We start from the raw sequence: 114,582 nt of genomic DNA, 5'->3' as shown, positions 1-114,582 counted from the left end.
GGCCGCCCCGATCTGACCACCGAGCGCTTCGTGGCCAACCCGTTCGGCACTGCCGAGCGGATGTACCGCACCGGCGACCTGGTGGCCTGGACCGACAAGGGCGAGCTGGAGTACTTGGGCCGCACCGACTTCCAGGTGAAGGTGCGCGGTCTGCGCATCGAGCTGGGCGAGATCGAGTCGGCGCTGACGGCGCTGGAGTCGGTGGCGCAGGCGGTGGTCGTGGTGCGCACCGACGAGCGGACCGGTGACCAGCTGGTCGCGTACCTGGTGACGGACCCGGACCGGGTGGTGGACGTCGAGTCGGTCAAGGCCGAACTCGGCGCGCGGCTGCCGGGGTACATGGTGCCCGCGGCCTATGTGGTGCTGGACGAGTTCCCGCTCAACGCCTCCGGCAAGCTCGATCGCAGGGCGCTGCCGGAGCCGGTGTTCGAGGCCAAGGTGTTCCGTGCGCCCGCCACGCCGGTGCAGGAGATCGTGGCCGAGACCTTCGCCGAGGTGCTCGGCGTGGAGCGGGTCGGCCTGGACGATGACTTCTTCGAGCTGGGCGGTAACTCGCTGGTCGCCACGCAGGTGGCGGCGCGGCTGGGTGAGGCGCTGAACACGCAGGTGCCGGTGCGCACGCTGTTCGAGGCGTCGACCGTGGTCGCACTGGCTGCGAAGGTGGAATCGGCCGCCGGAGCGGGCGGCCGGACGCCGCTGGTGGCGCGGGAGCGGCCCGAGCTGGTGCCGCTGTCGCTCGCGCAGCAGCGGATGTGGTTCCTCAACCGGTTCGACAACCGCACCGCGGTGAACAACATTCCGGTGGCGCTGCGGCTGAGCGGTGCGCTGGACGTCGACGCGCTGGGTGCGGCGATCGGCGACGTGCTCGCGCGCCACGAGGCGCTGCGCACGATCTACCCCGAGGTGGAGGGCACCGGTTACCAGCACGTGCTGCCGGTCGGTGAGGTCGCCTTCGACCTGGTCGCCGAGCCCGTCGCCGCGGACGCGCTGCCCGCGCGGATCGTGGAGCTGGCGAGCGTCGGCTTCGACGTGACCGCCGAGATCCCGTTCCGGGCGAGCCTGTTGTCGCTGTCGGCGACCGAGCACGTCGCGGTGCTGGTGCTGCATCACATCAGCGCGGACGGTTTCTCGCTGCGGCCGTTGCTGCGCGATGTGGTGCTCGCCTACACCGAGCGCGCTCGCGGCGAGGTGCCGTCCTGGGCTCCGCTCGAGGTGCAGTACGCCGATTACGCGCTGTGGCAGCGCGAGGTGCTCGGCGCCGAGGACGACGCCGACTCCGTCGCGGCCAGGCAGATCGCCTATTGGACCGAGCAGCTGCGTGACCTGCCCGATCAGATCGAGCTGCCCGCCGACCGGCCCCGGCCGGAGGTCGCCTCCAATGCCGGTGGCACGCACAACTTCTCGGTCGACGCGCAGGTGCACGAGGCGCTGGCCGAGCTGGCGCGCGCCCGCGGCGTGACGCTGTTCATGGTGGTGCACGCCGCGCTGGCGGTGTGGGCGGGCCGGTTGTCGGGCAGCACCGACGTCGCGATCGGCACGCCGATCGCGGGCCGCGGTGAACGCGCGCTCGACGACGTGGTCGGCATGTTCGTCAACACGCTCGTGCTGCGCAGCGAGGTCGAGCCGGGCGCAGGCTTCGACGAGCTGCTCGAGCAGGTGCGCCGCACCGATCTGGCCGCCTTCGCCAACGCCGACGTGCCGTTCGAGCGGCTGGTGGACGTGCTCAGCCCGGCGCGCTCGCAGGCGCACCACCCGCTGTTCCAGGTCGCGCTGACCTTCGAGGCGGCCTCGGCGGCCGCTCTCGGTGCGGTCGCGCTGCCCGGTGGCGTCGAGGTCGCCGCGGTCGAGTTCGATCCGGGCACCGCGAAATTCGACGTGCAGCTCACCGTGGGCGAGGCCGCCGACGGCGGGTTGACGCTGTCGTGGAACTACGCCACCGAACTGTTCGATCCCGAGACCGTGGCCGCGTTCGCGGATCGTTTCGTGCGCATCCTGCGCGGGGTCGCCGAGGATCCGCGGGCGGCGATCGGCGATATCGATCTGCTCGGCGAGGGCGAGCGGCTGGACGTCTCGCAGCGCTGGGTGTCGTCGGGTTCCGAAAGCGTCGCAGGGCTGTTCGCCGATCCGAACATCACCCTGGTAGGGCTGTTCGACGCGGCTGTGGCCGCGCATCCGCATCGCGTCGCGGCCCGCTTCGGCGTGGAGACGCTGACCTACGCCGAGCTGGACCGGCGCGCGAATGTGCTGGCGCGCAGGCTGATCAGCGACGGCGCGGGGCCGGAGACGCTGGTCGCGGTGATCCTGCCGCGGTCGCTGGATTTGGTGGTGGCGCTGCTGGCGGTGGTGAAGACCGGCGCGGGTTACGTGCCGGTGGACCCGACCTACCCGGCCGAGCGCATCGCCTACGTACTCGCCGACTCCCGGCCGACCAGCGTGGTGCTCGACTCCACGGTGCAGGTCGAGGTGCCCGCCGGGCTGCCGTCGGTCGTGCTCGACGGATTCGCGGTGGAGACCGGCAACGTCGAGGACGCCGACGACGCCCCGATCACCAACGCCGACCGCAACTCCGCGCTCACGCCGGACAACGTCGCGTACGTGATCTACACCTCCGGCTCGACCGGCCGCCCGAAGGGCGTCGCGGTCGCGCACCGGAACGTGGTGCGGCTGTTCGCGAACACCGACCGTGACTTCGGTTTCGGACCCGACGACGTGTGGACGCTGTTCCACAGCTACGCCTTCGACTTCTCGGTGTGGGAGCTGTGGGGTCCGCTGCTGTTCGGCGGCACCCTCGTGGTGGTCGACTACTACACCTCGCGCTCGCCGGAGCAGTTCCTGGAACTGCTGCGCGCCGAGCGGGTCACGGTGCTCAACCAGACCCCCTCGGCGTTCTACCAGCTGGCCGAGGCCGACCGGAACGCCGCGCCCGACGCCGCCGCTCTGGCGCTGCGGTATGTGGTGTTCGGCGGTGAGGCGCTGGAACTGCGCAGGCTGTCGGATTGGGTGGCGCGCCACGGCGACGGCACCGGCGCGACGGCCGGCACCGCGCCGCTGCTGGTCAACATGTACGGCATCACCGAGACCACGGTGCACGTGTCCTACCGCGCGCTGGACGCCGCGACCATCGCCGCCGCCTCCGGCAGCGTGGTCGGCCGCGCCATCGCGGGTCTGCGGGTGTACGTCCTCGACAGCAGGCTGCGCCCGGTGCCGGTCGGCGTCGCGGGCGAGATGTACGTGGCGGGCCCGCAATTGGCGCGTGGCTACCTCGGACGCCCGGATCTGTCGGCGACCCGCTTCGTCGCCGACCCGATGGGCGGCACGCCGGGTGGGCGGCTGTATCGCTCCGGCGACCTCGCCCGCTGGAACCGCTTCGGTGAACTCGAGTACCTGGGCCGCGCCGACGACCAGGTGAAGGTGCGCGGCTTCCGCATCGAACTCGGCGAGATCGAGTCCGCGATCCTCGCCCAGCCTGGCATCGCCCAAGCCGCGGTCATCGTGCGTGAGGACCAGCCCGGCGATCAGCGGATCGTCGCCTACGTGGTGTCCGAGCCGGATGCCGAGCCCGTGCTGGACGCGGTGCGCGACGGCGCGGCCGCGCAACTGCCCGCCTACATGGTGCCCTCGGCCGTGGTGCGGCTGGAATGGATCCCGCTGACCGTCAACGGGAAGCTGGACCGTCGCGCGCTGCCCGCCCCGACGGCGACCTCGCGCGCGTTCCGCGCGCCGGTCACGCCGGTGCAGGAGACCGTGGCGGCGGTGTTCGCCGACGTGCTCGGCCTGGAGCGGGTCGGCGTGGACGACGACTTCTTCGACCTCGGCGGCAACTCGCTGATCGCGACCAGGGTGGTCGCCCGCATCGGCGCGGCGCTGGGGACGACGGTCGCGGTGCGCACCCTGTTCGAGGCCTCGACGGTGGAAGCGCTCGCCGCTCGGGTGGAATCGCACGCCGACGGCGCGGCCCGCGCCCGGCTCGTCGCCCGTGAGCGCGCGGCGGGCGAACTGGTGCCGCTGTCGTTCGCGCAGCAGCGCATGTGGTTCCTGAACAAGTACGACACCTCCTCGGCGGCCTACAACCTGCCGATCGCCATCAGGCTCACCGGCGCGCTGGACGTCGAAGCGCTGCGGCTGGCGGTGGCCGATGTGGTGCGCAGGCACGAATCGCTGCGCACCCGCTACCCCGAGCACGGCGGCACCCCGGTCCAGGTGATCGTGCCCGCCGAGGACATCGCCCTGGATCTGCGTCCCGTGGCGGTGGACCCGGCGCGGTTGATCGAGACGGTGACCGAGTTCGTCACCACCGGATTCGATGTGGCCGAACAGGTTCCGCTGCGCACCCGGCTGTACGCGGCCGGGCCGGACGAGCACGTGCTCGTGGTGGTGGTGCACCACATCGCGGCCGACGGTTTCTCGATGGGTCCGTTGACCCGCGACGTGATGGCCGCCTACACCGCGCGCAGCACCGGCAGCGCTCCCGGCTGGGCGCCGCTGGCGGTGCAGTACGCCGACTTCGCGGTGTGGCAGCGCGAGATCCTCGGGTCCGAGGACGATTCCGACTCCCTGCTGGCGAAGCAGGTCGCCTACTGGCGGCACGCGCTCGACGACATCCCCGACGAGCTGGCCCTGCCCACCGACCGCCCGCGTCCGGCCGTCGCCTCCCACCGCGGCGCGACGTTGCACCGCGAGCTGTCCGATGAACTGGTCGCCGCGCTCGAGGAGATCGCGCGGCAGCGCGGCGCGTCGCTGTTCATGGTGATGCACGGCGCGCTGGCGGTGCTGCTGGCGCGGCTGTCGGGCAGCGACGATGTCGCGGTCGGCACCCCGGTCGCTGGCCGCGGCGAGGCCGCGCTCGACGACCTGGTCGGCATGTTCGTCAACACGCTGGTGCTGCGCACGGGAATCGAGCCGGGCGAGTCGTTCGCCGACCTGCTCGGCCGGGTGCGCCGCACCGACCTGGACGCCTACGGCAACGCCGACGTGCCGTTCGAGCGGCTGGTGGAACTGCTCGCGCCCGAGCGCTCGCAGGCCCGCAACCCGCTGTTCCAGGTGATGCTGGCGTTCCAGAACTTGGAGCGCACCACCCTGGAACTGCCGGGGCTTTCGGTGTCCGCGCTGGACCTGGAAGAGAACGTCGCGCGCTTCGACCTGCAGTTCACCCTCGCCGAGCGCGGCGAAACCGGTTCCGGCGCTATGGCTTTGGCGCTCACCTACGCCACCGAGCTGTTCGACGAGTCGACCGCCGCGGCCATCGTGGATCGCTGGGAGCGTGTGCTCGCCGCGGTGGCGGCCGATCCGTCGGTCGCCGTCGGCGCGATCGACGTGCTCGACGCCGCCGAGCGCGCCGACCTGGTCGCGCGCACCGGCGCGCCCGCCACGCCCGCGCGGACGCTGCCGGACCTGATCGCCGAGGCCGCCGCCATCGATCCCGAGGCGCCAGCCGTGGTGTTCCAGGGGAGAAGTGTGTCCTATGGCGAGCTGGACGCGCGGTCCAACCGCTTGGCCCGCTTGCTGATCGAGCGCGGTATCGGCACCGAGGATCTGGTGGCGGTCGCCGTGCCGCGCTCGGACGAGTCGTACTTCGCCGAGTGGGCGGTGTCGAAGTCCGGTGGCGCGTTCGTGCCGATCGACCCGGCCTATCCGGCCGATCGCATCGCGCACATGGTCACCGACTCCGGTTCCCCGATCGGTTTGACCGTGGCGTCGGTGCGCGCCGAACTGCCGGAATCGGTCGAGTGGCTGGTACTCGACGAGCTGGATCTCGACGGGTTCGACAGCGCCCCGGTGACCGACGCCGATCGGGTGCGCCCGGTGCGGCCGGAGCACCCGGCCTACGTCATCTACACCTCCGGTTCCACCGGCGTGCCCAAGGGCGTCGTGGTCACCCACGCCGGTCTCGCGAACTTCCGCGACGAGCAGAACGCCCGCTACGACGTCGACTCCGACACCCGCGCACTGCATTTCGCCTCGCCCAGCTTCGACGCCTCGATCCTGGAGTTCCTGCTCGCGATCGGCCGCGGCGGCGCCCTGGTGGTCTGCCCGCCCGGCGTGTACGGCGGCGAGGAACTGTCCGAGCTGATCCGCGCCGAGCGGGTCACGCACGCCTTCATCACCCCGTCGGTGCTCGCGTCGCTGGATTCGGCCGCGCTGGCAGGCATGCGGGTGATCGTGGCGGGCGGCGAGGCCGTGCCGGCCGATCTGGTCACCAAGTGGGGTGGCGCGCCGGACGGTTCGGGCCGCCGCTTCCACAACGGTTACGGCCCGACCGAGACCACGATCATGACCAACATCAGCGACGCGCTCGCGCCCGGCGACCGGGTCACCATCGGTGGCCCGACCCGCGGCATGCAGTCGCTGATCCTGGACGCCCAGCTGCGGCCCGTTCCGGTGGGTGTCGCGGGTGAGCTGTATCTGTCGGGCGTCCAGCTGGCGCGTGGCTACCACGCCCGCCCCGGCCTGTCCGCGGAACGGTTCGTCGCCAACCCGTACGTGCCCGGCGCGCGGATGTACCGCACCGGCGACGTGGTGCGCTGGACCCGGGTCGGGCACTCCGCGGGCTCCGCGCCCGCTGGAGGAGTCGAATCCCTAGTTGTCGAATACGTAGGCCGCTCCGACTTCCAGGTGAAGGTGCGCGGTTTCCGCATCGAACTCGGCGAGATCGACGCCGCGCTCGCCTCGCACGAGACCGTCGACTTCGCCGTCACCGTGGGCCACAAGAGCGCCGCGGGCGCCGTGTCGCTGGTGTCGTATGTCGTTGCCGCGCAAGGTCATTCGATCGACGTCGCGGCGCTGACCGCGCACGTCGAGGAGCGCCTGCCCGCCTACATGGTGCCCTCGTCGATCATGGTGATCGACCATGTGCCGCTCACCCCGGTGGGCAAGCTGGACCGTAAGGCGCTGCCGGAGCCCGTGTTCGCGACCGAGGTCGTGTTCCGTGCGGCGCGCACGCCGGTCGAGCAGACCATCGCGGAAGTGTTCGCCGAGGTGCTCGGCGTGGAGCGGGTCGGTGTGGACGACTCCTTCTTCGCGCTCGGCGGCGACAGCATCGTCTCCATCCAGTTGGTGTCGCGGGCCAAGGCGCGCGGCGTGGTGTTCACGCCGCGGCACGTGTTCGAGCAGCGCACCGTGGCCGGGCTGGCCTCGGTCGCGGAGACCACCGAGGCGGCCGAGGCGTCGGCGACGACGCTGGCCGAGCCGCCCGGCGGCGGCATCGGCGCTATGCCGTTGACGCCAGTGGTGCGGTTCATGGCCGAGCGGCGCGGCTCGTTCGGCCGGTTCAACCAGACGCTGGCGCTGGAACTGCCGATCGGCATCGACCGGGCGGGCATCGCCGCGACGGTCGGCGCGGTCATCGATCGCCACGACATGCTGCGCGCGAGCCTGCGCCACGACGGCGACGACTGGGTGGTCGAGACCGCCGCGCCGGGCACGGTCGCGGTGGACGCGCTGATCGATCGCACCGAGTTCGACGCGAACGTCACCGACGCCGACCTGGTCGAGATCGCCTCGGCCGCACTGGACGAGTCGCTGGACCGGCTCGATCCGGCCGCGGGCGTGGTCATCCGGTTCGTCTGGCTCGAGCCGGATTCCGCCGAGCGCGCCGGACGCCTGATCGTCGTCGCCCACCACTTGGTGGTGGACGGCGTCTCCTGGCGCATCCTGGTGCCCGACTTCGTCGCCGCGTGGGGGCAGCGCACCGCCGGGCAGACGCCCGAGTTGGTCGCCCCGGCCACGTCGATGCGGGCGTGGGCGCACGCGCTGGAGCGCGAAGCGGTCAGCCCGGAGCGGGTGGCCGAACTGGACTACTGGCGTTCGGTGGTCGGTACGGCCGATCCGCTGCTGACCGAGCGTGCGATGGATCCGGCTCTCGACACCTCGGGCGTCATCGCCAAGCACCAGGTCGAGGTGTCCGCCGAGGTCACCAAGGCCCTGCTCACCACGGTTCCGGCGCTGTTCCACGGCGGTGTGAACGACGGCCTGCTGACCGCGCTGGCGCTGGCCACCGCCAAGTGGCGGGCGCGGCGGGTGGCCGCTCGCGGCGAGGATTCGCTGCTGATCCGCTTGGAGGGTCACGGCCGCGAGGAAGACGTGGTGCCGGGTGCGGATCTGTCGCGCACCGTCGGCTGGTTCACCGCGATCTACCCGGTCGCCTTCGACCTGTCCGGCATCGACGTCGACGCCGCGTTCACCGGCGGTCCCGCGCTGGGCGCGGCCGTGAAGGCGGTCAAGGAGCAGTTGCTGTCGGTGCCCGACAAGGGCATCGGCTACGGCCTGCTGCGGTACCTGAACACCGAGACCGCGGCCGAGTTGCCGCGTGAGCTGCCCGGCCAGGTGAGTTTCAACTACCTCGGCCGCGTCTCCGAGGGTGACGTGCCGGAGTCGCTGCGCGGCTTCGGCTGGATCCCCGCGCCGGAACTCGGCGCGCTGGGCGGGGCCTACGACGCGGACATGCCCGCGATGGCGCCGCTGGACGTGAACGCGATCGTGGTCGGCGACAAGCTGACCGCCAACATCGGCTACCCGTCGACCCTGCTGTCGGCCGCCGAGGTGCGCGAGTTCGGCGAATTGTGGACCGCCGCGCTGGAAGCTGTCGCGCGGCACGCCAATTCGGCGGGCGCGGGCGGGCACACGCCGTCGGACTTCGCGCTGGTGCGCAGTGCGCGGGGTGGTCAGGGGCGGGGGATCACACAGCGCGACATCGACGTCTGGGAGCGGCGCTTCCCGGCGCTGGCCGACGTGTGGCCGCTGTCGGCGTTGCAGGCCGGTCTGCTGTTCCACGCCCGCCTCGCGGCGACCTCGGTGGACGTGTACACCGCGCAGGCGGTGCTGACGCTCACCGGCCGGGTGGACGCCGCCCGGTTGCGCGCGGCCGCACAGGCTCTGGTGGACCGCTACGAGAACCTGCGCACCGCGTTCGTCAGCGACCACGACGGCAACCCGGTGCAGATCGTGCTGGACAGCGTCCGGGTGGCGTGGGCCGAGCACGACCGGATCGAATCCGGTGCGGCCGACGACCTGATCGAGGCCGATCGCATGAGCCGGTTCGACCTGGCCGCGCCGCCGCTGATCCGGTTCACGCTGATCCAGGTCGCGGCCGACCGCTGGCAGTTCGTGGTGTCCAACCACCACATCCTGCTCGACGGCTGGTCCATGCCGCTGCTCATGCGGGATCTGCTGGTGCTCTACGCCGTGCACGCGGACGTCTCCGCGCTGCCCGCGGTGCGGTCCTACCGGCACTTCCTGGACTGGACCCGGCAGCAGGATCAGGCGGCGTCGCTGGCCGCGTGGGCGCACGCGCTGCGCGGCGTCGGCGAGCCGACCCTGCTGGCGCGGCCGGACGCCGGTCGCGAGATCACCTCGCTGTCCGGCGAGTACTTCTTCGACCTGGACGAGGCGACCACCGCGCGGCTGACCGCGCTGGCCGGCTCGCTGGGCGTCACCCCGAACACCGTGTTGCAGACGGCGTGGGGCATTCTCGTCGGCCGCATGACCAGCCGCGACGACGTGCTGTTCGGCACCACCGTCTCCGGTCGTCCCGCGCAGCTGTCCGGCGTGGAGGCGATGGTCGGCCTGTTCATCAACACCGTGCCGGTGCGGGTGCGTTTCGATCCGTCGGAGTCCGTGCGCGACCTGCTGGTCCGCACTCAGGGCGAGCAGGCCGACCTGCTCGACCACCACTACGTGGGCCTGGCCGACATCCAGGCCGTCGCGGGCGTCGGCGGGCTGTTCGACACCCTGGTGGTGTTCGAGTCCTACCCGGTCGACGCCGCGGGCTTGCAGGCGCAGGCGGCGGACATCGACGGCATGGCCGTGGTCGGCCTGGACGCGGCCGACGCCACGCACTACCCGCTGACCCTGATCGCGCAGCTGGATTCGCGGCTGCGGGTGCGCGCGGGCTACCTGCGCGACCTGTTCGACGAGCAGACGGTGCGCCGCATCGCCGACCGCTTGGTCCGGGTGCTCACCGCGATCACCGCCGAACCCGAGGCGGTGGTCGGCGACATCGAGCTGCTGGATGCCGCCGAGCGCGAGCTCGTGGTGTCCGGGTGGAACGACACCGCGCATCCGGTGGACACCGGCGCGACGTTGGTGTCGATGTTCTACGACCAGGTCGAACGCACTCCGGACGCGACGGCGGTCACGTTCGAGGGGACAAGTCTGTCCTACGCCGAGTTCTCTTGGCGGGTGAACCAGCTGGCGCGCTGGCTGATCGCGCGCGGTGTGGGCGCGGAATCGTTTGTGGCGCTGGGTATGCGGCGCTCGATCGATTTGGTGGTCGGCATGTACGCCGTCGCCGTGGCCGGTGGTTCGTATGTTCCGCTGGATCCGGATCACCCGGCCGAGCGCACGGAATACATCCTCGGCACGGCCGATCCGGTGTGTGTGCTGACCTCCGGTAGCGATCTGGACATCGACACCGCGCAGGTGCGCATCGATCTGCTCGATCTGAAGGGTCTGTCCGAGGCCCCGGTCACCGACGCGGATCGTCGTGCGCCGCTGCTTCCGTCGAACACCGCCTACGTGATCTTCACGTCCGGTTCGACGGGTCGTCCGAAGGGTGTGGCGGTTTCGCATTCGGCGATCGTCAACCGCCTGGTGTGGATGCAGACGGCCTACCAGTTGACCGGCGCTGATGTGGTGTTGCAGAAGACTCCTGCGACCTTCGATGTGTCTGTGTGGGAATTCTTCTGGCCGTTGCAGATCGGTGCCCGCCTGGTCGTGGCGAAGCCGGACGGGCATCGCGACCCGGCCTACCTCGCCGAGATCATCAGCGCCGAAAAGGTGACCGTCACCCACTTCGTGCCCTCGATGCTCGCGGTATTCGTCGCCGATGCCGCCGCCGCGCAGTGCGATTCGCTGCGACTGGTGTTCGCTTCGGGTGAGGCGTTGCCACCCAAGCCCGCGCACCGCCTGCGCGAGCTGACCGGCGCGGCCTTGCACAACCTGTACGGCCCGACCGAAGCGGCGGTCGACGTCACCTTCCACGAGGTCGTCGACGCCGACACCGAGACGGTGCCGATCGGTGCTCCGGTGTTCAACACGCAGGTGTTCGTGCTGGACGCGCGCTTGCGTCCGGTCCCCGTTGGTGTCGCGGGTGAGCTGTACCTCGCGGGTGTTCAGCTGGCGCGGGGTTACGTCGCGCGTCCGGATCTGACGAGTGACCGGTTCGTCGCCAACCCGTACGGGGAGCCCGGCGCGCGGATGTACCGCACCGGCGACCTGGTGGCGTGGACCGAACACGGCGAGCTGGAGTACCTGGGCCGCACCGACTTCCAGGTGAAACTGCGTGGTCTGCGTATCGAACTCGGGGAGATCGAGCAGGCGCTGACCGGCCTGGAGGAAATCGCGCAAGCCGTCGTCGTGGTGCGCTCCGACGCGCACGCGGGCGATCAGCTCGTCGCGTACGTCATCCCCGCGCCGGACGCCGCGCTGGACACCGACCTGGTGCGCGAGGACCTCGGTCGGCAGCTGCCCGCGTACATGGTGCCCTCGATCGTGATGGCGCTGGAGGAGTTCCCGCTCAACGCTTCGGGCAAGCTGGATCGCAAGGCGCTGCCTGCGCCGGTGTTCGAGGCCGCGGTGTTCCGCGCGCCGACCACGCCGGTCGAGGAGATCGTCGCCGCCACCTTCGCCGACGTGCTCGGCCTCGAGCGGGTGGGTCTGGACGACGACTTCTTCGCCCTCGGCGGCAACTCGCTGTCGGCCACCCAGGTCGCCGCGAGGCTGTCGGCCGCGCTGGACACCGACCTCGGCGTGCGTGAGCTGTTCGAGGCCTCCACCGTGGTCGCTTTGGCGGCGCGCGCGGAGACCAAGGCGGGTGTGGGCGGTCGTGCGCCGCTGGCGCCGCAGCAGCGGCCGGAGCTGGTGCCGCTGTCGCTGGCCCAGCAGCGCATGTGGTTCCTCAACCGCTTCGATCCCGACTCGGCGGTGGACAACATCCCGGCCGCGGTGCGGCTGTCGGGCCTGCTGGACCGGCAGGCGTTGCAGATCGCCGTCGCCGACGTGCTGGCCCGCCACGAGTCGCTGCGCACCTTCTACCCCGAGGTGGACGGCGCGGCGCGGCAGCAGATCGTGGCCACGGCCAAGGTCATCCCGGACCTGACGCCGGTCGACGTCACCGAAGCCGAACTGCCCGAGCGGCTTTCGCGGCTGATCGGCACGGCCTTCGACGTCACCGCCGAGGTGCCCTTCCGCGCCAGGCTGTTCGAGATCAGTCCCACCGAGCACGTGCTCGCCCTGGTGGTGCACCACATCTCGGCCGACGGTTTCTCCATGGGCCCGCTGACCCGCGACGTGATGACCGCCTACGGCGCCCGCGTCGACGGCGGCGAGCCCGCCTGGCGTCCGCTGGAGGTCCAGTACGCCGACTTCGCGCTGTGGCAGCGTCAGGTGCTCGGCGCCGAGGACGATCCGGCTTCGGTGATCGCCGAGCAGATCTCGTTCTGGTCGGACTCGCTGCGCGGGCTGCCCGAGCAGCTTGATCTGCCGTCGGATCGGCCGCGTCCCGCGGTCGCCTCCGGCCGCGGCGCCACGCACGTCTTCGAGATCGACGCGCAGACCCACGCTCAGCTCACCGAACTGGCCCGCACCAGGGGCGCGACGCTGTTCATGGTCGCGCACACCGCGCTGGCCGTGCTGCTGTCGCGACTGTCCGGCGAGGACGACATCGCGATCGGCACCCCGGTCGCCGGACGTGGCGAGCGCGCGCTCGACGACCTGATCGGCATGTTCGTCAACACCCTCGTGTTGCGGACCCCGGTCCAGTCCGGTGCGACGTTCACCGAGTTGCTGCGTGCGGTGCGCGCCACCGACATCGCCGCGTTCGGGCACGCGGACCTGCCGTTCGAGCGGCTGGTGGAGATCCTGAACCCGGCGCGCTCGCAGGCGCGGCACCCGTTGTTCCAGGTGATGCTGTCGTTCCAGAACACCGGCCAGAACAGCCTGGAGCTGCCGGGGCTGACGGTGAGCGGTGTCGAATTGCCGATCGACGTCGCCAAGTTCGACCTGCAACTGGTGCTGTCCGAACGCGACGCCGAGAATTCCGCGGGCGCGAACCCCGCGGGCATCGCGGCCGAGCTGATCTACGCCACCGACCTGTTCGACCCGGCCACCATGGCCGATTTCGGGCGGCGCTTCGGCCGGTTGCTGAAGGCCGTCGCCGCCGAGCCGGACCGGCCCATCGGCGATCTCACGCTGCTGGACGAGCCGGAGACCGAACAGGCGCTGCGCGGCTGGAACGACACCGCCCGCGACCTCGGCCCGGCGAGCACGCTGGTCGAGGAGTTCGCCGCGCAGGCCGCGGCGACGCCGGACGCGGTCGCGGTGATCGATCCGGCCACCGGGACGCAGCTCTCCTACGCCGAATTCGCCGCGTGTGTGCGGCGATTGGCGCGTCGACTCATCGAAGCCGGTGTGGGTCCGGAGACGCTGGTCGCCCTGGGCCTGCGCCGCTCGGTGGACCTGGTCGTGGCCGCTTACGCGGTGCAGGCGGCGGGTGGCGGCTATGTGCCGCTGGATCTCGACCAGCCCGCCGACCGCGTGCACTACGTGCTCGACTCGGCCGACCCGGTCTGCGTGCTGACCACCGCGAGCGACGCGTTCGACGGCGCGGGCCGCGCGACACTGCGCATCGACGAGCTGGACCTGTCCGGTTACGCGGACGACCCGGTCACCGACGCCGAGCGCATCGCGCCGCTGCGCCCGCAGCACCCGGCGTACGTGATCTTCACCTCCGGCTCCACCGGCCGCCCCAAGGGCGTCGCCGTGCCGCACGCCGCGGTCGTCAACCAGATCCGCTGGATCACCGGCGAATACGGCATCGACGCCGACGACGTGGTGCTGTTCAAGACCCCCGCCACCTTCGACGTGTCGGTGTGGGAGCTGTTCGGCCCGCTGAGCACCGGCGGCCGGATCGTGGTGGCGAGCCCGGACGGGCACCGCGACCCGCAGTACCTGGCCGAGGTGATCGCGGCCGAGCGGGTCACGATGACCTCGTTCGTGCCGTCGATGCTGACCGTCTTCGCGGGCTCCATCGACCCGGCCGACGCCGACGCGCTCGCCTCGCTGCGCACGCTGTTCGTCGCCGGTGAGGCGTTCACAGCCGACGCGGTGGTGGCGATCCGCCGCGTCAGCGACGCCGCGCTGTACAACCTGTACGGACCTACCGAGTTCACCGTGCACGCCACGCACGCACCTGTAGCCGAGCAGGTGGACGGGGCGGTGCCGATCGGCCTGCCGGTGTGGAACGCGCAGGCGTACGTGCTGGATTCGCGTCTGCACCCGGTGCCTTCGAACGTCGCGGGTGAGCTGTACCTCGCGGGCGATCAGCTGGCGCGCGGCTACTTCGGTCGCACGGACCTCACCGCCGATCGCTTCGTGGCCAACCCGTACGGCGCGCCCGGTGCTCGGATGTACCGCACCGGCGACTTGGTGCGCCGGGACGACACCGGCGCCATCGAGTACCTGGGCCGCACCGACTTCCAGGTGAAACTGCGTGGTCTGCGCATCGAGCTCGGCGAGATCGAGACCGCGTTGACGGCGCACGAATCGGTCGCGCAGTCGGTCGCGCTGGTGCGTTCGGACGCGCGCACCGGCGACCAGCTGGTGGGTTATGTGGTGCCGGCGAACGGCGCGACGCTGGACGTCGAGGCGTTGCGCGCGCATCTGTCCGCGCAGCTGCCGTCCTACATGGTGCCCGCCGCGATCGTGGTGCTGGATGCCATGCCGTTGAACCCGAACGGCAAGCTGGATCGCCGCGCGCTGCCCGAGCCGGTCTTCGAGGCGCGGGAGTTCCGTGCGCCGTCCACGCCGGTGGAGGAGATCGTCGCCGATGTCTTCGCCGAGGTGCTCGGCCTGGCACAGGCCGAACGCGCGGTCGGCTTGGACGACGACTTCTTCGACCTGGGCGGCAACTCGCTGATCGCCACCCAGGTGGTGGCCCGACTCGGCGCCGCGCTGGACACCAGGATCCCGGTCCGCACGCTGTTCGAGGCGCCGACCGTGGCGGCGTTGGCCGTGCGGGTGGAGGCGCACCAGGGCACCGGCCGCCGCCGGGAACTCGCCGCGGGCCCGCGCCCGTCGAAGATCCCGCTGTCGCTGGCCCAGCAGCGCATGTGGTTCCTGAACCGGTTCGACAACCAGACCGCGGTGAACAACATCCCGCTCGCGGTCCGGCTCACCGGAACTCTGGACACCGAGGCGCTGCGCCAGGCCGTGGCCGACGTGGTCGACCGGCACGAGGTGTTGCGGACGGTGTACCCGGAGACCGCCGATGGCCAGGGCGTGCAGGTCGTGCTGCCCGCCGGGCACAGCGCGGTCGACCTCACCCCGATCGAGGTGTCCGAGGCCGAGATCTCCGAGCGGATCAGCGAACTGGTGCTGACCGGCTTCGACGTCACCGCCGAGGTGCCGGTGCGCGCCGCGCTGTTCCGCATCGCGGGCTCGATGGACGGCTCGCAGCCCGACACCCACGTGCTGGTGTTCGTGGTGCACCACATCTCCGGCGACGGCTGGTCGGTGCGCCCGCTGGCACGCGACGTGATGGTGGCCTACTCGGCGCGTTCGCGCGGCGAGGCGCCCGCGTGGGCTCCGCTGCCGGTGCAGTACGCCGATTACGCGCTGTGGCAGCGCGAGACGCTGGGGTCGGAGGGCGACCCCGCCTCGCTGATCGCCCAGCAGGTCGCGTTCTGGTCCGACTCCCTGGCCGGGCTGCCGGATCAGCTGGATCTGCCGTCGGACCGGTCGCGTCCGGCGGTGGCGTCCAACCGCGGCGGCGTGTACGAGTTCGCGCTCGACGCGCAGCTGCTGCGCGAGCTGAACGCGCTGGCCCGCGCGAACGGCGCCAGCCTGTTCATGGTGGTGCACGCGGCGTTCGCCGCCTTGCTGGCCCGGTTGTCCGGCAGCGACGACATCGCCATCGGCACCGCGGTCGCGGGCCGTGGCGAGGCGGTGCTCGACGACGCCATCGGCATGTTCGTCAACACGCTGGTGCTGCGCAGCGCGGTCGATCCCGCGATCGCGTTCACCGAATTGCTTGCGCGCACCAAGGACACCGACCTCGCGGCGTTCGCGCACGCGGACCTGCCGTTCGAGCGGCTGGTGGAGATCCTGAACCCGGCGCGCTCGCAGGCGCGGCATCCGCTGTTCCAGGTGATGCTGTCGTTCCAGAACACCGGTGAGGCCACCTTCGAGCTGCCCGGCCTGGAAGTGGCCGGGGTGCCGCTGGACGTGGTGACCGCCAAGTTCGACCTGCACCTCAACCTCGCCGACCGGTTCGACGCCTCGGGCTCGGCCGACGGCATGACCGCCGAATTCGCTTACGCCACCGACATGTTCGACTCCGACACCATCGCGGGCGTCGCGTCGCGGCTGGTGCGGATGCTGACGGCGATCGCCGCCGATCCGTCCGTGGCCGTCGGCGATGTCGAGTTGCTCGACAGCGTCGAGCGCACCGAGGTGCTCGAGCGGTGGAACGACACCGCGCACCCGGTCGACCCGGACGCCACCCTGGTGTCGATGTTCGCCGCGCAGCTGGCGCGGACCCCGGACGCGACCGCCGTGACGTTCGAGGGGACGAGTCTGTCCTACGCCGAGTTCGCCGCTAAGGTGAACCGCCTGGCCCGCCACCTCATCTCGCTGGGCGTCGGCCCGGACTCGATGGTCGCCCTGGGCATGCGCCGCTCGATCGAGCTGGTGGTCGGCATGTACGCGGTGAGCGTCGCCGGTGGCGCGTACGTGCCGCTGGATCCGGACCATCCGGCCGACCGCACCCGCTACGTGCTCGACACCGCGCAGCCGGTGTGCGTGCTCACCACTTCGCGCGACGAGTTCGACGCGGGCGCTACCCCGGCGATCGAGATCGATGTGGCGTCGCTGGCCGGGTACTCCGACGAGCCGGTCACCGATGCGGATCGCCGTGCGCCGCTGCGCCCGTCGAACACCGCGTACGTGATCTTCACCTCCGGTTCGACCGGCCGCCCGAAGGGTGTGGCGGTCTCGCACGCCGCGATCGTCAACCGTCTGGTGTGGATGCAAGACGAGTACGGCCTCGACGACACCGACGTGGTGTTGCAGAAGACCCCGGCCACGTTCGACGTGTCGGTGTGGGAGTTCTTCTGGCCCTTGCAGGTCGGCGCGCGCCTGGTCGTCGCGAAGCCCGACGGCCATCGCGACCCGGCCTACCTCGTGCAGGTCGTCACCGGCGAGCGGGTCACCACGGCGCACTTCGTGCCGTCGATGCTGTCGGTGTTCGTGGCCGAGGAACGCGCCGACGAATGCACCAGTCTGCGCAACGTCTTCGCCTCCGGTGAGGCGCTGCCCGCCGCCACCGCGCAGCGGATGCAGGAACTCACCGGCGCGCTGCTGCACAACCTGTACGGCCCGACCGAGGCCGCGGTCGACGTCACCTATCACGAGGTGACCGAGGCCGACACGGTGTCGGTGCCGATCGGCGCTCCCGTGTTCAACACCCAGGTGTACGTGCTGGATTCGCGCCTGCACCCGGTGCCGGTGGGTGTCGCGGGTGAGCTGTATCTCGCGGGCGCGCAATTGGCCCGCGGCTACGTCGCGCGTCCCGATCTGACCGCTGACCGGTTCGTGGCCAACCCGTACGGCGCGCCGGGCGAGCGGATGTACCGCACCGGCGACCTCGTCTCCTGGACCGACAAGGGCGAACTGGAGTACTTGGGCCGCACCGACTTCCAGGTGAAACTGCGCGGTCTGCGCATCGAGCTGGGCGAGATCGAGTCGGCGCTCACCGCGCTGGACTCGATCGCCCAGGCCGTGGTCGTGGTGCGCTCGGACGAGCGGCTGGGCGACCAGTTGGTGGCGTACGTCATCGCGACCGCTGGCCGCTCGGTGGACATCGAGGGCGTGCGTTCCGAGCTCGGCGGCGAGCTGCCCGCCTACATGGTGCCGTCGGCGTTCGTCGTGCTGGAGGCGTTCCCGCTGAACGCCTCCGGCAAGCTGGACCGTAAGGCGCTGCCCGCGCCGGTGTTCGAGGCCAAGGTGTTCCGCGCGCCGTCCACCCCGATCGAGGAGATCGTGGCGGGCACCTTCGGTGACGTGCTCGGTGTCGCGCGGGTCGGCCTGGACGACGACTTCTTCGAACTCGGCGGCAACTCGCTGCTGGCCACCCAGGTGACCGCGCGGCTCGGCGCCGCGCTGGACACCAGGCTCGCGGTGCGCGACCTGTTCGAGGCCTCCACCGTGGTGGCGCTGGCCGCCAGGGTGGAGCGCAACGCCGGGTCCGGCCGCGACCGGCCACGCCTGGAGGCGGGGGAGCGCCCGGCGCGCATCCCGCTCTCGCCCGCGCAGCAGCGGTACTGGTTCCTCAACCAGTTCGACACGGCCACTTCGGCGGTGGACAACATCCCGCTGGCCGTCCGGCTGTCCGGCACGCTGGAGGTGGCCGCCCTGGAGCAGGCCATCGGCGACGTGTTCGCCCGCCACGAGGTGCTGCGCACCACCTACCCGCGCTCGGCGGAGGGCCCGCACCAGGTGATCCGCCCGGCCGACCGGTCCGCGGCGGCGCTCACCCCGATCGACGTGGCCGAGGACGACCTGCTCGGCGCCGTCATCGGGTTCGCGCTGACCACCTTCGACGTCACCGTGGAGGTGCCGTTGGCGGTGGCGCTGTTCCGCATCGCGGACAACGACCATGTGCTGGCGTTCACCGTCCATCACGTCGCGGCCGACGGCTCCTCGATGGGCCCGCTGGCGCGTGACGTGATGGCCGCCTACGTGGCGCGCGTGCAGGGCGAGGCGCCGCAGTGGCAGCCGCTGCCGGTGCAGTACGCCGACTACGCGCTGTGGCAGCGCGCGGTGCTCGGATCCGAGGACGATCCGGAATCGCTGGCCGCGCAGCAGGTGGCGTACTGGCGCCAGGCGCTGGCCGACCTGCCCGATCAGCTGGAACTGCCCGCCGACCGGCCGCGCCCGCCCGCGCAGTCGTTCCAGGGCAAGGCGATCCGCTTCGAGATCGACCCGCAGCGGCACGCCCGCCTGCACGAACTGGCGCGCGCGCACAACGCGTCGCTGTTCATGGTGGTGCACGCGGCGCTGGCGGTGCTGCTGTCGCGGTTGTCGGGCACCGATGACATCGCGGTCGGCACCCCGATCGCCGGTCGCGGTGAACGCGAACTCGACGACCTGATCGGCATGTTCGTCAACACCTTGGTGTTCCGCACCCGGGTGGCGTCCGGCGAGCGCTTCGCCGACCTGCTCGGCGACGTCAAGGAACGCGACCTGGAGGCGTTCGCCAACGCCGACGTGCCGTTCGAGCGCCTGGTCGAGGTGCTCAACCCGGTGCGCTCGACCGCGCGCAACCCGCTGTTCCAGGTGGGCCTGTCGTTCCAGAACCTGGCCGAGACCACCTTCGAGCTGCCCGGCCTGACGGTGAGCGCGGTCAACTTCGACTCGCAGCTGGCCAAGACCGACCTGCACGTCACGCTGTACGACCGGTACGCCGACGACGGCACGCCCGCCGAGATCATCACCGAATTCGGTTACGCCACCGACCTGTTCGACGAGGACACGGTGCAGGGCTTCGCCGACCGGTTCCTGCGGGTGCTCGACGCGGTGGCGGCCGACGCCACGGTGCGGGTGGGCGAGATCGACCTGCTCGCGGCCGAGGAGAGCGAGCGCATCCTCACCGCGTGGAACGCCACCGACCACGAGGTCGACACGACCGCGACGCTGGTGTCCTTGCTGGACGCCACGGTGGCCGCGACCCCGGCGGCCGTGGCGCTGGTCGCCGACGAGCCGACCGGCCGTCGCGAGCTGACCTACGCCGGGCTGGACGCGCGGGTCAACCGACTGGCCCGGTACCTGATCGGCCGCGGCGTCGGCCCGGAGGACCGGGTCGCGCTGGCGATCCGCCGCAGCAGCGACCTCGTGATCGCCATGTACGCGGTCGCGAAGGCCGGTGCGGCGTACGTGCCGATCGATCCGGATCAGCCCGCCGAGCGGACCGACTACATCCTGGGCACGGCCGCGCCGGTGTGCGTGCTGTCCACCGGCCGCGACGGGTTCCACACCGCGGCGGCCGATGTCGTGCAGATCGACGGGCTCGACCTCGCCGAGTACCCGACGGCTCCGGTGACCGCGGCCGAGCGCACCGGTGCGCTGACCCCGGCGAACACCGCGTACGTGATCTTCACGTCCGGTTCCACCGGTCAGCCGAAGGGCGTCGCGGTCCCGCACGCGGCGATCGCCAACCAGTTGCAGTGGGAGACATCCGTCTTCGAGCTGGGCGCGGACGACGCGGTGCTGCTGAAGACGGCGGCGACGTTCGACCTCTCGGTGTGGGAGTTCTGGTCGGCCGCGGTTTCCGGCGGCCGCCTGGTGATCTCGTCCGCCGACGGGCATCGCGACCCGGCGTACCTGAACGAGCTGATGCGCGCCACCGGCGTCACCACGCTGCACGTGGTGCCGTCCATGCTGGACGCGCTGCTCACCGAATCCGGTGGCCGCCTGTCGGACTCGCTGCGGCGGGTGCTGGCCATCGGTGAGGCGCTGCCCGCCGCGACCGCCCAGCGGTTGCGCCGCAACAACGCCGCCGAACTACACAACCTCTACGGTCCGACCGAGGCGGCGGTGTCGATCACCAGCCACCTGGTCACCGATGCCGACGAGGCGGCGGTGTCGATCGGCGCGCCGGAGTGGAACAGCCGGGTCTACGTGCTCGACTCGCGACTGCGGCCGGTTCCGGTCGGTGTCTCGGGTGAGCTGTACTTGGCCGGTGCGCAGTTGGCGCGCGGGTACTTCGGTCGTGCGGACCTGACCGCGGACCGGTTCGTCGCCGACCCGTTCGGCGCGGCGGGCGACCGGATGTACCGCACCGGCGACCTGGTGGCCTGGAGCGCCACCGGCGAGCTGGACTACCGCGGCCGCACCGACTTCCAGGTGAAGATCCGCGGCTTCCGCATCGAGCTCGGCGAGATCGAGGCCGCGTTGCTGCGGCAGGACGCGGTGAGCGCCGCGGCCGTCGTCGCGCACACCGATCCGAGCATCGGCGATCGGCTGGTCGCCTACGTGGTGACCCGCACGGGCGCGCTGGACAAGCGGGCCCTGCAGTCCGCGCTGTCGGCCGAGCTGCCGTCGTACATGGTGCCGTCGATGCTGATCGGGCTGGAGGCGTTGCCGCTCAACGCCAACGGCAAGCTGGACCGCAAGGCGCTGCCGGAGCCCACCTTCGAGAAGGCGGTGTTCCGCGCGCCGGTCACGCCGATCGAGCAGATCGTGGCGAACACCTTCGCCGAGGTGCTGCGGCTGTCCGATCGCGAAGGCGGTGAGGCCAAGCGTCTCGGCCTGGACGACGACTTCTTCGCCTGGGGCGGTAACTCGCTGCTGGCCACGCAGGTCGCCGCCCGCCTGGGTGAGGCGCTCAACACGCGGGTGCCGGTGCGTCTGCTGTTCGAGGCGTCCACCGTCGCCGCGCTGGCGGTGCGGGTGGAGCAGCACGCCGACATGGGTGGCCGCCGTGCTCTGACGGCGGGCCCGCGGCCGGAGCACATCCCGCTGTCCCTGGCGCAGCAGCGCATGTGGTTCCTCAACCGGTTCGACACCCAGTCGGCGGCCTACAACGTGCCGATCGCGGTGCGGTTGTCCGGCGCGCTGGACGTGGCCGCGCTGCGTGCCGCGATCGCCGACCTGGTGAGCCGCCACGAGATCCTGCGGACGGTCTACCCGCAGACCGAGGCGGGACCGGTGCAGGTCATCCTGCCGCCCGCCCAAGCCGTGCCGCGCCTGGAGGTGCGGGTGGTCGCACCGTCGCAGATCGAGTCCGCCGTGGTGGCGCTGACCTCGACGATCTTCGACGTCACGACCGAAGTGCCGGTGAAGGTCGCGCTGTTCCAGATCGCCGGGGAGGGCGCGCAGACTACGGCGGACGGGTCGGTGGACTACGTGCTGGCCATGGTCGTGCACCACATCTCCGGTGACGGCTCCTCGGTCGGCCCGCTGACCAGGGACCTGATGATCGCCTACGCCGCGCGGTCGGCGGGCGAGGCGCCGAACTGGGCGCCGCTGGAAGTCCAGTACGCGGACTACAGCATCTGGCAGCGCGAACTGCTCGGCGACGAGGCGGATTCGGAGTCGCTGGCCGCCAAGCAGGTCGCCTACTGGCGCCAGGCGCTGGCCGAGCTGCCCGATCAGCTGGACCTGCCCTCGGACCGGCCGCGCCCCGCGGTGCAGTCCTTCGCGGGCGGCAAGGTCGAGCTGCGGGTGGACGCGCAAACCCATCAGGCGCTGATCGAGCTGGCGCGTGCGGAGGGCGCGACGCTGTTCATGGTCGTGCACACCGCGCTGGCGGTGCTGCTGGCCCGGTTGTCGGGCACCGACGACATCGCGATCGGCACGCCGATGGCGGGCCGTGGCGAAGCCGTTCTGGACGATCTGATCGGCATGTTCGTCAACACCCTGGTGTTCCGCACCCGGGTCGAGGCGGGCGAGGCGTTCACCGATCTGCTGGCCCGCCAGCGCGAGACCGACATCCAGGCGTTCGCCAACGCCGACGTGCCGTTCGAGCGCCTGGTGGAGGTGCTCAACCCGGTGCGTTCGACCGCGCGGCACCCGCTGTTCCAGGTGGGTCTGTCGTTCCAGAACCTGGCGCAGTCCGCGCTGGAGTTGCCCGGCCTGAGCGTGTCCGGCCTGGACATCGACACCGAGCTGTCCCAGTTCGACCTGCACCTGATCGCGACCGACCGCTACGACGACGCCGGCGCGCCCGAGGGCATCACCGGCTTCTTCACCTACGCGACCGACATGTTCGACCGCGCGACGGTGCAGGGCTTCGTGGACCGGTTCGCGCGCCTGCTCGGCGAGATCATCGCCGCGCCGCGCACCCCGGTCGGCGACCTCGAACTGCTCGACGCCGCCGAACGGGCCCAGCTGCTCACCGCGCGCAACGCGACCGACCAGCCGGTGGACACCTCCGCCACGCTGGTGTCGCTGCTGGACGCCACGGTCGCGGCCGGGCCGAAGGAAGTCGCGCTCGTCACCGAGGACGGCGAGTCGATCACCTATGGCGCACTCGATGTTCGGGTGAATCGTCTTGCGCGGCATTTGATTTCGTTGGGTGTCGGTCCGGAGTCGCGGGTGGCGCTCGCGTTGCGTCGCTCCGTTGATTTGATCGTGGCGATGTATGCGGTGGCGAAGTCCGGTGGCGCGTATGTGCCAGTGGATCCGGATCAGGCTGCCGAGCGCACGAGCTACATCCTCGAGACGGCGGCACCGGTGTGTGTGTTGAGCAACGCCGAGGCGGAGTTCGGTACCGATGTCGCGCCGGTGGTGCGGATCGATGAGCTCGACTTGTCGGGTGTGGATGCCACGCCGGTCACGGATGCGGATCGGGTCGCACCCCTGCGTCCGGAGAACACGGCGTATGTGATCTTCACGTCTGGTTCCACGGGTCGCCCGAAGGGTGTGGCGGTGCCGCACGGCGCTATCGCGAACCAGTTGCAGTGGAAGAACGTCGAATTCGGTTTGGACGCTGCGGATGCGATTCTGCTGAAGACGGCGGCGACGTTCGACTTGTCGGTGTGGGAGTTCTGGTCGGCCGCTGTCTGCGGTGGTCGCCTGGTGATCGCTTCCCCGGACGGCCACCGAGACCCGGCGTACCTCAACGAGTTGATGGCCCGCGAGTGGGTCACCACGCTGCATGTCGTCCCGTCGATGCTGGACGCGTTGTTGACCGCCGGTATGCCGAACTCGCTGTGGCGGGTGCTGGCCATCGGTGAAGCCCTGCCGGGCTCGGTAGCGCAGCGGTTCCTGCGGGAACACCCGCGCACCGAGCTGTTCAACCTCTACGGTCCGACCGAGGCGGCGGTGTCCATCACCAGCCACCGGGTCACTCTCGCCGACGAGACCTCCGTGTCGATCGGTGCGCCGGAATGGAACAGCCAGGTCTACGTCCTCGACTCCCGGCTGCGGCCGGTGCCCGACGGCGTCTCCGGTGAGTTGTACCTCGCCGGTGCGCAGTTGGCGCGTGGCTACTTCGGTCGTGCGGATCTGACCGCGGATCGGTTCGTGGCGAATCCGTTCGAGCCGGGTGCGCGGATGTATCGCACCGGCGACTTGGTCGCGTGGAACAGCACCGGCGAACTGGAATACCGGGGTCGTACGGACTTCCAGGTGAAGATCCGTGGTTTCCGTATCGAGCTCGGTGAGATCGAAGCCGCCCTGCTCGCGCTGCCGCAGATCGCGCAGACGGCGGTGATCGCGAAGTCGGATCCGAAGACCGGTGACCGTTTGGTGGCCTACCTGGTGCCTGCCGATGCCGAGGCCGGTGTCGATGTGGGGCAGGTGAAGTCCGAACTCACTGCTGGGTTGCCGTCGTACATGGTGCCGTCGGCGTTCGTGGTCCTGGATGCGTTGCCGTTGAACGTCAACGGCAAGCTCGACCGTAAGGCGTTGCCGGAGCCGGAGTTCGAGATTCAAGCCTTCCGTGCGCCGTCGACTCCGATCGAGGAGATCGTGGCGTCGGTGTTCGCCGAGGTGCTCGGGGTCGAGCGTGTCGGCGCGGATGACGACTTCTTCGCTTTGGGTGGTAATTCGCTGTTGGCGACGCAGGTCGCGGCGCGGATCGGCGCGGCCTTGGATGCCCGTGTGCCGGTGCGTGTGCTGTTCGAAGCCTCCACTGTGGCCGGACTGGCGGCGAAGGTCGAGCAGCACGCGGGGGCCGGTGGCCGCCGCGAACTGGTGGCCGGTCCGCGCCCGGAGCACATCCCGTTGTCGCTGGCGCAGCAGCGCATGTGGTTCCTCAACCAGTTCGACACCGCCTCGGCGGTGAACAACATCCCGGTGGCCGTGCGGCTCACCGGCGAGCTGGATGTCGAAGCGCTGCAAGCGGCGGTCGGGGACGTCATCGCCAGGCACGAGACGCTGCGCACCGTCTACCCCGAACAGGACGGCGCGGCGCACCAGGTCATCGTGCCCGTCGAGCGGGCACTGCCGGACTTGCGGCCGGAAGCGGTCGCGCCCGAGGACATCCGGCACCGGATCATCGAGGTGATCTCCGCCGGGTTCGACGTGACCACCGAGGTTCCGTTGCGGGCCAAGCTGTTCCGCGTCACAGATGCGAGCGGCGGGGCGGGAGCCGGCACAGCGTACGTGCTCGTGTTCGTCGCGCATCACATCAGCGCCGACGGCTGGTCGATGGGCCCGCTGACCCGCGACGTGATGCTGGCCTACGCGGCCCGTTCGGCCGGTGTGGAACCGGGTTGGGCGCCGCTGCCTGTGCAGTACGCCGACTTCAGCCTCTGGCAGCGTGACGTGCTCGGCTCCGAGGACGACGCGCAGAGCCTGATCTCCCAGCAGGCCGAATACTGGCGTGCCGCGCTGGCCGGGCTGCCCGACGAGCTGAACCTGCCCGCCGACCGGCCGCGTCCGACGACGCAGTCGTTCGCCGGTGGGCGCGTGGTGTTCCCGATCTCCGGCGAGTTGCACGGCAGGCTCACCGAGATCGCCAGGGAGCAGAACGCGACGCTGTTCATGGTGGTGCACGCCGCGCTGGCGCTGTTCCTGGCGCGTATGTCCGGCACCGACGACATCGCCGTCGGCACGCCCATCGCGGGCCGCGGCGAGGCCGAACTCGACGACGTGATCGGCATGTTCGTCAATACCCTGGTGCTGCGTTCGCACGTGGACGGCGACCTCACCTTCGACCAATTCCTGGCCCGCACCAAGGACGCCGACCTGCAGGCGTTCGCGCACGCGGACCTGCCGTTCGAGCGGCTGGTGGAACTGCTCAACCCGGAGCGCTCCACCGCGCGGCACCCGCTGTTCCAGGTGGCGCTGTCGTTCGAGAACTTGCCCGAGAGCAGCTTCGAGTTGCCCGGACTGCACGTGGGCGCGGTCGATTTCGACGTCGACACCGCCAAGTTCGACCTGTCGCTGACCATCCGCGAGGCAGGGGAGAACCCCGACGACGCGGGCATGTACGCGGAGTTCTCCTTCGCGCGCGACCTGTTCGACGACGAGACGGTGCGGGTGTTCGCCGAGCGGTTCACCAGGCTGCTCACCGCGATCGCCACCGACCGGGAAACCCCGATCGGCGACCTGCCGCTGCTGGACGTGGCCGAGTACCACCTGCTCACGCACGTGGCGGGCGAGGACGTCATGGCCACCGGCCTGCTGCCGGACCTGCTGCAGCACGGCGCGCGGCTGGACCCGGACCAGATCGCGGTGCGCTACCAGGGCCGCTCGATCACCTACCGTGAACTGGACGAGTACTCCTCGCGCCTGGCGCGGGTGCTCATCGCGCGCGGTGTGGGACCGGAGCGCATCGTGGCGCTGTCGTTCCCGCGCTCCTACGAGATGGTCGCGGCGTTCTGGGCGGTGGCGAAGGCGGGCGGCGCGCACGTGCCGGTCGACCCGACCTACCCCGAAGATCGCATGCGGCACATGGTCAACGACTCCGGCGCGGTCATCGGCATCACCGCGAGCGAGTACGTCGACCGGCTGCCGCGCGACGTGGAGTGGCTGCGGATCGACGACCCGGCGCTGGGCGAGCTGATCGAGAGCCAGTCCGCCGAGCAGGTGACCGACACCGATCGGAACGCCGTGCTGGCGATGCGTCATCCGGCGTACGTCATCTACACCTCCGGCTCGACCGGTATGCCCAAGGGCGTCACCGTGACCCATGCGGGCATGGGCGGCCTGGTCGGCGTCGCGGCGGATCTCTACCAGCTGGAATCGCACCATCGGTTCCTGCACATCTGCTCGCCGAGCTTCGACCCGTCGGTGCTGGAGTGGCTGTGCGCCGCCTACACCGGCGCGACGCTGGTGGTCGTGCCATCGACCATCATCGGCGGCCCGGACCTGGCGGAGCTGCTGCGCACCGAGCGGGTGAGCCACACGATCATCACCCCCGCGGTGCTGGGCACAGTCGATCCGGAAGGCATGGAGGCGCTCGAGGTGGCCTCCGTCGGCGGTGACGTCACCACGCCGGAGCTGCTGGCCAAGTGGTGGCCGGGCCGCAAGTACTTCAACGCCTACGGCCCGACCGAGACGACGATCATCTCGTCCTACGCCCAGCTCACCCCGGGCAGGCACATCACCATCGGCCGTCCGGTGCGCGGCATGTCCGCGCTGGTGCTGGACAACCGCCTCAACCCGGTGCCGCCGGGCGTCGCGGGCGAGCTGTACCTGGCCGGTGGCGCGCTGGCGCGCGGCTACCACAACCGCCCCGACCTCACCGCGGAACGGTTCGTCGCCAACCCGTGGAGCGACGAGGGCGCGCGGATGTACCGCACCGGTGACGTGGTGCGCTGGTTCGCCGAACCCGGCGAGCGGGCCGGCAACGCCGCGCTGGCGTCGGTGCCGTGGCACCTCGATTACGTGGGCCGCTCGGACTTCCAGGTGAAGATCCGCGGCTTCCGCATCGAACTGGGCGAGATCGACACCGTGCTGGCGAGCCACGAGGACGTCGAGTACGCGATCACCATCGGCCGCAAGACCGAGGCGGGCGCGACGATCCTGGTGTCCTACGTGCTGGCCGCGCCGGGCCGGGAGATCGATACGGCGAGGCTGACCGAGTACGCCTCGCGCACGCTGCCGCCGCACATGGTGCCGACGGCGATCGTGGTGATCGACGAGATCCCGCTGACCCCGGTCGGCAAGCTGGATCGCAAGGCGCTGCCCGAGCCCGAGCTGGCGCCGCGCGAGTTCCGCGCGCCTGCCAGCGAGGTCGAGGCCGTCATCGCCGAGGTGTTCGCCGAGGTGCTCGGCGTCGACCAGATCGGTTTGGACGACTCGTTCTTCGCGCTCGGCGGCGACTCCATCCTGTCGATCCAGCTGGTCTCGCGGGCCAAGGCGCGTGGCGTGCTGTTCACTCCGCGTGACGTGTTCGAGCGGCGCAGCGTGGCCTCGCTGGCCGAGATCGCCGCGCTGGGCGCGGGCACGGAGCAGGTGCGGCTGGAGGAACTGCCCGGCGGCGGTGTCGGCGAGATCCCGCTGACCCCGATCATGCGGCAGATCCTCGCGAGCGGCTCGTCGTATCAGCGGTTCTCGCAGACCATGGCGCTGCGGCTGCCCGAAGGCATCGACCGGGAGACACTGGTCGCCACCATCGCCGCGGTCTTCGACCACCACGACGTGCTGCGGTCGCGGCTGCGCCGCACGGGCGGGGACTGGACGTTCGAGGCCCTGCCGCACGGCGCGGTGGACGTCGACGCGCTGGTGCACCGCGTGGACCTGGCCGCCGACGCCGACGAGGCGGAGCTGGCGCGCGTGGCCACCGAAGCGCTCGACGGTGCGTTGGGCAGGTTGGATCCGGCCGAGGCCGCCATGGCGCAGTTCGTCTGGTTCGCCTTCGAAGGCGAGCGGCGGGACGTGCTGTTGATCGTCGCGCACCACTTCGTGGTCGACGGCGTGTCCTGGCGCATCCTGATCCCGGATCTGGCGGTGGCCTGGTCGCAGCTGGTCGCCGGTCAGCCGGTGGCGCTGCCTGCCAACGGCACCTCCATGCGGCGCTGGGCGCACAGCCTGGTCCAGGCGGCGAGCGCGCCGGATCGGGTCGCGGAACTGCCGTTCTGGCAGCAGGTTTCGGCCACACCGGATCCGTTGCTCGGCGAGCGTGCGTTCGATCCGGCGGTGGACACGTTCGCCACCGTCGAGCGGGTCGAGGTCACCGTGCCCGCCGAGGTCACCGACGCGGTGCTGACCGCGATCCCGGGCCTGTACCGGGGCGGCGTGAACGACGGTCTGCTCTCGGCGCTGGCCATGACGATCGCCCGTTGGCGCGGCGACGGTTCGGACGCGGCGCTGGTGAAGCTGGAAGGCCACGGTCGTGAAGAGGACGTCGTGCCGGGCGCGGATCTGTCGCGCACGGTCGGCTGGTTCACTTCGGCCTACCCCGTCCGGCTGGACGTGGCCGGTGCGGATCTCACCGACGCGTTCGCCGGTGGCGCCGCGCTCGGCGAGATCGTGAAGTCGATCAAGGAGCAGCTGCTCGCGGTGCCCGACAAGGGCCTCGGCTACGGCCTGCTGCGGCAGCTGAATCCGGAGACCGCGCCCACCTTGGGTTCGTCCGGGCAGATCAGCTTCAACTACCTGGGCCGGATGTCGGCCGGGGAGATCCCCGAGCAGCTCGCCGAGATCGGCTGGGTGCCGGTGGCCGACCTGGGTCAGCTGGATGTCGACATGGACCTCGACATGCCCGCCAACGCGACGATCGACATCAACGCCATCGTCACCGACTCCGACGAGGGGCCGCGCCTGGGCGCGTCGTTCGCCTTCCCGACCGGTCTGCTGAGCAGGGAGCGGGTCCAGGAGTTCGCCGACCTGTGGGTCGAGGCGCTCACCGCGCTGGCGACCCACGCGCGGCGGCCGGACGCGGGCGGCTTCACGCCGTCGGACATGCCGCTGGTGCGGGTGCGGCAGCCCGACCTCGAGCAGTGGGAGCGCAGCTACCCGGCGCTGGCCGAGGTGTGGCCGCTGTCGCCGCTGCAGTCGGGTCTGCTGTTCCACGCGATGATGACCCAGTCCACCGTGGACGTCTACACCATGCAGGCCGTGGTGGACCTGGGCGGCACGCTGGACGTGGCGCGGCTGCGTGCGGCGGCTCAGGGCATCGTCGACCGGTACCCGAACCTGCGCACCGCGTTCGTCACCGACGCCGACGGCCAGGCCGTGCAGGTGGTGTTGGATCGGGTCGAGGCGCCGTGGCGCGAGGTGGATCTCACCGGGCTGCCCGCCGACGAGCGGACCGCGGAACTGCGCAGGCAGGTCGCGGCCGATCAGGCGACGCACTTCGACATGGCCACGCCGCCGCTGATGCGGTTCACGCTGTTCCGCAGCGACGCCGCGCAATGGCACCTGGCCATCACCACCCACCACATCCTGCTGGACGGTTGGTCGATGCCGCTGCTCATGCGGGATCTGCTGGTGTTGTACGCGGTGCGCGGCGACCAGACCGCCCTGCCGCGGGTGGCCTCCTACCGCAACTTCCTCGGCTGGCTGGCCGGGCGCGATCGGGACGCCTCGCTGCGCGCTTGGGCGACGGCGCTGGAAGGGGTCAACGAACCCACCCAGCTCGCGCCGCAGCCGCGCGGCGCCGAGAACTACGAGATCGGCAAGGTCGTCACCGAACTCGACGCCGACCGCACCCGCCGGATCACCAAGCACGCCGCCGAACTCGGCGTCACGGTGAACACGCTGGTGCAGGCCGCGTGGGGCATCCTGCTCGGACGTCTCACCGGCCGCGGCGACGTGGTGTTCGGCGCGACGGTGTCCGGCCGTCCGGCCGAGCTGCCCGGTGTCGAGTCGATGGTGGGTCTGTTCATCAACACGCTGCCGGTGCGGCTGCGCATCGATGACCGCCAGAGCATCGGCGAGCTGCTCGGGCGCTTGCAGGGCGACCAGGCGGGTCTGCTCGAGCACCACTATGTGGGGCTCACCGACATCCAGCGGGTGGCGGGCACCGGAGCCCTGTTCGACACGCTGCTGGTGTTCGAGTCGTATCCGATGGACAAGGAAGCGATCTCGGCCGCCAGCTCGATCGACGGCATGTCGGTGACCGGTGTCGGCGTCAACGACGCCACGCACTACCCGATGACCCTGCTGGTGATGTCGGAGGCCACGATCGAGCTGACCCTGAAGTACCTGGGCAGCCGGTTCACCGCCGAAGAGGTCGAGATCCTCGCCGAACGGCTGGTGCGGGTGCTCGACGCGCTGCTGGGCGATCCGGACGCGCTGGTCGGGGACATCGACATCCTCGACGAGGGCGAACGGGCCCGGCTGCTGGTCGAATCCGGCGTCACGGCCGCGGCTTCCACGCCGGAGCCGGTGGGCCGGGTCGGCGCTCGCACGGTGTCCAAGGTGCTCGCCGAGGTCGTCGAAGAGGACCCGGACGCGCCCGCGCTGCTGGCAGGCGAGGACGAGGTCGCCTTCCACACGCTGGATCGGCGTTCCTCGCAGCTGGCCCGGGTGCTCATCGACCGCGGCGCCGGACCCGGCGACGTGGTCGCGGTGACGCTGCCGCGTTCGGTGGACAAGGTGGTCGCGGCCTGGGCGGTGCAGAAGGCCGGTGCGGCATGCCTGTTCGCGGGCGATCTCACCGCCGAGGAACTGACCGCTGCGGGCGCCGGGTTCGGCATCGGCTCGCAGGCGGTGGCCGACAGCGACATTCGCTGGCTTGCACTCGACGACGCGCAGGTGCGCGACGACATCGCCGCGGCGGCCGCGCATCCGGTGTCCTACGCCGACCGGGTCCGCCCGCTCGGCGAGGAACACCCGGCGTTCGTCGTCACCACGGCGAACGGAGTCGTCGCGATCACCCAGTCCGAGGCACTGGACGAGGCCGAACGCGTGCGCGATGAGCACGAGATCGACTACGAGTCGACCACGTACACCACCGCGCTCTCCGGCCGCCCCGCCGTCCTGGAGTTCTTGGTCTCCGCCACCGCCGGAGCCCTGTCCGTGCTCCCGACCGGCGACCTCGCGACCGACCTCACCGAGGGCGAGGTCACCCACTGGTTCGCATCGCCGGGTGAATCGACCGACGCGGCGGGCGAGGAGATCACGATCGTGATCGCGGAGTAGGAGAACGGCGGTACTTGCTGGTGTAGGGCACGGTCGACCTGTGCCCTACACCAGTGGCGTTGCTCCGCTCGATCGACTCGAATCAATTCGATCCACGCGATTACACTCGAGTCGATCGGCGGCGGCGATCGTCACCGTCCTACGAGGTTGGAGGTTGGTTTCACGGCGATGCCAGTTCCTCATGGCGACGGCTGGACGGCTGCCGATCTCGATCGCATGCCCGAAGACGGATTGCGTTACGAGGTGTTGAATGGTCAGCTCGTCGTGAATGCCGCACGCAAGCCGCGCCATCAGTGGCTGGTCCAATGCCTGGTACGCGCGCTGACGGCTAGCGCGCCGTCCGGTTATCTGGTTCTCGAAGGTGTGGGTGTGCTGATCGATGAAGATGAACCAATTCCTGATTTGATCGTGGCAAACGGACCGATCAACTGGGACGATCGCGGCATCCCGGTGGCACAGGTTCAGCTGGTGGTCGAGGTGGTGTCGAAATCCACCACTCTGCAAGACCGTATGGTCAAGCCCGTTGTCTATGCCGAAGCCGGGATCACGAACTACTGGCGCTTCGAGCCCAACGCCTTCAAGGGCCAATTACCGGGCGAGTCGTTCCCCGTTCTGTTCGCACACGAACTCGGTGCCGACGGTACCTACCAGCTGACCCACCGGGTGTCCGCTGGCGACGCCGTCGCCTTGCGCAGCCCCTTCGAATTCACGATCGACCCCGCCACCCTCCTGCCCTGACCTCGCCGTAGCGGAATCTTCCGCCGTGGTGATGGTTCCTCTCGCCGCCGGAGGTGATCGTCAGCGGAGTCCGTGGTCCGGTTCGGTTCGAACTGCAATGATGTCGCTATGAGCGCTCCCGACGAGCAACAGGTACTCCGTGTCACGGCCGAGCAGTTCGCCGAAGGGGTGACTGGCGGGCTCGGTGACATCGAGATCGTCGACGGGCGCGTAGTGCGACTGATGGCACAGAGCCCCGTGCACAGCCGTGTGGTCCGGCGGCTGGCCGGAATGCTGGAGGCGGCCAGGCGCGATGGCGGGCCGTGCATGGTCGTGGACTCCGATGTGGCCGCGCGATTCGCCGACGCGGAATCCACAGCGGCGGATCGGCGGTTGAACATCCGCTACCCCGACATCTGGATCCGGGACCGCGAGCCTTATGACGTCAACACCGTGCGTGAGCACATTCTGCTGGTGGTCGAGGTCACTTCGGAGTCGACCATCGATGCCGATATCACCGACAAGCGAATCCAATACGCGGCCGCCGGTATTCCTCGCTACCTGATCGTCCGGCTCGATCAGAAGGAAGAACGCATCGAAGAGATCGAGGAATACCGTCTCGATTGGTCCGGCCGCCGCTACCTGGCCCACACAGTCCACCGACGCGTACTGCTACTGGACGACCCGGTCGAGGCAACTATTCCCTTCGACGTACTGGAACAGCCCTAGCCCGCAACAGCCGCGAGTGGCACATGGCTGCGGCAAAGCGCGAGATTGTTTGTCTTGATACGTCATTTACGGGGGTTGGGGGCGTGGATAGTGTCGGGGGCGCGGCTTCGGTCGCGCGTTTCCCGTCCTTTCGGTCCGTAATGGACTCGCCCGCACGCGTTTCGCGGGTGGTGCGCGAACTTCATAAGGAAGACATGTCCACGATCGCAACCTCGTCCGGCAGCAAGCCGGACGACTCTTCCGCAAGTCCGCTGCGCGCCGGGCTGGTGCTGGTCATGGTCAGCGGGGCCATCTTCATGATGATGCTCGACCTGACCGTGGTCTCCGCCGCGCTCGCCGATATCCGCACCGACTTCGACACGTCCATCGACGGATTGCAGTGGGTCATCGACGCTTACGCCATCCCGATGGCGGGACTGTTGCTGACCTTCGCCACGCTCGGCGACCGGTTCGGCCGGAAGCGTCTTTTCCTCGCGGGCATGACGGTGTTCACCGCGTCGTCGCTGGCGTTGGCGCTGGCAGGCAGCATTCTTCAGTTGAATGTCCTGCGCGCGGTGCAGAGCGTCGGCTCGGCGATGATCTTCGCGACGGCGTTGCCGCTGCTCGCGGTGGCCTACCCCGACGCGGGCAAGCGCGCGAAGGCCATCGGCGTCTACGGCGCCGTCATGGCGAGCGCGACCGTCGCGGGTCCGGTGCTCGGCGGCGCGCTGGTCACCCAGTTCGGCTGGCGGTCGATCTTCATCATCAACGTCCCGATCGGCATCTTCATCGGGGTGCTCGCCGTGCTGCGGATGCCGGAGTCGGCGCGCATGGAAGGGCGCAAGGCCGACTGGCCGGGGTCGCTGCTGCTCACCGGTGGCCTGGTGACGGGTGTCTTCGCGCTGACCCGCGGCAACTCGCTGGGCTGGACCTCGGCTGCGGTGCTCGGGCTCGGCGCGGCCGCCGCGGTGTCGCTGGCCGGATTCGCGGCGTGGCAGTTCAAGGCCGCGCACCCGCTGCTCGACGTGTCCATGGTGCGCAAGCGCGGATTCACCGGCACGGCCGTCGTCTCGATCGGACACATGGCGACGCTGATGGCCGCGAGCAACTACCTGGCGGTGTTCCTGATCAACACACTCGGGTACACGCCGTTGCAGATGGGCCTGCGCTTGCTGCCCGTGAGCGTGGCCGCGCTGATCAGCGCGCCGCTGGCGATGGTCTTCGCCAAGCGGGTCCCGTTCGCGGTCTCGCTGCCGGTCACGATGGGCATGGTCGCGTTGGGCACATGGCTGATGGGCGACTTCGGTTCCGACGACTCTTGGACGCATTTCCTGCCCGGAATGGTGATCGGCGGCCTCGGGCTCGGCGCGATCACGGCCGTCAACCAGGCGGCCTCACTCACCTTCGCCTCCGACGAGAACGCGGGCATGGCCAGCGCGACGTTCGGCACCCTTCGGCAGGTCGGCCTCGCGGTGGGCGTGGCCGGGCTCGGCGCCATGTTCAATCACTCCGCGCGCGGTTCCGCTGCCGACGGGCTCGACGCGCTGCCCGGAGCCGTCCCGCCGGTGTTGCGTGAGCAGTTCCTGGAAGCGGCGGGCTCCGGCGCCGGCCGCTCGGTGGCCGACGAGCTGCCCACGCGGTTCCAGCCGATCGCGTCGGACCTGTCGCACATCGCGGCCTCCGCGTCGATCGATGGACTCAACTCCATGATCGCCCTGGCCGCGGTGATCGGATGCGTCGCGGTACTCACCTCCATGCTCGCTTTCGGCGTGAACCACCTGCGCAGCAGACGCACCCGTTCGGACTAGCCGGAAACACCACCGCGAGTGGCACATGGTGCGGCGAATCGCGAGAAGACCTCGCCACCATGTGCCACTCGTGGTCATGATTTCGCGGGGAGGAGAGTCGTAGAGGCGATGAGGAGGAAGGCCAGGACGGCGCAGGCGGTGCGGGCGACGTGGAAGGTTTCCCAGCGGGTGAGGATTTCGGCGTAGTCGGCGGGTGGGCCGCTGATCGCCCATATCTTGATCTTCTGGTTGATCGGGACGTTGCCCAGGCGGGTGATCAGGAACGCGGCGATGGCGAGCAGACTCGCGCTCCCGGCGAGCAGGCGTGACCGCCCGGTGGAGCGGGCGGTCAGCACCAATGCGCTCAGAATGGTCAGACCCATCAGTGTTTGCATGACCACGCCGTTCACGCTCATCAGCGCGGTGTGGAAGGTGAAGCGCACATCCAAAGGGACTCTGCGGAACGCGTAGAGGACATTCACCGCGCCGTAACCGAACGCTCCGGCGAGCAGCCCGGCGGGAACCAGCGCGAACACACGTGCCACCAGGGGACTTTCGGCAATTCTCATGCGCGCCGCTCCGCTGGGACGAGCGCGAGGAGTTCGTCGACCGACCACTGGTCGTAGACGTGCGCGCCGTGCTTCGCGGCGAGCACCCGTCCGTCGGGTGCGATCAGGAAATCGGCGGGCAGTCCGAGACTGCCGCCCTCGGGCTTGCCGGGTGGGGCGGACTGCCTTCGGCGCAAGGTCGCGTAAGCGTCGTGGGCGACACCGCGCAGGATGGCGGGCCAGCCGCGCGGGTCGAGCAGCGCGCGAGGCGAGGTCTCGACGCCGAATTCGCGGTAGAGCTTCCGGTCCGGATCGGCTATCACGTCCAGCGGCAGTTCCGCGGTGTACTTGCGCAATTCCGCCGCGCTGGAATGGAAGACGATCACTTCGCGGACGCCTGCGGCGGCGATCTCCGCGTGGCGCGCGACGATCGAACGCAGGTGCAGGTTGCACACCGGGCATCCGGCGAAGCGCCGGAATTGCAGGTGGATCAGGCGATCCGGGTCCGGCACCAAGACCTGCGCACCGGAGACGGTGACCAGCTTTCGGTCCGGGACAGCGGTCGGCAGCGACATCAGGGACTCCTCTCGTAGGTGTACTTTGTACGCCTACGACAAGTATGCGCGTAGCTTGTACGCTGTCAATCCGTGCCCCGCCCCCGCTCGCTGACCACCGCCGATCTCGCCACGGCGGCCCTCGCCGTGCTCGACCGCGAGGGTTCGTCGGCGCTGACCATGCGTGCGGTGGCCAAGGAACTCGGCATGGCCACCATGGCCCTGTACCGCTACGTGCGCGACCGCGACGAACTCGAGGTACTGGTGGCCGACCAGGTCTTCGCCGCGATCGACACATCGCTCCCTGCCGGAACCGACTGGCGGGAGCGCGTGACGATACTGCTCGAGAACATCCGTGACGGGTTCTCGGCCCATCCGGCCGCCGTGCCGATCGTGCTGCGGCGCAGGCAGTCGGCGGTCGAGTCGTTGCGCGTGATGGAAACACTGCTCGCCGTGCTCACCGAGGGTGGATTCACCGGGCGCGCCCGCGTCATCGCCCAGCGCACCCTGATCGCCTTCCTGATCGGCTACCTCCAGAACAAGCACTATGCGCCGCTGCGGGGGCACGGGACGATCGTGCTGGCCGAACTGCCCCCGGAGAAATACCCGCACCTGGCGCAGACCGCGGGCCAGGCCAAGGGCATGTCGGCCGACGACGAATTCCGCGGTGGCGTCGAGATCGTGCTGCGTGGTCTCGAGCCGTGACCTAGCCGAAAAGAACTGTGAGGTCGACACTTTCCGCCATGGCGCGAGCGCCGGCGTCATTGAGGTGCATGCCGTCGCCGCTGTCGAACTCGGGCCGGATGAAGTCGGGCCGCTCCGGGTCCTCGACCGCTCGCGCCACATCGAACACCGAATCGAAAACGTCGGTGCCACGCAGCCATTCGTTAACGCGCCGACGGATCGGCAAGGTCTCCGCGACCGGCAGGCCCTCGTAGACGCAGCCGCCGTAGGGTCCGATGGTCGCGGCGTGGATGGGAAGCCCCGCCGCGTGCGCGCGCCGCGCGAGCGTGGTGAAGCCGGTGATCAGCTCCTCGGCGGTCGCGGGCGGCTGCCCCGCCATCCCGCCCAGGATGAAGTCGTTGATGCCGAAGTTGATCAGCACACTCGTCACGCCCGGCACGGCGAGTACGTCGCGCTCGAAACGATCCAGGCCCGGCTCGCCGATTTCGTCGGTGAGCAGCCGATTCCCTGAGATGCCCTGGTTGACCACCCAGCCCCGCTCCAGTCGCGCGTTGAGGAAGTCCACCGACCTGCGGTTGGCGCCGATCGTGGTGCCGAAGCCTTCGAACCACGAATCGCCGAACGCGACGGCCACCGGCGTCGCCACGGGCGCGAGAACGTCGACACCGGTGACGAAGAACCGCGCGGGCGCCTCGTCCGCGGTGGTGAGCGCGGCTTCGTCGGCGACATTTCCGTCCGCGATGTAAGCGGTTTCGCCGGGCTGGTGGGAGAAGGTGGCCAGCCCGGTCGGGCCGGGCAGATACAGGCTCAATGCCAGGTCCGCGCCCGCGGGGACAGCCAGATCGACAGGGTCGCTGAGCACTTCGCCGCCTACCGGGACGACCACCTGTTCGGCGCCGTCGAACCGCAACGCGGCATCGGTCTCGGCGACGATCTCGCCGCCGGTCTTGCGCAGGGCGACCCGGGCGGCGCCGATCGCCAGCGGTGTCTTTCCATAGCGATTGGTCAGCCCGACCCGCACCTGCGCGCCGCCGCCCGCGAGATGCAGCACTTGGCGGACGGTCTGGTCGGTGAACGCGCGCGACTCCGCGAGCTTGATCTGTTCGTCCGGGCGGATCACCGCGGAGCGGAATCCGGCGATCCAGGCGGTCGGCGACATGGGAACCTCCACTAGTTGACGCGAGGAATATTGCGTATGCATATTTCTACAACGACTTATTCCTCGTGTCAACTATCCGCGCGGGGAAACATTCCGGTAGGTTGCCCGTATGGACGTGACTGAGCTGTTCGACGACCCGCGCCTTACCACGATGGGCCTGCTGTTCGAGGCGCACGGAGGTGTGGTCGCCAAGCTGGAGCAGGTCTGGAATGCGCACGGTCTGTCCGGACTGGATCTGAACGCCCTGATGCGGCTGAGCCGTTCACCGGGGCGGCGGCTGCGGATGACGGAGCTTGCCGTGCAGACCGCGCTGTCCACCAGCGGCGTCACCCGGCTGGTCGATCGGCTGGCGCGCGCCGGGCTGGTGGAACGCGAGCTGGACTCGGGCGATCGGCGCAGCGCGTACGCGGTGCTCACCGAGGCGGGCGCGGAGCGGCTCGCACAGGTGCTGCCGGACTATCTCGCCGCCGTCGACCGCTGGTTCGTCGGTTTGCTGACGCCCGAACAGCTCGCGGCGATGTCCGAGGCGTTGCGGATCGTGCGGGACACCGCGAACCCCGAGGCCACGTTCCGCATGGACTGAGCGTCAGGCGCTCGCGGCGAGCAACCGTTCCGGGCCGTCCAGGATCAAGTCGAGGCCGAAATCGAAATCGGCGATGCCCGAATGCTTCCCGTCGATCACCAGCTTAGCGAGTGCGTTCATGTACGGATACCCCTCGGCTGGGATGCGCGGCAGGAACTGTTGTGCCGCAGCGACGTATCCGCCCGGTTCCGTGGAAAATTCAACTCCTGCAATGTGAAACCGTAGCGGTGGCCGTCCAGCGCGTTCCAGGCGCGATCGGCTTGCGGCAGGGAGAAACCCGCCGCGCGCAGGCAGCCCACGGTGGCGTCGATGTAGCGCAGCATCGCGGGGCCGACGTTGATCGGCTGCGCCCGTCGATCGAGCGGCGCCATCCACTGGCCGAAGCATCGGCGGCGGTGGGCCATGTCGCCGACGGGCACGCCCAGGGTAAGACTGTGATCGTCGTCTGAGCGGTGGCCGAGGCCTGGTCGCCACCGACACCCGAGCCGGGTCGGCGGCAGTGACGGGTCATCCGGCCAGGACCGCGCCCCGGTGTTCCGCGAGGTAATCCGCCCAGGTCAGCTCGCCGACGTCGGCGCCGTCGGTCACCAGATTTCCGCCCGCGCGATAGACCCGGCCCGCCTTGCCCGGCACCCGGACGGTCAGCAACGCCCGCCGCTTGCCAAGCAGCGCCAAGTAGTCGCGGATCAGCTCGCGCATGCCGATCACCTCGGGCCCGACCAGATCCGGGACCCGTCCGGCGGGCGCGCCGACCGTCAGCTCCGCCAGCCGGGCCGCCACCTCGCGCACGTGCACCGGCTGGAGGCGCACCCCACCGAGCACCGGGAGCACCGGCGATTTCAGCATCGTGTCCACCAGCTTCGGTACGAAGTCGTGGAATTGCGCGGCACGCAGCGTGGTCCACGGGATACCCGACTCGGCGATGGCCCGCTCGGCGGCGAACTTCGCGCGGAAGTACGTCATCGGGAGCAGTTCGGCGGCGGTGACCGAGATGTACACGATGTGCCCGACGCCCGCGGCGGTGGCGGCCCGCAACAGATTCGCGGTGGCCACGTCGTCGCCCTTCGCGTCGCCCGCCAGATGCAAGATGGTGCCGACACCCGCCACCGCGGCATCTATGCCGGTGCCGCGCAGCAGGTCTCCCGCGACGAACTCGACTCCGCCGTCCGACGGACGTTCGGTGCGGCTCAACACGCGCACGTCGACGCCGGTCGCGCGCAGCAGCGGGAGCGCTTCGCGGCCGAGGGTGCCCGTGCCACCGGTGACCAGGATCTTCGCGGTCATGACTGTCTCCGATCTCGTCGGTGCCGATGGGACGTTCCCATCGCTTCACCGAGACGACGACGTGCGGGCGCGGACTGTGACACCTGTGCCGGGCACCACTCCTGACCGCGATAGCGACAGTCTGAGCCGGGTCAGCCGGCCGCCGCGCCGAGGCGCGCGGCGAGTTCGCGTAAGTGCGTGACGAGTTCCGGCGGTTCGTGCACCCGGAAGGGAAAGCCGAAGCCGGCGACGTAGATCGCCAATTCGTCCAGCGAGTCGGAACCCGTTCGCAGCAAACAATTTTCCGCGTCCACCGCCTCGATCACGCCGACGGTCGGGGCGATTCGCTCGGCGGCCACTTCCGCGGCGACCCCCAGAGTGATGCGCGCCGCGTAGCGGTACGGCGCGGTGGTGACGCCACGGGAGACGTACCCGGGCAGGTCGGCATCGGGCGCTTCGCGCGGGGTGAAGCGGGGGCCGGTCGGGATGCGCGGCCGCAGGCGGTCGACGCGGTAGGTGCGCCAGTCCGCGCGGTCGACGTCCCAGCCGATCAGGTACCACCGCCTGCCCGTGTGGGCGAGGCGATGCGGTTCGGTGACGCGCAGCGAGGTGGCGCCGTCGTGCGCGCGATAGTCGAAGCGCAGGCGGTGGTGGTCGCGGATGGCCGCCGCGACAGCGGTCAGCACGTCCGGGTCGACGGTCGGGCCGCCCGCGGGCACCGTGACCGTGGCCGCCTGGAGCATCCCGACGCGGTGGCGCAGGCGCGCGGGGAGCACCTGCTCGAGCTTGGCCAGCGCGCGTAGCGAACTGTCCTCGATGCCCGCGATGGTGCCGCCCGCCGCGGTGCGCAGGCCGAGTGCCACCGCCACCGCCTCGTCATCGTCGAGGAGCAGTGGCGGCAGCTTCGCTCCCGCACCGAGCCGGTAACCCGCCACGCCCGGTGTCGCGTCCACCGGGTAGCCCAGCGCGCGCAGCTTGTCGATGTCCCGGCGGACGGTGCGCACGTCGACACCGAGTCGTTCAGCGAGTGCGGCGCCGGTCCAATCGCGCGGGGTCTGCAACAGCGACAGCAGACGAAGCAGGCGCGCCGAGGTTTCCAACATGGGAAAAGTCTGCCCGAAAGCTAGGGCAAAAGCTGTCCTAGGCAGGCCATACCGTCGATGACATGACCGACGAAATCACTCCGTTCCGCATCGAAATCCCGCAGCGGCAACTCGACGACCTGCGTATCCGTCTGGACGCGACCCGCTGGCCTGCCCCCCTGCCCGGGGACGACTGGGACACCGGTGTGCCGACCGCGTGGCTGCGCGAACTGGCCGACCACTGGCGTACCGGATACGACTGGCGCGCGGCCGAAGCGCAACTCAACTCCTATCCGCAGTACACGACGGAGATCGACGGGCAGACCATCCACTTCCTGCACGTGCGCTCGCCCGAGTCCGACGCGCTGCCGCTGCTGCTGACCCACGGATGGCCCGGCTCGGTGGCCGAATTCCTCGACGTCATCGGGCCTTTGAGCGATCCGAGGTCGCACGGCGACCCGGCCGACGCGTTCCACCTTGTCATCCCGTCGCTGCCGGGATTCGGGTTCTCCGGCCCGGTCGCCGAGACGGGCTGGAGCGTCACGCGGATCGCCGCGGCGTGGGCCGAGCTCATGGGCAGGCTGGGGTATGAGCGATACGGCGTGCAAGGCGGCGACATAGGAGCGGCGGTGAGCCCGGAGGTGGGTCGAACGGTGCCCGATCAGGTCGTGGGCGTGCACGTCAACGGCGCGCCGGGTCTTCCGCCGCTGCCGCGCGCGGAGGCGGAGCTGGCGAGCCTGACCGAACTGGAGCGCGATCGCGTCCGGCGGATGCAGGCGTTCATGCGGGAGGAGTACGGCTACGTCGCCATCCAGTCCACCCGCCCGCAGGCCTTGGCCTACGGACTGACCGATTCTCCGGTGGGGCAACTGGCCTGGATCATCGACAAGTTCCGGGAGTGGACCCATCCACGGGCCGTCGAGCCGGACAAGATCCTCGACCGGGATCGGCTGCTGACCAACGTGATGATCTACTGGCTCACCGGCACCGCGGGCTCCTCGGCCTATGTCGGCTACGCCCAGGACGCCCCGTGGGGCGAGCCGAAGCGCAACTCCGGCGTGCCGACGGCCGTGCTGGTCTTCGCCCACGACGTCGGCATTCGTCGCTACGCCGAGGAAGCCAACACCATCACGCGCTGGAACGACGTCGATCGCGGCGGCCACTTCGCCGCCATGGAGGAACCCGCGCTGCTCACCGCCGACATCCGCGAGTTCTTCCGCGACCTGCGCTGACGAGTCAACCGGTGAGCTCCTGCGCAGATATCGCACATAGTTCGCGACCCCTGCGCTCATAACTCAACCCGTGAGCTCCTGCGCAGATAACACACGCAGTTCGTGACCTGCGCTCATAACTCAACCCGTGAGCTCCTGCGCAGATAGCACACGCAGTTCGTGACCTGCGCTCATAACTCAACCCGTGAGCTCACCAGCCGAGCGCCAGGAATTGCGTTCCGCGGTGAACGCTTCCGCCTGCTTCGCGCGGAAAGCGTCGATGGATCGGGCGTTCTCGGCGAGGAACGCCCGATACTCCGCCAGGCGGAATTCGCCGTCCTCGGCTCGCACCCGCACGTCGCCCGCGGCGAAGTCGGCGCGCAGGTCGAGCAGTTCCTCCGCTTCGACGGGATACCAGCGGATCCGGTCGAAGTAACGCAGTAGCCAGGGTGTTTCGACGCCCGATGCGGCCCGGTCGGCGCCGGGGGGAACCGGGCCCGCACCGGCTCGGTGATTCCACACCTGCGTGGTGCGTCCGACGAACTGATATCCGCCCGGCCCTTCCATACCGTAGATGCACAGATAGGCGCCGCCGATGCCGACCGCGTTCTCCGGCGTCCAGGTGCGGGCGGGGTTGTACTTCGTGGTGACCAACCGGTGCCGGGGGTCGGTGGGTGTGGCGACCGGCGCGCCGAGGTAGACGTCGCCGAGGCCGAGAACCAGGTACTCGGCTCCGAACACGGTGTCGTAGACGTCCGCGACGGAAGCCAAGCCGTTCATGCGGCGGATGAACTCGATGTTCCACGGGCACCACGGCGCATCGGCGCGCACACCGTGCATGTAGCGGGTGATCGCCTCGCGCGTGGACGGATCGTCCCAGGACAGCGGCAGATGAACTACCCGGCTGGGCACCACCAGCTGATCGGAGGCGGGCAACTGCGCCTCCGTCTCGGCGAGCAGGTCGAGCAGCGCGGCCACGGACAGCACGTGCGGGTCGACCCGGATCTGCAACGAACGAATGCCGGGGGTCAGCTCGGTCACGCCGCGCACTCCGGCGGCGAGCAGGTGCTGATGCAGCGCGTGCACGCGGGCGCGCAGGCCCAGATCCAAGGTCATGGCGCCGTATTCGACGAGGACGCCGTCGTCGCCGGCGCGACGGTAGGTCACCGCGGTCTCGTCGTCGGCTTCGCAACGGCGCAACACGCCGTCGTCGCCGTCGCCGCCCGACGAGAGCACCGTCGGCCACCCGGCCCGGCGCGCGAGCCCGAGCTCCCGGATCGAGGCCGCCCGGTCACCGCGGACCGGCACGAATCGCACGCGGTCGCCCGGCGAGAGCTGCCCGAGCTTCCAGCGGTCGGCCGCGACGACGGTGACCGGGCAGACGAAACCGCCGAGGCTGGGTCCGTCGGGACCGAGCAGAATGGGCGTGTCGCCGGTGAAGTCCAGCGCGCCGACGGAATACGGGGTGTCGTGGATATTGGACGGGTGCAATCCCGCCTCGCCGCCGTCGGTGCGGGCCCATTCCGGTTTCGGCCCGATCAACCGGACGCCGGTGCGGTCGGAGTTGAAGTGCACCTCGTAGTCGGTGCCGACGACGGTCTCGAAGTCGGCGCGGGTGAAGAACTCGGGCGCACCGTGCGGGCCCTCGGTGACGGCGAGTTCCCAGCGCCGGGCCAGCACGGGTTGCTCGTCCATCGGCACGGCCGCCGTGACGCGGCCGTGGTGCGCGCCGAGCGCGAGCGACTCTCCGGCGCGCAACGCGGCGCCGGTGCCGCCGCCGAAGCGGCCGAGCGTGAACGTGGCTGCGCTACCGAGGTATTCGGGCACGTCGATACCGCCGGCGATCAGCACGTAACAGCGCATCCCCGGTCCGCGCACCGCGCCCACGTCCAGCACACCGCCCGCGGGCACCCGCACCGTCCGCCACTGCGGCACGGCGACGCCGTCTACGGTCACCTCCGCCGGAGCGCCGGTGACGCAGACCCAGCCCGGTGCGGTGAACCGCAGCGCGGGGCCGCCGAGGGTGCATTCCAGTCCGGCGGCGCCCTCGGCATTGCCGAGCGCGCGATTACCCAGACGGAAGGACAGATCGTCCATCGGCCCCGACGGCGGGACGCCGATGTGCCAATACCCGACCCGGCCCGGCCAGTCCTGCACGGTGGTGAGCATGCCGGGGCGAACGACCTCGATCCGGTCGGGTCGCGCGGACTCGTCCTGCGCGACCCGGGCCACCGGTAGCTCGGCGACGGTCATCGCGACACCACCATGCGCACCGGGGTCGGGTCGAAGCCGTTGCAGGGGTTGTTGATCTGCGGGCAGTTCGACACCAACACCAGCGTGTCGATCTCGGCGCGCAACGTGACCCGTTTGCCCGGCGCGGACAATCCGTCCACGATGCCCAGCGTGCCGTCCGCCTCGACCGGAACGTTCATGAACCAGTTGATATTCGACACCAGGTCGCGTTTGCCCAGGCCCCAGCGCAACGCCTCGGTGAGGAAGTTCTCCACGCAGGCGTGCTGGTGGCGGGTGTGGTGGCCGTAGCGCAGAGTGTTGGATTCCTGCGAGCACGCGCCCGCGATGGTGTCGTGGTTGCCGACCTCGTCGGCCACCACCGTCATCAGTGCCGTGCCCGTGTCGGTGCGCAGCACGCTGCCGGTGGTGAGGAAGATGTTGCGCTGGGCGGTGATCGTGGCCTGCGCGCTGTAGCGTTCGGAGTGATCGGCCGCCGAGTACAGCAGGCAGTCCACCGCCTGGTTGCCGTGCAGATCGATGATCTCCAGGTATTCGCCCGCCCGGACCACCGCCGACCAGGGCGAGCGGGCGGGGACGGTCTCGTCGAGCACGATGGCGCGTGCCGTGGTCATGCGGTTGCCTCCAAGGTCAGCGCGGCGGTCCAGGCTTGTTCGGTGTTCTCCAGGGCCCGTCGGTATTCCGGGTCCTCGTTGCCGGGTGCGGCGAGGTCTTCCGGTGCGGCCCACGCGACGAAGTCGAGGTCGGTCGCGGGCCGGTCGTCCAGCGGATGCGCGGAGTTGGCGACCAGCACGGTGACCGGCAGGTGCACCAGCAGATCCACGGAGGAGCCGGGGGCGGCGCTGCCGGTCGAGACGAGCGCGCCATCCCGCGCGACACGCACGCCGCGGAATAACGAGACCGTCGGCCCGATGTCCCGTGGTTCCAGGCCGTGTTTGGCGCCCGCGAGGCGCAGCGAATGCCGGGCCTGGTCGGTGGGTCCGCAGAGCGTGTCGTGGTGGCCGGAGGTGTCGGCGAGCACGGTCGCCAGCACACGGCCCTGGTCCGACAGCAGCGGGTGGCCGCTGCCCAGGTACGCCTGCCACGGCACCTTGACCGTGTCGGCGACGTTCAGGCGCTCCCACGGCGCGTCGGCGCGCACCAGCAGCAGGTGCGCGCAGGCCGCGCCGTGCGGGTCGGACAGGCGGACGCGGGTGCCGCGTCCGAGCGCGATGTTCGCGTAACCGCCCGCCGGAATCCGCTGGGCGAAGGTGATCTTCGAGGCGGGGATGTCGGCGGGGAGCGCGGGATTCGCGATCGTCGCCGCCGCGGCCTGCGCCCGTGCGTGCGCTCGCGCGCCGGAGGTGTCCGCAGTGCTTGTCACGATGATTCCTTTCGGATGCCGAATATGGGGGAATGCGGCGGTGCCTGGCAGCGCACCGCCGCATCGAAGGCGCTCAGGCCGGTTGCGGTGCGGGCTCGCCCGCGGTGACGCCGCGCGACCAGCCGACCACGAAGCGATGCACCACGACGCCGACGGCGAGCACCAGCAGCACGAAAAGCGGTGCGGCCCAGAGCATCCACCAGCCACCGCCGGCCGGGGTGTATACCTCCGCCCGTGGCCAGGCCAGGTTCACCACCATCGCGATGCCCCAGGCCACGGCGAGCGCGTTGACCGGAATGCCGAATCGGCCCAGGCCGAACAGCCGCGCGTCGGTGCCCGTGTCCGGCAGGCCGGTGAACCGCCGGATCAGCAGTGGCACCGTCACCAGCAGGTAGGCCAGGTAGAGCGTGACGATGCAGACGCTGGCCAGCGTCGCGAAGATCGCGGCGTTGCCGAGATTCAGCACCAGCAGGCCGATGCCGAGCGCGCCGATCACGATCGCGGGCAGCACCGGCGTGCCGTAACGCGGGTGCACCGCGGCGAGCCTGCGGGCGAACGGCAGCTTCCCGTCCCGCGCCATGGAGAACATCAGCCGCGAGCCCGCGGTCTGGATAGCCAAGGTGCACACGGTGATCGCGACCGCCACGCACCCCAGCAGCACCTTGCCCGCCGGGCTGTCCAGCTTCGCGGTGAGCACGTAGGCCAGGCCGTCGGAGGCCAGCGCGCCATCGGACAGGCTCGGCGCGGCCATCAGTGCGCCGAGCAGCATCAGCCCGCCGCCCAGCGCCGAGACCGACAGCGCCGTGAGAATGGTGCGCGGCGCGACCCGGCGCGGGTTCTTGGTCTCCTCGGAAAGCTCACCGGCGGAGTCGAATCCGACCATGACGTAAGCCGCCATCAATCCCGACACCAGGAACGCGGCCCAGTAGGGTCCCGGCGCGGCCTGGTCGGTCTCCAGTACCACGCCGGGCCCGCGCTCGGTGTGGGTGAAGAACAGCGCGACGATCGCCAGCACGCCGACGATCTCGACCGTGACGCCGATCGAGTTGATCCGCGCCATCAGGTCGATGCCGATGACATTGATCAGCGTGGTGACCACCAACAGGATGCTGCCCAGCAGCACTGCGTTGGTCGCGCCGGACGACGAGGTGAGCGCGGTGTCGGTGCCGACGAGCTGGAATCCGCTCCAGATCGACGGCAGCACCACTTGCAGGGCGATCGCCGCCGCGGCGGCCGTGACGATCTGCGCGATGATCATCATCCAGCCCGCGAACCAGCTGACGAGTTCGCCGCCGAGCCGCCGGGACCACTGGTAGATGCAGCCCGAGATCGGGTAGCGCGCGGCAAGTTCGGCGAAGTTGAGCGCGACGAGGAACTGTCCGGCGAACACGATCGGCCAGGTCCAGAAGAAGGCGGCTCCGCCGAACGAATAGCCGAAGCCGAAGAATTGGAAGATCGTGGTCAGGATGGAGACGAACGAGAAGCCTGCCGCGAAGGAGGCGTAGCGGCCGAGCTTGCGGTGCAGCACGGGCTGATAGCCGAACCTGGCGAGGTCGGCGCTGTCGCCGGTCAGGTCGGGCGGCGGGGTCTGGGCGAGCGTGGTGGCCATGGGCGGTCCTTCGGCGTGCGGCCAATAACTATCAGACGACAGTTTTGCCGCCGCGATCGCGCTTTCGGTGACCTGCGTGTATCGCTTTCGAGACCTTGGGTAACTTCTGTGTTGCGGCTATTTCTATCAAGTGACAGAAAACGCACCGCGTGCCGTCGGCCAACTGAGCGCTCGACCACCGCGCCGGACCATCCCCACGCCGACCTGCCAGAATGAACCCGTGGCAAACCTCGGGCCCGGACGGCCGCGTCTCGAACAGCGACGCAGGCGCGGATCGACGCCGCGCGCCGAGATCCTCGACGCCGCAGGCGAACTGTTCACCACCAACGGGTACGCCAACACCTCCACCCGCGCGATCGCCGACGCCGTCGGCATCCGGCAGGCCTCGCTCTACCACCACTTCGCCGCCAAGGACGACATCCTCGACGCGCTGCTCGCCGAAACCGTCGCCGCCCCGATCGAACTGGCCGAGCGCCTGCGCGCGGCGTCCGAACCAGTGCCGGTCCGGTTGTACGCGCTGGCACTGTTCGACGTGCGGCAACTATGTGCGTCCCGCTGGAATCTCGGTGCGCTGTACCTGCTCCCGGAACTGCGCACCGAGCGCTTCGCCGCCTTCCGCCTGCGCCGCGACGAATTGCGCGGACATTACGAGACTTTGGCCGCGCAGGTGCTGGCCGAGGTCGGCGCGGTGAGCGTGCCGGGTACGCAGTTGCTGCCGTTCCGGTTGGTGGAGACGGTGATCAGCATTCGCTCCGACGAAGGAGCCGCGCCCAGGTACGCCGAGCGCACGATCCCCGGGGCGGTACTGCGCACGCTCGGCTGGCCCGGAGATCTCGACCCGATCCGGGCCGAGGCGATCGTGCTGCTGGACCACCTGGCGATGCCCAACCCATGACACGGTACGGCTACCGATTGCGCTCGATCCCCCGGCTCCGATCCTGGCTGTGCAAATAACCCCGCACGACCGACGGAGCATGACCCGGCGACTCCCGCACCGCCGCCGACGGCGGTTCCGCTTGACCGAGCCCGAGAATCTTCACCACCTCCGGTGGTATTCCGCGCGCTTGCAGCCGCGCCAGATGTTCCGCGCGTTCCTTCTCGGCTGCCGCACGTGCCTCGGCCGCCTCTCGGGCCGCCCGTTCCCCGGTGTCGGCGGCCGGTCGTTCTTCCTGCTGGTTAGGCGCCGGGAATTCCTGTGCCACCCGTTCGGCGGCCTCACGTTCGACCCTTGCGCGCTCATCGACCCCGCGTGCTTGCCTGGTTCGCTCGGCTTCTTCTCGCGCTTGTCGATCGCGCTCGGGGGCTTCCGCCCGGCCACGCGTGGCACCATCGCGGAACCTCAGCATAATCCGGAACTTCTCGGCTCGCTCACGCGCTCGCGCAAGCTCGGCGATTTTTTCCCGACGATTCTGTAAAGCCTGGAGCTTCCCCTGTCGAGCTTTCTCGCGGATACCCGGTAATTCGAGCTGCTGCGCTTTACCGCGCTCCACGGCGAGGCCTCTGGCCCAAATCTCGCGGGCATCGGATCGTGATATCAGCTTGTGCTGAAATTGACTCGGAAAATCGCGAATCAAGCCGTCTATCAGTTTTTGCAGGTCTTTCGCGACCGGCTCGCCTTCGACGGATCGCAACATGTGCTGATGGTTCGGGTTCTCTTTGAGGATCTCCCGCATCGCCTCCAGTTGCTTTTTGTCTTTATTTCCTTCGATCCGGCCGGATTTGTCTTCTATGGTGAATGTCCGCGCGCCGACTACTTTGGAGTGGTCGACCCGGATTCGGCCCTTCGTGGTTTCGTATATTCGCGACCCGGGAGTATATCCGTTCTCGCGGTCGCGAAAGAATCGATCGATGCCGTTCTCGAATATCCTGCCGCGTTCATGATTCGGGACCTTGTCGCGATCTCTGTCATACTCGTCCATCGCTGGCCACACCCCCCGGGTGAGCAGAACGCACTGGTCAATTATTTTGTTGGCGAGCCATCATCGAGCAGTCGAGGCTTCTTCGTCAAGTTTCTCTTGGTGATATGCTGCATATTCGCGGAAGGTGGCGGCCATTGTCGAGAACATTCCGTCATAGACATCAGGGTCGAAGTCGATCATGCTTCCCATCAGTCCCCATATTGTGTCTACGTCTTCATCTAGCGTGTCGAATTGTAGGGCCGGATTCACGTGGTCATAAAATGAATGATCACGACCGAACCATTTGTATTCGATCCACTTGGCACCCGTAAATTTGATAAAACACTCACCGATGAAACAGATGAAAGCGTCCGCCATGTCGGCGCTCTCGGGTTTCATCGCTGTAGCCAAGTCCGGAAAAAGTTCGGCAACAATCGAATCGAGCCGCTTGACTTCCTCTGATTCTTCCGGCCACGGCTCCGAAGGAATCTCACGTATGCCTGCATAGTCCATGAACTTCTGGACCTGAGCCGCGCGGCGGTCCGGGTCGACCCATTTGCCCCACTCGGTCTGCTCGACGGGTACGCCGAGATCCATAGCCAACTGCTCGCCATTCCCCACGCCTAGCTCCTTCTCGTCATGGTCCGAACAGGTCAGTGTCGCGCGTACATAGTCACCGGGCAAGGAGCCCTCACCGCTCCAGGTACAACCTCTCATTCGGTAACCTGGGCCAGCACTCGGCATTATCAGGAAGCACGTGCACCGCGTCAACGTAGTGGCGTTTCCGGTGGTCTTCGATGAACGTCAACGCGGCAGTAAGGCAAGCCGTGAAGTCGAGCCGGACGCCGTGCAGGAACACCGACAGATGCACATCCGGATCGTTCGGCAGCGGAGAAGTCATCGCGCTTCGCCTCCGTTCATCGGCTATCCGGACCGACACACGCCCGAATGGACTCGACCACAACCATTCCCGACGGACGAAACCTGTCTCGGGGTGTCTCTATCCAATGCCTGACAGCGCCGGACTCAGCAGTGGGCGACGGCAGTGCAACTGTGCCTCCGTCCCGGACAATCGACACGTCGAGCCGAAACATCTCCGCGAAAAGCCGTGTGTCGTCTGGAAGATCCTGCCGCACAATGTAGGTCCACCTGTTCGAGCGAGGATGCGCCACGATCGGCCCTATCGCATCCCTGCGGCGCTGCATGACTTGCCTGACAGCCCGCCCTAGCGGAGCGGGCATGGTCAACGCTCCTACGTGCGACGTGCGCATGATGATGCGCCCCAGCTCGGGCGGGTCGATCACAGCGGGCAAATCACAAACGCGCCGGTAGAAGTGGCAGCGGGACGCGGGTGTATCCCCGAAAGGTGTGTGCTCCATCGTTTTCAGACCTCTTGGTCAGGTTGCTCGGTGTGGGTTCAACCCGGCGGCGGGGCTCTTCCAGCTTGTCCGTGCTGAGCATGTGATCCCAGGCACACAACTCGTCTGGAGGTCGTACGCTTCTCGTACGGACCGTTGGAGGGCACGGGCGAGGGGTGGGTATTGATCGTCAGCACATGGACACGAAAAGAAGTCCGAGCGCTGCGCGAGGTTGCTTTGCGCATGACACAAGAGGAGTTCGCTGAGAAGGTCGGATTTCAGACTGCGACTGTGCAGAAGTGGGAACAGAGGACCACAGCGGAGCGTCCGGTCAGAGGGCGGTCGGCCGAAGCGCTCGACACGATCTACAACGGCCTCGAACCGGCGCAGCGGGAGCGGTTCTGGCATCAGTTGGCAGGTGCACCACCGAAAACCGGAGGGCATCCTGTTCTTAGCGGGGCAGAAACCATCCAGCCCGAACCGGCCAGTGCTGGTGACGGTGCGGTCGGTATGCATGTGCGGGAAGTCGAGGACGATGTGAAGCGGCGTGAGTTCAACAAGCTAGCCGCGGTAGGCGCGGTCGCGGTGCTTGTCCCGGACAGCGCCGACCGAATCGGCATGAGTGATGCCGAACGGCTGTTGGCCGATGTCGATGCGCTCGGTCAGGAGGATCAGCGCACAGGCGGTGCACAACTGGTCGGTTTCGCCGTTGACAAGCTGGCGCACGCCCTGGACCGGCTTCAAACCGGTGTATTCGATTCCGCTACTGGCAGCGCCTTCACCAAGGCGACCGGAGAACTAGCCGTGCTCGCCGGGTGGTTGGCCTATGACGCGGACCGGCACCCGCTTGCGCGCAGGTGCTTTGCTGATGCCATGGCTCTCGGCACCGAGGCGAACGACGATGACCTCATTGCACACACTTGCCTGATTGCGGCGAATCAATCCAGCTCCCTTGCTCGCGCCAATCGAGGAGGAAGCCCCCACAAGGCCCTGCAACTCGCTGATCGTGCCCGCACCTTGATGCGCGGTCGGCCACCAGGCCGGATACATGCTCTGATAGCTGTTCGTGAGGCGCAGGCGTGCGGAATACTCGGTGACAGAATTGCTTTCGGGCGTGCTATCGCGACCGCATGGCGAGAGTTGGATCAGGCCATGCAGTCCGAACCGCTGGAAGAAGTTCCGCAATGGCTGCGATTCGTAACCTACTCGGAGATCGCCGACCACGAGGCTCGCGGCTATGCGGACATCGGCGACCTGCGTCGATCTGTCGAGTTGTACGCGGCTGCCGTCGATCACCCCGCGGCAATGCGTAATGCCACGATCGTCCGCGCATGGTCGGCGGCGACCAGGGCTCGCCTCGGCGATATCACCGGCGCGCTCGAGCACGGCTTCCCGGCGTTGTCGGAACTGTCTGCCATTGCATCGACACGCACACTGCGCCGCCTCGAGCCAGTTCGAGCAGCAGTCGATCGGGTGTCCGCCGGTGTGGAGTTCCGCGAGCTGTACGACTCCCTGACGCGGAAGGCGGTGACCGCGTGACCGGCTTCCCGGATGGCCTGAAATTCGAGCACTACACAGCTGCCGAAGCACGTGCGCGAAGAGAGATCGTCGAGGACGTCTACCGCCATTCATACGTCGATGCCATCGAATCTGGAGATCCGTTCGATTCGCCTTCGGAATTCATGCGCCGGTTCGATTCCTACACCGGTCCCCGTGGCAGCGGCTTCGCATATGTGCTTGCCCGAGTCGAGGGTGAACCTGCGGGGCAGACCTGGGGATGGCCGCTACCTCCGAACGCGCGATGGTGGACAGGACTGCATCTCGACAGCGGCGATCCCGAGGAGTTCACCACCGAAGACGGCGCGCGCACGTTCGGTCTCAGCGAGATCATGGTGTGCGCGGAATATGCCGGGCAAGGCGTAGCGCGGGCACTGCATGACGAACTGCTCGGTTCTCGATCCGAACAGCGCGCGACACTTCTCGTCGAAGCGGACAACGAGCGCGCCTACGCGCGCTATCGGCGCTGGGGCTGGGAAAGGGTCGGATGGCTGCGCCCATCTTGGCCTGACGCCCCCCGTTTCGAGGTGCTGATCCGCGAGTTGCGCTGAGCAGAAACGACGAAAGAAGCCGGCTCGGCTGACCCACCCCTCAGTGCGTCGGCGGCCCGATCTGCCAATGCTCCTGCAACGCGCCCGCGATCTGCGGCAACACGGTCACCGGAATCCGCTTGCGCCGCAGTATCGCCCGGATCTCCGTCACCTGGTCGCGTTTGCGCAGGTCGTACGCTCCCGCGACCGGGCGGACCACCGGGGGAATGGACAACAGCACCAGTTCGCCGTGCGGTTCGTCGCCGCCGATGAGGTCCAGCGCCAGCGACCACCGGGCGCGCTCGTCGAGCGTGAAGCGCCCGGCCACCACGCGGTCCCACGAGATGCTGGAGATCGTCCACGGCTTGCGCCGGTAGATGGCGTGATCGGTGAGGACGACGGCGTCCCGGGTGAACAGGGCGACCAGCACCGCGATACCGACGACGGCTCCGGCCAGCAGGCCGGTGAACACCCGGTTCACCCCGAACGCGGCGACGAACGAACCGCAGATCGTGACGGTGGCAAGGATGCCGAGCACGCTGTAGAACACGGCGCGCTGCGTCGGAACGACACCCGCCCGCACCGTTGTCATCTCACCTACCTGTTCATGGCGCATATCCGGCCACCGTACCGTCTCGCGCTCCGGCCGCGCACCTGGCCGTTCCCAGATGTGACCGGCGCTCAGAGGGTCAGCGGGACCGCGGCCTCGGCCGTGTACACCAGGAACGTCAGGCTCTGCTGGAAGTACAGCTGCACCGACGTGCTGTCGTGCGTCAGGTAGCCGATGGACAGGTCCTGGCCGATGCGCAGATCGAAGTCGCCGCCGCGCGTGGTGAGCACGATCGCGCCGTCGATGGCGGGCGCCCAGATGATCTCCCCTTCCGGGATGAGGCGCTCGATATGCGTGCGGATCATGTGGCCGTGGTCGGAGGTCTCGCTGACCGCGGTGTACAGATCGGCGCTGAGCAGCACCGAGTACGGTCCGTCGACACCGGCCAGCCGCAGGGCGGTCAACGCCTGCGCGATCGCCTCGGGAACCAGCCGGGTATCGCTGGGCAGCGTGATCGGGTCGTTCGACGAGGCGGCGCGGATGCCGGTGATGTGCGCGGCCGGATACCCCTCGAAGATCGCCCGGTCCTCGGCGAACGCGATCTTCTTCGCGGCGTCCTTCACCGGGTCCAGGTCGGCGTCCTGCGCGCCGCGCTCCACGTTGTCGAGTTCCTCGCGGGAGAGCGTGAACGGCACCCGCAGTTCGACCAGCGGCGCGACCACCCGCTGACGGGCGAACACCCCGGCGTCCGGCGAATCGATCGCCGTGGTGTGCCCGGTGCCCACCGCCGAGTAGTCGACGCCGTGCGGGCCGGACAGGTCGACGACGCGCCGGCCCGCGATGTGCCGCTTGAACGTGCGCGTCGCCTCCTCCTCGATGGCCGCCCACGCCTCGGAGGTGATCGGCGCTAGTTCGCGATGGAGGTTGTTCATGACCGGATGCTCCTTTTCAACGAGCCGATACCGAGGGCGCCGTCGCCCGCGGGCGCGGCGGTGCCGGGCAGATCTGCGGGACCGGCGCCGTCGGTGTCCACGGACACCACGGATTCCGCCGCCTCCCACGGCGCCGGGGGCAGATCGTCGAGGAAATCGACGGTGGGTGCGAAGAACGAGGTGCCTGTTTGGGCGACGGAGAAATCCAGGATGCGGTCGTAGGCCGCCTCGTCGGTGCCGAGGAACATCCGGGTGAGCATGCGTTCGGTGACGCTCGGCGTGGCCGCGTAGGCGATGTAGTAGGTGCCGAACACGCCCTCGCGCACGCTGCCGAAGGGCATGTTGCCGCGCAGGATCTGGCGTTCGGTGCCGTCCGGATCGATCAGCGTGTTGACCTCGACGTGCGAGTCGGCCGGCTTGATCTCGTCGGGGAGTTCGAAGTCGTCCAGTTTGGTGCGGCCGATGACGCGCTCTTGCTCTTCTACCGAGAGCGCGCGCCAGTCCGCCAGCGGGTGCGTGTACTTCTGCACGATCACGTAGCTGCCGCCGGTGAAGTCCGGGTCCTCGTCGCCCACCAGCGCCGCCGCGTAGGCCGCGCGACCCTCCGGATTCTCCGTGCCGTCCACGAAACCGAGCAGATCGCGCTGCTCGAAGTAGCGGAAGCCGACCGTCTCGTCCACGATCGTTCCCGCACCGGCCAGCCGATCGCCGATCGCCATGGCCAGCTCGAAACAGGCGTCCTGCACCTCGGACTTGATGTGGAACAGCAGGTCGCCCGGCGTCGCGGGCGCGGTGTGGCGTGCGCCGACGTAACCGGGGAACGGATGCAGCTCAGCCGGTTTCGGGCCGGCGAACAGGCGGTCCCATGCGTCGGAGCCGATCGAGGTGACGCAGGTGAGGTTCGCGCCCGGCAGGCGGAAGCCCACCGAGCGGCGCAGGCCGGTGATATCGGCGAGCAGGTCGCGGACCGTCGCTTCGCCACCCTCGTCGATCGTGGCGACCAAGAAGATCGCGGACGGTGTGAGCGGTTCGAGGATCGGCTGCGGCTCACCCATGATCGACACCCTAATGCCCGACCGGTCCGGCCGGGCTACGGACCCGCATCGTGGTGGCTACATCGCCACCGTCAGCAGGAACGCGACGTCGTCGATCGCCTTGACGCTGTGGCGCGCCTTCGGTATCACGATCAGGTCGCCCTCGGAGCCTTTCCATTCGTTGGCGCCGCTGAGCAGCACCAGGGTGCCGCTGAGCACCTGCAACGTGGCTTCGCCGGTGTTGTCGTGTTCGGCCAGGCTGTGCCCGGCGATCAGGCCGACCACCGTTTGCCGCAGCGTATGCGTGTGGCCGCCATAGATTGTCTGTGAACTGCGCCCGCTCGTGGCGAGGGCGGCCAGCTTCAGTTGCTGGCGCGCTACCGCAGTCAGCGATTTCTTTTCCATGGACCGCCTTTCGCAGAGCACCACAGCCGGTGCCGGGCTGGTGGCAACGGCTCGAGGCGGGCGACCGGACGCGGGTCCGGCCGCCCGCATATCGAGGAGTATGCCCGAGTCCGTCGCGGCGCGGGCCGGGTTCGACCGTCCCCGCCCGTAAGGGCGGCGTTCGCGGAGCCTCTTGGCGTGGCGCGCTAAGCGGGCCGCCGGGTGTAGTGCCGGATGCGGTAGCGCAGGCCGGTGGCCGAGGTGCGCCACGGCTCCGGGTCGTCGGGCCGCCACTGCGGTCCGATCGACGGCGCGAAGGCGTCGCCCTCGACCGCGGTATCGATCTCGGTGACGCGCAGGTCGGTCGCGAACTCGAGTGCGGCGCGGTAGATCTCGCCGCCACCGGCCACCCAGACCGCGTCCGGGGCGCACTTGGCCAGCGCCTCCGGCACCGACGACGCCCGCTCGGCGCCTTCGGCCGACCAGTCCGGCTGCCTGGTCACCACGATATTGCGCCGCCCCGCCAGCGGCCGGAACCGCGGCGGCAGCGAATCCCAGGTCCGTCGGCCCATCACCACGGGATGTCCCCAGGTGACGTCCTTGAAGTGCGCCATGTCCTCCGGCAGCCGCCAGGGAATGGTGTTGCCGGACCCGATCACCCCGTCCAGGGTCTGCGCCCAGATCAGCCCGACCGTCCGCTCGCTCACACCGCCACCGGGGCCTTGATGGCCGGATGGTGCCGGTAGTCGATCACCTCGACGTCCTCGTAGCGGTAGTCGAACAGCGTCGGCGCGGGATGCAGCCGCAGCGTGGGAAACGGGTAGGGGTCGCGGGCGAGTTGCTCGGCGACCTGGTCCAGGTGGTTGTCGTAGATGTGGCAGTCCCCGCCGGTCCAGATGAAGTCACCGGGCGTCAGCTCGGTCTGCTGGGCGACCATGTGGGTGAGCAGGGCGTAGCTGGCGATGTTGAACGGCACGCCGAGGAACAGGTCGGCGCTGCGCTGGTAGAGCTGGCAGGACAGCTTCCCGTCGGCCACGTGGAACTGGAAGAACGCGTGGCAGGGCGCCAGCGCCATCTTGTCCAGGTCGGCGACGTTCCACGCCGAGACGATGATGCGCCGGGAGTCGGGGTTGGTGCGCAGCGTGTGCAGCACCTGGGAGATCTGGTCGATGTGCGTTCCGTCCGGCGCGGGCCACGACCGCCACTGCACGCCGTAGACCGGGCCGAGTTCGCCGTCGGCGTCGGCCCATTCGTCCCAGATGGAGACGCCGTGCTCGCGCAGCCAGCCGATGTTGGAGTCGCCGCGCAGGAACCACAGCAACTCGTAGACGATCGACTTGAGGTGGACCTTCTTCGTGGTGATCAGCGGGAAGCCCGCCGCGAGGTCGTAGCGCAACTGGTGGCCGAAGACGCTGCGCGTTCCGGTGCCGGTGCGATCGGCTTTCTTCGTGCCGGACGTCAGCACCAGTCGCAACAGGTCCTCGTACTGGGTGTCGGGAGCCGATGCCGGATCGAGCGCGTCATGAGCCACGTCTGGCAACTCTAGTCTTCGTGCTCGCACACTCGGCGAGCCGATCGGGCGCGTCCCTGGCCACGCCTGACGACGGTGGCCCGCCGTGGCCCTGGCAAGCTCGAGCCCATGCGCAAGCTCTACGTGATCGGCATCGGTGCAGGCGACCCCGACCAGGTCACCGTGCAGGCGGTCAAGGCGATGCGGCAGGTCGAGACGTTCTTCGTCATCGGCAAGGGGGAGGCCAAGCGGGAACTGGTCGACGTGCGGACGGCGATCCTGACCGAACACATGGATCGGCCGTACCGGATCGTGCCGATCGCCGACCCGCCGCGGGACCGCACGCCCGCCGACTACGTGGACGTGGTCGACGACTGGCACGATCGCCGCTCGGCGCTGCTGGAATCGGCGTTCGCCGCGGCCGACGGCGTCGGCGGCATCCTGGTCTGGGGTGATCCCGCGCTCTACGACAGCACGCTGCGGATGATCGAGCGGGTGCTCGCTCGCGGCGTGGTGCGTTTCGACTACGAGGTGATTCCCGGCATCACCAGCGCGCAGGCCCTGGCCGCCCGGCATCGGATCGTGCTGCACGGCATCGGTGAGCCGGTACGCATCACCACCGGCCGTCGCCTGCGTGACGAGGGACTCGGCGCGGAGAACGCCTTGGTGATGCTGGACGGCGACTGCTCGTTCACCACGATCTCGGCCCCCGACGTGCACATCTGGTGGGGCGCCTACCTCGGCATGCCGGACGAGACGTTGATCGAGGGGCCGCTGTCGGAAGTGGCCGAGGAGATCGTGCGCCGTCGCGCCGAGTTGCGCGACCGGAAGGGCTGGATCATGGACATCTATCTGCTGCGCCGCGCGGGGAGTGATCCGCCCGCTGCCGTGTGAGAACCGGCAGGTTGTCGGTAGGGCTGGGTAGTCTGAACCCCGTGCCTGAGCTACCGGAAGTGGAGGCGTTGGCTCAGTTCCTCCGGGAGCATGCGGTCGGCGCCGTGGTCGGCCGCGTCGACGTGGCCGCGTTGAGCGCCGTCAAGACATTCGAGCCCCCGGTCACCGCGTTGTCCGGTCGAGACGTCACCGGCGCGGGGCGCTGGGGCAAATTCCTCGGCATGGAATGCGACGGGCTGTGGCTGGTCACGCACCTGTCGCGGGGTGGATGGCTGCGCTGGATCGATGAGCCGAGCCCGACGCCGCCCAAGCCGGGCGGCAAGAGCCCGCTGGCGCTGCGGGTGCACTTCTTCACGCCCGAAGGGGCGACACCCGCGTTCGACCTCACCGAGGCCGGCACGAAGAAGCGGCTCGCGGTGTACGTGGTGGCGGACCCGAAGGCGGTGCCCGGTATCGCGCGCCTGGGCCCCGACGCGCTGGAGGTGACCGAGGCGCAGTTCGCCGAGATCCTGCACGGCACCTCCCAGCGGATCAAGACCGCGCTCGTGGACCAAGCGCTGCTGGCGGGCGTCGGCAACGCCTACTCCGACGAGATCCTGCATACGGCGCGGATCTCGCCGTTCGCGAACACCAAGACCCTCCCGGCGGACAAGATGGCCGAGCTGTACACCGCCATGCGCACGGTGCTCACCGACGCGGTGCAACGCTCGGTCGGCCAGGACGCCGCCCGCCTCAAAGGCGAGAAGCGCTCCGGTATGCGGGTGCACGCGCGGACCGGGCAACCCTGCCCGGTCTGCGGCGACACGGTCCGCGAGGTCTCCTACGCCGAACGGTCCTTCCAGTACTGCCCCACCTGTCAGACCGGCGGCAAGATCCTCGCGGACCGGCGGATGTCGCGCTTGCTGAAGTAGCGGCCCGGCTCAGGTCAGCGTCGGGACCCGCACGCCCTGCCAGGCGAGTCGTTTCTCCCGGTCCGGGTCGTGTTCCACGCGCGTGGGGTAGTCGATGATCAGGGTGGACCTGCGGGCCTCCGTGTAAGCGGGCCAGGATGGCAGCGGAGTTCCGGTGCGCGCGAAAGCCAGCCAGTTGTCCTGGAACTGCTCGGTGACCGCCCGCAGTCCGCGCCTGCCGCCCGCGGCGGTGAAGGCCCGGCCGATCGGAGTATCCGTCACGCCGAAGACCGGAACGAGATCGGTCGCGTGCGTGGCGCCGATCCCGGCGAGTTGCAGGGCGCGCGGGGCGAAGTCGTAACGGTAGGCGTAGGTCGGCGCGTGCCTGCTGTGACCTTCCATGACCGTCACCGAAGGACGCCAGAAGGTGTAGTCGCCACCCGCCCGCACCGCGGCCTTCGGCTGGGGATAGCCGGGATACGCCGCCTTGATCCTGGACTCCGCCTCGGTGGAGTTACCGAGCGCCGAGCGCAGCCGGTCCGGGGTGGTGGGCAGTTCGTCGGCGAACCTGGCGAACAGCGTGCCCTCGTCGCGGTTGGTGCCGATGATCAGCGGCACCCGGTGCGCGGAGCCGTCGGTGATCGCGTCGACCGGGGAAACCGGCAGGAACTCGCCGTCCACGACCGGGCACACCGGAAAGGCGCCGGGCTGTTCCCGCACCACCTGGCCGATGGTGCGGTCGACCGCGCGGCGGATGTCGTTGGCGCCTGCCGTGCGCAGGGCGGTGTGCGCGGTGTCCGGCGTGGCGCCCAGCGCGGCGACGCAGCGGCGCGCGAAGCCGCGGGCTTCCTCGGCGGTCACTGCCCAGTCCGCGGGTGGGCTCTGGGAAATGGCTTGATGGAAAAGCCCTTTGGCTTTCGGTGTGGCCAGGAGACCGAGTACGGCGTGCGCCCCGGCCGACTCGCCGAAGATCGTCACGTTGCCCGGATCGCCGCCGAAGGCCGCGATATTGGTGCGCACCCACTCCAGCGCGGCGAGCTGGTCACGCAAGCCGAGGTTCGAGTCGAACGGTTCCTGCGCGGTGCCGAATTCGCTGAAGTCCACGTAGCCGAACGCGCCCAGCCGGTAGTTCAGCGAGACCACCACCACGTCGCCACGCAGCGCCAGTCGCGCGCCGGAGTACAGCCCGAGCGCGGAGGTTCCGATGAGATAGCCGCCGCCGTGGATGAAGACCAGCACCGGGCGCGGGCTCGCCGCCGGTGTCGCGGGCATGGTGACATTGAGTGTCAACGCGTCCTCGCTGGTCGGCTGATAGGCGCGCGGCCCGATCCGCGCCCCGGAGCGATGCTGCATGGCCGCGGAGGTGAAGTCCGTCGCCGCCCGAACGCCGGACCAGGGTTCGACCGGCTGCGGAGCGCGAAACCGCAGGTATCCGATGGGAGGAGCCGCGTAGGGAATGGACCGCCAGCGCAGGACGCGGCGGCCCCGGCGACCGCGGACGACTCCGTCGGCGGTCGCGATATCCGTTGTTGCCACCATTTAGAAATGGTAGCTACGCGCGCCGCGCCTCCAACAGGCGCAGCCAGAACTCGCTGACCGCAGGGAAAGCTGGCACGGCGTGCCAGAGGGTGGACAGCGGCACCCCGCCGACCACGGCGATCGTCGCCGCGTGCAATTGCTCGCCCACGTCGGGCCCCACGAAGGTGGCGCCGAGCAGCGTGTCGGTGGCGCGGTCGATCACCAGTTTCGCGTGGCCCGCGTAGTCGTCCCGGGACAACGCCGACCCGGCCACGTCGATGTCGAGTTCGACGGTCTCCACCGAGTGCCCCGCGTCCCTGGCCACCGCCTCGGTCAGGCCGACCGCCGCGACCTCCGGCGCGGTGAACACCACTTGCGGCACCTTGCCGTGATCGGAACTCGCCACGAACCGCGGATCCTCCAGCGGCTTGCCCTCGGCCCGCGCGGCGATCACGTCGCCGCACACCCGACCCTGGTACTTGCCCATGTGCGTGAGCGCGGCGCGGTGGTTGAGGTCGCCGACCACATACAGCCACTCGCCCTCGACATCGCGCGCGGTGAGGTGGTCGTCGACCGCGATGTAACCATCGGACAGCCCGACCGCGTCCAAGCCCAGCCCTTTCGTGGCGGGTGCGCGTCCGGCCGCCACCACGATCTCGTCCACCTCCAGCGCCGACTCGCCTTCGGGACCGCGCAACCGGACCGTGACGGGACCGCCGTGGATCCGGCCTTCACCGGTGTCCTTCGCGACCGGGCGCTCGACGGAGGTGGGCTCGGTGCGGAAACGCACTCGCACGCCCGCGTCGGTCAGCGCCGCCGCCACCCGTTCGCCCGCGAACGGCTCGTTGGCGGCCAGCAGCGCCGAGCCGCGCACCAGCAGGGTGACCTCGGCCCCGAGCGCGGCCAGCCAGGTCGCCGCCTCACTGGCCACCACGCCGCCGCCGACCACGGCGACCCGGCGCGGGACCTCGTGCAGATTGGTGGCGTCGCGGGAGGTCCACGGCAGCGCGGCGCGCAGGCCGGGCACATCGGGCACGTTCGCGGTGGTGCCGGTGGCGAGCACCACGGCATGCCGGGCGCGCAACTGCCGCCCGTCGACCTCGACCGAGCGCGTGCCGGTCAGGCGGCCGGTGCCGCGAACGACGTCGATGTGGTTGCCGCGCGCCCAGTCGACCTGGGCGGAATCGTCATGGTCGTGCACGAAGGCGTCGCGCCGCCGCAGCACCGCCTCGACGTCGAGGCCGGTGGCCGAAACGCCCGGCATCGCCCGCGCGGCCGCCAGGACGTGGCCCGGTCGCAACAGCGCTTTGCTCGGGACGCAGGCCCAATAGGAACATTCGCCGCCGATGAGTTCACGCTCCACGATGGCGGCCGTGCGGTCGCTGCCCGCGACGGCGTAGGCGGCGGCGTTCTCGCCCGCCGGTCCGCCGCCGATCACGATGACGTCGTAGTCGGTCGGTGTGCTCGACATCGCCCGCGCCTACTGCAGGTAGCCCTCGACCTGCGAGACCGTATTGGCTTGGACCGCGTCCGGGGATTGGCCCTGATCGATCCGCGCCCGGCGGTGACGGAGCAGGTCCCAGGCCTGATCCAGCATCACTTCCAGTTCGGCCAGGCGCTGGCGTTCGGTCCTCGGGTCCAATTCGCCGCGAGTCGCCTGCGAGCGCAGCTGGTGCTCCTGGTCGACCAGTTCCTTGATCCGCGCCAAGATGTCCTGTTCGCTCATGGTCCGTCCTTTCCGGCATGTGCGGGGCTCCGCGTGATCACGCTGCGCTGCCGCCTCCGGGCCTGTTCGCTGACCCCGACCATGCTACGGCCGGACGAGGCACGCGGCGGCCTTCGGGACGGCCGCGGCGAGTTCCGGCCAGGACAGCGCCGTGTAGCCGAGCGCGACGCCGAAGTGGTCCCGGCGCGATCCGAGGTGATGTCTGGCCAACCCGTCCAGCGCGACACCGTGCGCCAGGCCTTCCGCGACCACGCGCAGCTCGTCCTCTGCCGACTCCACCGGCACGACGACGTGCGAACCCGCGTCGTCGCCGAGCACGCCGAGTCCGCGGCGGCGCAGTTCGGTCACCACCAGCGCCCTGCGCGGCGGCAGCATGCGGCGCAGCCTGCGCAGGTGCCTGGCCAGATCGCCGTGTGCGGCGAAAGCGGCGAGCACGCGCTGGCCCGCCGTGCTCGGGCCGGTGCCGGTGCGCTCGCGGTGGGCGAGCACCGCCCCGGCTATCTCCGGAGCGGCGAGCAACCAGCCGACACCGAGACTGGGGGACAGGATCTTGCTAGTCGTGCCCAGGTGGACGACGACGTCCGGAGCCATGGTGGCCAGCAGCGGCAGCGGCGCGGTGTCGTAGCGCAATTCGCCGTCGTAGTCGTCCTCGATGACCAAGGTCCCGGAGCGGCGCGCATGCTCCACCAGCTCGACCCGTCGCGCCGCGGGCATCCGCGCGCCGAGTGGGAATTGATGCGCCGGAGTGCAGTACACCGCTTTGATCCGAGACGGCAGCGCGTCGACGCGCAGTCCGTGCGCGTCGACGGGAACCGGGACGACCTCGAGACCGGCCGCCGCGAATGCCCCTGCGGCGCGCTGATAGCCGGGATCCTCCATGGCGACGGCATCGCCCGGCCGCAGCAGCGCCACGGCCAATTCGCCTACGGCGGAACTGGTTCCCGCCGTCGCGAGCAGCACGGTGTCGCTGCCCGCGCCGATCCCGCGGTGGCGCAGCAGATGCTCGGTGACCGCCGTGCGGAACTCCGGTTCGCCCGCGCGGTCCTTGCGCACGAGCGGGGGGTGGTCCGCCGCGGCGCGCCAGGCGCGGCGCCATGCGGCCGGATCGATGGCGTCGACGCACGGCGCACCGGGGGCGAGGTCGAACAGCTGCGGCGCGGCGTCGGTGTCGTCCACGGGGTCGGTGCGCGCGGGCGCGGCGGCCGGTGCGGTCGTCAGGTAGGTTCCGGAGCCGCGTCTGCCGTCGAGCCAGCCCTCCGCGTGCAATTGGTCGTAGGCGGCGGCGACCACGGTGCGGCTCACGCCGAGCCGCCCGGCCAGCGCGCGAGTGGACGGCAACCGGTCGCCGCCGCGCAGCGGCCCGCTGGTCGCCGCGCGGCGCAGTTGGTCGGCGATCTGCACCGACAGCGGTCGCGCCAGGTCGCGATCGAGGTCGAGGGGAAGGTCGTCCAGCACGGCTCCTCCTCGAAGTGGACTGCTGAGAATCATTTGAATTGGCACTTTGATAATGCCATTAGCGGATCGATGCTGGGTTCATGACCGAAACAGTCAGCCCACGGGCTCCCCTCTCGCCGACGCCGCGCAGCACGCCGACCCGGCTGACCGACCGTGCCCGCACCGATCGCGCCGACTTGGACGCGGTGCTCGACGCCGGGCTGATCTGCCACTTCGGTGTGCTGCTCGGCGGCACGCCGGTCGTGCTGCCGACCGCCTACGGCCGCGACGGCGACACGCTCTACCTGCACGGCTCCACCGGCGCGGGAAACCTGCGCGCGGCGCTCGCCGCCGACGTCTCGGTGGCGGTGACCTTGGTCGACGGCGTGGTCTACGCGCGTTCGGCCATGCACTTCTCGATGAACTACCGCTCCGCGGTCGTGCTCGGCCGGGCGCGGGAGGTGACCGAGCACGACGAACGCCTGCACGGGCTGCGCGTGATCGTCGAGCACGCCGCACCGGGCGCGTGGTCGCGCGTGCGGCCCCCGAGCAAGAAGGAGCTCGCCGCCACGAAGGTGCTCGCTCTCGACCTCACCGAGGCATCGGTGAAGGTCCGTGCTGGCGGCCCGAAGGACGACCCGTCGGACATCGACAACGGCGGCGTGTGGGCAGGTGTCCTCCCGCTGCGCCAGATGTGGGACGCCCCGATCGACTCCACGGACCTGGACCCCGGCGTCCCGGTCCCCGCGGACGTCCTGGAGCGCTCGGCCTCCGTCCGCTGACCACTTGTGGGGTGTGGACGACGAGCACGAGTCCGGAGGTGGCGGCGAGATCGACCGCTGAGCGTGAACGGCCGCTCGCGTTTTCGTGCGCGTCACAGCGGGTGCGGCGCGTCGATCCGCTGCGCGGGCGTGGACTCGTGGCGGGCCGCCGAGGCGGATGGGCGGCAGGCGAGCAGCGCCGCGAAGGCCAGCAGCCAGAGGCTCCACAGCACATAGCCCACGAAGTTGGTCTGCGCCATGAGCGGGATGTCCAGCGGGACGAGTACTCCGCTGAGCACCAGGACGGCGCAGACGTAACCGAGCACGCTCCACGCCGCGGGCATTCTGTGCCGCAACGCGATGGCGACCAAGGCCGTCCACGCGGCGGTGAGGGTGTATCCGGCCGTTTCGCCGAGGCCGGTGCCGAGCACCGCGCCCAGCGCCTCGAAAGTGCGCACGGCCGGGGAGCTGGGGCCTTCCTCGGCGGCCCGCGCCGCCAGCGCCGGAACCGCGACGGGCCAGCGCAGCAAGCCGATCGCCTGCACGGCGGCGGCCGCGACGCCCGCCGCGACGGCGGCGCGCATGGCCGGTGTGCGGTCCAGCTTGCCGATCAGAACCGCCAGCGGCGCCAGTGCGGCGGCTGCGACGGCCAGCACGACGAACCAGGCGACGACGGCGGTTTGGTTGTGCCGGAACAGGGCGAGCACTTCGGCCGCGGGTTCGCGTAACACGTGCGGATAGTCGAAGGTCGAGCCGAGTCCGGCGAAAGCGACGTTCAGGGTGATCGGCGCGGCCACCAGCAGGGCGATGGCGGGCCAGGGGCGTGCGGGCATGGCGTCTCAATTCTGGCTGTACGGGGTACAGGTAGCTGTACGGGGTACAGTCAACTGCGTGGCAACGGCGAAGTCAACACCAGGGGAACGCAGGACCAGGTCCGAGCGACGGGCGTTCAGCGACACGCAGATCGTCGATGCCGCCATGGAACTCATGGACGAGGGCGGTGTCGCCGCGGTGTCGATCCGATCGGTCGCGACTCGGCTGGGCGTGAATCCGAACGCGATCTACACCTACGTCGCGAGCCGGGCCGACCTGGAGCGCGCGGTGGTCGAACGGGTGCTCGGAGCGGTGCCGGTCGCCGTGCTCGCCGACCCGGGCGTCGAACCCCGCGCGGCCGTCCTGGAATTCGCCCGTGGACTACGAACCGAGGTGCGGAGACATCCCGCGGTGGCGGGGTTGATGATGAGCGCGCCCATGGACGGCGACGCCGCACGAGACGTCGGGGAGGCGTTGCTGAACTGTCTGGCCAGAACCGGCCTCTCCGAGGAGGACTGCGCCCGCGCGGCCTACGCCGTGATGGTCCAGGTCATCGGCTCGCTCGCCATGGAGGTCGCGGAAACCGACGGAACACCACCGCTGGCGCCGGAATCCGAGCGGATCGCCGGGCGCGCGGCCGCGTTCGACACCGTCGACGGTGATCGTTGGCCGCGCACCCGGGCGAGTGCCGCCGTGCTGGCGCAGTGGATCTCGGACGCGCAGTTCGACTGGGGACTGCGCGCGCTGCTGGACGGATTGGTGCGGCGCGACGGTCAGAACCAGAACGCGGCGCCATAGCCGGTCGTTTGCGCGGTTGCCCTTTTCGAATCGGCCCGCACGGTGACAAAAGGCATGGCCGAGGCCGGTGAAAGGCAACCGCTGACATTCAACGGGGTATTGGTGTGCGCGAAAGTGTAAGGGAATTCGGATTCCCCGTCGATTTCCGCCGCGCCGACCACCGCCGCCGTGACCGAACCGGGGGCAAGATTCACCGCGAGTTCGCCGGCGACGCCCGCCTCGACGCCGATACTGGGCTGGATGGCGACGGCGGCGCCGACGCTGACGCTCGGCGGCGCCATCAGTTGCAGCGAGGGCATCATCATGTGCTGATCGGGCATGTTCATCTGCAGGGAGGGCGCCTCGAATGTAAGGGAGCCCTCCAGGCCGAAGGAGGGCGCGATCCCGGCGTTGATTCCGACGCTGGGTGAGATACCGATCGAGATGCCGTTGGAGATGTCGACCGCGCAGCCGACCAGATATCCGACGGCGATCTCTCCGCCGCGCAGCGCCGTGGGGCCGTCGAGAGACACCGAGAAGTCTCCGGACACCCGCACCGAGTGCACGAACGGAATTCCCGGCGCGATGTCACCGGCGGCCGCGAAGTTATTGGCGTTCGCCGACGCGATCAGATGCAGTCCACCGGCGTTGATCTCTCCTGGCGCGGCGCCCGCTGCGGAATCGGAAACAGCGAAAGCGCCGGTAGCGGTCACAACCACCGCGATGATCGCGGCGAGAGTACGTGAATGCCTTCGGTTCATCATGCTCCAGTCGAGTATCGATGGAATCGGAACTTCTTGCGCGAAACGGACTTGCACGGCAAATGGGTCGGCGCGGCCCTCGCTCGGCATACGCCGCAGACTTTATCGGGCAGTGCCGCCGCCGACGGTGATCCTGCCGACACGGCGAGTCGGCCGACCCGACCGATCGCGGTCGTCGGCATTCGCGCGAATCGCCGTGACCGGCGAGCGAAACTATCGGATTTCATACCAGGTCGACAAAACTCACCGCTGTTCGCCGAAATTTTGCGCGTGTCGGGTGAACTCGCCGCGCGAAAATCCGTGAGTCGGCTGCGCGCCCGTGGATATGCCCGCCGCTCGGCGGGCGCGCCCGTGGCTCGGCGCGTCAGTTCGCGGGATTCACCACGCGGAGGCGTGCAAGCCCGCGGAATTCATCGCGCGCACCGCCAGTTCGCGCAGCGTACCGGCGGACTCGATCCGCTCCGGGTCGAGGGAGACCAGGCTGAGCACGTAGTCGTCGCCGATACGGCAGAGGTAGCCCGAGAGTCGGGTGCGGGGCAGTCGCGAACTGGTGAGGCCGGGATGGATGGCGCGGGCGGCGACGCCGGTGCAGCGGTGTGGGCCGAGTTCGAGCAACGAGGCCGGAAGCGTGCCGATATTGGAGCACAAAACGTCCCGTTCGCCCGCACCTTTGGACAGTGCGTAGGCCCAGCGGTTCGGAATCACCTGGAGGAGCTCTTCGGGCATGTCGTTCGGCGCGGACATGCGGTGCTCATAGGCGGAACGGGCCAGCGCGCGGATTGTCGCCGGGGTGTCGGCGCGGGTGATCGCGATGCGCGTCATGGCGAGATCGTTGTCGACGCGGGGTTCGTCGCGGGTGTCGACGGGCAGACTGGTCTCGATCGTGTCGCCGGGAAACCCGCTGTCCCAGAGCACGCTCGCGACGAGGTGGATGAACAGGCTGTTGGCTGTGCCGCCGTCGCGCGCCGCCACACGATCCCACTCCGCGGCCGGGCATTGCAGGATCGCGCTGTGGGTCGCGTTGTCGGCCCTGCGCGTCCGCTCGTCCCGGCTCGGCGCGGCGGGTTGCCGCGGAACTCCGTGCCGCAGCGCCGCCGCGGTACCGCGCAGGACGATCGACCACTGGCGGCGGGCGTCGGCCCAATCCGATTCCCGTGCGGAGAGATCCGCCGGACGTACCCGAGCGCCGCCCAGTGCGTCGTCCACCGCGAGCACCAGCGCGCGCCCGTCGGCCAGCACGTGCGAGCACGTGAGGGAGACGACCGAACCGCCGTCATCCAGCGCCGCGGTCGAAAGCCGCCACCCCGGGCCGTATTCCGGATCGAGCCCGGCGCCCTGCGCGTCGGCCCAGCCGAGCAGGTCCGCGACCGGGAGGACGCCCTCGGCGCGGCGTATCGGATACGCCCGGACATTCGGCCGCCAGGCCCGGCGAGCTCCCGGCACGCGCGGGCGAACCACTCTGCGTCCCAACGGGCCCGACCGCAACGCCTCGTGCACCCGCACCAGCAGCGCGGGGTCCACCCGGTCGGCTGTCCGCCACAGCCCCTGCAAGGCGATCGGCGTGCCGAGCCCTCGGTGGCCGCGCAGGAAGATCTCGTCGACGACGCTCAGCCGGCCCATGGGGCTCAGGCGCGAGCGCCGTGCCGGCCCGCGCCGGCCGCGAAGCGCTGCGCGCCGTCCAGCGCGCCGCCGGCCAGCGCCGTCAGCCCGTGGCGGAATTCGTTGCGCAGCGCGGACTCCTCGGTCATCCCCTCCTGCTCTAGCATCGACATCCGGTCCGAGCGCAGGCAGGTCTGCGGCAGCGCGGCCAGTTCGGCGGCAAGCGCCTCCGCCGCGCGGCGGGCTTCACCGGCGGGCACCACGCGATTCACCAGCCCGATTCGCAGCGCCTCCTCGGCGTCCACCGCGCGGCCGGTGAGCACCAGGTCCATGGCGCGGCCCGCGCCGATGATCTGCGGCAGCCGGACGGTGCCGCCATCGATCAGCGGGACGCCCCAGCGGCGGCAGAAGACGCCGAAGGTGCTGTCCTCTTCGGCGACCCGCAGATCGCACCACAACGCGAGCTCGAGCCCGCCCGCCACCGCGTAGCCGGAGACCGCGGCGATCACCGGCTTGGACAGCCGCATCCTGGTCGGTCCCATCGGGCCGTCACCGTCCTCGGCGGCCCGGTTGGAGCGCTCGGTACCGAGTGCCTTCAGGTCGGCTCCCGCGCAGAAGGTGCCGCCGTCGCCCCATAGCACCGCGACCGCCGCATCGGGGTCGGCGTCGAACTCACGGAAGGCGTCGGCCAGCGCCGCGGCGGTCGGCCCGTCCACGGCGTTGCGTGCTTCGGGCCGGTGCAGGATCACGGTCGTCACAGGGCCGTTGCGTTCGATGAGTACCGTCACGCGCTCGACCATACGCCCGTGAAAGCACCCTTGTGTGAAGAAATGAATTCATGCTTCACTTCTTGGGTGGCCTACCGCAGAACTCCCGCTGTGCAGGCCCGCCTGGACGCTCAGGCGGGGCTGATCGTGCAGGCCGCGACGAAGGTGCTTTCGCGCGGCGGCTACGCCGCGCTGTCCATGGCGGCGGTCGCGACCGAGGCGGGCTTGGCCACCGGCACCGTCTACAAGAACTTCGACGGCAAGTCCGCGTTGGTGCGGGCGGTGTTCCGGAAGGTGGTCGCCCGCGAGGTCGCCGCCGTGGCCGCGGCGGGCGCGCTCGGAACGGCCGTCGAGCGGGTCACCGCGGCCGTGGAGACCTTCGCGGGCCGCGCGCTGAAGAACCCGAACCTGGCCTACGTGCTGCTCGCCGAGCCGGTCGACGCGGCCGTGGACAGTGAACGCCTGCACTTCCGGCGGGCGTTCGCCGAGACCTTCGAATCGGCGGTGGCCGAGGGCATCGCGCGGGGCGAGATCCCGCCGCAGGACCCGAGGATCAGCGCGGCCGCGTTGGTCGGCGCCATCGGCGAGGTGCTGGTCGGGCCGCTCGCCGACGCGCCGCACGGCGAATCCGTCGTCCCCGAACTCACCGCTTTCGCGATGCGCGCACTCGGCGTGCGCGACGACCCGGGCGCGGGTGGCGCCCGGCTGGAATCAGGAGTGTCAGATGCAGACGCATGAAGTCTTCAACCAGGTGCCCGACATCGTGCCGTTCGACGTGTCGCGCAATCCGGCGCTGCTCGAGGGTTTGCACCGGGAAGGGGCGGGCTGGGCGGAAGCCGAAGTGCGAGAACTGGGCGCGCTCGCAGGCGGCGCGCAGGCGCAGGAGTGGGGCAGGCTGGCCAACGAATACCCGCCGGTGCTGCGCACGCACGACCGTTACGGGCACCGCATCGATGAGGTCGAGTTCCATCCGCACTGGCACGACCTGATGCGCGTGGCCGTCGAGCACGGCCTGCACGGAGCCCCGTGGCTGGACGACCGGCCGGGCGCGCACGTGGCGCGTGCGGCGAAGTTCTACACCTGGGGCACCGCCGACGCGGGCCACATGTGCCCGATCTCGATGACCTACGCGGTGGTCCCCGCGTTGCGGCACAACCGGGAACTGGCGGCGAAATACGAGCCGCTGCTCGGCTCCCGCGTCTACGAATTCGGGTTGCGCGAGCCGTCCACCAAGGCCGGGCTGATCGCGGGCATGTCGATGACCGAGAAGCAGGGCGGCTCGGACGTGCGCGCCAACACGACCACCGCGACGCCGCAGCCGGACGGCTCCTACCGGATCGTCGGCCACAAGTGGTTCACCTCCGCGCCGATGTCGGACATGTTCCTCACCCTGGCGCAGGCGCCCGGCGGCCTGTCCTGTTTCCTGCTGCCCCGGGTATTGCCGGACGGCACCCGCAACCCGATCCGCATCCAGCGACTGAAGGACAAGCTGGGCAACAAGTCCAATGCCTCTTCGGAGATCGAGTACGAGAACGCCTCGGGCTGGCTGGTCGGCGCGGAGGGCGCGGGCGTCAAGACCATCATCGAGATGGTGAACATGACCAGGCTGGACTGCGTGATCGGCTCCGCGACCGGGATGCGGGCGGGCGCGGTGTACGCGGTGCACCACGCGCGGCACCGGAAAGTGTTCGGCGCCGAGCTGATCGACCAGCCCGCCATGCGCAACGTGCTGGCCGACCTGGTGATCGAGTCCGACGCCGCGACCACCGTGATGATGCGCCTGGCCGGGGCCACCGACCGGGCGGGCGGCGATCCGGCCGAGGCGGCACTGCGGCGCATCGCGCTCGCGGTCACCAAGTACTGGGTGTGCAAGCGGGCGCCCGCGCATGCGGCCGAGGCGCTGGAATGCTTCGGCGGCAACGGATATGCCGAGGAATCCGGTATGCCACGGCTGTACCGGGAGGCGCCGCTGATGTCGATCTGGGAGGGGTCGGGCAATGTCGCCGCGCTGGACGCGCTGCGTGCCATGGGGCGTCAGCCTGAGACGGTCGAGGCGTACTTCAACGAAGTGTCGCTCGCCAAGGGCGAGAATCCGCGCCTGGACGACGCGATCGCCCGGGTCGGCAAGGAGTTGTCGGATCTCAACGACATCGAGTACCGCGCGAGGCGCGTCGTCGAACTCATGGCGCTGGTGCTGCAAGGCGCGCAGCTGGTCCGGCACGGTCATCCCGCCGTCGCCGACGCGTTCTGCGCGACCCGGCTCGGCGACGACTGGGGCATCGCGTTCGGCACACTGCCCACCGGCGTCGACACCGGCGCGATCATCGAACGAGCATTCGTCTGAGCTTGCCGAGCAACCGGGGACCGATTCAGGTGAAGCGGTCCCCGGAGGCGAGGTGTTCGAATCGGCCCGGGAGACCCCACGCCGCAGATCTCAGAGGGCGTCGAGCCAGGTGAACATGTGGTGGAGCAGAGTGGAACGGGCGCCGTAGGCGCAGTGCTCCCCGGCGCCATCGACACTGTGCAGGGGAACCAACGTTGTGGGGCAGGTCAATTCGCGGTGTAGGCGCTCGGGCTGGCCTGCGAAGAAGTGGTCGTTGTCCGGGGCGAAGATGAGGGTGGGCGCCGTGATGCGATCGGCGAGGCCGTCGAGGGTGTATTCCCTTGTGCGGCGCAGATATTCGGAAATGGTGGCGGTGCCGAAGGACCACGGGCCGTTGCGCAGCGCCCACCGTGTGCCGGTGTGGTTGGCCATCATCAGATGTGCGACCGGATCCGCGACGTCATCGCGGCCTGCCATGACCCACTCGGCGGCGACGGCCGGGATGCTCGCGAAGTTCACGTCGTAGTAGCTGTAGATGCCGCCGTCGAGAATCAGCCCGGCGACGCGGTGTTCGAAGGCGGCGGCCCGCGGGGTCAGGAAGCCGCCGAGGCTGTAGCCGTAGAGGTAGACGTGCTCGGCGTCCACTTCTGCCCGCGTCAACGCGTAGTCCACGACCGGGGTGAGGACCGATTCCCAGTCGGGGCGGAAGAACAATCGCTGATGCCGCAACGCGGCACCCTGGCCGGGGCCGTCGTAGGCGAGGACGTTGTAGCCGCGCGGCAGTGCCGCGGCCGCGAGGGCGAAGTACGCCTCCTCGGCCGGGGAATCGAAGCCGCTGGTGAGAATGATGGTCGGCCGGGGTGCGCCGGAGTCGTCAGCCAGGAACAGCAGGCCGGGCAGATGGGTGTCCTGGTAAGGGATCTCGACTGCCTCAACGGGCGTGTCCATGAGTTGGGCGGCTTCGGCGAAGGTGTCCTGGGCCCGTGCGAACAGGTCCTTCGCGACGGGATCGTGGAACGGATCGTCGCGGCGGAAGAACTCGGCGGTGCGGTAGTAGTTCGAGGCGCGCAGCAGCGCCTGTCTACCTCCGAGCGCGCGCGCCCGGTCTCCCGCGACGGTCCACTGTGTGCACCATGCCTCCTCGTCACCGTCGGGAACGGCGCGTGCGACAGCCAGCACCTCGCCGAGATCGGCGCCGCCGAACTCGGCGAAGCAGGCGGTCCGCAGCGCCTCGAAGGCAAAGGACTCGTCATCGAACAGGAACTTCACCGGAATCTCCTACGTCTATCCGACTACGTCAACACGATGGCGTATCGACGTTGAAACCGTAAATTACAACTACGTGTAAACGCAACCGTATCGTCGTGGCATGATGGGGGCATGACAGCCGAACGACGCCGTCCCGCCGGGGCCGCCGTAATGCAACCGCAGGTGACGGAGGCCATCACCGAAGCGGTGCTCGCCGAATTGGCAGAGGTCGGCTACGGCCGGCTCTCGATGGAGGCGGTGGCGCGGCGGGCCGGCGTCAGCAAGCCGACGGTCTACCGGCGTTGGCGATCGAAGGAGGAGATGGTGGCCGCTCTCGCCTCGACTCTGGCGGTCGCGGCCGCCGAGACTCCGGACACCGGCACCCTGCGCGGTGATGTCCGGGCCTATCTGGAGTCGGCGGCGAGCATGCTGTCACATCCGTTGGCGGCCAGGGTTATTCCCGATCTGTTGGCGGAGGCGTCGCGCAATCCGACACTGGCGCAGTCGCTTCTGGTCGGTGCGCGGGACACGCGGCGCGAGCGGGCCGCCGACATGCTGCGGCGGGCTATCGCCCGCGGCGAGCTGCCCGTGGATCTGAACATCGATCTGGCGCTGGACATGCTCGCCGGACCGCTTTATTGGCGGCTGATGATCGTGGGGATCCCGATCGAGCCGGATTATTTGGGCCGACTCACCGACTTGCTCATCGCGGGTTGGCGAGGCTGAGTCCTACATCTCAGGCGGGGCGGGTCAGCACGCGTTCGACCAACGCGGTGTCGCAGTACTCGACCACCTCGCGCAGTTTTCCCTCGGCGACCCGGAAGATGAAGCAGTAGGTCTGGTTGTAGGTCTCCCCGCGCGTGGTCACGGCCTCGGCGCGGGCCTGCACGACGACGCGGTCGTCGGCTGCGACGATCATGTCCGCGGCCGAGCGGTATTCGGCGAACTGAGCCATGAGCGGACGCAGGAGTCCTTCCAGCACAGCTGATTTCGGCTGCCACGTACCGCTCCAGGACCAGTCGCCGGGGAAGACCCAGCGGAAGTCGTCGGCCATGGCGTCGCTGAGTGCGCGGGTATTGCCGAGGGACATCTGCTCGAAGATCTCGGTGAGCAGCCTCTTGTTGTCGATCGCGGTCATGCCCACGACGCTAGGGGCGTCCGAGATATGCGACAAGCGACTGTCTCACATATGTGGTATGAGCGTTGCGCATGGATGAGTTCACCGTCTCCGGTCTCCGCGTGGTGCGGGAAGCCGCCGCCTGCGGGTCCTTCTCGACGGCCGCGGAGAACCTCGGTTACACCCAGTCCGCGGTGTCCAGGCAGATCGCGCTCATGGAGCGGGCGGCGGGCCGCGCGCTGTTCGAGCGACACGCCCGCGGCGTGCAGCCCACCGAGGCGGGGCGGATCGTGCTGCGGCACGCGGACGTGGTCCTCGGCGAACTGGAGCAGGCCCGGCACGACATCCGTCATCTCACGGCGCGCCCGGCGGGCCGCCTGCGCGTCGGTGCGTTCTCCACCGCGATGGCCGCCTTGGTGCCCGGAGCGATCTCCGCGACCCGTGACCGGCAGGTGCGGATCTCGCTGCGCGAGGGGCTCAGTCCCAGACTGCTCACCGCCGTCTCGCGCGGACGCCTCGACCTCGCCGTGGTGACCGCGCCGGACCCCTTGCCCTCCGGCGTGGAGATCGAACCCCTGGTGGACGATCCGTTGCTGGTCGCGGTCCCGCCCACGCATCCGCTCGCGGGCGCCACCAGCGCGACCCCCGACGTATTGCGCGATGAGCGATGGATCGCGGGCAGCCAGGAGCCGTCCGCCACCCTCCTCGGTGCTTGGCGCGACCCGGACTGGGAGCCGGACATCGCGTTCGTCGCGCGTGATTGGTTCGCCAAACTCGGTCTCGTCGCGGCCGGACTCGGTATCACGGTGGTCCCCGGCATCGCCGTCCCCGTGCTGCCGCCGACCGTCGCGCTGCTGCGCATCGACCACCCCGCCGCGGTTCGGCGCACGGTCATCGCGCATCGCGGCGACCGCGGAGCCGCCGATTCTCGCGGTGCGTTCGCCGAAGCGCTGCGCGACCGAGCGGCCGACTTGTCCGCCCAGGTACGCCAGCGCCTTCGCGCCGGCGTGTGATCGCCGCGTTGTTCTCGTGGACCGGAACCACGGGGGCAGCGCCGCGAACGGACACGGCGACAAGCCCGCGTCGCATACGCGTCCGCTCCCGCCCTCCTGGAGCATGATCCGCGCCTTGCCCAGCTGGAGCCGGGCAAGCGCGCGCGGCATCACGCTGTGGACGAGTGTGGATACCTTTGCGAGGCGAGCGCCGGTCAGCGGAAGTGGCGATCCGAAGCGGTGGACCGCCGGTAGTGTGGCGGCGGTGGCAGGGCAGTTCGTCGACAGACCGTTGAGCTGGTTGGTCCGGCGGGTGCTGGATCGGGCCGGGCGGGGAAGGTATCTGCTCGGCATCACGGGGCCGCCCGGCGCGGGCAAATCCGCCTTGTCGATCGCGTTGCGCGACGCGATCAATACCGAGGTGGACGGAGCGGTCGCCGAAATCGCGCCCATGGACGGATTCCACCTGTCCAACGACGTCCTGCGGGCGGCAGGAAGCCTTGCGCGCAAGGGTGAGCCGGACACTTTCGATGTCGACGGTTACGTTTCGGAGCTTTGCCGCCTGCGCACCACTCCGGTAGGCGAGCCGGTGCCGTGGCCCACATTCGACCGGTCCATCGATGCCCCGGTTCCCGGTGGCGTGGTGTTCGACCGGCAGTCCATCGTCCTCACCGAGGGCAACTACCTGCTGCTCGACGACTTCGGGACGCGGCGGTGGTCCGCGGTTCGCCCATTGCTGGACGAGTGCTGGTACCTGGACGCCGCCCGCGACGTGATCGAGAATCGCCTGCTGGACCGGCACATTCGCGGTGGCCGCACTCCCGCGGCGGCACACGACAAAGTGCACCACAGCGACTTACGCAACGCTGACCTGGTCGCGACCACCCGCGAGCGCGCCGACCTCTTGCTGCGCTGGCATGCGGGAGGCTATGCGGTGGCCGGTCCGCCCCGGGCATCAGCAGTCGATCCGAGCGTCTCGTAGCCGACGCATCCCTGGGATCGCAACGCGCATCGTCCGGCGCGTGCGGCGTCTCTTGCGCTCCACCTGGGCCGATGATGGAGGAATGACGGAGAATCGCGCAGTCGGCAGGTTGTCGCGTGCCTTGCACAACCTGCTGGCCGTGGTGTGCGCTCTGCTGTTCTACTACTTCCTGCCGCTGAAGGCTTTGCATCTGGGCCGGTTGTCCGGCGTGTCGGCGTTGCTCGCGTTCGTCGTCGGCGTCGCGGGTTTGATCTGGCTGGCCCGGTGGCGCATCCGGCGGTACATCATGGATCCGCGCGCGACCGTCGGGCGCATCAACGACGTCCTGCTCGTGGTCTGTGTCGTCGTCACGTTCTTCGCCCTGTACTACTACGTGCTGGAATCGCGCGCACCCGGCCAGTTCGAGGGCCTGCACACGCGGACCGACGCGCTCTACTACACGATGGTCACGCTGGGCACGATCGGCTACGGCGACGTGCACGCGGTCGGGACCGCCGCCAAGGTGGCCACCATGGTGCAGGTCGCCTTCGACCTGGGCGTCATCGGCATCCTGATCGCGATATCGACCTCACACATCATCCAGCAGTTGAACGAGGCGCAGCGCAACCGTCCGACGGGCGGCGGCGACTAGCGCCGAGCGTCGCACGCGATCAGCGGTTGGCGCGGTACCAGCGAATGAGCGAATCGGTCGACGAGTCGTCCTGCGGTTCGGGGTCTTCCGCCGACGTGAGCAGCGGCGCCAAGGCGAGCGCCTGCTGTTTGCCGAGTTCGACACCCCATTGGTCGAAACTGTCGATGCCCCAGATCGTGCCCTCCACGAACACCTGATGCTCGTAGAGCGCGATCAGCTGACCCACGACCGACGGGGTGAGTCGCGGCGCGAGGATGGTGGTGGAGGGACGGTTGCCCGGCATCACCTTGTGCGGCACGATCGCCGGATCGGTGCCCTCGGCGGCGATCTCCTCCGCGGTCTTCCCGAAGGCGAGCACTTTGGTCTGCGCGAACAGATTGCTCATCAGGATGTCGTGCATGCTGCCGGTGCCGTCGCTGGTCGCCAGATCGTCGGTGGGCTGGGCGAATCCGATGAAATCCGCCGGAATGAGGCGGGTGCCCTGGTGCAGCAATTGGTAGAAGGCGTGCTGGCCGTTGGTGCCCGGCTCGCCCCAGAAGATCTCGCCGGTGGAGGTGGAGACCGGGGTGCCGTCGGCGCGGACCGACTTCCCGTTCGACTCCATGGTCAACTGCTGCAGGTAGGCGGGGAAGCGGGCCAGATCGTTCGAGTACGGCAGCACCGCATGCGATTCCGCCCCGAAGAAGTTCGAGTACCAGACACCGAGCAGGCCGAGCAGCACCGGAGCGTTCGCCTCCAGCGGCGCCTCGGCGAAGTGCCGATCCACCGCGTGCATACCGGCGAGGAACTCCGCGAAGCGCTCCTTGCCGACGGTCGCCATCACCGACAGGCCGATCGCGGAGTCCACCGAGTAGCGGCCGCCGACCCAGTCCCAGAAACCGAACATGTTCGCGGTGTCGATGCCGAACCTCGCGACCCGCTCGGCATTGGTGGACACCGCGACGAAGTGCTTGGCCACGGCGTCCTCACCGAGCGCGGCGACCAGCCAGCGCCGGGCCGCGGTCGCGTTGGTGAGCGTCTCCAGGGTGGAGAAGGTCTTGGACGCGACGATGAACAGGGTGGTGGCCGGGTCGAGCCCGGCCAGCTTCGCGACCAGGTCGGCGGGATCGACGTTGGAGACGAACCTGGCGCCGATGCCCGCGTCCTCGTAGTGCCGCAGCGCCTGGTGCACCATTACCGGACCCAGATCCGATCCGCCGATGCCGATGTTGACCACCGTCGTGATGCGCTCGCCGGTCGCTCCCCGCCACGCGCCGGAGCGCAGCGCGTCGGTGAACTCGCCCATCCGCCGCAGCACCTCGTGCACCTCGGCGCCCGCGTCGACGCCGTCGATGACCATGGTCTCGCCTTCGGGCAACCGCAGCGCGACGTGGCCGACCGCGCGGTCCTCGGAGGTGTTGATGTGCTCGCCACGGAACATCGCGTCGCGACGATCGGGCACGCCCGCCTCGCGCGCCAATTCCACCAGCAGATGCAGGGTTTCGCGGTTCACGCGGTGCTTGCTGTAGTCGATGCGCAGGTCCGCGACCTGGACGGTCAGCTCGCTGCCCCGGGCCGGGTCGTCGGCGAAGAACTCCCTGAGGTGTCGTCCCGCGACGGTGCCGTGGTGATCGTGCAGTTTCCGCCATGCCGCCGTCGCGGTGATGTCGCTGCTCACGTTCGCCGAGACTACAAGCAGGCACCGCCGCGCGCACGGCTGCGGGCGCGGAGAGTCGGTCGAATCGGCGTCGAAGGTGAACACCCGTTGCCACACCGGACTTACCGCGACCGTGCACATGAGGGCACAACGCGCGAGCCCATGCGGTGGAGGGGGTCCGATCCGGGGTCCGCGTCCGTTCCAGGATGACGTCTCGCGGCATAGGCTGGCCGCATGGTGTCCGAACGTGAACTTCTCGAATCCGTGCCGACGCAGTTGTGGATCGGAGGGCGGGCCGTCGACGCCACCGGTGCGGGTACCTTCCCGGTGCACAATCCGGCGACCGGGGAGGTGCTGGCGAACGTCGCGGACGCGACGCCGGAGGACGCGCTGCGCGCGCTCGACGCGGCCGTCGCGGTGCAGGACGAGTGGGCGGCCACGCCCGCCAGGGAGCGCGGCGAGGTCCTGCGCGCGGTGTTCGAGCAGATCACCGCCCGCGCGGAGGAGTTCGCCCTGCTGATGACCCTGGAAATGGGCAAGGCGCTGCCGGAGAGCCGCAACGAGGTGCGCTACGGCGCCGAATTCTTCCGCTGGTTCAGCGAGGAGGCCGCCCGCGTGCACGGGCGCTATCTGCACGCGCCTTCGGGCACCGGCCGGATCATGGTGCACAAGCAGCCGGTAGGTCCCTGTCTGGCGATCACGCCGTGGAACTTCCCGCTCGCGATGGGCACACGCAAGATCGGCCCCGCGCTGGCGGCGGGCTGCACGATGATCGTCAAGCCCGCATCGGCGACGCCGCTGACCATGCTGTTGCTCGGCAAGCTGTGCAGCGAGGCGGGACTGCCCGACGGCGTGCTTTCGGTGCTCACCTCCAGCCACTCCGGCGCGGTGACCCAACCGCTGATCGACGACGCCCGGCTGCGCAAGCTCACCTTCACCGGCTCCACCGAGGTGGGCAAGAAGCTGGTGGAGAAATCCGCGAACCGGCTGCTGCGCACCTCGATGGAACTCGGCGGGAACGCGCCGTTCGTGGTGTTCGCCGACGCCGACGTCGATGCCGCGGTACAGGGCGCGATGCTGGCGAAGCTGCGCAACGGCGGCGAGGCGTGCACCGCCGCCAACCGCTTCCACGTGCACAACAGCGTGCTCGAGGAGTTCACCACCAAGCTGGTCGAGGCGATATCCAGCAGTGTGCGGCTCGGGCCGGGCGCCGACCCGGACACGACGCTGGGCCCGCTGATCAACGAGGAGCAACTGCGCACGGTCGGCGAATTGGTCGACGACGCCGTCGCGAAGGGCGCACAGGTGCTGATCGGCGGCAAGGCGCCCGACGGCCCCGGCTGGTACTACCCGGCCACCGTGCTGCGCGACGTCCCGCCGCAAGCCAGGATCCTGCGCGAGGAGGTCTTCGGCCCGGTCGCGCCGATCGTCGGCTTCGACACCGAGGAAGAGGGGCTCGCCGCCGCCAACGACACCGAATTCGGGCTGGTCAGCTACGTCTACACCCGCGACCTCGATCGCGCGCTGCGCATCGCCGAGGGTTTGGAATCCGGCATGGTGGGCGTCAACCGCGGCGTCATCTCCGACCCCGCCGCCCCCTTCGGCGGCGTCAAGGAGTCCGGCTTCGGCCGGGAGGGCGGCACCGAAGGCATCGAGGAGTACCTCTCCACCAAATACATCGCGCTCACGTGAGCGAGTGCCGCGGATTCCGCGCCACTGAAGGCGATCGATCGCGCACCTGAGGGTCGAATCCGGCCTGTCGGCGCCGACCGCGCAGCCCCCTGCTTTCCGGGGGACGACTTCGTCGATCATCGACACTAGCCTCTACCTGAGGTCCGAGGAGGCGGCGAAGGGGCTGACTGTGAGAAGGTGCGGGTGCCGGTGACGCCTGATTGAGCAACGGCATCGTCAGAGCCTTCTTGCGGGCCGTGGACGATCTGAAACGGCTGACCAAGAGGGAAGCCGAGGGCCTCGCGGACATGAAAACAGGCGCGGCCCGCGCTTCCCGGCAAGTCGTCGATGTGCACACGCACGGTGACGCCGACGGTGCGCTCGCGATCCGACGCGCGGCAGGTGGCGATACCGGTCCCGGGCGGGATCTGTGCCCCCCGCCGCCGGACCGAGCGTCGCTGAGCCGGGCCGGACAGAGACTCGAAGCCGAACTGAATCGACGTTTCGGCGAGAACGGACCGACCGACGAGGACCTGTATGACTTCATAGCCAACCGTCGGCTGTCCCGGCTGGAGCAATACGCCATCATCGACCGGAGAATCGAGGAAACAGCGGCTTCTCTCGGCCGGGACAGCGCCGACCTACGCGAGCAGATGCGGCGTGAACTGAAGGACGCGCTCGACGGGAAACCGCTCGCCATCCGCGTCCGCGACGACAAACTCGTGGCACTCCTCGAGGAAGGGCGAATCAGGGGCAGCCGCAACCCCGTGGGCGTTCGCGCTCATGCCGAAGAAGAGTGGTTCGGCCCGCACGTCCACGACAACCCGCCCGTCTACGGCTACGTTGCCGTGGACGGAGTGCGTCCTTCCCAAGATGGCATGATCGATGGGTTGTCGGAGCTGAACTACGGCGACAATCAGATCTACCTGAAGCCGGAGGTCCGGTCACGAACGACCATCACGTTCGGTGACTCGCTGGTGGAAAGGGAACGGGCGATACCCTCCCCCCTGGACAACCCGTCGGAATATTCCTATGGCGTCGGAGTGCGCGATCTCGCTCCTATCGGCCGCGACTATCTCGGAGCAGATTTTCGCGCCAGCCATTTCATCGAAGCCCAGATGTTCGATCTCACAACCGCGGACATAGATTTCATCGGGTTGCACCAGTCACCCAGTCCGGCGTTGCGACAGGCGCTGGACCAATCCGGAGTGGATTGGCGTGTCCTGACCAATCGCACGATCGCGGCGGAGGGCAGCCCCGCGGAACGAGCGGCCGCGATCGAACGGACGAATCAAGACCTCGAGCATCTTCGCCATGTGCATCCCGTTATGCGCTCGCATGCCGAACCGCTCGAAGCAGAGCTGAGGGCCGACCTGCGGGCACTGAACGATTCCACCGCAGGTGATGGACCGGCCGCGGCCCCCGGATAGCGTCGGTGGGGCACCATCCACCGAGCCGACGGCCTGGAGACCGTCGGCCCCGGGTGGTAGGCGGCCCGGGCGGACATGAAGCGACCGCCCCGGGTGGCATAGCCCGGGGCGGTCTATTCGAAAGCGACGGTCTCGCGAGCGCCGCGTGGGGTCAGATCAGTGGCCGAGACGACCGCGGCCGAGGCGAAGCAGCAGCATGGCGAGGGTGTGACCCTCTTGGCCGAGCTCGCTGAAGCGCTCCAGCACCTTCATCTCGCGACTGTGCACGAGGCGCGGCCCGCCTGACGCCATGCGCGTCCGGCCGATGATCCGGGAGATCTCTGTCCGGCGCTTGATCGCGGCCAGGATCTCCGCGTCGAGACGGTCGATCTCCTTGCGGAGCTTGTCGATCTCGGCCTCGGTCTGCGGCAGCGCGGATTCGGACCCGGTCGTCGTGGCAGGGGTGCTCATCATTCATCTCCTCGTGTCAGAACATGGATCGGCGGGTGCCGACGGCTCGTTACCGATCAGTTCTTTCACCGTGAAACAGACCTGGTGGGGCCTTGTATTGTCCCCCCAGAAGGCGTGCTCAGGTACAGGCTCCGCGATCCCGGCGTTCGGCTGGCAGCCGAATCGGATGTCTTGCGAAAGCGCTGAGCATGTCGCCAGTGTGCCACGGGCAGGGGGGTATGCAAAACGTATACGTTTGGCAATGTCTCGAGAAACGCAGGTCGTTTCGCCCGCCCTTCCCACCAGGGGGAGTTCACCCGCCGTTCAGTCGACCGGCGCCGAACCGATACCGATGGCACCCGGGGCTTCATCTCTGTCGGTGCCCGCCGGTAGCGTGGATGGACGATGGACATCACGGTGGCTCCCAAGACACAGGGCGGTCGGGTCGTGCACCCGGATCCGACATCGAAACCGCAGCTTGCCGGCGGTAACGCGGTGGAGGGGTGGCAGCCTGCCTCCGTTCCCGAGGCGCCGCCCACGGACGCCGAGCGCGAACGGCAGCGCGTCGAGCGGGAACAGCGGCGCGCCGAGGAGGCCGAGCGCCTGCTCGACGGCCTGAATCCGCAGCAGCGCGCGGCGGTGGTGCACACCGGATCCCCGCTGCTCATCGTGGCGGGCGCGGGCTCGGGCAAGACGGCCGTGCTCACCCGCCGCATCGCCTACCTGCTGGCCGCCCGCGGCGTCACGCCGGGCCAGGTGCTGGCCATCACGTTCACCAACAAAGCCGCCGCGGAGATGCGGGAGCGGGTGACCGGGCTGGTCGGCCCGCGGGCGAACGCCATGTGGGTGTCGACGTTCCACTCCAGTTGCGTCCGCATCCTGCGGACCCAGGCGGCGCTGCTGCCCGGCCTGAACTCGAACTTCTCGATCTACGACGCCGACGATTCCCGGCGCCTGCTCACCATGATCAGCCGCGACCTGGACATCGACGTCAAGAAGTACTCGGCGCGCCTGCTCGCGACGGCGATCTCGAACCTCAAGAACGAACTCATCGACCCGGCCCGTGCCACCGCCGACGCGGAATCGGACGACACGGAGCTGCCCGGCCTGGTGGCCAAGGTCTACACCGAGTATCAGCGCAGACTGCGCTCGGCGAACGCGCTGGACTTCGACGACCTGATCGGCGAGACCGTGGCGCTGCTGCAGCACCACCCGCAGGTCGCCGAGTACTACCGCCGCCGGTTCCGGCACGTGCTGGTGGACGAGTACCAGGACACCAACCACGCGCAGTACGTCTTGATCCGCGAGCTGGTCGGCCACCACGCGGAAGGCGGCGACGAGGACCGGGTGCCGCCGAGCGAACTGTGTGTGGTGGGTGACGCCGATCAGTCCATCTACGCTTTCCGCGGCGCGACGATCCGCAATATCGAGGAGTTCGAGCGCGACTTCCCCGACGCCGAAACCATTCTGCTGGAGCAGAACTACCGCTCCACCCAGCACATCCTCTCCGCCGCCAACGCGGTGATCTCGCGCAACGAGAACCGGCGCGAGAAGAAGCTGTGGACCGATTCCGGCGAGGGCGACCTGATCACCGGTTACGTCGCCGACAACGAACACGACGAGGCGTCCTTCGTCGCCCGCGAGATCGACCGGCTGGTCGACCAGGGCGAGGCCAACTACGGCGACGTCGCGGTGTTCTACCGCACCAACAACAACTCTCGCGCGCTGGAAGAGATCTTCATCCGGATGGGCCTGCCCTACAAGGTGGTCGGCGGCGTCCGCTTCTACGAGCGCAAAGAGGTGCGCGACGTGGTCGCCTACCTGCGCGTGCTGGAGAACCCGGAGGACGCGGTGAGCATGCGCCGCATCCTCAATACGCCCCGCCGCGGCATCGGTGACCGAGCCGAAGCCTGTGTGGCGGTCCATGCCGAACAGCGCGGGATCGGTTTCGCCGCCGCCCTGCGCGACGCCGCCGAAGGCAAGGTGGCGCTGCTGAACACGCGCGCTCAGCGCGCCATCGCAGGCTTCCTGGAATTGCTCGACGACATCAGGGCCGCGGGCGAACAAGCGGAGTCCGACTTCCCCGACCTGGGCAACGTCGTCGACGCGGTGCTCGAGCGCACCGGTTATCGCGCCGAGTTGGAGGCGTCCGACGACCCGCAGGACGGCGCCCGGCTGGACAACCTCAACGAGTTGGTCAGCGTCGCGCGCGAGTTCAGCTCCGAGGCGCACAACAACGCGGAGGCCGCCCGGCAGGAGGGGCTGTTGCCCGAGGTGGGCGAAGGCGAGCCGGATCCCGGTTCGCTCGCCGCGTTCCTCGAGCGCGTCTCGCTGGTGGCCGATACCGACCAGATACCGGACGAGGGCTCCGGGGTGGTCACGATGATGACGCTGCACACCGCCAAGGGGCTGGAATTCCCGGTGGTGTTCGTGACGGGTTGGGAAGACGGGCAGTTCCCGCACATGCGCGCACTCGGTGATCCGACCGAGCTGGCCGAGGAACGCCGCCTCGCCTACGTCGGCATCACCAGGGCCCGGCGGCGGCTGTATCTGACGCGGGCGGTGGTGCGTTCCGGCTGGGGCCAGCCGGTGTCGAACCCGGAATCGCGTTTCCTGCAGGAAATTCCGGGTCATCTCATCGATTGGCGTCGGCTCGAGCCCGCCGGTTCACCCGCGACGAGGGGTCTGCGGCGGCGTGGCGGGGACGACGACGGGCTGGAGCGGGACTGGACCCGCGGCGACGGCTGGGCGGAGCCGCGTCCCGGCTTGCGTGATCGCGGTCCGCGCAGGCCCGCTCCCGGCGGCGCGACCCGCAACAACACGAATCTGGTCCTCGCCGTTGGCGATCGGGTCAGCGACGACAAGTACGGTCTCGGCCGCGTGATCGCGGCGGAGGGCTTCGGCCCACTGGCCACGGTGACCATCGACTTCGGCACCGCGGGCAAGATTCGGTTGATCCCGCAATACAGCCGGACGTTGGTCAAGCTATGAGCCGCGTGGGCCTTTCGACCCTGCCCTTGCCGGTGTCGCGCCGGTAGCGTCCGCCGCGTGGATACGATCGCACAGCATCTCCTGTGGTTCCTGCCCATGCTCTGGCTCGGCATGGTGTTGGCCATCTCGTTCCTGGAAGCGCCGCTGAAGTTCCGCGCACCGGGGGTCACGCTGCCGCTGGGGCTCGGCATCGGCCGCCTCGTGTTCCGCGCGCTGAACACCGTGGAGGCCGTGCTCGCGGTGCTGCTGGTGCTCGCCGCAGTGATCGTCGGCCCCGGCGCGGCGACGTGGGCGTGGCTGGGCCTCGCCGCGGCAGTGCTGGCCGTTCAAATCGTGGTGGTGCGCCCGCCGCTCTCACGCCGCTCCGATCGCGTGCTCGCGGGCGAGGAACTGCCGCGCTCCCACGCCCACTACTGGTACATCGGCCTGGAGGGCGTCAAGGTCGTCGCGCTGGTCGCCCTCGCGATCGCGGCGGCGCCGTAGAGCGGCCGCTGTCCTCCGTCCGTCACCACCATGCGCGCAGACCCGGCCCTTCTCGTGCTCTTTCTCGACACTCCGACCTTCTCGCGCTGGTGCGTCATTCTGGACCCATGACGATCTCGCCCTGTGCCGTTGCATGGTCTGATGCGCTTCCGGAACGCTCAACGGCGTTTCGGGAGCTTCTTGCCAACCGGCAGGCCACAGCCCGGCGTCGGGCCGCTCGGCGCTGATCCGTTCGCGTTCGCGGGCGGCGCGCCACTCGGCGGCTACGCGATCGATGATCGCTTGCGCCGACATGTCGTCTTGCTCGCCGTCTCGCCACCAGTTGAACCCCATCGCGTGCACCCCTGCTGTTCTCGCTCGTCAAAGTTCGCTCTGGACTGGGAAAACGGCTACAGCGCGTCTACCGATCCACGCATGGGGACGGACGGGGGATTTGCTCCTGACATCGGGGAACGTCTGCGAGCAGCCAGGCAGGCGGCGGGGCTCTCACTGGCCGAACTGGCTGCCCGCATATCGTTCTCGCGCAGCTACCTGGGTCATGTGGAGACCGGAACGCGGCGCCTCGGCCGATGTGGTCGCCGCCTACCTGCGCGCATGCGGCGAAATGACATGCGACCCTGTCACACTGGTCAGTATGTTGGGCCGAGCGGACGTCGACCGGCGGTCGTTCCTGCGCACATCCGTCTACAGCGCCGCGCTGTCCGCGACAGCGCTGGTGTCACAGTCCGATGTGGCCCGGTTGATGCGCATCGACGAATCCGCGCACGTAGGCATGCCGGAAGTCCGTGCCGTCCAGGGAATCACGGATGCCTTCCTGCGCATGGACGAGGTCAAGGGCGGCGGCATCGGCCGAACCGCCGTCGCGGAGTTCCCGAGTACGCTCTCCAGCCCAGACCAGTGGTCGTGACCTCCGCCCGGATGGGTTCGGCGCACGTCGGCATGCCGGACTGGGCGCGCGGCACCCAGAACGGCCGCGCCAGTAAATCGGGTGACGGCTTGCTCGTATGGTCGTAGCCTTCGCGACGTAGCCCGCTTGTACCGTCGAGGACGCCTGATGATCAGCGAAACGATTCCCATGTGGACCTCCCAGCGCACGCTGGTCCCCCTGCGCGATTTGCTCGAGTTGTTCCCGCCGAACGACTGGCGGTGGGTGGTCGAGGAGTTCGACGGGACGTTCGGTCGATTGTCCACCGGAAGCACTCGTCCCGCCTGGGCACAGTTCCAGGAGATGGTGTCCGCCGGTGCAGTGGCATTCGATTGGGATGGAATCCGACAGTTCGCGGACGGTGTCGATCAGATGATCGATGGCCGGATTGTCGCGACCGATGAGAACCACACCACTGTGGTTCGGTTGGACGCGTTCGACAGCACTGAATACGAAATCGTCATCGATCCGGGCTGGGGCGGAGCGGCTGCGTTCGTTTCCGCTGTCCGGTCCAAGTGGGCTCCCCGGGACGCATCGTAGGGGAGCAGTCCGGGGGCTCCGACGCTGCGTAGACGTGAGCGATACGGGTGCGTACTTCCCTGGCGTGGACCATCCTGCCGGAGAGGCCGCATGACCGGTCCGTTTCGCGGTGTCAATGCGGCAGCAGGTCTGCCAACGCCTTGTCGAGGGTGGGGTAGCGGAAGGTGAAACCTGCCTTCTTCAGTACCTCCGACGTGGCGTGACGGCCGGTCAGACCGAGGGCCGGATCGGAGCGCAGGAGGAGCGCGCCTAGCTTCAGCACGAATTCCGGGGTCGGCGGCGCGGGCGGCCGGTGCAGGCGCTTGCGGAGGACGCGCATCAGCTCGCGGTTGCGGACCGGCGTATCGGTGGCGGCCACCAGGATTCCGTTCGGCAGTTCGAGCGCCGGATCGAGGCCGAGTGCGGCGCGGACGATCGCGAGCCAGTCCTCGATGTGGATCCAGCTGAACCACTGCTCGCCGGAACCGACTCGACCGCCGAGGCCCGCTCGGGTGAGCTGGGAGAGGCGTCGCAGGGCGGGCGCTTGTGGGTCGAGCACGATCGAGGTGCGCAGAATCGTCCAGTGCGCCGCGCGAGCGGAGTCGAAGGCACGCTCCCACGGTTCGGCGACGCCGGTCATCTGCGGCAGCCCGATCGGCAGGGGAGTGCTTTCGGTGCAATGAGTTTCGCCCGCATCGGACCAGATCGCGGTAGTGCTCGCCTGCACCCAGTAGTCGATCGGCGCGTCCAGCGTCGCGGCGGCGGCAACCAGAGCGCGGGTGGAATCCACTCGGCTGGAGCGTAATTCGGCGACGTTCTCCGGTGTCGGTCGGCAGTCGACCAGCTTCCCGGCGAGGTTGACGATCGCGGTCCGTCCTGGATTGGAAAGTGCCGCAACCCATTCGCCGACCGAATTGCCGTCCCACTCCGCTTGATCGAACGGCAGCTGGGGATCGCGACGGCGGGTGAGTATGACGGCGCGATGCCCACGACAGGTGAGGTCGGCGGCGACATGCCTGCCCAGCCCGCCGGTGCCGCCCGGGATGACCACCGTGAGCGCGTCGGCGGCGGGCTCGAGTCCGGCCGAGCGGGCCAAGCGGGCGAAACACACCCGCACATCGGTTTCCAGGAACGCGGCCTCGAGCAGCCGGGCCATACCGGCCGACGCGCCGAGGAAGGTCAACCGCTGGGTGATTTCGGTGCCGCCGTCGCGCGGCGTCAGCGTCCAGGTCAGCCGCATCCGCCCGAGCGGTTCGGGTTGCTCGATCCGCAGCTCCCGTTCCGGCCGGACAGCGGCGACGATGAACGGCAGCACGGCGCGCCCGTGCAAAGCGCGGTGCGCCTGCCCCTGCGGCACATAGCTTCCCGTACTGCCCACTGCGACCGGACTGTCCAGCCGCACCGACGCGATCCCCGGGTTCCATTCCGGCCATCGCGGCGGATCGGCGAGTACCTCCCAGATCCGTTCAGCAGGCAACGCGATGAATTGTGTGTACGTCGTTGTACGTCGTGCCATGGGCTCGACGCTAACCCGATGTCTGCCGCGGGGGAATCGTGTGCATCGTCATGTACCGCGACACACCTCGACCCAACGAGAATGCGCTGGCCAGGCTGCGCGGGCGAAGTCTCGCGCCACAGGGGGGCGCGCGATCCACCTCTAGCTTGTGCGATCCATGGTCCGCCGGGTCGCGGCCAGCCGACTGGGAAGGCGCGTCAGGCACGCGTCAAGGCGTCGCTCAGTCGCGCTGCGGGCCGAGGCTGATGCCACGGGTGGCCAGCCAGGGCAGCGGGTCGACCTTGTCGGTGCCGTTCAACCAGACCTCGAAGTGGCAGTGCGGGCCGGTGGAGAACCCGCGGTTGCCGATCGTGGCGATCTGGTCACCGGCGAGCACACGCTGGCCCGCCGACACCGTGGCGGTGTCGATGTGGCCGTAGATGGTGACGGTGCCGTCGTCGTGCAGCAGGCGGACCCACATGCCGAAGCCCGAGGCGGGACCGGCCTCGATCACGGTGGCGTCGGCGACGGCGTAGATCGGGGTGCCGATCGGGCCCGCGATGTCGATGCCGAGGTGTTGCACGCCCCAGCGGGCGCCGAAGCCGGAGGTGAAAGTGCCCGCGGCGAACCTGGTGAACAGCGGCCGAAGCTTCGAGGCCTCCTGGGCGGCGAGGTCCTCGGCGTACTTCTGGCCCTTTTGCAGGATGTCGTTGAACTGATCGAGGTTGGCCGGCGCGGAGACGCTCAGCACCTGCGGTGAGTCCGGCGCCGCCGTCGGGTCGGCAACGTTCATCGACTGCGCGGCGATCTCGTGGATCTGTCCGGCGGCTTCGTAGTCGACCGCCTGCGAGGGCTGGTCGGGCGAGGCGAACGCGGCCTGTCCGGCCGCTACGACAGCGCCAGCGGCGACGGCCGCCACCGCGGCGCGTCCCTTGAGCGCGGCGGGCGGCGCGGCCACCCGGTGCGCGCCACCGCGCTTGTTCGTGGCGCGGCGCCCCGGGATGACGGTCGGAAGAGCGCGTGCGCCCGGCTCCTCGTCGGACTCGGATTCGGGCTCGGCGGTCTCGGTCGCCCAGGACTCCTCGGGAGCCCAGCAGCCGGTGTCGGACACCCAGGCCCGCTCGTCGGGCGCCCAGGTCTCCTCTTCGGCCCACGCCTCGCCGGAGTTCCACGCCTGGCCGGAGTTCCAGGACTCGCCGGAGTTCCATGCCGCACCATCGGACCAGGCCTCCTGCTGGGCCCAATCCTGTTGCGGCCAGGAGTTGTTCGTGGCCCAGGAGTTGTCGGACGTCGCGTTCGCGTGGACCGGCTGGTCGTAGCCCCCGTCGTGGACGGGCGACTCGGTCTCGAAACCGTATCCGGCGCCGGCGGCCTGCAAGTCGTACTCGCCCTGCGGAGCCTCGTACCCGGCGTAGTGCGGGTCGAACGATGGCTCGGCATAGCTCGCCGGGGCGAAGGACTCGTCGTCGGGGCGGTAACGATGTCCCGTCCGCGAGCGATCAGTGGGAGCGAAGGTGGAACTGTGGTTCATCGGCGGTGCCACATCGTGAAGCTGGTGGAACTCGAAAGCCGCTTGACCAGCGGCGTCGATCGGTCGAATGCGGAGCGGCTCTCCGTCTGCGGAGCGCTGTGCTGCGTCAAAGCTTGCCGTCCTCCTAGTCGTGACCGTGTTGTGACATCGACCGCATTGACGGTAACGAAACGATTGAGCCGCGACAAGCGGTGCGCAGCTTCCGTAACAAACATGTGAGATTCATCACGCTTAGCCCGCGGAATATCTCACTGCGGTATGGGCACCCCTGAGAGGTCGTTCAACGACAAATTGTAGTAGATTCCGGCGCGCTCCCGGGTTCGGTCCTCTACCTGGCGCGGTGTCAGCAACCTACTCGCCAGTAGTGTTGGCCAGCGGTTTTGCCGCTCCGGACGACGCCGGGTGACCTGCGCCACTTAGGATGAACGTGGCCGATTGGCCCTCCATGTGACTGGTTAGAGTCCGACCCGACCCGCTTCCGACGTCGGGCCGCCAACAAAGACGTTGTCATCACAACGCAGACGAGACGGTGAGTACATGGATCTCTTCGAATATCAGGCGAAGGAGCTCTTCGTTAAGCACGGAGTGCCTTCGTCCGAGGGCCGCGTCACGGACACGGCCGAGGACGCCCGCGCCATCGCGGAGGAAATCGGCAAGCCGGTGATGATCAAGGCTCAGGTGAAGGCCGGTGGCCGTGGCAAGGCCGGTGGCGTCAAGTACGCCGCGACCCCGGACGACGCGCTCACGCACGCGCAGAACATCATCGGCCTGGACATCAAGGGCCACATCACCAAGAAGATCCTGGTGGCCGAGGCCAAGGACATCGCGGAGGAGTACTACATCTCCTTCCTGCTGGACCGGGCCAACCGGACCTACCTGGCCATGTGCTCGGTCGAGGGCGGCATGGAGATCGAAGAGGTCGCCGCGACCAAGCCGGAGCGGCTGGCGAAGGTTCCGGTCGACGCGGTCAAGGGCGTCGACCTGGCGTTCGCGCGCTCGATCGCCGAGCAGGGCCACCTGCCCGCCGACGTGCTGGACGCCGCGGCCGTGACCATCCAGAAGCTGTGGGAGGTGTTCGTCGCGGAGGACGCCACCCTGGTCGAGGTCAACCCGCTGGTGCGCACCCCGCAGGACGAGATCCTCGCGCTGGACGGCAAGGTCACCCTCGACGAGAACGCCGGATTCCGCCACCCGGAGCACGAGGCGTTCGCGGACAAGGACGCGACCGACCCGCTCGAGCTCAAGGCCAAGGAGAACGACCTCAACTACGTCAAGCTCGACGGCGAGGTCGGCATCATCGGCAACGGCGCAGGCCTGGTCATGTCCACCCTGGACGTCGTCGCCTACGCGGGCGAGGGCCACGGCGGCGTGAAGCCGGCCAACTTCCTGGACATCGGCGGCGGCGCCTCGGCCGAGGTGATGGCAGCGGGTCTGGACGTCATCCTGAACGACAGCCAGGTCAAGAGCGTGTTCGTCAACGTGTTCGGCGGCATCACCGCGTGCGACGCGGTCGCCAACGGCATCGTGAAGGCGCTGGAGATCCTGGGCGACGAGGCCAACAAGCCGCTGGTCGTCCGCCTGGACGGCAACCGCGTCGACGAGGGCCGCAAGATCCTGGCCGACGCAAACCACCCGCTGGTGACGCTGGCGCAGACAATGGACGAAGGCGCCGACAAGGCCGCCGAACTGGCAGCCGCCCGATAACGACGGCCGAGTAAGGACGAAAAGAAATGTCTATCTTCCTGAACAAGGACTCCAAGGTCATCGTCCAGGGCATCACCGGCGGCGAGGGCACCAAGCACACCGCGCTGATGCTGAAGGCGGGCACCCAGATCGTCGGCGGTGTGAACGCGCGCAAGGCGGGCACCACCGTCGCGCACGCCGACAAGGACGGCAACGCGGTCGAGCTGCCGGTGTTCGGCACCGTCGCCGAGGCCATCAAGGAGACCGGCGCCGACGTGTCCATCGCGTTCGTGCCGCCGAAGTTCGCCAAGGACGCCATCATCGAGGCCATCGACGCGGAGATCCCGCTGCTGGTGGTCATCACCGAGGGCATCCCGGTGCAGGACACCGCCTACGCGTGGGCCTACAACGTGGAGAAGGGCGGCAAGACCCGGATCATCGGCCCGAACTGCCCCGGCATCATCACCCCCGGCGAGTCGTTGGTCGGCATCACCCCGGCCAATATCACCGGCAAGGGCCCGATCGGCCTGGTGTCCAAGTCGGGCACGCTGACCTACCAGATGATGTACGAGCTGCGCGACTTCGGCTTCTCGACCTCCATCGGCATCGGCGGCGACCCGGTCATCGGCACCACCCACATCGACGCCATCGAGGCGTTCGAGAAGGACCCGGAGACCAAGCTGATCGTGATGATCGGCGAGATCGGCGGCGACGCCGAGGAGCGGGCCGCGGCCTACATCAAGGCCAACGTCACCAAGCCGGTCGTCGGCTACGTGGCAGGCTTCACCGCCCCCGAGGGCAAGACGATGGGCCACGCGGGCGCCATCGTGTCCGGCTCCTCGGGCACCGCCCAGGCGAAGAAGGACGCGCTGGAGGCCGCGGGCGTGAAGGTCGGCAAGACGCCGTCCGAGACCGCCGCGCTGGCTCGCGAGATCCTGGAGAAGGCCAGCATCAGCGCCTGATCTCCGCACCGTGCACGAAGGCCGCCTCCGAATTCGGGGGGCGGCCTTCGTCATGTGTGGCGGGGGCTCAGGCTTGGGCAGAAGCCGAGCGTCCGGTCCAGCCACTCGCGGTTCTCCTCGCTATCCATCACGAGGCAGCCGGGCGGATGGTTCATCTCGTTGTCACCGGGAATTCCCCGCTATTGAGAATCCGTGTGGTGTGAAAAGCGCCATCGCGGGCAACAGTTTCAAGGAGCGGTAGGTGGTCTCGCTAGGAGCTTCGCGCCGGACACCGCCGCGACCTGCCGTGATGCGGGCGAATCCGCTCGCCGCGGCCGTCGCGGCGGGATGACCTCGGCGAGGGAGTGCAGTAGCGTCAGAAGTAATCCAGCCGTGAAGACCATGTACGACTCGATTTAGGAGACGACGACATGTCCTACCCGACCGGGGGCTCTGGGTACAACACACCCTCGCCCTCAGCGCCATCCAGCCAGAGTTCGGCCGCGGGTGGTGCCACTTCAGGTTCGAGCGCTACCGGTTCCGATGCCAAAGGTCTGCCGTTCTTCCTGGTGGTCGGCGTAGCGGCGCTCGGCGTGATCAACTTCCTGCTCGGCTTCCTGCCGTTCCTGGGCAGGAAGCCGATCGATATCGGCGGCCGCACGGTCAGCACGACGGAGACGGCCAACCTCTTCGAGGTCGCGTCCGGCTCGCCGCTGCTCGGCCTGCTGCTGCTCGGCGGTCTGCTCGCCGGACTGTCGCTGCTGCCCAAGCAGAACTGGACCGGTGCGGCCGCGGCGGCTTCGACCGCGGGCTTCGTCGCGTTGCTGTTCCAGTCGTTCAACTTCGGTTCGGGCAGCGAGCTGAAGGTCGGTGCGTTCGTCCTGCTCGTGCTGTCCTTCGTGCAGGCAGCGGTGGCGATCGCCGCGACGCTGTTCGAGGTGGGCATCCTCAAGGCGCCCGCGCCGCGCCCCGCCGCCGCGCCGAGCGGGTTCGGTCAGGGCGGCTACGGCCAGCAGCCGTCGTACGGACCGGGGCAGCAGTCCTACGGGCAGCCGGGTCAGCAGCCCGGCTACGGCGCGAGCCCCTACGGGCAGGCCGGGTACGGCGCGCAGTCCGCGCCGCCGCAGTTCCCGTCCCAGCAGGGGCAGCCGTCGCCTTACGGGCAGAGCCAGCCGAGCTACGGACAGAGCCAGCAGGGCCAGGCGTACGGACAGCCGCAGTCGCCTTACGGGCAGAGCCAGCCGACCACGGCCTACGGCGCGCCCCAGCAGCCGGGTTCGCCGTACGGCGCGCAGCCGCGCCCCGACGAGAGCGTGACCCAGCACTTCGGCGGCCAGCAGCAGTCCGGTCAGCAGTCGCCCTACGGTTCCCCGAGCTACGGCCAGCAGCAGGCTCAGACCGGCCAGCCGAGCCAGCAGAGCGGTCCGTTCGGCGGCGAGCAGAGCGGCGACCCATCCTCGGACGCCACCCAGGCATTCCGCCCTTCGGACGACAAGAACAAGTAGGGAACTCAGCGGCGTCCTCCCCGGTGCGGCGATCGCGTGCCTGCGGCGCGCCTGACCCGTTCGCGCCGGGGAGGATGCCACGCTGAAATGCCATGAGCTCCTCCAGAAACTCCTCGGCCCGCCGGATCGGCGGGCCGCGCTCGTCGCAGCCGCACCCCGACGCGGACGAAGCCGGGTTTCTGTCCCTCACCCCGGAGCGGTCCAGGGTGCTCATCGCCGTAGCGGGCCGCCCGTCCGCCTTCGGGCTGACCACCCTCGTCGTCCTCGTGCTCGCCACGCTCCTGGCGGCGGGCAGCGATCTGGACGGCGCCTCCGGCGCGATCGCCGCCTCCTGGTTGGGCGTGCACCAGGTTCCGCTGGTGATCGGCAAGACCTCGCTCGGCTTGCTTCCGCTGTTGCCGACCGCCCTGCTGGTCTGGCTGGCCGCGCGGGAATGCGCGCGCGCCGTGGAACCGCAATGCACTCGAGCGGATCTCGGGTGGATCGTCGGCGCCGCGGTGGGCGGTCCGCTGCTGGTCACCATCGTCTGCCTCGCGGTCACCGAAGACGCTTCCGGTGTCATCGCGCTGCAACCGCCGAACACCCTCGCCGCCTTCGTGTGGGTCGCCGCGTTGTATCTGCTCGCCGCCGCCATCGGCATCGCCGTCCGTCTCCGGCGCGAGTTGTTCGTGCTGCTGCGCCTGCCCGATTGGGCGGTCTCCGGCCTCTACGGCGCGGGCCGGTCCGTCCTGCGCCTGCTGGGTTGCGCGAGCGCCGTGGTGGTGGTGTCGTTCCTCGCCCACGTTTCGCGGCTCGGTGACATGTATCAGTCGGCGGGCAATGTCGGCGGCGTCCTCGGCCTGACGCTGCTCTCGCTGGCGTATCTGCCGAACCTGGTGATCCACACCGTCGGTGTGCTGGTCGGTTCCAGCGCGCAGATCGGCGTCGCCTCGTTCGGGGTGTTCTCCGTCGTCGGCGGCCCGATCCCGGCGTTTCCGTTGCTCGCGGCAGTGCCGACCGGTCCGGCGGCGGGTTGGTGGCCGGTGGTGCTGATGATCCCCGCGGCGGTCGGCGTGCTCGGCGGGCTGGACATCGCGCGCACTTCCACCGATCGGATCGGTGCGCCGTGGGCCACGCTCGTCTCCGCCGCGCTCGCCGCGCTCGCGCTGACCGTGGCGGGCGCGGTCGCGGGCGGCGAACTCGGCGAGGTGGGCCGGGTCGGCCTGCACCTGCCGATCTTCGCCTCGGTCACGTTCGCCTGGCTGGCGATCCCCGGCTACGCGGGCCTGGCGTTCGCCCGCTGGTTCCTCGTGCCGGTCGGCGTCCCACCGGCGGACTACACCGATCCGTACGACGATTACCCCGACGACGACGCAGACTACGACGGCTACTACGAGACCGACGACGGCGACTACTACGAGGACGACGACTACTACGACGACTACGACCGGCCCGCGCTGGAGGCCCCGCTGGACGCCGAACTCGTCGACGAGCCGCCCGCGATCGAGACCGTCGGTCGGTCTCACGACCACGCCGCGGGCGACATCGTCGACGCCGAAGTGGTCGAGGCGGACCTGCCGGACAGTGACCGGGTGGACGGTCGTTAGGCTCTAACCCGGCGGTGCCGCATCCGTCCGCTATCCGATCGATCAGGGAGTAGAGCGCTGACGTCCCCGTATGCCTCGTGGAAGCCCGTGACGACGCCGGCCACCGTCGTCGTCCTGGCGTCGGGCACCGGTTCGCTGCTTCACGCCCTGCTGGACGCCGCGGCCGCGCCCGGCTATCCGGCGAAGGTCGTCGCGGTCGGCGTCGACCGGCTGTGCGCGGCCACCACCCATGCCGACGCCGCGGGCGTACCGCATTTCCGGGTGGCGCTGAAGGACTTTCCGGACCGCGCCGCGTGGGATGCCGAGCTCACCGAGGCGGTCGCCGAGCACCAGCCGGATCTGGTGGTGTCGGCGGGCTTCATGAAGTTGCTCGGTCCCGCTTTCCTGGACCGGTTCGGCGGACGGATCATCAACACCCACCCCGCCCTGCTGCCCGCGTTCCCCGGCGCGCACGGCGTGCGGGACGCGCTCGCCTACGGTGCGCGGGTCACCGGCTGCACCGTGCACCTGGTCGACGAGGGCGTGGACACCGGGCCGATCCTGGCGCAGGAGGCGGTGCCGGTGCTGCAGGGTGACGACGAGGCCACCCTGCACGAGCGCATCAAGATCGTCGAGCGACGGTTGCTGGCGGAGGTCGTCGCCGCCGTCGCGACGCGAGGCATTGTCTCCGATGGACGAAAGGCAGTTATCCCAGATGAGCGAGTTCTCCGGTGAGTGAACGCAAGCCGATCAGCAGGGCGCTGGTGAGCGTCTACGACAAGACGGGTCTCGTGGAGCTCGCGACCGGTCTGCACGCGGCGGGCATCGAGCTGGTCTCGACCGGGTCCACCGCGGGCAGGATCGCGGACGCGGGCATCCCGGTGACCAAGGTCGAGGACCTGACCGGGTTCCCGGAGACCCTCGACGGCCGGGTCAAGACCCTGCACCCGCGGGTGCACGCGGGCATCCTGGCGGACTCGCGCAAGCAGGAGCACGTCGATCAGCTGGTCGAGCTCGGCGTCGAGGCGTTCCAGCTGGTGGTGGTGAACCTCTACCCGTTCACGCAGACCGTGGCCAGTGGTGCGACGCCGGACGAGTGCGTGGAGCAGATCGATATCGGTGGCCCGTCCATGGTGCGCGCCGCGGCGAAGAACCACCCGTCGGTGGCGGTGGTCGTGGACAGCGGCGACTACGACGACGTGCTCGCCGCGGTGAAATCCGGCGGCTTCACCTTGGCCGAGCGCACAGCCTTGGCGGCCAAGGCTTTCCAGCACACCGCGAGTTATGACGTGGCGGTCGCGAGCTGGATGACCAACGTGCTGAGCGCGGGCGACACGGCCGAGGACACGGCGGTCCGGTTTCCCGAGTGGCTCGGCGGCACTTGGGAGCGGTCGGCGGTGCTGCGTTACGGCGAGAACCCGCATCAGTCCGCGGCCCTGTACACCAACGGCGACGGCAGCCCTGGGCTGGCGCAGGCGCGGCAGTTGCACGGCAAGGAGATGTCGTACAACAACTACGTCGACGCCGACGCGGCCTGGCGCGCCGCCTACGACCACGAGGCTCCGGCCGTGGCGATCATCAAGCACGCCAACCCGTGCGGCATCGCGCTCGGCGCCGACATCGCGGAGGCGCACCGCAAGGCGCACGCCTGCGATCCGGTGAGCGCGTACGGCGGGGTGATCGCGGCGAACCGCGAGGTCACCGTGGAACTGGCCGAGCAGGTCGCCGAGATCTTCACCGAGGTGATCGTCGCGCCGTCCTACGCCGACGGCGCGGTGGAGGTGTTGCAGCGCAAGAAGAACGTGCGCATCCTCGTGGCCGAGCCGCCGACGCGCGCGGGCGCCGAACTGCGTCCGATCAGCGGCGGCGCCCTGCTGCAACAGCGTGACGTGCTGGACGCGCCGGGCGACGACCCGGCTCATTGGACCTTGGCCGCTGGCGAGGCCGCCGACGCGGAAACGCTCGCCGATCTGGCGTTCGCCTGGCGCGCTTGCCGGGCCGTGAAGTCCAACGCCATTCTGCTCGCGCACGACGGCGCTTCGGTCGGTGTCGGCATGGGCCAGGTCAACCGCGTGGACGCGGTGGGTCTCGCGGTCCAGCGGGCCGGGGACCGGGCCAAGGGGTCGGTGGCGGCCTCCGACGCCTACTTCCCGTTCCCGGACGGTCCGCAGACCTTGATCGCGGCCGGTGTCCGCGCCATCGTGCAGCCCGGCGGTTCGGTGCGCGACCGGGAGACCATCGACGTCGCCCGCGAGGCGGGCGTCACCCTCTATCTCACCGGGGCCCGCCACTTCGCCCACTGAGTTCGATGGTTCCGCGACGCCGCGTCGGATCGAGGATCCGGCGCGGCGTTCTTCGTTCGATTCCCGCCCGTATCGCGCGGTCGGGCAAGGGTTTCGGTGGTCCCCTCCGAGAACTGTGCTCGGGCGCATCAGGAGTCGTGCGAGGCGACCCGTCGCAAGCCGGCAGCTATTCGGTTACGAGTGAACAGTGCGGGACCAGCCTGTCGTGCGCACCGAGCGCTAGACCGCGCTGAGCACCGTGCGGTTTCCGAGTGGCTCTTTCAGCGGTACCTCCAGCGTGCCGAAGACCGCGATCATCGCGCACATCCGGCCCACCGCCTCGGCGCGGCTGCCGGAGCGCAGTTCGACCGTGACCGTCGACGCGGTCTCGGTGACCGTGGCGTCCACGCCGTAGCACTCCGGCGAACCGGTTTCGAAGTTCACGGCTATCTTGTTGTCTCCCAATCGAGTCCACGATCGGAATGGGATCGGATGCGCGCCGACGATGGACGGGTCGGCGGTGAATTCGTTGCCCTGGCCCCCGCGCGGGTCCTCGGTGGGCGTGTGCGCCGCCGCGCTCGGAGAGGCGCTCGTGCTCGGCGTTTTCCCTTCGTCGTCCGAGCCGCCGCAGCCCGCGGCGGCAAGACAGGCGAGCACTACGGCGACAGCTGTGGCGGCGCGTCCGGCCTGGATCCGATCCATACCGACACCCTAGTCCCGGCGTCGGTTCACATACCGCACAGCGGGTGCGTCGTGCACTGGGACGAACCCCACAGTGAACGTTCCGCGAACCCTGCGCGTAATAGCTCCCAAAGTCGTTCGGGGGCAGTAAGTTCTGCGGGGATGCGCGCCGGAGCCGTTGCGGCGCTCATCATGTCGGATGCTCTACCAGCTTTTTCCGGAAAGGAAGTATCGTGGTCGACACGCTGCGCGTAGGCGAAGAACTCGGGCGAGGGCAGTCCCTCCAGGGCGGGGCTTACACCCTCACCCTCCAGGACGACGGCAATCTAGTGCTGTCCGAGCCGGGCGGGAATGTCGTGTGGGCCACCCAGACGCACGACCAAGGCGTGGAGCGGGCCGTGCTGCAGCACGACGGCAACTTCGTCCTCTACAAGAGCGACGGCGCGGTCTGGGCGACGGAGACCAACGACCAGGCCGCCGATCGGCTGGTCGTGCAAGCGGATCGCAATGTCGTGCTGTACGGCACGGACGGCAGCGCGCTGTGGGCTTCCGGAACCGACACCGACACTCCGCTGCCCGCCCCGGAGCCGGAAGCGGAACCGGTGCAAGAGCAGGTCGCGGCTCCCGCCGCCGAGGAGGTGCCGCCTCCGCCGCCCGCGCCGGAGCCGCGCACCTACACCGTCGAGCCGGGCGACACCCTGTGGGCCATCGCCGAGCGTTTCTACGGCGACGGCAACCGCTACCAGGAGATCGCGGACGCCAGTGGCATCCCGAACCCGGACGCGATCAACCCCGGCCAGGTCCTGACCATCCCGTGACCCGGCCGGTTCGGTAGCGACGACGACAAAGACCCCCGGTGCTCGCGCATCGGGGGTCTTTCCGGTTCGCTCGTGTCGCGGAGTGCGTTCAGCGGCTGGTGAACGGCAGCAGCGCCATCTCACGGGCGTTCTTCACCGCGACGGCGACCTGGCGCTGCTGCTGCGGGGTGAGCCCGGTGACCCGGCGGCTGCGGATCTTGCCGCGATCGGAGATGAACGTACGCAGCAGGTTCACGTCTTTGTAGTCGACCGTCTCGATGCCGGCGGCGATGAGCGGGTTCTTCTTCGGACGGCGGGCCTGCTCTGCGCGAACCTTCTTCGACGGTGCTCGCTTGACTGCCATATGACGAGTTCCTTCTCACGAGATCAGTGGTTGTCTACCAGCTCGATTTGTGCACACCGGGCAACTCGCCCCGGTGGGCCATCTCGCGCACACGCACACGGGAGAGTCCGAACTTCCGGAGGTGACCGCGCGGTCGTCCGTCGGCGGCGTCCCGATTGCGCAATCGTACCGGACTGGCGTCGCGCGGCTGCCGCCGCAGTTCGGCCTGGGCAGCCGCGCGTTCGGCCTCCGGTGTGCCCGGCTTCCGGATGAGCTCCTTCAGTTCGGCGCGGCGTCCCGCGTAGCGCGCCACGATCGTCCTGCGCTGCTGATCGCGCGCTATCTTCGACTTCTTCGCCATCTCAGCGCTCCTCACGGAAGTCGACGTGTCGGCGCACCACTGGATCGTATTTGCGCAGCACGAGGCGGTCCGGGTCGTTGCGGCGATTCTTGCGGGTCACGTAGGTGTACCCGGTGCCCGCCGTGGACTTCAGCTTGACGATCGGGCGGATGTCGGTCGATTTCGACGCCATGGGTCGCTCCTCAGATCTTGTCGCCACGGGCCCGGAGCCGCGACACCACGGCCTCGATCCCGTCCCGATCGATGGTCTTGATGCCCTTGGCGGAGACGGTCAGCGTGATGCGCCGGTCTTCGCTGGGCAGGTAGTAGGTCTTGCGCTGGACGTTCGGGTTCCAGCGGCGGCTGGTCCGCTTGTGCGAGTGCGACACGGACTTGCCGAATCCGGGCTTGCGCCCGGTGACCTGGCAGTGGGCCGACATCCGGACTCCCTCCAGTAGTTGATAATCATTTTCGACAACGGCTGCTCGACAATGTACCGTTGCCGTACAGCAAATGAAAATCATTACTGAAAGGGGTTCCCGGTGGCTGCGGATTCCACCCTGGTCCCATCCGGCTCCGACCGCAGAACGCCCGTGCTGGTGCTCGCCGGTTTCGCCGGACTCGCCGCGGCGGGCGTGGATCGCGCGGCCGCGGTGCTGGGTGCGGCCGCGGGCACCGTCGTGGTCCGCCACGATCTGACCCAACTGCGGGAGGGCGTCGTGCGTCGCACGGTGCGCACCGCGACGCAGGAGACCTCGGCCGTGCTCGAACTCGCGCACGGCTGTGTCTCCTGCACCCTGCGGATGGATCTGCTTCCGCTGCTGTGCACCCTTTCTAAGCGGCAGTCGGTGGATCGCATCGTGCTCGCGCTCGACCCCGCGTTCGAGGCCGAGGCGGTGTGCCGAGCCATCGAGCAGGTAGTGGTCACCGGCGTGCACGGTCGCATCGACGGCCCGGCCGGGCGCGACGTCCGGGTGGACGCGGTCCTGACCTGCCTGGACGCCGGCGTCTGGCTCGCCGACGCGACCGGTGACGAGACGCTCGCCGAACGCGGTCTCGCGGCCGCCGAGGACGACCGGACGGTGGCGCAGGTCGCGGTGGGGCAGGTCGATTTCGCCGATGCCGTCCTCGTCCTCGGCGCCGCCGCGGACGGAGCGCTGCTCGTCGACGCGGCGGTCGAGCGAGGCAAGCTCGCCGCGGTCCTGGCCAGGCTGGTTCCCGGCGCGCCGATCGCCTGGGTGGACGAGCCGGGTTCCGTCACGCCCGCGCTGGTCGAAACGCTGCTCGCGCGCGTCCCCGCCGATTCGCGCCGGGGGCGGGTCTTCGACGCGCACGCACCGCTTCTGCGTGGCCGGCCGCCCTTGACCAGTGACTACGGCGTCGAACTCGTGGAGTTCGCCGCGGCGCGGCCGTTCCATCCCGCCCGCCTGCACGAGGCGCTCGACGTATTGTTCGACGGCGTCGTGACCGCGCGCGGCCGCCTGTGGCTGGCCACCCAGCCCGACGAGGTGGTGTGGCTCGAATCCGCTGGCGGTGGCCTGCGGGTGGGCGGTGCGGGGCGCTGGCTGGCCGCGATGCCGGAAGCGGAACGGGCCGAGGCGGACCCGGAGCGTCTCGCGATGGCCGCCCTGCGCTGGGACGAGCGATTCGGCGACCGGGACGTCTCGCTGTCGATCCTGGTCCACGACGCCGATCCGGCACAGATCCGGGAGGCGCTGCACTGGGCGCTGGTGGAGGACGACGAATTGCGCCTGGTCGAGCGCGCGCCGGAGCGGGTCGCCCGGTGGGAGGACCCGTTCGGCGAGTGGCACGCCGATCCGTGCGCGAGTGACGGGGAGGCGGGGCAGCCCGTGCAGGACCTGAAAACCCCGAAAGGAGAGGCGAAATGAAGAAGGGTATCCATCCGGACTATCACCCGGTGGTCTTCGAGGACGTGAGCACCGGCAAGCGGTTTCTCACCCGGTCCACGGCAACCGGTACGCGCACCGTGGAGTGGGTCGACGGCAACACCTATCCGTTGCTGACGGTGGACGTCACCGCCGATTCGCACCCGTTCTGGACCGGTGCGCACCGCGTGCTGGACGCCCAGGGGCGGGTGGAGAAGTTCGAACGCAAATACGGCAAGCGCGTGCGGAAGGAGGCCTGAGATGGCGGTGCCGAAGCGGAAGATGTCGCGGTCGAACACCCGTAGCCGCCGGTCGAACTGGAAGGCCGCACCGGTGGATCTGGTGGCGGTGACCGTCGGAGGCGTCGTGCGTCGGGTGCCGCGCAGGTTGGTCGCGGCCGTGCGGCGCGGCTTGATCGACGTCGAGAAACTCTGAGCGGTAGGCCCGCACGGAGATCGTAGGAGCTTCCCCGCCCGAGGCCGCGAGCGACGGCCGATTGCTCGACCGATGCCGACCTCGCCTCGAACGGGCCGGATACTGGTCTACTGTCCGGAAACAGGCACGTCGGTGCCCTTCGGAAAAAAATTTCCGGTCGGTTATCGACAGTATAGCTATCTTCTAGCTATCAATGTGGCCCGCATCACGTCGCACTATTGCGCCGGAAGTGATTGCGGCTGGATAGCCATACGCGGAATCCCGGACTGTCGGTCGGTTTTCGGCCGAGGAAAAGTTCGCCGAAAATGATGCGCGCGCAGCCCGATACCGGTACCCTCGTCGTCGAGGGCGGGTTCTCTTGGTTTCCGAGAGAACCCGCTCATCGCCAATTTCGGGGCCGTTCAGCCGGTTTCGCTCGCCCCGTCAATCCCGCTCACCGAGCCGCGCGCGTTCATCGATCGCGCCGGTGTGGGTTCGGTCTTGCGAGGTCAACGCCGTAGGCCCGGCGTCGCCGCCCGGTGCGCGCCGCTCGCCGTCGTGCCCGGGCAGGCCGGGAAAGTCCGGCAGCAGCGCCTCGAGGCGGGCCAGCTGTTCACCGACAAGCGCCGCGGGACCCTCGATCAGCGACAGCGGCCACGGCCAGTGTCGTCCGTTCCAGCGCTCCACCTGCTCGGTCAGCTCGGCCGTCGTCGCCTCCAGTTCGCTGATCTCGGTACGCAATTCGCCTACTTGCGTTCGCAACTCGGCGGATTCGCGCTCCAGCGCGGCTATTCGGGTCAGCGCCGCGGCCAGTCCGTCCACCAGCGTCCGATTCCGGCCGTCCGCGTCGGCGCCCAGCTGCGGCCAGCCGGACAAGTCGGGTCCGCGCAGCTGAATCTGGATGTCGCGCAGCACTGCCTCTTGTTCCGGCGTCACGTCCGGCTCCTCCTGTTCCACGAAATCCCACTGGCCGAAATCGATCGTCTCGGCCTCGTTCACGTCACAGCGCACGCCGCCGACCGTCACCTGGCGGCGCGTCTGATGAATGGCACGCCTGGTCTCCACGTTCGTGCCGGACCAGGCGTCGGTCTGCCACGCCCAGGTCGCGTACCCGGCGTCCAGTGCGCGGCTGACCGCCCAATACCCGCCGTAGATACCGACGTTCGCGCGGCCGAGCACGGTCGCGGCGCCGTCCAGATAGGCGTTGACGCGCAACTGGTCCTGTTGCGTCGCGTCGAAATCCGCGGAGAAATAGATCGGCCGGTCCACCCGGCCGCCGCAGCGCAGCACCTGGGCGAGGGCCGCACGCGCGTCGACGATGCCCGCGCCGTAGCCGTCCAGCATCCGCGCGGCCGTGGTCTCCCAGTTCGAGACGAGCGAGATACCGTGCGCCCGCAGGTCGTTCGCTTCGGACGGAGTGAGCAGCTTGCCGGGCAGGCTCGGGCCGCCGTCGGACAGATACCGCACCACGAAGTCGTACCCCGCCGCCCGAATCGCCGCGCCCCCTGGACGACCCGCGGCGTAATCGAGACCGAAACGCATGGCTTCCACTGTAAGTGGGCCGGGCGAGTGAATCCGTGGCATCGCCGAATCCAGCCCGCCCACGGGGATCGGTCAGCGGAAAACGGTCGATCCGCCCCGAATCGCGCCGCGAAACCGGATCAGCGGGCTGGCTCCAGCTTCGGCCTGCGCGGCTTCGGTGGTGCGGCCAACTCGCGGCGATCCGGTGCGATCAGCACCGCGGAGATCGGCACGGTCAGCGCGAGCAAGCCGATGACGAACATCGGGAACACGAAGTCGAACAGCTCCACGCCGTCGGGCACCTTCGCCGACCGATTGACGTCGAAATGCAACGCGGCCACCGCTGTGTAGTAGGTGGCGGCCACGCCGACGCCGAACAGCAGCACCGTCGCGGCGCGGGCCATCGGGAAGCGCAAGGTCTGGAACAGCCACAACGTCGCCGTCGCGGTGATCACCCCGATCACGGCGGAGACGACGGCCAGCCAGGTCGTCACGCCCACCGAACCCTGGATCTCCAGTGAGCCGATGCCCAGGTAGTGCGTGACGCCGATGCCGAGGCCAAGTACCAAGCCGCCGGGCAGCAGCAGCGCGAGCCGGGGCGTGCGCCCGATGATCAGCAGTGCCGCGAAGACGGCCACGATGGACACCACCAGCGCCGCGACCAGCCTGCCCGGGTCGTAACGCATCGCGCTGCCGGGCACTTTCAGGCCCAGCATGGCCACCGAGGTGGCCAGCCACGCACCGACGCCGCCCAGTGATATCGCCGCCGAAACCAACCACACCAGCCGGAACTGGACCGAGCGCGCGCCGTGCACGATGCAGGCGAGGCCGACCACCGCGCCGAGGACGGAAATGCCCACCGACAGCCCGACCAGCCAATAGCCGAGCGCGAACTGGTCGACGGACGTGGTGGCGGCACTACCCGCGGCCAGCACCGCGACCTCACGCATGGCGGGCCGTTCCTTCCAGTTCGCTGGCCTTCAGCTGGGCGATCGCGTACTCGGTGACCGCGGCGAGCGCCTGGCGCACCTCGATCGCGTTGCGCGCGTCGATGTCCACGATCGGGACGCCCTCGCGCACCGAGAGCGCCTCGCGCAGTTCCGCGATGGGGAAACGCGGTGCGTCGGGGAAGCGGTTGACCGCGATCAGGAACGGCAGCTTGCGCGCCTCGAAGAAGTCGACCGCGGCGAAGCTGTCCTCCAGCCGCCTGGTGTCGATCAGCACCACGGCGCCGATCGCGCCGCGGATCAGGTCGTCCCACATGAACCAGAACCGCCGCTGGCCGGGCGTGCCGAACAGGTAGAGCACCAGGTTGCCGGGCAGGATGATCCGGCCGAAATCCATGGCGACCGTGGTGGTCTCCTTCTCCGGCGTCTCGGCGAGATCATCGATGCCGTCGGAGTAGCGGGTCACCATCGCCTCGGTGCGCAGCGGAACGATTTCCGAGACCGCGCCGACGAACGTGGTCTTACCCGCGCCGAAGCCACCCGCGACGACGATCTTCGTCGAGGCGACCCGGTTCTCGAAGCCATCCGGGCCGGGGGCGTTGCCCGATCCGAGATTTCCACTTGGCCCGGGGTGTCCACTGGGCCCCGGATTCCTATAGGGCGCGGAGTCCACGCAATGTCCTTTCCATCAGGGAACGGCGCTCGTCATAGCTCGCCTCTTCGGTCAGGGTCGAATGCACGCGCATGGTGCCGTCGACGACCAGGTCGCCGATCACCACACGGACCATGCCGAGCGGCCGGTCCAGATGTGCCGCGATCTCCGCGACCGACAACCGATGTGTGCCGAGTCGCAGTATCTCGGTACGGATGTCGCCGGTCGGCCAGTCGAGATGTGCAGTGTACGACAAGGTTTCGATGACCGCCTCCAACGGCAGGTCGATCGCGGGTTCGGTGCGCCCCGAGGTCAGGGCGTAAGGCCGGACGCGCGTGGTGGGTCGTGGTCCGGGACCGTATGGGTTGGACATCTCACGCTCAGACAGCGGTGCGCGCGGTGGCGGTGACCACCGAGCCCACCCGATCGACCAGCAGTGCCATCTCGTAGCCGATCCGGCCGATGTCGTGCGTCTTGTTCGCCAGCACGGCCAGATGCGAGCCGTTTCCGACGCTCATCACCAGCAGGTAGCCGCGCTGCATCTCCACGATGGACTGCATCACCTTGCCGCCGTCGAACAGCGACGCCGCGCCCATGGAAAGGCTGGCGAGTCCGGCCGTGACGGCGGAGAGCTGTTCGGCACGGTCGCTGGGCAGGTGCGGACTGGTGGCCTGCAACAAGCCGTCCGCCGATACGAGCACCGCATGGGACACGCCGGGCACATCGCGGGTGAAGCGGGCGACCAGCCAGTTCAGATTCTCGTCCGTGGTGCTGTTTTTCGCGTTGGTCATGCAAGCCCTCCGTCGTTGTACTGCGCATTGGCCCGCCCGCTGCGGACCCCACTGAGATGCCTGGTCAAATTGTTGCGGATTTCTTCCGGATCGCGCGGGCCCGCGTCGTCCGCGGGCGCCAGGCCGCCGGGCACCAACTGGGCGCCCGGCCTGCGAATCGGCAGCCCGCCGACAGTGCGCGCGGTGGTGGTCGGATGGCTGGCATCCTCGGCGGCCAGCCAGCCCGCGTCACCAGGCGAGGACCACGAGCTTTCCGGCGATTGCGAGGTCGAGGGCTCGACCAGCCATTCCGAGACCATGCGTTGATAGATAGGGGTCGGGGAGGCGCCCGCGACCGGCTGCAACCGGGAGGAAGTCACCGTCGCGGGTTCCGGCGCCGCCTCCTGCGGTGGCTCGACGGGCGCGGCCGGCTTCCGGATGGGCAGACCGGAGCGGGCGGTGGTCTGCGGCGCGGGCGGCTGGCTCGGCACGGTGGGTGTGGGACCGGTCGTCGGCTCGTCGTCCTTGACCTCGGTCCACAGATCGGTGCGGGTGGGGTGCTGCTCGACGGCGTGCTCTCCCGCGGTGGGCGTCACCGCGGCGAACGGACCGGTGGGTGTGCGGTCGTCCGCGCGCGGCGTGAGCACCGGCCACGGCTGGGTTGCGGGCTGATCCGCCGGGTTGACCGCTCGCCCGACCGGCGTGGAGACCGTGGGCTGGTCGGGAGTGTCGGCGACGCGGATGGCCGGACGGCGCTGCGGCAGGCCGGAACTCGTCACGCCGAAACGCGCGGTGTCGCGCTGTGGCAGGCTCGGCACCGGAACCAGGTTGCGCGGCTGCGCGCCGGTGGGCGGCGTGACCAGGGAGGGCAGCTGGTGCTCGGCGGTGATATCGAGCGGCTTGCCCGCCGGATCGGTGACGTCCATCGGCGGCGCGACCAGCGCGCCGGGTAGGTGCACGCTTGCGGTGATGCCCGGTTGCTGCGCCATCGTGGACGTGCGGCGCAGGCTGACCGTGATGGTGTGCCGCTTGGCCAGGCGGCCCACGACGAACAGGCCCATGCGGCGCGCGGTCTCGACGGTGACCTCACCACCGGAGGCGAGCCGGTCGTTGGTCGTCTGCAGGTCTTCCAGGGACATGCCGAGTCCGCGGTCGGTGATCTCGATCAGGTAGCCGCCGTCCACCGCGCGCGAAACCATCACGGTGACCGGCGTGGTCGGCGGGGAGTACCGCAGCGCGTTGTCGATCAACTCGGCGAGCAGGTGCTCGATGTCGACGGCCGGCTCGCCCGCGACGATGCCGTCGGGCACCGCGCCGATCTCGACGCGCTGGTAGTCCTCCACCTGGGAAACCGCGCTCCACAGCATGTCCGACAGCGGCACCGGGTGCAGCTGGCCGCGGCGCAAGGCGGTACCGGCGAGCACCAGCAGGTTGTCGCCGTTACGGCGCATGCGGGTGGCCAGGTGGTCGAGGCGGAACAGGCTCTGCAACCGGTCGGTGTCGTCCTCGTCGTGCTCGAGGTCCTCGATCAGCGCCAGCTGCTGCTCGACCAGCGATTGGCTGCGGCGCGAGAGGGTCTCGAACATGTTCCCGATCTGCAGGCGCAGACGGGCCTGGTCGGCGGCGAGGTTGAGCGCCTGCTCGTGGATCTCGTCCACGGCGCGGGCCAGCTGGCCGATCTCGTCGGTGGAGTGCACCGCGACCGGGGTGATCTCGGGCGTGGTGCCGCCCGCACGCACCACGGCGAGTTCGTCGGGCAGCTTGATGTGCGCGACCTCGAGCGCGTCCCGCCGCAGGCGGCGGACCGGGACGACCAGGGTACGAGCGACCGAGAGCGCCAGGGCGAGACCCGCGAGCAGCATGCCGATGACGATCGTCGTCTCGCGCAGCGCACCGGCTTGCGCTTCGGTGGTGCGCGCGGCCAAGGCGCTGTCGATGGTGTCGATCAGCTGCGCGGTGGTCTTCTCATAGGTGTCCGAGCTGATCAGCAGCGAATCGATGACGGCGGGATTGGTCGCCGGATCGGCGGCGTTCTGGCTGAAGGTGCCGAGACGCGTCTGCACCGCGTCCAGCAGCGGGCGCATGTTGCCCGCGTAGTCCGGCAGGATCTGCGCGTACTGGTAGATCATCGTGATCTCGGCGCCCGCGGCGACCAGCACGCGGGGCCGCACGCTCGGGTTGCGGCCCGCGTCCGGCGAGCCGATCAGCATGCGCTGCTGGGTGAGCACGCGCCGCGCGGTCTGCACCGAAGCCAGCTGCAGGAAGTACCGCTGGATGACCAGGTCGTCCACCGACGGCGAGAGCGCGAGCGCGTTGCCGATGCGGACCATGATCTCGTCGGACTGCTCGCCGACCATGGCGGGCGAGCCGTTGCGCAGGCTGTTGCGCATCGTGGTGCCGGTGGCGATGGCCGAGGCGAGTTCGGAGGTGACCCGGCCGCTGACCTTGGTGGTCTGCAAGGCGCCTTCCAGCTCGGCCAGTGCCTGGTCGAACTTCGTCAGCGCGGCGTCGGTCTGCGGGTCCGCGGCGTTGCCCCAGGTGGCGGTCGCGGTGACGCCGAGTTGCTCGGTGGCCGAACCGAACTTGACGATCGGCCGGATGATGATGGCTTGTTCGGTCGCCGCGTCCAACTGCGACATGGTACGCAGCTCGTTGTTGATTCGGAGCACGGCGAAGACCGTCGCCAGCAGCACCGGAAGCACCAGCACCACGCCAACCTTGCGGGTGACCGACCAGTTCGACAGGCTGAATTGCCAGGACCGCGGTGCAGCTTCCATCCGCTTCCGTCGCCTCCGCTTCACCAGTGACCTCGGGCGCGCGTGGCTGTTCGGTATTGATTCAACCCGCAAAGAACCAACTAGAGGTCTTCTTTTTACCGCACGGAACATACCGTGCAGAGTGGTCATCGGCAATCCGGGGGAGCCGCCGCGCAAATTACCGAATATGGCTATAGAGAACGAGTTTCGCGGTGGAATGCGTAAGGGACGCGTCAACTTCTCCGCGGGGCCGTGGAAGACCCTGGTCACCCCCGGTTGACGGGGGCGACGCGCCGTGGCGTGTCGTGGCTGCTCACCACGGCGTGTCGGGAGCGCCCTCTCAGTTACCTCTCAGTCGGTGCGGTCAAACTGGTGGCATGCGCATTCTGGTGGTCGATGACGATCGGGCGGTCCGGGAATCGCTGCGCCGGTCGCTCACCTTCAACGGCTACTCCGTCGATCTCGCGGTGGACGGTGTGGACGCGCTGGAGAAGGCAACTGTCCAGCGACCCGACGCGCTCGTCCTGGACGTGATGATGCCCCGGCTGGACGGGCTCGAGGTCTGCCGCCGTCTCCGGAGTACGGGCGATGATTTGCCGATACTGGTTCTCACCGCGCGGGATTCGGTATCGGAGCGGGTCGCCGGGCTCGATGCCGGGGCGGACGACTATTTGCCGAAGCCGTTCGCGCTGGAGGAACTGCTGGCCAGGCTGCGCGCGCTGTTGCGGCGCACGGCCGCGGGCCCGGGGGACGCGTCGGAGGCGATGAAGTTCGCCGACCTGTCGCTGGATCCGGTGACCCGCGAGGTGTCCCGCGGCGCCAGGCAGATCAGTCTCACTCGTACCGAGTTCTCACTGCTGGAAATGCTGATGGCGAACCCGCGCCGCGTGCTCACCCGTAGCCGCATTCTCGAGGAAGTCTGGGGCTACGATTTCCCGACCTCGGGAAACGCGCTCGAGGTCTACATCGGTTATCTGCGCCGCAAAACCGAGGCCGAGGGCGAGCCGCGGCTGATCCACACGGTGCGCGGCGTCGGCTATGTGCTGCGTGAAACGCCGCCGTAGGTCCTCGGTCATGGCACGAACACCTCCCAAGCGTCCCGCCGTCGCCGCACTCGGCCAGCGTCCGTCCGAGCCCGTGGACATGCGGCCGCCCATGCCGTTGACGCGGTCGGTCTCTCTGCGGTGGCGGGTGACGCTGCTGGCCGCCTCCGTGGTGGCGATCGCGGTGGCGGTCACCTCGATCGCGGCGTACGCGCTGGTGGCGCGCGCGTTGTACGCCGACGTGGACGCCCAGTTGCGCAGCCGGTCCACGGCGGTGATCGCCAGCAACCCGTACGGGTTCAACAACCTGAATCTGATGGTCGCCGCCGCCTTCTACGACGACACCGGCATCGCGCTGATCTATCCCGATCTACGGCGCTGGCTGCCGCCGCAGTCCACCGATCCGCCGGTGGGGCCGCAGGAGGTGGCCGTGGCCCGCGGGGAACGCAGTTCGTCGCTGCGCACCGACGGCGATCAGCGCGTGCTCGCGGTCTACACCAACTCCGGTGCGACGCTGGTCATCTCCCAGCGCCTGGACCGCACGAGGGAGGTGCTCGACCGGCTCGCCTGGCTGTTGTTCGTGGTCGGCGGCTGCGGCGTCATACTGGCCGCCGCGGCGGGCACGGCGGTCGGCCGCACGGGCCTGCGGCCCATCGCGCGGCTGACGGCGGCCACCGAGCGCATCGCCCGGACCGACGACCTGACCCCGATCCCGGTGACCGGTGACGACGAACTGGCAAGGCTCACAGAGAGTTTCAACACGATGCTGCGCGCACTCACGGAGTCGCGCGACCGGCAGCGCAGGCTCGTCGCCGACGCCGGGCACGAGCTGCGCACGCCGCTGACGTCCCTGCGGACCAACATGGAACTGCTCATCGCGTCGAGCCGTCCCGGCGCTCCGCGCATCCCGGACGAGGACATGGCCGGACTGCGCGCCGACGTGATGGCGCAGATCGAGGAGTTGTCCACGCTCGTGGGCGACCTGGTCGATCTCGCGCGGGAGGACGCGCCGGAGACCGTCTACGAGCGCGTGGATCTGGGCGAGGTCGTGGAACGCGCGCTCGAGCGCGCCCGCCGTCGCCGCACCGGCATCGAGTTCATCGCCGACCTACGGCCCTGGTTCGTCTACGGGCACGAGGCGGGCTTGGAGCGTGCGGTGCTGAACGTGCTCGACAACGCGGCCAAGTGGAGCCCGGCGGGCGCGCAGGTGCGCATTCTGATGCGGGAGAGCGGCCCGGGGTTGCTGGAACTGTCCATCGACGACGCCGGTCCCGGTATTCCGGCGGCGGAACGCGAGCTGGTGTTCGAGCGTTTCTATCGGGTCATGTCGTCGCGATCGATGCCGGGCTCGGGCCTCGGCCTGGCGATCGTCAAACAGGTGGTGACGAAACACGGCGGTACGATCGCCATTGATACCTCGCAACGCGGCGGCGCCGTCGTTCGCATCGTGTTGCCCGGCGAGCCGGGCGCGCCGGTATCCGATTGACGCAATAGCGAGCGGCGGAACTCCATTTCCGACACAATCTCGAGTTCTGTGCGGAATATTCGTCGTCGGTGAGGTATTTCGGACAATGCTCCGATTGGTTTGCGGCAGGATTTGAGACATCAAGTTGCTGGTGATTCTATTTCGCACCGGCTCCTTGGCAGCTCTCGGAAAACTGAAAGCGCGGTCTCAGTCCGCTCTCAGTCCCCGCGGCCAACCTGGACGAGACGTGAGCAGAAACGAGGAGTCCATGACCGAGGATTCGAAGGATCGCCGGGAGCCGGGTGCGCCGGACGCGAGCGCGTTCGGGCCGGGGGAGGCGCACGCCCCCGGTTACGGCCCGCAGGCAGCGCAGCATCCCACCGCGCAGTTCCCTCCGCAGCACCATCCGGCCGCGCCGTTCCCCGGGTATCCGGCGTCCTTCGGTCCACCGGCCGACGTCACGCAACCGCACGGCCCCTACGGCGCACCGCCCGCACCGGCCCGGCGTCCGTTCCGCGCGGGCCTCGCCGCGGGCGCGGTCGCGCTCGCGCTGGTCAGCGGCGGTATCGGCGGTGCGGTCGGTGCGCTGGTCACGCACGGCGACGACGGTCGGGCACCGGTGACCAACGCGCTGGACGCTCCGAAGCCGAACGTGAGCAACGCCGTGAACGCTCCGGCCGGTTCCACCCAGGCGGTCGCGCAGAAGGTGCTGCCCAGCGTCGTGATGATCAAGGTGGCCAGCAGTAAGGCCGAGGGGGAGGGCTCCGGGGTGATCCTGTCCTCCGACGGCCTGATCCTGACCAACAACCACGTCGCCGCGGGCGGCGGGCCCAGCGCCAAGATGGAGGTCGTGTTCTCCGACGGCAGCAGCGCGCCCGCCACGCTGGTCGGCGCCGATCCGGTTTCCGACCTGGCCGTCATCAAGGTATCCGGGAAGACCGGCCTCACTCCCATCGAGCTGGGTGGCTCGGCGAATCTGCAAGTCGGCCAGCCGGTCGTCGCGATCGGGTCGCCGCTCGGCCTTGCGGGCACGGTCACCACGGGCATCGTGTCGGCGCTGAACCGGCCCGTCGTGACCACCGGCGACGGAAGCGAGGCGGGCGCCGCGGTCAGCCCGGTGATCGACGCGATCCAGACCGATGCCGCGATCAACCCGGGCAACTCGGGTGGCGCGCTGGTGGACGGCAGCGGCAAGCTGATCGGCATCAACACCGCCATCGCGACGCTCGGGCCCGCCGAGACAGCGGGCGGCCAGACCGGATCGATCGGACTCGGGTTCGCGATCCCCGTCGATCAGGCGCGCCGGGTGGCCGACGAACTGATCAAGACCGGCAAGGCCACCTACGCGCAGATCGGGATCACGGTGTCGCGGCAGCAGGACCCGGCACAGCAGGTTTCCGGGGCGAAGGTTCGCGACGTCACGGCGGACGGCCCCGCCGCGCGCGCGAGCATCCCGCCGGGGGCGGTCGTGACGAAGGTCGACGACCGCCCGATCGATTCCGGGAACGCGCTCGTCGCCGCGGTGCGCTCGCACCAACCGGGAGACAAGGTGAAAGTCACCTACACCGATGATCAAGGCAACAATGCCAAGACCGTCGAGGTGACCCTCTCCGGCGCGCCCGCGGACGGCGGCCGGTGATGCGCGCGGTGCCCGGCGGGCCTGGGCCGATGATCGATGTGGACGCCGACGTTCTCGGTGCGGCCGCCGAGTTGCTGGACGCAGGCGCTACGGTGAGCACCATGGAAATCGATGCTCCTGTGGCGGGGCGTGCTCTGGTGGTGGTCGTGGACGATCGGACGGCGCATGGAGGTGTTGACTCGCTCGGCCCGCTGGTCACCGAGCTGCTCACCGAAGCGGGTTTCCTCGTGGACGCGTCGGTGTCGGTGCAGGCCGACGAGGTCGAGATCCGCAACGCGCTCAACACGGCGGTGATCGGCGGCGTCGATCTGGTGATCTCCGTCGGCGGTACGGGCATGTCCCCGCGCGACGTGACGCCGGAGGCCACCTCGCAGGTGCTCGACCGCGAGTTGCCGGGGATCAGCGAAGCCCTTCGTTCCTCCGGCCGGGTGGCGGGCTCGCTGGACGCGGGCCTCTCCCGCGGTGTGGCAGGCGTGTCCGGAAGCACCTTGGTGGTCAACCTGCCCGGCACCCGTTCCGCCGTTCGCGACGGCATGGCGACGCTCGGCCCGCTCGCCAGCCGGGTGATCGGTGAACTCTCCGGATTGGTCGAGTAATCACCGCCCCCACGCCTTCTGAGCACCCTCGCCCGGCGGCGCGCCGGGCGAGGGATGCCGCGCGCTTGGCGAAGGTCTTCGGCGACGCGCTGCCCGACACCACCGCCGACGAGCGCGACGAACGCGACGACGTCCGGTCCGCTGACGACTGGCTGCGCGCCCAGGTTCCCCCACATCACGGCTGAGTCCGTTATCTACGTAGTAGCTACGTAGTCCTTTCCCCGGCTTCGAAACACGCCAGTGATCATTTCTGACCGGAAGTAATCCGGACGAGATCCTTACGGTCGTGTCCCGTATCCGTACGCTGGCCCTTCTGTGCCGCCATCTCGGTTTTCTCACCTGAACCTGCTGTAGCGAACCGGTATTTATGCACGTCAAGCCATATTCGGATGTGCGCAAGTGTGATGCGGGTCACCTTGAACTTTACGAAACTTTTCGTTGCGGCGGTCGTTACGAACCGTTTAATCTCCCATCGAGCCATTCACAATGGGACCCGCAGTCGTGGGTGCCGGCACGCGTGAAAGCCCACTCGGCGGAACCCGGCTCGGTTCCGTTGCCTCCCTGCCCGTTGCGCCGAAATAACAACCGGTTACACATCGGCAACAAAGGGGCGACACACTGAGCTGGGCCTGAGAGGACCACTGTCCAGCCTCGATGGTCGAGGTTGACTGTTTGAACCTGATGAGGGGAAGTATGAGCGAGAACCGCACCAAAGGTCTGCGCCGCGGTGCCCGCGTCGCGGGCGTAGGCGCTGCCGCGGCTGTTGCCATGGGCCTGCTTTCGACCGGTGCCGCCAATGCCGATACCTTCGTGCCGTTGCCGGACGGCCAGAAGGTAGGGCCCGGCGTGACGATCACCCGGAACGGAGAGCGGGCCCTGATTTCGCCGTCGCTGGCCGCCAACGGCGCAGGCCGGGTGGTCTGGGTGTCGGGCAACGCCGTCGCCGATGTCGCCGAGACGCCGGAAGGCACCGTCGGCCCCAACAACGGTCCGACGGGCAACCCCGGAACCAACAACTCCTCGACGCATGGTTCGTCGCAGTTGAGCACCGGTTACATCGTCGGCTGCCAGGTCAGCATCGCCGACGACGCGATCTCCGCCGGTGTGTCGGGCAGCGTGAACCTCAGCGGCGCCAGCGCCGGTGGTTCGATCGGCGTCAACCTCGGTCCCGGCGAAGTGAAGTTCGTTCAGATCGACTACAAGGACATCCTCAAGGCCGGTGTCTACTCCGTCGAATACCAGGATGCCGAGATCCAGATTCAGGGCTGCGCGGGTTACGCGCAGGCGCGTTCGTACACGGTCGTCGAGATCATCGGCGATCACTACTCGAAGACCACCCTCTACGGGATGCCGTTCAGCATCGGCTGACGTCTGTCGAATCCAACGAACCATCTTCCCGCTGAAGCGGACTCAACCCTCGAGGGATATCAAACCATGATCAACCGTAAGAACCTGGCGCGGATGGCCGGCCTCGGCGCCGCTGCCACCATCGCCATGGGCCTGTTCTCCACCGGTGCGGCGAATGCCGACACCTTCGTTCCGCTGCCGGGTGGGGAGCTGACCAAGACGCTGTCCGATGGCACCGTTGTGACCATCCGTCTGGTCGGCG

At 69.2% G+C, this 114,582-nt stretch carries 85 protein-coding genes and 2 pseudogenes; 43 read left to right on the top strand and 44 right to left on the bottom strand.

What is annotated here, in order from left to right; translation table 11 throughout:
- The 4 genes from ACIA5H_RS14720 to ACIA5H_RS14705 form a co-directional block, all read left to right on the top strand.
- Positions 1–31,533: non-ribosomal peptide synthase/polyketide synthase (locus ACIA5H_RS14720; protein WP_397076464.1), on the top strand; the 31,533-nt coding region annotated here is incomplete at its 5' end.
- A 168-nt stretch (positions 31,534–31,701) separates the two neighbouring features.
- The gene (locus tag ACIA5H_RS14715) at positions 31,702–32,271 is read left to right on the top strand and encodes a Uma2 family endonuclease (protein ID WP_397076462.1); all 570 of its coding nucleotides are present in this window, start codon (positions 31,702–31,704) and stop codon (positions 32,269–32,271) included.
- A gap of 108 nt (positions 32,272–32,379) precedes the next feature.
- Positions 32,380–32,979, top strand: a complete 600-nt coding sequence (locus tag ACIA5H_RS14710; protein ID WP_397076460.1) for a Uma2 family endonuclease — start codon at positions 32,380–32,382, stop codon at positions 32,977–32,979.
- A gap of 194 nt (positions 32,980–33,173) precedes the next feature.
- Positions 33,174–34,766, top strand: coding sequence for an MFS transporter (locus ACIA5H_RS14705; protein WP_397076458.1), 1,593 nt, complete (start codon positions 33,174–33,176; stop codon positions 34,764–34,766).
- Positions 34,767–34,840: 74 nt separating this feature from the next.
- Here ACIA5H_RS14705 and ACIA5H_RS14700 read toward each other — a convergent pair whose 3' ends face one another.
- Both ACIA5H_RS14700 and ACIA5H_RS14695 read right to left on the bottom strand, forming a co-directional pair.
- Positions 34,841–35,290, bottom strand: a complete 450-nt coding sequence (locus tag ACIA5H_RS14700) for an anthrone oxygenase family protein (RefSeq protein WP_397076456.1) — start codon at positions 35,288–35,290, stop codon at positions 34,841–34,843.
- Between the two features lie 20 nt (positions 35,291–35,310).
- Positions 35,311–35,868 (bottom strand): peroxiredoxin-like family protein, encoded by a 558-nt coding sequence (locus ACIA5H_RS14695; RefSeq protein ID WP_355074753.1) that lies wholly within the window; start codon positions 35,866–35,868, stop codon positions 35,311–35,313.
- 72 nt (positions 35,869–35,940) lie between these two features.
- Between ACIA5H_RS14695 and ACIA5H_RS14690 the strand changes: the two genes are divergently transcribed.
- Entirely contained in the window at positions 35,941–36,552 is a 612-nt protein-coding gene (locus ACIA5H_RS14690) for a TetR/AcrR family transcriptional regulator C-terminal domain-containing protein (RefSeq protein ID WP_397076454.1), read from the top strand.
- Position 36,553: 1 nt separating this feature from the next.
- Here ACIA5H_RS14690 and ACIA5H_RS14685 read toward each other — a convergent pair whose 3' ends face one another.
- Entirely contained in the window at positions 36,554–37,690 is a 1,137-nt protein-coding gene (locus tag ACIA5H_RS14685; RefSeq protein WP_397076452.1) for a GDSL-type esterase/lipase family protein, read from the bottom strand.
- A gap of 109 nt (positions 37,691–37,799) precedes the next feature.
- Between ACIA5H_RS14685 and ACIA5H_RS14680 the strand changes: the two genes are divergently transcribed.
- Positions 37,800–38,273: a MarR family winged helix-turn-helix transcriptional regulator gene (locus ACIA5H_RS14680; RefSeq protein ID WP_397076450.1), complete on the top strand. Its 474-nt coding sequence runs from the start codon at positions 37,800–37,802 to the stop codon at positions 38,271–38,273.
- 116 nt (positions 38,274–38,389) lie between these two features.
- Here the strand turns inward: ACIA5H_RS14680 and ACIA5H_RS14675 are convergent, their stop codons facing one another.
- The 3 genes from ACIA5H_RS14675 to ACIA5H_RS14665 form a co-directional block, all read right to left on the bottom strand.
- Entirely contained in the window at positions 38,390–38,692 is a 303-nt protein-coding gene (locus ACIA5H_RS14675; RefSeq protein ID WP_397076448.1) for a hypothetical protein, read from the bottom strand.
- A gap of 88 nt (positions 38,693–38,780) precedes the next feature.
- Positions 38,781–39,557, bottom strand: coding sequence for an SDR family oxidoreductase (locus ACIA5H_RS14670; RefSeq protein WP_397076446.1), 777 nt, complete (start codon positions 39,555–39,557; stop codon positions 38,781–38,783).
- A 131-nt stretch (positions 39,558–39,688) separates the two neighbouring features.
- The gene (locus tag ACIA5H_RS14665; RefSeq protein WP_397076444.1) at positions 39,689–40,639 is read right to left on the bottom strand and encodes a helix-turn-helix transcriptional regulator; all 951 of its coding nucleotides are present in this window, start codon (positions 40,637–40,639) and stop codon (positions 39,689–39,691) included.
- 62 nt (positions 40,640–40,701) lie between these two features.
- On the opposite strand from ACIA5H_RS14665, the gene ACIA5H_RS14660 reads away from it, so the two are divergent.
- A complete protein-coding gene (locus ACIA5H_RS14660) occupies positions 40,702–41,850 on the top strand; it encodes an epoxide hydrolase family protein (protein WP_397076442.1) in 1,149 nt (382 codons plus the stop codon).
- A gap of 177 nt (positions 41,851–42,027) precedes the next feature.
- On the opposite strand, the gene ACIA5H_RS14655 is transcribed toward ACIA5H_RS14660, so the two are convergent.
- The 4 genes from ACIA5H_RS14655 to ACIA5H_RS14640 form a co-directional block, all read right to left on the bottom strand.
- On the bottom strand, positions 42,028–44,082 hold the full coding sequence (locus ACIA5H_RS14655) for a 5-oxoprolinase/urea amidolyase family protein (RefSeq protein ID WP_397076440.1): 2,055 nt from the start codon (positions 44,080–44,082) through the stop codon (positions 42,028–42,030).
- Positions 44,079–44,693, bottom strand: a complete 615-nt coding sequence (locus tag ACIA5H_RS14650; RefSeq protein ID WP_356963787.1) for an urea amidolyase associated protein UAAP2 — start codon at positions 44,691–44,693, stop codon at positions 44,079–44,081. The genes ACIA5H_RS14655 and ACIA5H_RS14650 overlap by 4 nt, the downstream gene beginning before the upstream one ends.
- On the bottom strand, positions 44,690–45,442 hold the full coding sequence (locus ACIA5H_RS14645; RefSeq protein ID WP_397076437.1) for a DUF1989 domain-containing protein: 753 nt from the start codon (positions 45,440–45,442) through the stop codon (positions 44,690–44,692). Before ACIA5H_RS14645 ends, ACIA5H_RS14650 begins: the two co-directional genes overlap by 4 nt.
- 73 nt (positions 45,443–45,515) lie before the next feature.
- Positions 45,516–47,051 carry an amino acid permease gene (locus ACIA5H_RS14640; RefSeq protein ID WP_397076435.1) on the bottom strand — a complete coding sequence of 512 codons (1,536 nt, stop codon included), beginning with the start codon at positions 47,049–47,051 and terminating at the stop codon, positions 45,516–45,518.
- A gap of 220 nt (positions 47,052–47,271) precedes the next feature.
- Here ACIA5H_RS14640 and ACIA5H_RS14635 point away from each other — a divergent pair, with 220 nt between their 5' ends.
- A complete protein-coding gene (locus ACIA5H_RS14635) occupies positions 47,272–47,946 on the top strand; it encodes a TetR/AcrR family transcriptional regulator (protein WP_364428649.1) in 675 nt (224 codons plus the stop codon).
- A 10-nt stretch (positions 47,947–47,956) separates the two neighbouring features.
- On the opposite strand, the gene ACIA5H_RS14630 is transcribed toward ACIA5H_RS14635, so the two are convergent.
- The 3 genes from ACIA5H_RS14630 to ACIA5H_RS14620 form a co-directional block, all read right to left on the bottom strand.
- Complete coding sequence (locus ACIA5H_RS14630; RefSeq protein WP_397076432.1) at positions 47,957–48,970, bottom strand: hypothetical protein; 1,014 nt, start codon at positions 48,968–48,970, stop codon at positions 47,957–47,959.
- A 60-nt stretch (positions 48,971–49,030) separates the two neighbouring features.
- A complete protein-coding gene (locus ACIA5H_RS14625) occupies positions 49,031–49,570 on the bottom strand; it encodes a hypothetical protein (protein WP_397076430.1) in 540 nt (179 codons plus the stop codon).
- A 70-nt stretch (positions 49,571–49,640) separates the two neighbouring features.
- Positions 49,641–49,850: a hypothetical protein gene (locus ACIA5H_RS14620; RefSeq protein WP_397076428.1), complete on the bottom strand. Its 210-nt coding sequence runs from the start codon at positions 49,848–49,850 to the stop codon at positions 49,641–49,643.
- 640 nt (positions 49,851–50,490) lie between these two features.
- Between ACIA5H_RS14620 and ACIA5H_RS14615 the strand changes: the two genes are divergently transcribed.
- The gene (locus ACIA5H_RS14615) at positions 50,491–51,846 is read left to right on the top strand and encodes a helix-turn-helix domain-containing protein (protein WP_397076426.1); all 1,356 of its coding nucleotides are present in this window, start codon (positions 50,491–50,493) and stop codon (positions 51,844–51,846) included.
- Entirely contained in the window at positions 51,843–52,415 is a 573-nt protein-coding gene (locus ACIA5H_RS14610) for a GNAT family N-acetyltransferase (RefSeq protein ID WP_397076424.1), read from the top strand. The genes ACIA5H_RS14615 and ACIA5H_RS14610 overlap by 4 nt, the downstream gene beginning before the upstream one ends.
- Positions 52,416–52,455: 40 nt before the next feature.
- On the opposite strand, the gene ACIA5H_RS14605 is transcribed toward ACIA5H_RS14610, so the two are convergent.
- The 6 genes from ACIA5H_RS14605 to ACIA5H_RS14580 all read right to left on the bottom strand — a co-directional run bounded on the left by ACIA5H_RS14605 (position 52,456) and on the right by ACIA5H_RS14580 (position 56,825).
- Complete coding sequence (locus ACIA5H_RS14605) at positions 52,456–52,986, bottom strand: hypothetical protein (protein WP_397076422.1); 531 nt, start codon at positions 52,984–52,986, stop codon at positions 52,456–52,458.
- Between the two features lie 89 nt (positions 52,987–53,075).
- Positions 53,076–53,876: a family 1 encapsulin nanocompartment shell protein gene (locus tag ACIA5H_RS14600; RefSeq protein WP_397076420.1), complete on the bottom strand. Its 801-nt coding sequence runs from the start codon at positions 53,874–53,876 to the stop codon at positions 53,076–53,078.
- Positions 53,873–54,931 (bottom strand): Dyp-type peroxidase, encoded by a 1,059-nt coding sequence (locus ACIA5H_RS14595; protein WP_379250685.1) that lies wholly within the window; start codon positions 54,929–54,931, stop codon positions 53,873–53,875. Before ACIA5H_RS14595 ends, ACIA5H_RS14600 begins: the two co-directional genes overlap by 4 nt.
- Positions 54,932–54,988: 57 nt before the next feature.
- Positions 54,989–55,315 (bottom strand): cupin domain-containing protein, encoded by a 327-nt coding sequence (locus ACIA5H_RS14590; RefSeq protein WP_356963798.1) that lies wholly within the window; start codon positions 55,313–55,315, stop codon positions 54,989–54,991.
- A gap of 185 nt (positions 55,316–55,500) precedes the next feature.
- Complete coding sequence (locus ACIA5H_RS14585; RefSeq protein ID WP_355074710.1) at positions 55,501–56,001, bottom strand: dihydrofolate reductase; 501 nt, start codon at positions 55,999–56,001, stop codon at positions 55,501–55,503.
- Positions 55,998–56,825 (bottom strand): thymidylate synthase, encoded by an 828-nt coding sequence (locus tag ACIA5H_RS14580; protein ID WP_397076416.1) that lies wholly within the window; start codon positions 56,823–56,825, stop codon positions 55,998–56,000. Before ACIA5H_RS14580 ends, ACIA5H_RS14585 begins: the two co-directional genes overlap by 4 nt.
- A gap of 108 nt (positions 56,826–56,933) precedes the next feature.
- Between ACIA5H_RS14580 and cobF the strand changes: the two genes are divergently transcribed.
- Positions 56,934–57,698, top strand: coding sequence for a precorrin-6A synthase (deacetylating) (gene cobF / locus ACIA5H_RS14575; protein ID WP_397076414.1), 765 nt, complete (start codon positions 56,934–56,936; stop codon positions 57,696–57,698).
- A gap of 41 nt (positions 57,699–57,739) precedes the next feature.
- Positions 57,740–58,609, top strand: a complete 870-nt coding sequence (locus tag ACIA5H_RS14570) for an Fpg/Nei family DNA glycosylase (RefSeq protein ID WP_397076412.1) — start codon at positions 57,740–57,742, stop codon at positions 58,607–58,609.
- A gap of 9 nt (positions 58,610–58,618) precedes the next feature.
- On the opposite strand, the gene ACIA5H_RS14565 is transcribed toward ACIA5H_RS14570, so the two are convergent.
- The 4 genes from ACIA5H_RS14565 to ACIA5H_RS14550 all read right to left on the bottom strand — a co-directional run bounded on the left by ACIA5H_RS14565 (position 58,619) and on the right by ACIA5H_RS14550 (position 63,287).
- On the bottom strand, positions 58,619–60,127 hold the full coding sequence (locus ACIA5H_RS14565; protein ID WP_397076410.1) for a carboxylesterase/lipase family protein: 1,509 nt from the start codon (positions 60,125–60,127) through the stop codon (positions 58,619–58,621).
- A 13-nt stretch (positions 60,128–60,140) separates the two neighbouring features.
- Positions 60,141–61,577, bottom strand: a complete 1,437-nt coding sequence (locus ACIA5H_RS14560; RefSeq protein ID WP_397076408.1) for a dihydrolipoyl dehydrogenase family protein — start codon at positions 61,575–61,577, stop codon at positions 60,141–60,143.
- Between the two features lie 9 nt (positions 61,578–61,586).
- Positions 61,587–61,832 carry a DUF2630 family protein gene (locus tag ACIA5H_RS14555; protein WP_355074698.1) on the bottom strand — a complete coding sequence of 82 codons (246 nt, stop codon included), beginning with the start codon at positions 61,830–61,832 and terminating at the stop codon, positions 61,587–61,589.
- A gap of 84 nt (positions 61,833–61,916) precedes the next feature.
- On the bottom strand, positions 61,917–63,287 hold the full coding sequence (locus ACIA5H_RS14550; protein ID WP_397076405.1) for a PLP-dependent aminotransferase family protein: 1,371 nt from the start codon (positions 63,285–63,287) through the stop codon (positions 61,917–61,919).
- A gap of 80 nt (positions 63,288–63,367) precedes the next feature.
- Here ACIA5H_RS14550 and ACIA5H_RS14545 point away from each other — a divergent pair, with 80 nt between their 5' ends.
- Entirely contained in the window at positions 63,368–64,048 is a 681-nt protein-coding gene (locus ACIA5H_RS14545; RefSeq protein ID WP_397076403.1) for a pyridoxamine 5'-phosphate oxidase family protein, read from the top strand.
- Between the two features lie 92 nt (positions 64,049–64,140).
- Here the strand turns inward: ACIA5H_RS14545 and ACIA5H_RS14540 are convergent, their stop codons facing one another.
- The gene (locus ACIA5H_RS14540; RefSeq protein ID WP_397076401.1) at positions 64,141–64,860 is read right to left on the bottom strand and encodes a DUF4386 family protein; all 720 of its coding nucleotides are present in this window, start codon (positions 64,858–64,860) and stop codon (positions 64,141–64,143) included.
- A gap of 58 nt (positions 64,861–64,918) precedes the next feature.
- Between ACIA5H_RS14540 and ACIA5H_RS14535 the strand changes: the two genes are divergently transcribed.
- Entirely contained in the window at positions 64,919–65,638 is a 720-nt protein-coding gene (locus ACIA5H_RS14535; protein ID WP_379250703.1) for a TetR/AcrR family transcriptional regulator, read from the top strand.
- Here the strand turns inward: ACIA5H_RS14535 and ACIA5H_RS14530 are convergent.
- The 3 genes from ACIA5H_RS14530 to ACIA5H_RS14520 all read right to left on the bottom strand — a co-directional run bounded on the left by ACIA5H_RS14530 (position 65,614) and on the right by ACIA5H_RS14520 (position 68,777).
- Positions 65,614–66,381, bottom strand: coding sequence for an MspA family porin (locus ACIA5H_RS14530; RefSeq protein ID WP_397076398.1), 768 nt, complete (start codon positions 66,379–66,381; stop codon positions 65,614–65,616). The two genes, ACIA5H_RS14535 and ACIA5H_RS14530, sit on opposite strands and share 25 nt — an antisense overlap.
- 375 nt (positions 66,382–66,756) lie before the next feature.
- Positions 66,757–67,998, bottom strand: coding sequence for a hypothetical protein (locus ACIA5H_RS14525; RefSeq protein ID WP_397076396.1), 1,242 nt, complete (start codon positions 67,996–67,998; stop codon positions 66,757–66,759).
- A 5-nt stretch (positions 67,999–68,003) separates the two neighbouring features.
- Positions 68,004–68,777, bottom strand: coding sequence for a crotonase/enoyl-CoA hydratase family protein (locus tag ACIA5H_RS14520; protein WP_397076394.1), 774 nt, complete (start codon positions 68,775–68,777; stop codon positions 68,004–68,006).
- A gap of 54 nt (positions 68,778–68,831) precedes the next feature.
- Here ACIA5H_RS14520 and ACIA5H_RS14515 point away from each other — a divergent pair, with 54 nt between their 5' ends.
- Positions 68,832–69,482, top strand: a complete 651-nt coding sequence (locus ACIA5H_RS14515; protein ID WP_379250710.1) for a TetR/AcrR family transcriptional regulator — start codon at positions 68,832–68,834, stop codon at positions 69,480–69,482.
- Positions 69,469–71,088 carry an acyl-CoA dehydrogenase family protein gene (locus ACIA5H_RS14510; protein WP_364428727.1) on the top strand — a complete coding sequence of 540 codons (1,620 nt, stop codon included), beginning with the start codon at positions 69,469–69,471 and terminating at the stop codon, positions 71,086–71,088. Before ACIA5H_RS14515 ends, ACIA5H_RS14510 begins: the two co-directional genes overlap by 14 nt.
- Before the next feature lie 90 nt (positions 71,089–71,178).
- Here the strand turns inward: ACIA5H_RS14510 and ACIA5H_RS14505 are convergent, their stop codons facing one another.
- Complete coding sequence (locus ACIA5H_RS14505) at positions 71,179–72,336, bottom strand: alpha/beta fold hydrolase (protein ID WP_397076388.1); 1,158 nt, start codon at positions 72,334–72,336, stop codon at positions 71,179–71,181.
- Between the two features lie 111 nt (positions 72,337–72,447).
- Between ACIA5H_RS14505 and ACIA5H_RS14500 the strand changes: the two genes are divergently transcribed.
- Positions 72,448–73,041: a TetR/AcrR family transcriptional regulator gene (locus ACIA5H_RS14500; protein WP_397076386.1), complete on the top strand. Its 594-nt coding sequence runs from the start codon at positions 72,448–72,450 to the stop codon at positions 73,039–73,041.
- A gap of 10 nt (positions 73,042–73,051) precedes the next feature.
- Here the strand turns inward: ACIA5H_RS14500 and ACIA5H_RS14495 are convergent, their stop codons facing one another.
- Positions 73,052–73,453: a nuclear transport factor 2 family protein gene (locus tag ACIA5H_RS14495; protein WP_397076383.1), complete on the bottom strand. Its 402-nt coding sequence runs from the start codon at positions 73,451–73,453 to the stop codon at positions 73,052–73,054.
- 71 nt (positions 73,454–73,524) lie between these two features.
- On the opposite strand from ACIA5H_RS14495, the gene ACIA5H_RS14490 reads away from it, so the two are divergent.
- The 3 genes from ACIA5H_RS14490 to ACIA5H_RS14480 all read left to right on the top strand — a co-directional run bounded on the left by ACIA5H_RS14490 (position 73,525) and on the right by ACIA5H_RS14480 (position 76,037).
- The gene (locus tag ACIA5H_RS14490; protein WP_397076381.1) at positions 73,525–74,445 is read left to right on the top strand and encodes a LysR family transcriptional regulator; all 921 of its coding nucleotides are present in this window, start codon (positions 73,525–73,527) and stop codon (positions 74,443–74,445) included.
- A 244-nt stretch (positions 74,446–74,689) separates the two neighbouring features.
- Positions 74,690–75,406, top strand: a complete 717-nt coding sequence (locus ACIA5H_RS14485; RefSeq protein ID WP_397076379.1) for a nucleoside/nucleotide kinase family protein — start codon at positions 74,690–74,692, stop codon at positions 75,404–75,406.
- Positions 75,407–75,488: 82 nt separating this feature from the next.
- The gene (locus tag ACIA5H_RS14480) at positions 75,489–76,037 is read left to right on the top strand and encodes a potassium channel family protein (RefSeq protein WP_355074669.1); all 549 of its coding nucleotides are present in this window, start codon (positions 75,489–75,491) and stop codon (positions 76,035–76,037) included.
- 19 nt (positions 76,038–76,056) lie between these two features.
- On the opposite strand, the gene pgi is transcribed toward ACIA5H_RS14480, so the two are convergent.
- Entirely contained in the window at positions 76,057–77,694 is a 1,638-nt protein-coding gene (gene pgi, locus ACIA5H_RS14475) for a glucose-6-phosphate isomerase (RefSeq protein ID WP_355074667.1), read from the bottom strand.
- Positions 77,695–77,907: 213 nt separating this feature from the next.
- On the opposite strand from pgi, the gene ACIA5H_RS14470 reads away from it, so the two are divergent.
- Positions 77,908–79,365, top strand: coding sequence for an NAD-dependent succinate-semialdehyde dehydrogenase (locus ACIA5H_RS14470; RefSeq protein ID WP_356963818.1), 1,458 nt, complete (start codon positions 77,908–77,910; stop codon positions 79,363–79,365).
- Positions 79,366–79,565: 200 nt separating this feature from the next.
- A complete protein-coding gene (locus tag ACIA5H_RS14465) occupies positions 79,566–80,774 on the top strand; it encodes a hypothetical protein (protein ID WP_397076376.1) in 1,209 nt (402 codons plus the stop codon).
- 156 nt (positions 80,775–80,930) lie between these two features.
- On the opposite strand, the gene ACIA5H_RS14460 is transcribed toward ACIA5H_RS14465, so the two are convergent.
- On the bottom strand, positions 80,931–81,224 hold the full coding sequence (locus ACIA5H_RS14460) for a chorismate mutase (RefSeq protein ID WP_062977356.1): 294 nt from the start codon (positions 81,222–81,224) through the stop codon (positions 80,931–80,933).
- 384 nt (positions 81,225–81,608) lie between these two features.
- Here ACIA5H_RS14460 and pcrA point away from each other — a divergent pair, with 384 nt between their 5' ends.
- The 5 genes and pseudogenes from pcrA (at position 81,609) to ACIA5H_RS14435 (ending at position 86,142) form a co-directional block, all read left to right on the top strand.
- Positions 81,609–84,194 (top strand): DNA helicase PcrA, encoded by a 2,586-nt coding sequence (pcrA, locus tag ACIA5H_RS14455; RefSeq protein WP_397076373.1) that lies wholly within the window; start codon positions 81,609–81,611, stop codon positions 84,192–84,194.
- Between the two features lie 57 nt (positions 84,195–84,251).
- Positions 84,252–84,677, top strand: coding sequence for a hypothetical protein (locus tag ACIA5H_RS14450; RefSeq protein WP_397076371.1), 426 nt, complete (start codon positions 84,252–84,254; stop codon positions 84,675–84,677).
- Positions 84,678–84,818: 141 nt separating this feature from the next.
- Positions 84,819–85,229: pseudogene (locus tag ACIA5H_RS14445) on the top strand (multiprotein-bridging factor 1 family protein); the annotation flags it as partial.
- Positions 85,230–85,311: 82 nt separating this feature from the next.
- Positions 85,312–85,584, top strand: coding sequence for a hypothetical protein (locus tag ACIA5H_RS14440; RefSeq protein ID WP_397076494.1), 273 nt, complete (start codon positions 85,312–85,314; stop codon positions 85,582–85,584).
- 147 nt (positions 85,585–85,731) lie between these two features.
- Positions 85,732–86,142 carry a hypothetical protein gene (locus tag ACIA5H_RS14435; RefSeq protein ID WP_397076369.1) on the top strand — a complete coding sequence of 137 codons (411 nt, stop codon included), beginning with the start codon at positions 85,732–85,734 and terminating at the stop codon, positions 86,140–86,142.
- A 112-nt stretch (positions 86,143–86,254) separates the two neighbouring features.
- Here the strand turns inward: ACIA5H_RS14435 and ACIA5H_RS14430 are convergent, their stop codons facing one another.
- Complete coding sequence (locus tag ACIA5H_RS14430; protein WP_397076367.1) at positions 86,255–87,637, bottom strand: DUF1731 domain-containing protein; 1,383 nt, start codon at positions 87,635–87,637, stop codon at positions 86,255–86,257.
- 220 nt (positions 87,638–87,857) lie between these two features.
- Positions 87,858–89,147: a M23 family metallopeptidase gene (locus ACIA5H_RS14425; RefSeq protein ID WP_397076365.1), complete on the bottom strand. Its 1,290-nt coding sequence runs from the start codon at positions 89,145–89,147 to the stop codon at positions 87,858–87,860.
- A gap of 537 nt (positions 89,148–89,684) precedes the next feature.
- Here ACIA5H_RS14425 and sucC point away from each other — a divergent pair.
- The 6 genes from sucC (at position 89,685) to purH (ending at position 97,144) form a co-directional block, all read left to right on the top strand.
- A complete protein-coding gene (gene sucC, locus ACIA5H_RS14420; RefSeq protein WP_039801161.1) occupies positions 89,685–90,851 on the top strand; it encodes an ADP-forming succinate--CoA ligase subunit beta in 1,167 nt (388 codons plus the stop codon).
- Positions 90,852–90,877: 26 nt separating this feature from the next.
- Positions 90,878–91,792: a succinate--CoA ligase subunit alpha gene (gene sucD / locus ACIA5H_RS14415; protein WP_379250737.1), complete on the top strand. Its 915-nt coding sequence runs from the start codon at positions 90,878–90,880 to the stop codon at positions 91,790–91,792.
- A 410-nt stretch (positions 91,793–92,202) separates the two neighbouring features.
- Entirely contained in the window at positions 92,203–93,276 is a 1,074-nt protein-coding gene (locus tag ACIA5H_RS14410; RefSeq protein WP_379250739.1) for a DUF5336 domain-containing protein, read from the top strand.
- Between the two features lie 92 nt (positions 93,277–93,368).
- The gene (locus ACIA5H_RS14405; protein ID WP_397076362.1) at positions 93,369–94,862 is read left to right on the top strand and encodes a DUF6350 family protein; all 1,494 of its coding nucleotides are present in this window, start codon (positions 93,369–93,371) and stop codon (positions 94,860–94,862) included.
- Between the two features lie 87 nt (positions 94,863–94,949).
- Positions 94,950–95,576, top strand: a complete 627-nt coding sequence (gene purN / locus ACIA5H_RS14400) for a phosphoribosylglycinamide formyltransferase (RefSeq protein ID WP_379250743.1) — start codon at positions 94,950–94,952, stop codon at positions 95,574–95,576.
- On the top strand, positions 95,573–97,144 hold the full coding sequence (gene purH, locus ACIA5H_RS14395; RefSeq protein ID WP_355074642.1) for a bifunctional phosphoribosylaminoimidazolecarboxamide formyltransferase/IMP cyclohydrolase: 1,572 nt from the start codon (positions 95,573–95,575) through the stop codon (positions 97,142–97,144). The genes purN and purH overlap by 4 nt, the downstream gene beginning before the upstream one ends.
- A gap of 219 nt (positions 97,145–97,363) precedes the next feature.
- Here the strand turns inward: purH and ACIA5H_RS14390 are convergent, their stop codons facing one another.
- Positions 97,364–97,825: a hypothetical protein gene (locus ACIA5H_RS14390; protein WP_397076359.1), complete on the bottom strand. Its 462-nt coding sequence runs from the start codon at positions 97,823–97,825 to the stop codon at positions 97,364–97,366.
- A 212-nt stretch (positions 97,826–98,037) separates the two neighbouring features.
- Here ACIA5H_RS14390 and ACIA5H_RS14385 point away from each other — a divergent pair, with 212 nt between their 5' ends.
- Complete coding sequence (locus ACIA5H_RS14385; protein ID WP_379250747.1) at positions 98,038–98,622, top strand: LysM peptidoglycan-binding domain-containing protein; 585 nt, start codon at positions 98,038–98,040, stop codon at positions 98,620–98,622.
- 88 nt (positions 98,623–98,710) lie between these two features.
- Here ACIA5H_RS14385 and rpsR read toward each other — a convergent pair whose 3' ends face one another.
- From rpsR to rpmB, 4 genes are read right to left on the bottom strand one after another with little or no spacing between them, the layout of a single operon-like run.
- The gene (rpsR, locus tag ACIA5H_RS14380) at positions 98,711–98,965 is read right to left on the bottom strand and encodes a 30S ribosomal protein S18 (RefSeq protein ID WP_011211513.1); all 255 of its coding nucleotides are present in this window, start codon (positions 98,963–98,965) and stop codon (positions 98,711–98,713) included.
- 34 nt (positions 98,966–98,999) lie between these two features.
- Complete coding sequence (gene rpsN / locus ACIA5H_RS14375; RefSeq protein ID WP_379250749.1) at positions 99,000–99,305, bottom strand: 30S ribosomal protein S14; 306 nt, start codon at positions 99,303–99,305, stop codon at positions 99,000–99,002.
- A 1-nt stretch (position 99,306) separates the two neighbouring features.
- The gene (gene rpmG, locus ACIA5H_RS14370) at positions 99,307–99,477 is read right to left on the bottom strand and encodes a 50S ribosomal protein L33 (RefSeq protein WP_327110225.1); all 171 of its coding nucleotides are present in this window, start codon (positions 99,475–99,477) and stop codon (positions 99,307–99,309) included.
- A gap of 10 nt (positions 99,478–99,487) precedes the next feature.
- A complete protein-coding gene (rpmB, locus tag ACIA5H_RS14365; protein WP_397076355.1) occupies positions 99,488–99,724 on the bottom strand; it encodes a 50S ribosomal protein L28 in 237 nt (78 codons plus the stop codon).
- Between the two features lie 102 nt (positions 99,725–99,826).
- Between rpmB and mrf the strand changes: the two genes are divergently transcribed.
- From mrf to rpmF, 3 genes are read left to right on the top strand one after another with little or no spacing between them, the layout of a single operon-like run.
- Positions 99,827–101,173, top strand: a complete 1,347-nt coding sequence (mrf, locus tag ACIA5H_RS14360; protein ID WP_397076353.1) for a ribosome hibernation factor-recruiting GTPase MRF — start codon at positions 99,827–99,829, stop codon at positions 101,171–101,173.
- Positions 101,170–101,430 (top strand): type B 50S ribosomal protein L31, encoded by a 261-nt coding sequence (locus ACIA5H_RS14355; RefSeq protein ID WP_397076351.1) that lies wholly within the window; start codon positions 101,170–101,172, stop codon positions 101,428–101,430. Before mrf ends, ACIA5H_RS14355 begins: the two co-directional genes overlap by 4 nt.
- Position 101,431: 1 nt before the next feature.
- Positions 101,432–101,605 (top strand): 50S ribosomal protein L32, encoded by a 174-nt coding sequence (rpmF, locus tag ACIA5H_RS14350; RefSeq protein WP_355074628.1) that lies wholly within the window; start codon positions 101,432–101,434, stop codon positions 101,603–101,605.
- 423 nt (positions 101,606–102,028) lie between these two features.
- Here the strand turns inward: rpmF and ACIA5H_RS14345 are convergent, their stop codons facing one another.
- The 6 genes from ACIA5H_RS14345 to ACIA5H_RS14320 form a co-directional block, all read right to left on the bottom strand.
- The gene (locus ACIA5H_RS14345) at positions 102,029–103,126 is read right to left on the bottom strand and encodes a glycoside hydrolase domain-containing protein (RefSeq protein WP_397076348.1); all 1,098 of its coding nucleotides are present in this window, start codon (positions 103,124–103,126) and stop codon (positions 102,029–102,031) included.
- Between the two features lie 119 nt (positions 103,127–103,245).
- Complete coding sequence (locus ACIA5H_RS14340; RefSeq protein WP_355074624.1) at positions 103,246–104,055, bottom strand: MHYT domain-containing protein; 810 nt, start codon at positions 104,053–104,055, stop codon at positions 103,246–103,248.
- Positions 104,048–104,605, bottom strand: coding sequence for an ATP/GTP-binding protein (locus tag ACIA5H_RS14335; protein WP_039801302.1), 558 nt, complete (start codon positions 104,603–104,605; stop codon positions 104,048–104,050). The genes ACIA5H_RS14340 and ACIA5H_RS14335 overlap by 8 nt, the downstream gene beginning before the upstream one ends.
- A gap of 100 nt (positions 104,606–104,705) precedes the next feature.
- Entirely contained in the window at positions 104,706–105,077 is a 372-nt protein-coding gene (locus ACIA5H_RS14330; RefSeq protein WP_040782732.1) for a DUF742 domain-containing protein, read from the bottom strand.
- A 7-nt stretch (positions 105,078–105,084) separates the two neighbouring features.
- On the bottom strand, positions 105,085–105,495 hold the full coding sequence (locus ACIA5H_RS14325; RefSeq protein WP_355074622.1) for a roadblock/LC7 domain-containing protein: 411 nt from the start codon (positions 105,493–105,495) through the stop codon (positions 105,085–105,087).
- Positions 105,492–108,251 (bottom strand): ATP-binding protein, encoded by a 2,760-nt coding sequence (locus ACIA5H_RS14320; RefSeq protein ID WP_397076345.1) that lies wholly within the window; start codon positions 108,249–108,251, stop codon positions 105,492–105,494. Before ACIA5H_RS14320 ends, ACIA5H_RS14325 begins: the two co-directional genes overlap by 4 nt.
- A 356-nt stretch (positions 108,252–108,607) precedes the next feature.
- On the opposite strand from ACIA5H_RS14320, the gene ACIA5H_RS14315 reads away from it, so the two are divergent.
- The 6 genes and pseudogenes from ACIA5H_RS14315 to ACIA5H_RS14290 all read left to right on the top strand — a co-directional run.
- Positions 108,608–109,294, top strand: coding sequence for a response regulator transcription factor (locus ACIA5H_RS14315; RefSeq protein ID WP_355074618.1), 687 nt, complete (start codon positions 108,608–108,610; stop codon positions 109,292–109,294).
- Between the two features lie 10 nt (positions 109,295–109,304).
- Positions 109,305–110,759 carry an ATP-binding protein gene (locus ACIA5H_RS14310; RefSeq protein ID WP_379250761.1) on the top strand — a complete coding sequence of 485 codons (1,455 nt, stop codon included), beginning with the start codon at positions 109,305–109,307 and terminating at the stop codon, positions 110,757–110,759.
- A gap of 247 nt (positions 110,760–111,006) precedes the next feature.
- Positions 111,007–112,377: a S1C family serine protease gene (locus tag ACIA5H_RS14305; protein ID WP_397076342.1), complete on the top strand. Its 1,371-nt coding sequence runs from the start codon at positions 111,007–111,009 to the stop codon at positions 112,375–112,377.
- 29 nt (positions 112,378–112,406) lie between these two features.
- Positions 112,407–112,973: a MogA/MoaB family molybdenum cofactor biosynthesis protein gene (locus ACIA5H_RS14300; RefSeq protein WP_355074614.1), complete on the top strand. Its 567-nt coding sequence runs from the start codon at positions 112,407–112,409 to the stop codon at positions 112,971–112,973.
- Between the two features lie 693 nt (positions 112,974–113,666).
- Positions 113,667–114,341, top strand: a complete 675-nt coding sequence (locus tag ACIA5H_RS14295; RefSeq protein WP_355074612.1) for an MspA family porin — start codon at positions 113,667–113,669, stop codon at positions 114,339–114,341.
- A 66-nt stretch (positions 114,342–114,407) separates the two neighbouring features.
- A pseudogene (locus ACIA5H_RS14290) lies at positions 114,408–114,582 on the top strand (porin); the annotation flags it as partial.

Source organism: Nocardia sp. NPDC051900 (assembly GCF_044452545.1).
Classification (GTDB): Bacteria; Actinomycetota; Actinomycetes; order Mycobacteriales; family Mycobacteriaceae; genus Nocardia; species Nocardia sichangensis.
This window is presented reverse-complemented; position numbering and strand designations above follow the sequence as displayed.

Bases quoted from the DNA above. Each gene is read 5' to 3' on its own strand.
- ACIA5H_RS14715 (WP_397076462.1), top strand. From the start codon at position 31,702: ATGCCAGTTCCTCATGGCGACGGCTGGACGGCTGCCGATCTCGATCGC.
- ACIA5H_RS14710 (WP_397076460.1), top strand. From the start codon at position 32,380: ATGAGCGCTCCCGACGAGCAACAGGTACTCCGTGTCACGGCCGAGCAG.
- ACIA5H_RS14705 (WP_397076458.1), top strand. From the start codon at position 33,174: ATGTCCACGATCGCAACCTCGTCCGGCAGCAAGCCGGACGACTCTTCC.
- ACIA5H_RS14695 (WP_355074753.1), bottom strand. From the start codon at position 35,868: ATGTCGCTGCCGACCGCTGTCCCGGACCGAAAGCTGGTCACCGTCTCC.
- ACIA5H_RS14685 (WP_397076452.1), bottom strand. From the start codon at position 37,690: ATGTCGCCGACCGCCTGGATCGCCGGATTCCGCTCCGCGGTGATCCGC.
- ACIA5H_RS14680 (WP_397076450.1), top strand. From the start codon at position 37,800: ATGGACGTGACTGAGCTGTTCGACGACCCGCGCCTTACCACGATGGGC.
- ACIA5H_RS14670 (WP_397076446.1), bottom strand. From the start codon at position 39,557: ATGACCGCGAAGATCCTGGTCACCGGTGGCACGGGCACCCTCGGCCGC.
- ACIA5H_RS14665 (WP_397076444.1), bottom strand. From the start codon at position 40,639: ATGTTGGAAACCTCGGCGCGCCTGCTTCGTCTGCTGTCGCTGTTGCAG.
- ACIA5H_RS14660 (WP_397076442.1), top strand. From the start codon at position 40,702: ATGACCGACGAAATCACTCCGTTCCGCATCGAAATCCCGCAGCGGCAA.
- ACIA5H_RS14655 (WP_397076440.1), bottom strand. From the start codon at position 44,082: ATGACCGTCGCCGAGCTACCGGTGGCCCGGGTCGCGCAGGACGAGTCC.
- ACIA5H_RS14650 (WP_356963787.1), bottom strand. From the start codon at position 44,693: ATGACCACGGCACGCGCCATCGTGCTCGACGAGACCGTCCCCGCCCGC.
- ACIA5H_RS14640 (WP_397076435.1), bottom strand. From the start codon at position 47,051: ATGGCCACCACGCTCGCCCAGACCCCGCCGCCCGACCTGACCGGCGAC.
- ACIA5H_RS14630 (WP_397076432.1), bottom strand. From the start codon at position 48,970: ATGGACGAGTATGACAGAGATCGCGACAAGGTCCCGAATCATGAACGC.
- ACIA5H_RS14620 (WP_397076428.1), bottom strand. From the start codon at position 49,850: ATGACTTCTCCGCTGCCGAACGATCCGGATGTGCATCTGTCGGTGTTC.
- ACIA5H_RS14605 (WP_397076422.1), bottom strand. From the start codon at position 52,986: ATGACAACGGTGCGGGCGGGTGTCGTTCCGACGCAGCGCGCCGTGTTC.
- ACIA5H_RS14600 (WP_397076420.1), bottom strand. From the start codon at position 53,876: ATGAACAACCTCCATCGCGAACTAGCGCCGATCACCTCCGAGGCGTGG.
- ACIA5H_RS14595 (WP_379250685.1), bottom strand. From the start codon at position 54,931: ATGGGTGAGCCGCAGCCGATCCTCGAACCGCTCACACCGTCCGCGATC.
- ACIA5H_RS14590 (WP_356963798.1), bottom strand. From the start codon at position 55,315: ATGGAAAAGAAATCGCTGACTGCGGTAGCGCGCCAGCAACTGAAGCTG.
- cobF (WP_397076414.1), top strand. From the start codon at position 56,934: ATGCGCAAGCTCTACGTGATCGGCATCGGTGCAGGCGACCCCGACCAG.
- ACIA5H_RS14565 (WP_397076410.1), bottom strand. From the start codon at position 60,127: ATGGTGGCAACAACGGATATCGCGACCGCCGACGGAGTCGTCCGCGGT.
- ACIA5H_RS14560 (WP_397076408.1), bottom strand. From the start codon at position 61,577: ATGTCGAGCACACCGACCGACTACGACGTCATCGTGATCGGCGGCGGA.
- ACIA5H_RS14555 (WP_355074698.1), bottom strand. From the start codon at position 61,832: ATGAGCGAACAGGACATCTTGGCGCGGATCAAGGAACTGGTCGACCAG.
- ACIA5H_RS14545 (WP_397076403.1), top strand. From the start codon at position 63,368: ATGACCGAAACAGTCAGCCCACGGGCTCCCCTCTCGCCGACGCCGCGC.
- ACIA5H_RS14540 (WP_397076401.1), bottom strand. From the start codon at position 64,860: ATGCCCGCACGCCCCTGGCCCGCCATCGCCCTGCTGGTGGCCGCGCCG.
- ACIA5H_RS14530 (WP_397076398.1), bottom strand. From the start codon at position 66,381: ATGATGAACCGAAGGCATTCACGTACTCTCGCCGCGATCATCGCGGTG.
- ACIA5H_RS14525 (WP_397076396.1), bottom strand. From the start codon at position 67,998: ATGGGCCGGCTGAGCGTCGTCGACGAGATCTTCCTGCGCGGCCACCGA.
- ACIA5H_RS14520 (WP_397076394.1), bottom strand. From the start codon at position 68,777: ATGGTCGAGCGCGTGACGGTACTCATCGAACGCAACGGCCCTGTGACG.
- ACIA5H_RS14510 (WP_364428727.1), top strand. From the start codon at position 69,469: ATGCAGACGCATGAAGTCTTCAACCAGGTGCCCGACATCGTGCCGTTC.
- ACIA5H_RS14500 (WP_397076386.1), top strand. From the start codon at position 72,448: ATGACAGCCGAACGACGCCGTCCCGCCGGGGCCGCCGTAATGCAACCG.
- ACIA5H_RS14495 (WP_397076383.1), bottom strand. From the start codon at position 73,453: ATGACCGCGATCGACAACAAGAGGCTGCTCACCGAGATCTTCGAGCAG.
- ACIA5H_RS14490 (WP_397076381.1), top strand. From the start codon at position 73,525: ATGGATGAGTTCACCGTCTCCGGTCTCCGCGTGGTGCGGGAAGCCGCC.
- ACIA5H_RS14480 (WP_355074669.1), top strand. From the start codon at position 75,489: ATGACGGAGAATCGCGCAGTCGGCAGGTTGTCGCGTGCCTTGCACAAC.
- ACIA5H_RS14470 (WP_356963818.1), top strand. From the start codon at position 77,908: ATGGTGTCCGAACGTGAACTTCTCGAATCCGTGCCGACGCAGTTGTGG.
- ACIA5H_RS14460 (WP_062977356.1), bottom strand. From the start codon at position 81,224: ATGAGCACCCCTGCCACGACGACCGGGTCCGAATCCGCGCTGCCGCAG.
- pcrA (WP_397076373.1), top strand. From the start codon at position 81,609: ATGGACATCACGGTGGCTCCCAAGACACAGGGCGGTCGGGTCGTGCAC.
- ACIA5H_RS14440 (WP_397076494.1), top strand. From the start codon at position 85,312: ATGTTGGGCCGAGCGGACGTCGACCGGCGGTCGTTCCTGCGCACATCC.
- ACIA5H_RS14435 (WP_397076369.1), top strand. From the start codon at position 85,732: ATGATCAGCGAAACGATTCCCATGTGGACCTCCCAGCGCACGCTGGTC.
- ACIA5H_RS14430 (WP_397076367.1), bottom strand. From the start codon at position 87,637: ATGGCACGACGTACAACGACGTACACACAATTCATCGCGTTGCCTGCT.
- ACIA5H_RS14425 (WP_397076365.1), bottom strand. From the start codon at position 89,147: ATGAACCACAGTTCCACCTTCGCTCCCACTGATCGCTCGCGGACGGGA.
- sucC (WP_039801161.1), top strand. From the start codon at position 89,685: ATGGATCTCTTCGAATATCAGGCGAAGGAGCTCTTCGTTAAGCACGGA.
- sucD (WP_379250737.1), top strand. From the start codon at position 90,878: ATGTCTATCTTCCTGAACAAGGACTCCAAGGTCATCGTCCAGGGCATC.
- ACIA5H_RS14410 (WP_379250739.1), top strand. From the start codon at position 92,203: ATGTCCTACCCGACCGGGGGCTCTGGGTACAACACACCCTCGCCCTCA.
- ACIA5H_RS14405 (WP_397076362.1), top strand. From the start codon at position 93,369: ATGAGCTCCTCCAGAAACTCCTCGGCCCGCCGGATCGGCGGGCCGCGC.
- ACIA5H_RS14390 (WP_397076359.1), bottom strand. From the start codon at position 97,825: ATGGATCGGATCCAGGCCGGACGCGCCGCCACAGCTGTCGCCGTAGTG.
- rpsR (WP_011211513.1), bottom strand. From the start codon at position 98,965: ATGGCAGTCAAGCGAGCACCGTCGAAGAAGGTTCGCGCAGAGCAGGCC.
- rpsN (WP_379250749.1), bottom strand. From the start codon at position 99,305: ATGGCGAAGAAGTCGAAGATAGCGCGCGATCAGCAGCGCAGGACGATC.
- rpmG (WP_327110225.1), bottom strand. From the start codon at position 99,477: ATGGCGTCGAAATCGACCGACATCCGCCCGATCGTCAAGCTGAAGTCC.
- rpmB (WP_397076355.1), bottom strand. From the start codon at position 99,724: ATGTCGGCCCACTGCCAGGTCACCGGGCGCAAGCCCGGATTCGGCAAG.
- ACIA5H_RS14355 (WP_397076351.1), top strand. From the start codon at position 101,170: ATGAAGAAGGGTATCCATCCGGACTATCACCCGGTGGTCTTCGAGGAC.
- rpmF (WP_355074628.1), top strand. From the start codon at position 101,432: ATGGCGGTGCCGAAGCGGAAGATGTCGCGGTCGAACACCCGTAGCCGC.
- ACIA5H_RS14345 (WP_397076348.1), bottom strand. From the start codon at position 103,126: ATGCGTTTCGGTCTCGATTACGCCGCGGGTCGTCCAGGGGGCGCGGCG.
- ACIA5H_RS14340 (WP_355074624.1), bottom strand. From the start codon at position 104,055: ATGCGTGAGGTCGCGGTGCTGGCCGCGGGTAGTGCCGCCACCACGTCC.
- ACIA5H_RS14330 (WP_040782732.1), bottom strand. From the start codon at position 105,077: ATGTCCAACCCATACGGTCCCGGACCACGACCCACCACGCGCGTCCGG.
- ACIA5H_RS14325 (WP_355074622.1), bottom strand. From the start codon at position 105,495: ATGACCAACGCGAAAAACAGCACCACGGACGAGAATCTGAACTGGCTG.
- ACIA5H_RS14320 (WP_397076345.1), bottom strand. From the start codon at position 108,251: ATGGAAGCTGCACCGCGGTCCTGGCAATTCAGCCTGTCGAACTGGTCG.
- ACIA5H_RS14315 (WP_355074618.1), top strand. From the start codon at position 108,608: ATGCGCATTCTGGTGGTCGATGACGATCGGGCGGTCCGGGAATCGCTG.
- ACIA5H_RS14310 (WP_379250761.1), top strand. From the start codon at position 109,305: ATGGCACGAACACCTCCCAAGCGTCCCGCCGTCGCCGCACTCGGCCAG.
- ACIA5H_RS14305 (WP_397076342.1), top strand. From the start codon at position 111,007: ATGACCGAGGATTCGAAGGATCGCCGGGAGCCGGGTGCGCCGGACGCG.
- ACIA5H_RS14300 (WP_355074614.1), top strand. From the start codon at position 112,407: ATGATCGATGTGGACGCCGACGTTCTCGGTGCGGCCGCCGAGTTGCTG.
- ACIA5H_RS14295 (WP_355074612.1), top strand. From the start codon at position 113,667: ATGAGCGAGAACCGCACCAAAGGTCTGCGCCGCGGTGCCCGCGTCGCG.